Here is a 108,874-nt window from a genome sequence, read left to right as displayed (position 1 = left end):
TGCCAAGATCGCCGCACGACTTGAACGCGACCTCTTGAGGCTTCGGGAAAACAGCGAGATCGACGTCGCCCTGCCTCCCGACAGCGCCTTCCGGCCAGCCGCGGAAACCAGACAGGCGGGCTATCTCGCGCAACTCGACCGCGGCACCCTGCGCAAGCTCGCGACGCAGGGCGACATCGTCGTTAGGGTCGATCATATGCCCGGCGAATACCTTCTGAAGGAAACGCCGGTGATGAGCATCGCCGGCGATACGGACGCAGAGATATTCGGAGCGCTCGAAGACGTCGTGCGGCAGGAACCCGCGCGATCGGATGCCGAGGTTGTGAATTTCTCGCTCAACCTCATGGTCGAGATTGCGCTGCGCGCATTGTCGCCCGGGGTCAACGACACGTTCACGGCGCTGGCGGTCACCGACATGCTCTCCGGCGCGCTGTCGTCGATCACGCGGTCCGAGCCGCGGCCCGAGGTTCTTGTCGATGATAAGGGCGCGGCGCGGGTGATCCTGCCCGGTGCATCGATCCGCCAGCTTTTCGATCAGGCATTCGCCCCGCTTCGCCGTGCCGCATCCTCGAACATTCTCATGTCGCAGAGCCTCGCCCGGGCCTATCAGCGCCTCTATGAGACCGGCAACGAAGAGACCCGCGCTGTCATTGCCGAGCATGTCCGCGCGATGCGGATCGACCTTGAGCGTGCGAACCACGGCGACAGCGACATCATGTCGGTGACCGGTTTGATGCCGGGCCCGCTTTCCAAGGTTCCGGACAAGGCGCACGGAACCAGCTGAGACTTTCGGCGTTTCCATTGGCAAGCGCGCTTAATGCAACGTCAAAGGAGTCTCAAGCAATGAAGAACCTTCTCTATTCCACCGCTGTCCTGGCAGTCGCAGGCACCGCCGCCTTCGCTCAGGACGCCATGTTCCGCACCCAAGCCGACCCGATGGAGCTCCACGCTTCCGAACTGATCGGCCACCGTGTGCACGCCAGCGAAGCCGCCATCGAAGGCGAGGCCTACGAAGGTGTGCAGGAGGGCTGGGAAGATGTCGGCGAGGTCAATGACGTCATCCTGTCGCGTGACGGATCCGTTGAGGCCGTTCTGGTCGATATCGGCGGCTTCCTGGGCATCGGCGAACGCCAGGTCGCCCTCGATATGGGCGCGCTGCGTTTCGTCTCGGACGATTCGACGCCCGACGACGATGCGGACTACTTCCTCGTGATGAGCGCGTCGCGCGCCAATCTCGAAGAGGCGCCCGAGTACTCGTGGGATCACGCGGACGACAAGGCCGCTGATGCCGCAGACACTGCCGCAGAAACCACCGAGGAGATGGCGGAGACCGCCGATCCGACGGCGGAACCCGCAGAGCAGACGGCTGAGGCCGCCGACCCGGTGGTAGAGACCACGGGCGACGCTACCGATACGGCCATGCGCGATCCGATCGCGCGCGACGGCTTCGAAGCGGCGACCGAGGAAGATCTGACCGCCGAACGTTTGACGGGCGCCCCAGCCTATGACGCAAACGACGAGTGGATCGGGGAAATCTCCGAGCTCGTGCTGAGCGATGACGGCCAGGTAACGCACGGAATTATCGACGTCGGCGGTTTTCTTGGCATCGGCGAAAAGCCGGTAGAGCTGGAGATCGGCCAAATCGATATCCTTCGCGAATCCGACGGAGGCGACGTGCGTGTCTATGTCCCCATGACGCGCGAAGAACTGGAAGCGCTTCCGGACTACAACAACTGATCGCAGGGCATTCAACGCGCCTTCTAAGGCCCGACACCAAGCCCTTGGCAAACCAGCGCGGCCCGTCCCCCTGACGGGCCGCGCTCTTGTTCGGCGATGCCTTCATCCCCTCCTGCCACTTCGCACCTCCGGGCGCTGCCTGATCAGGGGGTCGGGCTGCGGGAGTAATCAAAGCCACACTCTACTTGCCCGCCCGACCACTAAAGCGCAGAGCCAATTTCGCAAGTGTCAGATACAGAAAACCCCCGGCACCTGCTCAATCAGGACTGCCGGGGGTTATTTGTGGTCCGACCCTGTCGCCGCGCTGACGTGGCGGAAGGATCCGGGGATCGGCTGGGCCGGTCAGACCGGCGGCTTGCCTCGAACTGCCCGCGCGACCATCGCCACGACGAACAGAACCAGGAAGACGAAGAAGAGAATTTTGGCGATTCCCGCCGATGCGCCGGCAATACCCCCGAATCCGAGGGCCGCCGCGATAAGCGCGATGACGAGAAAGGTGAGAGCCCATCCAAGCATGATATTGGTTCCTTTCCGTGGTTTCCTTGCATAGATGCCTCTAAACGCCAAACCTGCGACTTGGTTCCAAGCGTGCCCGTTGTCGGAGGTGCCTGTGCCGGCGTCACAGGCTCGCCATCGCGAGCGATTGCCCGGCCATATCCCATTACGTTTGCTCACTTTTGTCCCGTCCGGTTCGACCTTCACCTCGCCTCCGTCGCTGGCGCGGCCCACAATCGGTGCGGACGACTTCGTGCCGCAGGCAGCGTCGTGACGGAACCCGGGCCCGGCAAGACGCGTTGTTGGGAGTGGGCAGAAAAGGACGGGACTACTATGGAGATGAACATGTTTGAACTAAGCGGCCTCGGCGGGCTCATTCTTCTTGCCCTCGATGTCTGGGCGCTCGTCTCGATCTTCGGCTCTGCTGCGTCGACCGGGCGCAAGGTGCTTTGGGCTTTGCTCGTGATCATCCTGCCGCTCGTCGGCTTCCTGATCTGGCTCATCGCAGGGCCTCGGTCCTCGGCGCGCCGCGTCTGAGGGATGCCCGCGACACAGAAATTCGTCGCGGCGCTCAGCCGTGTCTGGAACGGAATGGATGAGTTGAACCTCGGCCTGATCGCCGCGGGTGTCGGCTTCTTCATCGTGCTCGGGATCTTCCCCGCGCTGGGCGCAGCCGTGCTGATCTGGAGTCTCGTGGCCGATCCCGCAGAGATCCGGGGTCTGCTCGAATCAAGTCGCTCACTCATGCCCGACCAAGTGTACGATATCTTCTACCAGCAGGTGACGGGTCTGATCGAGAGCGGCTCCGGTGCGACGCTCGGCTGGGCGACGCTCATCTCGATCGGTTTCGCGATGTGGTCAGCCATGTCAGGCGTCGCCTCGCTGGTACGCGGTATCAACGCCGCCTACGGCATCTCGCATCGGCCGGGCACCGTGCGCCGCATTCTTTCGGCCGCCGGGCTCACGCTCGCACTCTGCGGACCGGCGCTGCTGGCAGTCGTCGTAGTGCTGGTCGCGCCGGTCGTACTTTCGCTCATCAATCTCGGTCCGGTGACGGAGATCGCGCTTTTCATCCTGCGCTGGGCAATCGCCTTCGCGGTGATCACCTTCGCCTTCGGTCTTCTCTATCGCTACGCGCCGAACCGGCGCGGCAGCCGACCCGCCTGGATTACACCGGGCGCGGTAGGGGCAGGTTTCGTCTGGCTGATCGTGTCGGTTGGATTCTCGATCTATCTCGGAAATTTCGGAAATTACAATAAAGTATACGGCTCACTCGGTGCCGCGGTCGCGCTCTTCATGTGGTTTTACCTGTCGGCCTATGTCGTGCTGCTTGGCGGGGCCTTCAATGCAGAGCTCGAGCAGGCTGATTCGACGCGTGCGCAATTAGCCGAGTGATCTCCTGCGATAATCGGGGAACCCAGGCGATGCATGGGCGTTTGTTGGTCAGGACAAACGACTGTGCGAGCCCGGAATCCGCCGGACACTCACCGCGCTAAGGCACCGAACAACCGGCTCGATCGGCGCATTCCCCCGCGCCCGACGGGAGCCACCGGAGTGAACAGGAGATCACCATGACACGAGAAAACATCAAGAAGGCCGTGAGCGACGTCGCCGAAACGGCCAAGACGACTGGCGCGAAGGCCCTGAATACGGCGCGTAAGGAAGTTGAAGAGGCTGCGGGCCAAGCCGGATCTGCCCTCAAGGATGCGGCAGAGGCGCGTGCCGAAGCCGGCAAGGATGCCATTTCGGATCACGGTCACGCACTCGCGGATCGTTTGCGAGACCAAGCAGGCGACCCCGACCAGAGTTTCCGGGGTCGGCTCCTGACCGTAGTGGCCGACGGTGTGAGCGAGATTTCCGACGATCTGCGCGGCCGAAACCTCCAATCAATCCTTGAGCGGACCGAGCAATTTGCGCGCCAGCATCCCGGCGCGTTCGTCGCAGGCGCCGCATTGGCCGGCTTCTCGATCGCGCGCTTCGCGATGGCCAGCACGAGTGACCACTCGTCGGTCGCCCAGGCCGCCGATCTGCCTGAGACGGGGAACGCCACGGTACCGGTCGGTCGCAGTGAATACGCACCGGCACGGACGGTCGCCCCGACACCTCCGGCTGGACGCACGTCCTCCGCGCCCTCGAAGGAGCCACAATCGTGACCGGCAATCACGAATTCAGATCGACCGGCGCGCTTCTGGGCGATGTCGTACATCGCCTCACGCGGCTGGTTCGCGGCGAAATCGCTCTGGCCAAGGCCGAGATCGACGAAAAGCTGCGGACCGCGGGCATGGGTATCGTTCTCGTCGTCGCCGCCGCCGTGATCGCGCTGTCGGCGCTGAACGTCCTTTCGGGCGCTCTCGTCGCGGCGCTCGTCGAACAGGGCCTCACGCCGGGTTGGGCCGCGTTGGCCGTGGCGGCGCTGCTCGCGCTCATCGCACTGATCTTCGCGCTCAGAGGACTGAGCGCGTTGAAGCCTTCAAACCTTGTGCCGCGCCGGACGACCTCGAATGTCCGCCGCGACGCCGAAACACTCAAGGAGATTGTCGACAATGACACATCAGACTGACCCCCGCGCAATTGAATCCGAACTTGAACGCGACCGCGCCTCGCTGTCCTCGACACTGGGCGAGTTGCAGGACCGTGTGTCGATCGACAACCTCGCGAAAGAGGCGCTCGGCATGATCCGCAGCAATGCGGCCGCCTATACCCAGTCCGTCGACAGCGCCATCCGCGCAAACCCGCTGGCGCTGGCGCTAACGGGTGCCGGGATCGCCTGGCTCGTGTTTGGCGGCAAATCTCGCAAGGACGAAGCAGCCTATTCCTCCGGCAACGGGCAGGGCTTCGCCCGTCACGACGAGTTTACTACGCATACCAGGCCAGAGAGCTACCGGTCGCCAGCCGACACGAGTTGGTCCGACCGGATCGACCTTCTCAGGTCACGCGCATCGACGACGCTCCGTTCGATCGAGCGCGATGCCCGCAACCGCACCGATGACCTGCGCGACTACGCCTCCGAACGGGCGAAGGTCCTTGCCGACTTCACCTCTGACATGAAGCAGAGCCTCCTCGACGGCCTGGAAGGTCTGTCCGATGCGGCGCGTGAGCGGATCGTCAGTGCACGCGAGAACGCCTATGCCGCGAGGCTGCGCGTTCAGCGGTCGGCCCGTGAGGGCGGTCGAGAAGTGGGTCGGCTTATCGAAGAGCATCCGCTCGTCGCCGGCGTAGTCGCGCTCGCGCTCGGTGCGGCTTTCGCCGCCACCCTTCCGCGCACGCGGACCGAGGACAACGCCTTCGGCGAGGAGAGCGATCGGCTGATGGATGCGGCGAGCGACTTGGTGCGCCAGGAACGCGCGCGATTCGCCCGGGTCGCCGAGGGCGTCGCGGACGAACTGAAGTCATCGGTGCGCAATGCGGCGGATGCTGCCGCCGACCGGGTCGCCGACCTGGGCGAGGACGTCCGCGACCGGGCCGTTTCGGAAGCGAAGAAGTCCAGCGCGGGCTGATCGCAAGAGATCCCGGCGCTCGGGAGGTCCCCCTTCCCAAGACGCGGGGTGGATCGGCGGGGATAGTTGAAACATGCCCGCCGGTCCTGTTTCATCCGATGTCGCGACTCATCGGCGTTCGACTGCGAAGCAACACATGGAGGGCTAGGGAAGCGGACAATGACTGAAACGAATCCCAAGGTCGAGGCGTTCTTCGCAAATGCAAAGACATGGCGCGAGGAACTGCTGGCGCTGAGAGCGATCCTGCTGGATTGCCCGGTGTCAGAGGAATTCAAATGGCGCTCGCCGTGCTATACGTATGACGGCGGCAACGTCGCAACGCTCTGGGGAATGAAGGATCATTGCGTGCTGTCGTTCTTCAAGGGCGTTCTGCTAAAGGATCCCCATGGCATTCTCGTCGCGCCTGGCAAGAACTCGCGTTCCGTGCGGTTGGCAAGGTTAACTAGCGTGCCTGAAATCGCAGGTATGCAGGACATCCTGAAGGACTATATCCGCGAAGCCGTCGATGTGGAGAAAGCCGGCCTGAAAGTGGACTTCCCGAAAGACGATCTCGAGTATCCCGATGAACTGACACGAACGCTGCGTGAGAACCCGGAGTTCAGGTCTGCGTTCGAAGCGCTGACTCCGGGACGGCAAAGAGGCTACGTCCTTCACTTTGCTCGACCCAAGCAATCCGCCACGCGATCGTCGCGAATCGATAGATGCCTGCCGAGAATACTCGACGGCAAGGGAATGCACGACCGCTGACTGCGATGGGCAGCACCATGGTCGGCGCTCGAAGCGTCGCTGAGCCCGCCCCGAACGTCCCGGCATTTTCCAGGGTGCAGGCCGGGCAGCCGTCAGCGCGCAAATCAAGAACCCCGCCCCCTTCCTCGATACGAACGAAAGTCTTTTCGCGACATTCGGAGAAAAACGCCGCGCCGACCTTTCGGGCGGCGCGGCGACGCTTTCGTTCGAGGTTTTTCTCAGGCAGCGACGTCGAACCGGATCACCACATGATCGCCGAGATCCGGCTCGCGGTCCTCCGACAGATTCGCGCGCAGGACGTTGAACCCGAAGACGAGCGCACTGCCCGTGACGGTCCAAAGTGCCGCCTCATGCAGCGTCATCCGCAAGAGACAGACCTCGGGGTCGTCGATCCCCTTTGGAAACCAGGCCGAGGCGAGCGGCGACCAGATTTCGGTCAGCTTCTCGCGATCCTCGACCTGTTCCAAGAGACCGGAAAGGCAGGCGTAGAAGTCCTGATCCTTTCCGACGAAACAGAAATGCGCGCGCGCACCCTGCCCGACTGCGCGGACCAGGTCTGTCTCGATCCCAGTCAGGAACCACAACTCAGCCCTGTCGGGATCGGTGAAATGGGTCATCGGCTGCATGTGCTGCCCCGACCCTTCCACGCCGAGCATTCCCGCCCGGACCTCGCCGAGATGCGCGAAGAGTTTCGCGCGCGGATTCTCGTGCAGTTCCGAACGGTTGCCCATCGCTTGCCCTCAGACGCTCCGCATCCAGTCGTCGACCTCACGTTCGGCTTCGTCTTTGGCGCGGCCGTACTTTGTCTGAACGAGGCCCACGAGCTCTTCGCGGCGGCCTTCGGCCTGGTGCCACTCGTCATCCGTGATGTCGCCCCATTTGGCCTGGGCCTTGCCCTTGAGTTGCTTCCAGTTTCCTTTGATTTGATCCCAGTTCATTATGTCCTCCATGGGTTGAGTTGCTGGGGAAGGTTGCAGTACCCACTCAACGCCTACGCAGATTGATCTGTTCCGGGATCAAAGTGGCGCTCGGCGGAAAACCACACTTTCGGCGACGCGCGCAGTTTGCCCTTTCCGAATCTCTTCGGAACCACCCTTCGGAACCGCGGCACCATCGACCGCGTTTCGCTTATGGGCCAGTAGAGGAAGGGGGACATCGTGGACACAACCGCCCGGCTGGCGCAGCACGCCATGATCTTCGTGGGAACGGTTGCGCTGATCGCCGCGCTAAGCCTCGCGAGTGACATTCTTGCGCCGGTTGCATTGGCGCTCGTCGCGGGCGTCGTTCTATCGCCGCTGTCCGATTTCTGGGAGGAACGAGGCTTCGCACCGTTCTGGGGCGCGCTTTTGGGGCTCGTTCTCACGCTCGCCGTCGTGGCGAGCCTCATCCTGGTCTTCCATCCAATTGTCGCACGGCTCGTCGAACAGGCGCCGAAGGTCTGGTCGGACATGCGTGAAATCGTGACGGGCCTCCGTGGCCTGCTCAAGGGTCTAGCCGAAGTTTCGAACGAACTCGCGGGGTCAATCGCGCCCGAAGCGCGTGCCAACCCGGCAGTTGGGAGCGGTGAGGACGCGGTGCCGCTGCCATCGGTAACTGACGCCTTGCTTGCAGCACCGGCCGTCCTGGCGCAGGTCCTGGTTTTCATCGGAACGCTCTTTTTCTTCCTCCTGACGCGTGGCGAGATCTACGACTGGACGTCACTCCGGCTCTCTCCGCAGGGCGAACGGGCCGAGCTTGCGCACCGTCTGCGCAGAGCCGAGCGTAGCGTTTCGCGGTATTTCCTGACGATCACGCTCATCAATGCCGGTCTCGGGATCGTCACGGCGCTCGTATTGCGGCTCATCGGGCTCGAGGATGCGATGATGTGGGGGGCCGTCGCCTTCATGGTCAACTTCGTTCTTTACCTCGGACCAGCGGTCTTTGCCGTCGTGCTGATCTTCGTCGGCGTGGCAGAGTTCGACGGCATCCGCGCTATCGCTCCTGCGGCAGCGTTTCTGTTGCTGAACGCGACGGAAGGTCAGTTCGTCACACCGGCGCTTGTCGGTCGCAGGATGGCGATCAACCCGCTCCTCGTTTTCCTCTCGCTCGTCTCGGGTCTGTGGCTCTGGGGGCCGGTCGGCGGGATTGTGGCGATACCGCTCCTCCTTTGGGTATTGGTTCTGAACGATGCAATTGGCGCGCCCTTGGAACGACCCGTGGAAAGCGAAACCGCCTGAACCCGCGTCAGACCATTTCGTCCGGCAGGATGGGGACGTTCGCCGCGACTTTCTTCGTTGCCTCGAGATCGTGTGGCACGATGAACCCCCGGCGGCTTGTCGGCGGGGTCTCGGCATTGGCAAGCGCCATAGTCCGCCACGCGTCCACCGCTTGGGAAGGATCGAAAAACTCCGGTCCCGCATCGTCGGACAGCCAGTGCCGGAGCACCTTGCGGCGCAGCGCCTGCACGTCCCGCTTCGAGGTGATGAACAGTCCCGCCTCGGTATCCCAGCGCAGGCTGCGTCCGTTGAGGTTGGCCGATGACACGATCGCTGCCGAATCGTCGAATATCGACACCTTCGAATGGATGTAAATCAGTGGCGCGCCCTCCACATGGTCGCGCTCTGTTTCGTTGGGGCTCGGCCCATTCTTGGGCCGCGGCTGCGCCGCCGCGCCGATGAAAAGCCGCGCGCCGAAGCCCTTCGTGAGAATCCGCAACGCGCGGTACTGCAGGAACTCGCCAAACCGCGCATCGAGGCCGACGTGAGGCTTGAAGGCCACGTCCTCGGGCGCGCCCGGCAGGATCAGGATCATCCCCAAATCCGGCCTGCTCCTTCCGAGATCCGCGAGATACCGGGCGAGCTTGAGGTCTCTGAAGAACTGGGTCTCGACGAAGATCAGACGCTTTGCCCGCCGCGCGAGGTGTTCATGCGCCAGCGCAAGTTCCTGCACCAGCGGTTTCGGCCCGAACCGGAACGGGTTGTTCTGGCGAGGCTGCGACAGCGTCCTGAGCAGGCGCCGCGTGTTCGCCGGCTTGCGCTTTCCCGCTGTCGCGTCGAGAAACGTCTCAAGATGCTCCTGTGCCTCGCGCGCGGCGGGGCCGTCGACGAGAACCTGCACGTCGTGCCAGGTCTGTGCCGCGTCGCGGTCATGGCGCGGCGTGTCGTAGCGCCGCTCATCAAGGTCGAGCCCGCCGAGGTAAAGCCGCTTGCGGTCGAAAACCGCCACCTTCTGGTGATGCGTGGCCGGATAGAGAAGCGGAAAGGGGAAGACCTTTGGACGGTAGCGCCCGTTCGGGCGCTTGATCAGGCAAGCCGCCACGCCCGGCATCTCGCGGATCGCGGCCCGCCGCTCCTCGTCGCTTCGGCCGTTCAGCCATCGGGCCGTGCGCGCCTGCTTCGCGATTATCACCGGACAAAACAGGATCCGCAGCAAAAGCCCGGTCCGCGCCGGGTGCATCGCCGGGATCACCCTGAGTCGCGCGCCCGGCCCGCCCAGTTCCGCCGCTGCGATCAGCACGCGCACGCTTCGCCACGTGGCGCGGTGCAGCTCTGCGCGTGCGACCGGGTCGAAATCGGTGATCACGATCGTGATCGATACGCCGCGCCTCAGGGTCGCGATGATGAGGTCAAACCAGGTTCGCCCGATCGCGCGCGCTTCGGGCGAACGCAACCGGGTCATCGGATCGAAGATGCGGAAACTCGCCCAGATTTCGGAGGAGGCAGCTATGAATTCGCGTTCCAATGCCGGATACGCTTCTTCGGCTGTCAGCAGGGTGCGAAACGTCGACGGCACGGCTAGATTCTCTAATCTCTGAAGCATCATGAAGAGGTCGCGCGCTCCGATCGACCATTGCACCCCAACGTCGCTCGCGGCGGGCGGGTTCCGCCTAGACCGCTTGAGCCGGGGCGCTCCGCTCTTCTCCTTCGGTCAGCGGTCGCAGATCAAATCGTACACTCATCTCGTAGCAGCCGTCCTGACGCCGACGCTCCACCTGACCGCCAAGCTGCATGGCGAAGGCCGAAGCCAGTTGCGTTCCAAGCCCTTCGCGCGGGGTGTCGCCAGCAAACTGGACGATGCCTGTGTCGCTCGCGGAGTGGTCAGCTTCGACCGTATTCCGGACGGTCAATACAGCTGACGTTTCGCCCTTCTGCGCGAAGGTGACCCAAATTCGTGCGGGCGTACCGTCATGGCCGCTCGCGTATTTCATCGCGTTCGCCATCGCCTCGGCCACGAGCAGCGCGAGCGGGACCGCCTGGTCCGGCGTCAATTGGATGTCGGCGAAGTCGGTCTGAACCGAAAACCGCCGGTCAGGCCCGTCGCCCAGATTGGCGATCTGACGAACGATTGTCGACAGAAGCTCATCGGAGTGGACGTCCGACAGGCCGGCGGTCTGGTATAGCTCGCGGTGAATGGTCGCGAGGCTCATCACCCGGTCCTGCAGACTGCGCATGATTCGCTTGGCCTCGGGTGACTGCGTGCGGCGCATTTGCATGTTCATGATCGAAGCGATCAGTTGCAAGTTGTTCTTCACCCGGTGATGGACCTCGCGAAGAAGGACTTCCCGCTGGTGAACCATGTCTTCGAGCTCTGCCTCGTCATGCAGGATCGTGTCGGTCATCCGCTCGTAGGCATGGGCCATGTCCCGCAGTTCGAGCGGGGCCGCCCGCATCTCGATATCCCCAACGAGGCGATTGCCGCTCGCGAATGACTTCAGCGAGGCGCTGAGTTTGCGGATATGGCGAATCACGAGGCGCTCGGTGGCAAACAAGGCGACGATGACGCTGGCCAGCCACATGAGCACCGGGAACAGGACTGGGACGGCACCGAACTTGCCGGTAAGGACGCCGTCCGGCAATTGCGAACCGAGCGCATAGAGCTCATTGGACACAAGCGGCACGACGGAAAAGACCCGCGGCGTGTCAACTCCGGACATCCCTGTGAACGAAAACGCCTTGTCACCGGCAAGCGCCGCGAGCGCCCGATCCCTCGGCAGGGCCGGGGCCAGGTCGTCGAGCGGGCGCGATGCAGTCAAGACATTGCCCTCATGATCGAACGTTACCATCGACAACGGTCGGCGGTCGGAGGCGCCCGAATCCGCCGCGACGCGCAGACCGCTATGCTGCAGCGATACACTGAGAAGCCCACGGTACGTACCTGCCTCGTCAAAGACCGGGTGCGTGATGGCGAGGACCGAATCTCCGCTGACGAGACCGACAGGCTTCACGGCGAAGGAGGTCTTCGGCTCGCGCTCGCCCATTTGAAACAGCGGGTCTTCTGCGAAGTCGAGCGGTCGCCCCGCCGAATTGCATAGGCTGATCGCGCCGAGGGGAACGAACGCGATAAGGGAATACTGCGTCTCCTGGCGGTGCAGACCCTGGAGAAGCGCCGAACAGGATGCGGTGTTCTGCGCATTCGGCCAGATCGAATAGGCGAGTACGGTCGCTGCGCCGCGCGCCTCCTGGATAAGGCGCAACTCCCCGCTCGCTGCGCGCACTGTCTCGCCCATGACCGCAGCCTCGGCGCGCGCGCGGGTCTCTTGCACCACATCGAACGATTTGATGACCGAGATGATCGTCAGCGGCATCAAGACCGCAGCGAGCAGGAACGCTATCCGGAAACCAAGCCGCGCTGTCAGGCCGGGCCGGGCGCCGGATGCTGTCATACCGCCTTGACCTTCGTCGCGGTCAAGACCGATAGATGCGAACCCCGCGCGTCAGGTAACGGATCTTCGCCTGCCTCCAGCCCCAAAAGATCGCACAGCCGCGCCCGCGCCCGGTTGGCGCGGCTCTTGACCGTGCCGACCGCCACGCCTGTCATTGAGGCGACCTCCTCATACGAAAAGCCTGAAGCGCCGGCGAGGATCAGGACTTCGCGATGCTCGTCCGAAAGCTGACTGAACGCCGCGCGGAAATCGTTGAAGGCAAGCCGGCCGTCATGGGCCGGTTTCACCGCAAGTCGAGAGGCGTGGATCCCGTCTGGATCGGCCACCTCGCGCTTGCGCTTCCTGCGGTCGGAGAAAAACGTGTTTCGGAGGATCGTGAACAGCCAGGCACGCATGTTGGTGCCAGCCTGAAACTTTTCGATGTTGGTCCATGCTTTGACGATCGTGTCCTGGACAAGATCGTCAGCCGTGGCCACGTCGCCCGAAAGGCTGATTGCGAACGCGCGTAGCGCAGGCAAATGTTCAGGGAGAGCTTCCCGCGGGTCGGACGCGCTCATTTTTTCGCGTCTTTCTGACGAAGCTGCTCGATGAGCTCCTTGAACCGGTCAGGCAATTCTTCTTCGAGTGCTTCCTGGTAGACCCGCTTCAGGTTCTCGTCGATCTGTGCTTGCAACTTCGCCTTGTCGTCGCTTTGGTTCATATTCGGACACATGATTTGATAATTTTTTCGCTATCACACGGAACCTAACGCTTAACCGCGGCGTTGGTTCCAAGAAAGTTTCGACTAGGAGGAAAATAAATGCCGTCAAGCGACACGAAGGACTTCGCCACCTCCGTTGCGGCAAACGTGCCATTCCTGCGCCGTTACGCCCGCGCTTTGACCGGTAGTCAGGAAACCGGAGACCGTTACGCCGCCGCGACCCTGGAAGCGATCCTGCAGGACGACACAGCCCCCCCGGAGGACACTGACCACAAGATAAGACTCTTCCGCGCCTTTCACCTTGTCTGGTCCAGCGCCGGCGCGCCGGTCGGAGAGCCCGACAGCTCGCTTTCCGCGCGCGCGCAAGATCATATGGTGGACCTCACGCCCAACACGCGCGAAGCTCTTTTGCTCCACGCCATCGAGGCCTTCACCACCGACGAAGTCGCGCAGATCATGAGTGTGGCGCCCGACGAGGCGGTCGAACTGATTGCTATCGCCCGGCGCGAGATGGAGCGCTCGGTCGCCGGCAAGGTCATGATCATCGAGGACGAGGCGATCATAGCACTCGACATCTCGGGCATCGTGACCGAGATGGGCCACAGCGTGACCGGCATTGCGAGGACGCGGACCGAGGCGGTACGGCTTGCGGCGGAAAATCGGCCCGACCTCATCCTCGCCGACATCCAGCTTGCCGACAATTCCTCAGGCATCGACGCGGTGAACGACATCCTCGGGCAGTTCGAGGATCTGCCTGTCATCTTCATCACCGCTTTCCCCGAACGCCTGCTAACAGGGCAGCGACCGGAGCCCGCATTCCTGATCACCAAGCCGTTCTCGGAAGATCAGGTGCGCTCGGCGGTCAGTCAGGCAATGTTCTTCTCATCGACGGAAACGCTGGCCGCATGAGCTGACGCCGGCAGGCGGCCAGAGTCGCGCGTTTCGACCCTATTTCGTCGTGACGCGCAGACCGGCCAGCAATCAGGTCGGCAGTGACCGGGTCGTCCTGCTTCTCCGCCAATCCGAAGAGACCGTGCATCCGCTTGGCATTCTTCATTCCGGTTTCGACTTTCGCGGTCGCGGGGGCAACGTTCATCACTTCCGTCATGTCGTCTCCTGCATGTTGGCTCCTCGGCTCGGCGCAGGGCTGGAAATGGGCCGAGCCACGAATTCGGTCCGTTCCCCGCCAACTCGACGATGCGGATCGAGGTTCCTTAGTGCTCGAACGCCCATACCATCTTGCGAAGTACTGCCTGTGTCGTGAAGGGCCGAGTCAGAAGCGGCCAGCGCTGCGCTTCGCGGTCGTCGGCTTCCAACTCCGATTCGGCTTCGTTGCCCAGCAGGATCAGCTTGCCGCCGCGATCGCCGATAACGACGTCCATCCTGGATCGGCTGACGCAACCCGGGCCAGCCTCGAGAAATGCCAGTTTCAGTCGGCCACGGGTCTTTAGAGCCTCAATCGCATCAGTGCAATTCGAACGCGCGAGCACGAGGGCATTGCGGTCAAACTCCCTCACCGTGTCCACTAGGTCCTGAAGGACGACGCGGTCACGGACGACGATCAAGTAGATATGGTCCGCGGTCCGGCCGCTCGATTTTCCACGCATTATGGCCCCCGACAAAACGCCATCGTGGAACCAATCGAAAAACTGCGCATTAAACTACGACATACGAAGGGGAATTCCGCCGATGCCAAGCGTTTCCTGCAAGGATTGTCCGCTGCGCAAGTTGGACATTTTCACGCCATTCAGTTCGGACGAGGTAAAGTTCATGCAGGTGTTCAAGACCGGCGAATTGAAGGTCGATCCGGGCACGACTATCCTTATGGAGGGCTCGAACAGTCCGCAGCTCTACACGGTACTTAGCGGCTTGGGCACGCGCTACACCACGCTCGAAAACGGCCGGCGGCAGGTCATCAATTTCCTGTTTCCCGGCGATTTCACCGGGCTCCAGGCCGGCCTGATGGGCGAGATGAAACATTCGGTCGACGCAACCACAGAGATGACACTCTGCGTTTTCCGGCGCGAAGACCTTTGGACGCTTTATCGCCAATTCCCTGAACGCGCCTACGACCTGACATGGATTGCCGCAGTCGAGGAACATTTTCTCGGCGAAACCATCGCTTCTCTCGGACAGCGGGATGCGACGCAGCGCATCGCGTGGGCGTTCGTGCGTATTCGCGAACGGCTCGTCGCAGCGGGCCTGTCCAAGGGCAATGCCGTTCCATTGCCCTACCGCCAGCAGGACCTGGCCGACGCGCTGGGCCTGTCGCTCGTGCACACAAATAAGACGCTCAACTCCCTGCGATCGGCAGGACTCGCGACGTGGCGGGACGGCCAGCTGACCATCGACAATCTCGCATCTCTGGCCGAAATCGCGCTGATCGATCCCGAGCGCCCGCAGATTCGGCCGCTTATGTAGTGTGGGGAACTCCTGTCTACCGCCGCCATAGCCGGGCCGCGGTGGCGCCGCGTCGGCAATGAAACCTTGCTTCGCGCGATTTGCGGCGCGGCGGAACCTTCGAAATAGAGCCTTTTTCAGAGGGTTGATCTCGGCTAGGCGAACTGCTCCGCCTTGGTCTCCCCTTTGCCGCCGTTCGCTGCCGGAGGCGGGACCCCTCCGGCAGCGGGAGGCGTAATAGAGACTGCCCCCCGGGCCCCGCACCGATAACCAAAACACCGTGAACGGGGACACATCACGGCGGCGCGGGCCCGTTGAACAAACGCAGATGTCGGAACATGGTTCCCGAGCGATCATGCCGGTCTCCGGCCAATCCACCCGGCACGCCCCGAAGGGCGCGCTGGAACTCGGTCCATTTAGTTCACATCTTGACGGCGCCGATCACCACGCCCACCGAGATCAGAAGCGCGCCGGCCGCGACGTTCATGCGCCAAAGCGCGCGCGGCGATTTCAGAAGTCCCCGGGCCTGCCCGACCAGCGCGGCAACAAACAGATTGCCAGCCAGCGGCACCGTCATCGAAACTGCCGCGATGACCGCGATATCGGGCGCCGTTACGTGGCGCAGGTCGAAGAATCCCGGCAGGACTCCCATATAGAACAGGATCGCCTTGGGATTGCCGAGGATCGCGGCGACACCAGCAAGGAATCCCGCCCAGCGGCCGGGCCGCGTTAGCCGGCCGTCAGTCGAGATAGGTTGCCCCGCGTGGCGGATCAGAAGCCAGCCCATGATAATGAAGATCGCCGCGGCGACATAGCGCATCACTGTCATGAAGCTGCCCCACTGGTCCAATATCCAGGTCAGTCCGAAGATCGCAACCAGCGGCCAGAGCAGATCACCGAGCGTCACGCCGAACGCGAGCGGCCAGGCGCTCGCGAAGCCGCCGGTCAGCGCGCGCGCAGTGATTGCAACCCAGACCGGGCCGGGCGTCGCCCAGAGGATGCCGACCGCTCCGAAATATAGCAGGATCGAAGCCGCGCTAAGCGTCATGACGGCCTCACCATGCCGTCGATGGCTGCCCGATCTGGCGCGAACGCGGCGTGATTGCTGGCGAAACTCGGATTTATGGATAACTCTCTTTCGTTTGTTTTCAAATGGTTGGCAGACGCATCACGCCTGAAAAGCCCGTTCATTCCGCCTCCGGCAGGGTCAGGCTCCCATCTTCGGCTAGGGACCAGAAGGGGTTCATTGCCACTTCCCAGACGTGGCCATCAGGATCCGCGTAATAGCCGCTATACCCGCCCCAGAACGCCTTTTCCGGCTTCTTGAGCGGCGTCGCCCCGGCGTGCACAGCGGCCGCCCAAGCGGTATCGACCTCCGGCTCCGTCGTGAAATTCTGGGCAAGCGTCATCGCGCCGGTTCCCAGCTCTACTCCCGGCCGCCCCTGATCTTTGGCGAGCGCGCTCTTTCCGAATAGCCCCAGGACGGCGCCGTGTATCTGATAGAATACGACCTCCTCCAGCGCCAGACTGGGCTGCCAGCCGAGCGTCTCGTAGAAGGCCCGCGATCGGGACAGATCCGCAACGCCGAGGGTGATCAGGGTAACGCGTTGTGGCGTCATTACAGGTTCCTCTCCTCAACGACCGAAAGTCCGCCCGTCTCTCGCACCTCGAATGCCTGCGCCCGCTCTCCGAGCGTGTCGAAAAGCTCCGACCCCGTCCCGGTCAGAAACGCCTGCGCGCCGAGGCCGCAAATCTCGTCGAAGAGCGAGGCACGCCGGTTTGCGTCGAGATGGGCGGCCACCTCGTCCAGAAGCAGGATCGGGGGGGCACCGAAATCCTCGGCGAGAGCGCGGGCATTTGCAAGAACCAGCGAGATCAGGAGCGCCTTTTGTTCGCCCGTCGAGGCCTGCGCGGCCGGAATTCTCTTGGCCGTATAGCGCGCGCCCAGATCGGAACGATGCGGCCCGACGAGCGTCCTCCCCGCCGCCACGTCGCGCGACCGGCCCGAGGCGTACGCCTCGGCCAGCTCTTCCGGACCGGTTGGGAAATCCGCGCCCTCCGGGCCCAGGATGCTCAACTCGGCCGCCGGAAACGCCGTCTTTGCTGCCGCCTGCGCCGCGACCACGCGCTCTACTGCTGCTGCTCGGTTGGCTTGGATCGCGGCTCCGGCTCCTGCCATCTGCACCTCGAGCGCGCGATACCAGGTGGGATCGCGCACGTCATCCTTCAGAAGGCGGTTCCGCTCCCGCATCGCCTTTTCGTACGCCATCGCCGCCTCGGCGTGGCCCGGTTCGAACGACAGCGTCATCCGGTCGAGGAACCGCCGCCGTCCCTCCGCCCCCTCGATCCAGAGACGGTCCATCGCGGGAACCAGCCAGAGAATCCGCGCGACTCGGCCCAAAGCGGCCTGCGGGGCGGGCTTGCCGTCGATCGAGACGCTCCGGGACGAACCGGATTCGGCGAAGGTCTCGATCTCGTGACGCTGATGCAGGCTCAAGACCTCAGCGCTGACTTTCCAGCCAATCGCTTCCGGTTGCCGCGCGAGCTCATCTGTCGTGGCCCGCCGGATGCCACGCCCCGGCGACAGGAAGGACACCGCCTCCAGGATGTTCGTCTTGCCTGCTCCGTTCGGCCCGAAAATCGCGACCGGGAGCCCGTCGAAGGCCATCTCCGTATGCCGGTGCGACCGGAAATGCGAGATGAGAAGCGATGTGATGGCAAGCGCTGGCAAGCTCCGGGCCCTTCATCCTGCCATGAACATCCTCGCCGGAAAGCAAGCCCTTCGGCGAACTTGAAGCAGGATCAGACCCGCATCGGCATCACAACATAGACTGCCGACGTGTCGCTGCCTTCCCGCATCAGTGTCGGGTCGCCCGAGGAGTTGAACAGGAACACGGCATTCTCGCGGTCAACCTGGCTCGCGATTTCAAGCAGATACTTCGCGTTGAAGCCGATCTCGAGCTTCTCGTCACCGTAGGCCACTGCAAGTTCCTCTTCCGCCGCGCCGGCGTCGGGCGCGTTCACGGAAAGAACCAGGCGATCTTCGTCAAGCTGCAGCTTCACCGCGCGCGACCGTTCCGACGACACAGTCGAGACTCGGTCAACCGCCTTTGCGAATTCCGAAGCGTCGACTTCCAGTTTGCGCGTATTGCCTGCCGGAATGACCCGCGTGTAGTCGGGGAACGTGCCGTCGATAACTTTCGACGTCAGCGTGATCGCAGGTGTGGCGAACCGCACCTTTGTTTCGGAGACAGAGACCGCGACCTGGATCTCGTCGTCGTCGAGAAGCTTCCTGAGTTCGCCCACCGTCTTTCTCGGGACGATGACTCCGGGCATGTTCTCCGCCCCCTCGGGCAGCGGCGCGTCGATCCGGGCAAGCCTGTGGCCGTCAGTCGCGACGCAGCGCAGGGTCTGACCGTCATCTCCTTGTGCGACGTGCATGTAAACGCCATTCAGGTAATAGCGCGTCTCTTCGGTCGATATCGCGAACTTCGACTTGTCGAACAGGCGCCGCAGGACCGGTGCGGGCGCCGAGAAGTTCGTCGTGTATTCCGACGAGGCCATCACCGGGAAGTCCTCTTTCGGAAGCGTCGCGAGTGAGAACATCGACCGCCCGGCCTGCACCGTCAGCCGTCCGGCCGCGCCATCGTCGGTCAGCTGCACGAGCGCTCCGTCAGGCAGCTTGCGCACAATTTCATGTAGCATCACGGCGGAAACGGTCGTGGCGCCGGCGCGTTCGACCTGTGCCTGGGTCTTGTCCACCACCTCGATATCGAGGTCGGTGGCGCGGAAACTCACCGCGTCGCCTTCGGCTTCGATCAGCACATTGGCGAGGATCGGAATCGTGTTTCGACGCTCCACGACAGACTGGGCCTGGCCGACCGCCTTGAGCAGCGCGGCGCGCTCGATGCTGATTTTCATATCCGTCCCCTCAGGATGGCCGGGAGGGGAAAGTGCACGACTTTCCCCCAAGGCTCAAGAAATTTTCGGGACTGTCCGATGGATCGCACGAAGGGTCAAGACTGCCCGCGCCAGGTCATGCTTCGAGGAGCCGCTGAAGCATGTTCAGGTCGTCTGCGAGCTGGCTGTCGGTTGCCTTGAGCTCTTCGATCTTGCGCACGCCATGCATGATCGTGGTGTGATCCCGCCCGCCGAAGCGGCGGCCGATTTCGGGCAGCGACCGCGTTGTCAGCGACTTGGCCAGAAACATCGCGACCTGACGCGGCCGGGCGATCGTGCGCACCCGCTTGGGACCGATCATGTCGGCTAGGCGGATGTTGTAGTGCTCGGCGACCTTGCGCTGAATCTCCTCTATCGTGACCTTGCGGTCCGAGGCGCGGATGATGTCGGCGAGGCAATCCTGCACGAGATCGAGCGTGATTTCGCGACCCACGAGGCTCGCGAAGGCAAAGAGCCGGGTAAGCGCGCCTTCCAGAACGCGCACGTTCGTTGTGATCCGATGCGCGACGAATTCCATTACGCCCGGGGCCATCTTCAGGCCCGGATACTGGCTTCGGTACAGTTCGGCTTTTTGTTGCAGGATACCCAGGCGAAGTTCGTAGTCGGTCGGATGCAGGTCGACGACGAGGCCGCATTGAAGGCGGCTGCGGATCCGTTCCTCCAGATCCTTGATCTCGCCCGGCGCGCGGTCGGCCGAAATGACGATCTGCTTGTTCTGATCGACGAGCGCGTTGAACGTGTGGAAGAATTCCTCCTGCGTCGATTCCTTGCCGGCGATGAATTGCACATCGTCGACCATTAGGACGTCGACAGAGCGGAACATCTCCTTGAACCCCATGATCTCTTTTTCGCGAAGGGCCTGAACGAAGCGGTACATGAATTGTTCGGCCGACAGGTAAAGGACACGGAGCTCGGACTGGCGGGTCTGCAGTTCATGCGCGATCGCGTGCATGAGATGCGTCTTGCCGAGCCCGACTCCGCCATAGAGAAAGAGCGGATTGAACGTGACGGGGCCACCCTCGGCCACCCGGCGGGCCGCGGCATGGGCAAGCTCGTTCGGCTTGCCGACAACGAATGTATCGAAGGTGAAGCGCGCCTCGAGCGGCGCGGCGGTCAGGACGGAGTCGTCCGGGGCGCGCGGCGCACCGGTCTTGCTTTTCGAGCTTCGCTCGGTAACCGCAGCAGGCGACGTGGCGCTGCGCGACGGCACGTGAAATTCGACACGCGCCACGTTTTCACCTGCTTTTTCAAGATGTTGGCGGATTTGCTCCGCGAAGTTGCGCGACACCCAGTCACGCATGAACTTGGTCGGAACTTCGAATCGCGCGATGCCATTTTCGAAGGTATCGAGCTTCAGCGGCTCGATCCAATTGGTGAAATTGCTCTTTCCGACTGACTTAAGAAGTTCATTTCGTATCCGCCCCCAGGATTCTTCGGTCATGTCCTACTTGCCCACGTCTCGTTACACTGTCCCGCACCGCTACAGACCGCGCGGCCTATTGCATTCGTGGCGATCCCCGTGTCGGCATTCGCAGCCGCAGACAGCGATTTTACCCCCAGGTACATCACCCAAGGATGAACCGCTCCCTCGCGGAAGCGTGGGTTGATATCGGACATAAGCGGTCCCGGCTCGACCGCGCAAACGCTCGGCGGTTCGATCCGTTATCGAGCCGCCGGGCGAGTGTCGCCGACGCTCGAAATCCAATCGCGCGCAAGCAGCCGGCGCGCGACTTGGGTTCAAGTCAGGTGCAGCCCCTGACCAAACCCTTGGTTACCGCATGTCCCCCCAAGACGATGTGAATCGCATGGAGACGCTAGCAAGGCGGATCGCGTGGCCGCAACAGAACTTCGTGCTTGACTCAACCTTTGTCGGAGCGAATCCGACGGGCAGTGCAAATGGGGCACAGGATCGTGCTTGGCGGGAAAAAAGAAAAAGGCGCAACCAATAGCTGCGCCGCTTCACAATCCGAACAAAGCGTGGTCTCAGGCGGTGAGCGCCTTCACACGGGCCGACAGCCGCGACATCTTGCGGGCCAGCGTGTTCTTGTGAATGACGCCCTTGGTCACGCCACGGGCGAGTTCCGGCTGTGCAACTTTGAGCGCGGTCGCAGCCGCGCTCTGATTGCCCGAGGCGATCGCCTCTTCGACAATGCGCAGGAACGTCCGGATCCGCGAGCGGCGCGCCTTGTTCACATCCTGACGGCGCTGGTTCTGGCGCGCGCGCTTCTTGGACTGGGGCGTATTGGCCATGTGAGGTCTTCCGATTTCGGTTCGGGTGAATCTGAAGCCGCGCTTCTAGGACCGACTCGGATATAAGTCAACACTCCCGGCGGGCTTTTTCCGGCTACTTGTCGCGGAACTGCGGCTGGCGCTTTTCAAGGAAGGCATTCATACCTTCCTTCTGATCCTCGGTGGCGAAGAGCGCATGGAACAGGCGCCGCTCGAAGAGGAGACCTTCGCGCAGCGTCGTTTCGTAGCTGCGGTTCACCGCTTCCTTCACCGCCATGGTGGCGAGCGCCGATTTCTCGGCGATCTTGCGGGCGGCCGCCATCGCCTCGGGTACAAGCTTCGCGGCAGGCACGACGCGGCTAATGAGGCCCGAGCGCTCGGCCTCGGCGGCATCCATGAATCGGCCGGTCAGGTGCATGTCCATTGATTTCGATTTTCCGACGAGCCGGGTCAGCCGCTGCGTCCCGCCGATCCCGGCGACGACTCCGAGGTTGATTTCGGGCTGGCCAAACTTCGCGTTGTCGGCGGCAATGATAAAGTCGCACATCATAGCCAGTTCGCACCCGCCGCCGAGCGCATAGCCAGCCACGGCGGCAATGATCGGCTTCCGACAGCGCAGCATCGTCTCGGTGCCAGCACCAAAGAGGTCAGAGGTGAAGACCTCGACAAAGCTTTTCTCCGACATCTCTTTGATGTCGGCCCCCGCCGCGAATGCCTTGTCCGACCCGGTCAGGACGATGCAGCGCACCTTGTCGTTCGACTCTGCGCCTGCGAGAGCATCACCGAGTTCCTCCAGAAGCTTCGAGTTCAGCGCGTTCATCGCATCGGGCCGGTTCAGCCGGATGAGCGCCACGTCGTCTTCGATCTCGACGATCAGGGTCTCGTAAGCCATGGACGAACCTCTTTCGGTGGTGCGGGGAGGACTCCTAACAGCCCAATCGCCGGGATCAAGTCATCTTTGACAGCGCGGACAGAAGAATGTGGATCGGCCCGACTGCACGATCCGGGTGACAATGCCCCTGCAGCCTTCGGTCCGGCAGGGCGCGCCTTCGCGGTCATAGACGCGGAACGCGTGCTGAAAGTAACCGAGCTCGCCATCTGTCTGTCGATAGTCGCGCAAGCTCGATCCGCCCGCCTCGATCGCCTCTCTCAGGACGTCGCGAATGACCGGCACAAGGCCGGCGACGCGGTGTGCCGAGATTCGCCGCATCTGTCGCCGGGGATCGATTCCTGCCCGGTGGAGCGTTTCACAAACATAGATATTGCCCAGCCCCGCTACGACCCGTTGATCGAGCAGCGCCACTTTGGCCGGCACCGCACGTCCGCTCAAGCGGGCCACCAGATAGTCCTCATGAAATGCGTTGCCGAAAGGCTCTGGTCCGATGTTGGCGAGAAGCGGGTGGGTGTGGTCCGACCCCGTCGGAAGCAGGTCCATCATCCCGAAGCGGCGCGCGTCGTTGAAGGTGATCCGCGCGCCGCTGTCCATGTCGAACACGACGTGGTCGTGTTTCGCGGGCGCGGGATGCTCGTGATGGAACTCGCCGAGCATCGTCCCCGAGATCAGCAACCGTCCCGACATGCCGAGGTGAATGAGGAGCGTCTCGCCGGTCGAGATATCCACCAGCAGGTATTTCGACCGTCGCCGGAGGCCGGTGACGCGCGCGCCGGACAGCCGCTCTGCCATCCGCTCGGGTAAGGGAAATCTCAGATCCGGTCGGTTGACCGCCGCCCGAACGATGACGCGCCCGTTCATCACGGGCTCCAACCCGCGCCGCACGGTTTCAACTTCGGGGAGTTCTGGCATGCGCGCCCCTGCCGTCACGCCGCATTGTCTCTGCGGCCAAGGCTTCTATAAGAAGGACGAGTTCAACGGAACGGCAAGTGCTGATGAGTGAAACCGAAAGCCGGACCACCCATTTCGGGTTCAAGACCGTCGCCGAAGGTGACAAGGCCGGAATGGTCCACGGCGTCTTCACGCGCGTCGCCAACCGCTACGACGTGATGAATGACCTTATGTCGGTGGGCATCCATCGTCTATGGAAAGATGCAATGATGGACTGGCTCGCGCCGCGGCCCGGGTCGACGCTTCTGGACGTGGCGGGTGGCACGGGCGACATCGCGTTCCGCTATCTCAGGCGAGCAGCGGGGTCGACGGCCACCGTGCTCGACATGACCGAGTCGATGCTGATCGAGGGGCAGAAAAGGGCAGAGGCCGAGAATCTGGCTGACCGGCTGAACTGGGTTGTGGGCGACGCAATGACTCTGCCCATCGCAGACGCGTCTTTCGACACCTACACGATCAGCTTCGGCATCCGGAACGTGACATGCATCTCCGACGCGCTGAAGGAAGCCTACAGGGTTCTGAAGCCTGGCGGCCGGCTCATGGTGCTGGAGTTCAGCCAACTGCCTAATGCGGCGATGCAGTGGGCCTATGACCGCTATTCCTTCAACGTGATCCCAGTCATGGGCCAGATCGTCGCGAACGACCGCGAGAGCTACCAGTACCTCGTCGAGTCGATCCGCAAGTTCCCCGATCAGGAAAGCTTCGCGAGCATGATCCGCCAGGCCGGGTTTGAACAGGTGAAATACCGCAACCTCACCATGGGCGTCGCCGCGCTCCATTCTGGCTGGAAGATCTGAACTTGCGCGGACCGCACAATATCTGGCGGCTGATCCGCACGGGCGCGACCTTCGAACGCACGGGTGCCATGAAGCTCGCGCTCGAGGCGATGGAGGCACCGGCCGCGCTCAGACTGGCCGCCCGAATCGTGGGCTGGCCATTCAAGTGGCTGGGCTATCGCGGCGATCCGAACCTGCCTCCGGTGACAAGGGCTCTGACGGCCCTGGGGCCAGCCTACATTAAATTCGGCCAAGTCCTCTCGACGCGGCCCGATGTAGTGGGAGAAGAACTCTCCGAACAGCTTCGCGTGCTTCAGGACAAGCTGCCGCCCTTCCCGACACCGGTCGCCAAGACCACCTTCGCGGCGGAGCTGGGCCAAAGCGTTGAGAGCCTGTTTTCGGAGTTTTCTGATTCCGTTGCGGCTGCGTCGATCGCCCAGGTCCATCGCGCGCGGCTCACGGCCACGGGAGAGGAGGTGGCGGTCAAGATTCTGCGCCCCGGGATTGAGCGTGCTTTTCGCCGTGACATCGACGCCTTTCATTTCGCCGCCGGTCTGATCGAGTTCCTATCACCCGCCTCGCGCCGGCTTCGCCCCTCTGACGTGGTGAGCCATTTTGAAAGCGTCGTAATGGGCGAGCTGGACCTCAGGCTCGAAAGCTCGGCGGCGTCCGAATTCGCGGCCAACACCGAGAAGGACGCGGGCTTTCAGGTTCCCGAGCCCGTCTGGCACCTCTCGTCGCGCCGGGTCATGACGCTCGGCTGGGCCGAGGGCATACCGCTTGGCGATGTTGCCGCGATTCGAGCGGCGGGGCACGATTGCGTGGCGATTTCCGAGAGAGTGCTGCAGCTCTTCCTCAGCCATGCGCTTCGCGACGGTTATTTTCATGCCGACATGCATCAGGGCAACATGAAGGTCGCAGAGAATGGCGACATCATCGCCTACGATTTCGGCATCATGGGCGCGATCGACGAGTATACCCGCCGCGTCTACGCCGAGATCCTGATCGGCTTCATCCGCCGCGACTACCGGCGCGTCGCCGAGGTCCATTTCGAAGCCGGATACGTGCCGCGCGACCGTGATATCGGTGAGTTTTCCCGCGCCCTGCGCGCCGTGGGTGAGCCGATTTTCGGCATGGATGCGAACCAGATTTCGATGGCCAGGCTCCTTGCCTATCTCTTCGAAGTAACCGAGCGGTTCGGAATGGAGACCCGCACCGAGCTGATCCTGTTGCAGCGCACCATGGTTGTCGTGGAAGGCGTGGCACGCTCCCTGAACGCCAATATCAACATGTGGCAAGTGGCCCGGCCCATTGTCGAACGTTACATCAAAGAAAACGTCGGGCCGCCGGCCCTGTTCCGCGATCTCGCGCGCACCGCGCGGGTTCTCGGCAGATTCGGCCCGCGCTTGCCACAAATTGCTGAGGCGATGCTTGTGCGTCAGTCCGAGGCGCCCGAACCAGCGCGGCGTCGTTCGCGACGCGGGACGCTGGCGCTCGTTGTTCTCGGCGCCGCTATCGGCGGGGGGGCCGTCGCCGCGATCACACTGATTTGACGATGCCCGTCATGGCGCAGTCGCGCCGCGCAGAGACCTGACATCCGACGGCAGGACTTCGGCCCCGCCCTCGAGCACGAGGACCGCACCCTCCGTGCCATTCCGCACCTCGGCGATGCGCGCGACGCTTTCGACCGGCGAGGCGCCGACGAGTTCGCCGGCCACATAGCTTTCTAGCCGGAACGAATACGCGCCCGCTGGCAAGGGGGCTCCGGTTGCATCTGTGCCCGCCCAGGCGAGCGGCTCAGTCGAAACCGGGGCGGGCGATCGCATCACCTCTTGCCCTGCTGCGTCCACAACCACCAGAATCGCCTGATCGGCGCCAGACTGCGGATCAGGATAGAGTGTCAGTGGCGCGCCATCGAACATCACAGGGGCCGCGACGCGCGCCTCCATGCCGACCCAGGATGCCATCTCGGCTAGGCTCGAGATGCCCATATGAGCGGACAGCGTTTCGAGAAGCTTATTGGTTTTCACCTGTTGCTCGACGCCTGAAAAGGTCGCGAGCTGCGCGGCGTAGTCGGTGCTGTCGATCGGATTCAGCGGGTCCTGGTTCTGCATCTGCGTCGTCAACATCACGAGGAAGGTCTGAAAATCGCTGTTGATAAGCGTGCCTTCCGAATCGGACCGGCGGGTCGCGGCTGAGGCGCCTGGTGCGGTAGTTGCGGTCACGGCATCCATCTCGATTCCTTTCACATTCTCAGATCGAGGCCGCCATCGCGGCCGAGGGTCGGGGCCGACAGCTCGGTCCGAGGTTGAGTCATTGCGGGTGAATCAGTGTCATCTTGACCAAGTCGCTGGTGAGCCAAGTCACCCGTCTCTGCGCGCTCGCGCTCATCGCCTTGCTGGCCGAAACTGAACGCCAGATCCTCATAGCCAAGCTCTCGAAAGTCTTCGGCGAGCGTGTCGATATGGCGGCGCAACAGCTCCAGCGTCTCGGGCCGCTCGGCCTGCACGAGCATCGTCAACGCGCCGTCGTGCGTCGTGAATGAGAGGCGCACCCGTCCGAGTTCCTCGGGCGAGAGCGTCACCTCGATTGGCCGGTCGGTTGCCCGGGCCGCCGCTTCGGCGAGACGCCGCGTCGTGTCGTGCGGCAATAGCATCTGCACCACCGCCGAGGCGCCGCGGTCGCTACTGCGAACGCCCACTGGACCGTCCGATCCGGGCAACATGGACAGATCGTCGTGGCCGCCGTCGTCATCAGGCAACTGGGCGAGCGACTCGATGGCGACGACGGTTGCGGCCGGTCCGCGTTTGATATCCGCCGCTTCATCTGCGTTTGTGATCCGCGTTATGCTGACGGCTTCCTGGTGCGTGGCGGCCCTAACTTCGGCCCTTCCCGGTTCGGACGAGGGCGGCGCGATGGAAAGGTGGTGGAGCGGCATTGCCTCGCCCGTCCGTGCGCCGGACGAAACCAACGGTGCCGGCAGAGCTGTGTCTGCCCGGAGGACCGCTGATCGCGGATCTGAGGGACTTGCAGCCTGCCGCCCGGCTTCGCCTGATTCCACGGCGACACGGATCCGGTAGTCCGCGCCGGAAAGCATCGGTGCTGCGGGCGACGTCGCAATCGTGGGCAGGCGCTTGACTGGCAAGGGCGAAGTGCCCGATGCTGAAGGCATGGCGTTGCCGCTGTGATCCGGGCCGATCTTCATGCCAGCGTCAGGTGACGCTGCCTTGTTGCCGAATGGCTCGGCTGCGGCCGGCATATCAATTGGCGATGCCTCGAGGTGTGGTCTTCCAACGGAACCCGGTGGACCTGGCACAGCGCGCGCAAGTTCAAACCCGATGCTGAATTCGTGTGGAGAGTTCTCGACCGACGCAAGAGTCAATCCAGCGAGCCCCGGAGAGGCACCGTAGGTCAGATTGAACGTCGGCGCAGTCGAGTCAGCGCCTCGGGCAACCGGCGTGGAGCCGAGCCGCGCTTCGCGGGCCCAGAACGTCTCGACCCGCTGCACGCCGACGATGGACGCCATCAGCGGCGGCACGGCAGCCGCCGCGGCGAATTCAGGGGCGCGAACGGCTTCTTCCTGCTGCGCCGCTGCCGGCTCAGTCAGGATTTGCTGTTGCTCCGTATCATTCGGAGTGTTGAGGTGGCGCGTGTCGGAAGGCCTATCGGTCCGGCGTATTCCCGAGCCCGGCGCGGCGCGGAGGGTGTCATCGCTTTCTGGCACTGTAGCCGCCGTCCGGGTCCCAGCCGAGATTCCCACGACCGCTTCGATCACTGGCGCGAGAGGCGACGCATCCGCTGACAAAGCTGCACCCGCGAAGGGACGCAACTCCGCCTCGGGGTCGTGCGCGATCAGTAACACATCGCCTGCCGGCGCTTCGTTCCCTGCGGCAAGCACTGCGTCCGGTTGCGCCGTCGCTTCGCCAACCAGCTTGCCGAGAATCTCCAAAAATTCCGAGGGAGCGCCGCCTCCGCAGTCGACCAAAACTGAGGCACCCGTCTGCGGAGCCGGAGACGACCCTGCAACGTGAAGAATCGGATTAGGTCCCATGAGTTCACGACTTCTGCCTGTGTCGGGGAGGACCATGGCAGCATAAGGTTACCGCTTTTTTACCCGCGTCGACCCATAGTGGCGAAAGAGCTTCGACGTAAGGAACACCCGCGATGGCCGAAATCTCCGCAATTCCCTCCATGATCAAGGGTCCCGACACAGCTGAGATCCGAAATCAAGCGATGCGCGAGGCGGCCGAGGCGCTGGAAGCTCAGTTTCTGGCGGAGATGCTGAAGTCCGCCGGTCTGGGAGAAGCACGCGAAAGCTTCGGCGGCGGGATCGGAGAGGAGCAGTTTGCTTCTTTCCTGCGGCAGGAGCAGGCGCGGGAAATGGTGGGTGCAGGGGGGATCGGCCTGGCGGAGAGCATCTTCAACGCCATGAAGAGGCTGGACGGCCATGACGGCTGAAACGGTGGTCTTGTCCGCGATCGAGGTCCTTTTGGCGGAGGAGCGTCTAGCGGTCCGTCTCGGTGACCTGGGGACGCTTGACGCGCTCGCGGCACGCAAGGCCGACATTCTCGAAAGGCTCGCCGCCGAAGCATCTGCTGCGCCGCATGAAACCTTAGCACGCGTGAAAGAGCTTGCTGCGGCCAATCAGACGCTCCTTTCGGCGGCGCTTGACGGCCTGCGTTCGGCGCGCGCTCGGTTAACCGCGATCCGTGACGCGAGCTCGCGGTTCGACACTTACGACAGGGCCGGACGTGCGCATAGCGTCTCCCTCGCGCAAGGCACGGTCGAGCGGCGTGCCTGACCGACTCGCGCCGAAGGACTTTACATAAAAACGTTTGTATCCAGCGGCTTGCCTTAGCGATCTCTTAGAGAATGGCGACCAATCTCGGCTCTGCATCCCCGAGCGGATGGCGCGGCCGGGCGCAAGCCCGACGCATCGGTCAGAACGCCACCGACGCCGCAATGAGCGGCTTATGAAACCCGGCGCAAAGCGTCGAAACTGTGAAGGACGAATAGATGTCGAGCATTCTGACGAACACCAGCGCGATGGTGGCGCTGCAAACGCTCAAGGGCGTCAACTCCGATCTGATGAAAACCCAGAACGAAATCTCGACGGGCAAGTCCGTGGCCTCGGCCAAGGACAACGCGTCGGTCTGGGCGGTCTCAAAGGTGATGGAGGCGGATGTGAAGGGCTTCAAGGGGATATCCGACAGCCTTGGCCTTGGTGAATCCACGGTCGCTGTCGCACGGCAGGCCACCGAAACGGTCACGGACCTTCTGACGGAAATCAAGGGCAAAGTCGTCGCGGCGCAGGAGCAGAACGTGGATCGCGGCAAGATCCAGGCCGATATCGACGCGCTCGCGGATCAGATCAAGTCCGTGGTCAATGCGGCGCAATTCAACGGGCTGAACCTGCTCAAGGGCACCGAGGACATGAATATCTTGTCCTCGCTTGACCGGGCGGGCGATGGGTCGGTGACGGCCGCAAGCATCTCCGTCGCTCGGCAGGATCTGACGACCGGCGCCGGGGTGTTCGGCACCGGCACGTCGCTCAACGCAAATGCCACGCCGAGTGCTGCGGCGGTGGCTTCGGCCGGCAACTCGCAAAATGTGACGATCGCCAGCGATACGGACATGAGTGACAACGCGATAGACATTACTATTGCGGGGACGACGCTCAGCTTTGCTGCGGGCGATCTTTCGGGCGACCAGGATGCAGCCGCGGCCACCATATCTTCGGCGATCAATGCGCTCGGGCTCACGGGGATCACCGCGGCCGTCAACGGAACCAACGCCAACCAGATTGACATCATCTCGACGCGCGCATTCGAAGACGTGTCACTTACGACAACCGGCGCGACGGCTAGCGCGGCGACGATCGGCGAGCGGGCCGAGAACATCGCGCTGTCGACATCCGCGGCGGTCAATGACGGCGACGGCTACAGAGTGACGATCGGGTCGTCCTCCTACAGCTACGTCGCCGGCAAGGGCGAGACGATGGAGGACGTCGCGAAGGGCCTCAAGACTGCGATCGACTCGGCCGGCGCTACCGGTATTTCGACTGCGGTCACGCAAGATGCGACGACTGGCCAATGGTCGCTCAAGGTCGACAATGACGGCAGCGGTTCCGCGAGCCTTGCGTTCGCAGCCGTGGGCAATGCCGGCGGCACGGCATCGGGCGGGCTATTCGGTCTCGACGCGATCGACGTGACGACAAATGCAGGGGCGGATGCCGCTCTCGCCAATGTCGAGACGATGATCAACAACTCGATCGACGCCGCTGCCGCCTTCGGCTCGGTCCAGGGCCGGATCGAGATCCAGTCCGAGTTCATCGGTAAGTTGACCGACGCGCTCAAGACCGGGATTGGCACGCTGGTGGACGCCGATATGGAAGAGGCATCGGCGCGGCTCCAAGCGCTACAGGTGCAGCAGCAGCTCGGCATACAGTCGCTCTCGATCGCCAACCAGGCACCACAGAACATCCTGGCGCTGTTCCGCTAGCAACCGGGCCGGGGCGCTCGAACGGCGCCCCGCTTACCCGCGGGTAGTCCGCGATCTGACGACAACCGTCATCGGAAGGTACTCAAGTGAACGCATACAAAATGGCTCTGTCGGCCTATGCTGGCGCCGCCATTCCCACACGCACTGGACGCGGCACCGAATACGAACTCTTCGCACGCGTCACGCATCGGTTGAAGGCCGCGGCGCACGGTGACGGGGACTTCAATGCCCTTGTCCGTGCGGTGCACGACAACCGCAGCCTCTGGACGGCGCTTGCCGCTGACGTCGCGATCGAGACCAATGAACTGCCAAGTGAGCTCCGCGCGCAAATATTCTATCTGTCGGAATTCACCTCGGCGCACTCGCGGCGCGTTCTCGCCGGAGAGGCGGGCGTGGACGTTCTGGTCGACATCAATACCGCCGTCATGCGCGGACTCAGAAGCGAAGGAGATGCGCCTTGAGCGGTCTGGTTCTGAAGCTCGCTCCGCGCGAGCGAGTGTTGATCAACGGCGCGGTCATAGAGAACGGTGACCGTCGGTCGCGGCTCGCAATAATGACACCCAACGCCAACATTCTTAGGCTCAGGGACGCGATCCACCCCGAAGAGGTGAACACTCCGGTGCGCCGCGTCTGCTACATTGCGCAGCTCGTCCTGTCGGGCGACGTCACGCCCATGGATGCCCGTCACCAGATAATGCGGGGCATCGAGCAGTTGAGCCAAGCGCTGACCGACCACGACAGCCGCACACACCTGTCGCTCGCGACTTCGGCGGTGGTTGAGGGCCAGTTCTATCAGGCACTGAAGGCGCTGAGGGCGCTTCTGCCGCGCGAGTCACGTCTGCTGGACACCGCGCGGAGATGAGCTTCGCGCCGGTCGTGCCGTTCAATGGCTACACGGGCTGGGCGTTCCTTGCCCGGACCCGGGCCGCCCAGGAGGCGGCATTCGCCGGCAGCGCGGAAATGAATCGGGACGAAAGCTATTTTCGCGAACGCATCGGCTCGGTTGAGACAGCGGAGGAACTCGTCGCCGACCGCCGGTTGTTGTCGGTCGCACTGGGCGCGTTCGGGCTTTCCGGAGACATCGGCAACAAGTATTTCATTCGAAAGGTATTCGAAGACGGAACCCTCAGACCCGACGCTCTGGCCAACAAGCTTGCCGACAAGCGCTATCTCGAGCTTTCCCGTGCGTTCGGGTTCGGTGACTACGCGGTGCCGCGCACCCAGTTGTCGGATTTCGCAGATCGGATTCTGGCGGAATACAAGACGAACCGCTTCGAAGAGGCAGTAGGCGCGCAGAGCAACGAGCTTCGGCTTGCGCTGACAGCCGAGCGTGAGCTTGCAGAACTCGCGATGCGCGATCTATCTGGCGATGCGAAGTGGCTCACGGCACTGGGATCGGCTCCGCTGCGGGAGGTTCTTCAGACCGCGTTCGGCCTGCCCGACTCGTTCGCGCAGATCGATCTCGACAGGCAGGTAGCTGTATTGAAGGGCCGCGCGGACCGGTATCTCGGCGGCGGCGATCTCGCGCAGTTTCAGGACCCTGGAAAGGTCGAGGATCTGGTGCGTCTTTACCTTCTGCGGTCACAGATTCAGGGCTTCGGTGCAGGCTATTCGCCGCAATCAGTTGCACTGTCGGTGCTGAAATCTGCGCATCATACCGGCGGCCTGTTGTCTCGTCTCGTCTGAGCCAAGATCCCGGGCGATTGATGGGCCCGCCAAACAAGTTATTTGGTTTGATGCATGGACAATGCCAGTGCACGCAAGTTTGACGCCGAGAAGGTGTGGCCCGACTGGCTCGGGCGCGTTCGGACGCAATCGACCCAGGCACGGGTCGGTAAAGGCAGCGGGGGCCTCGCGTCGCGCATCCAAGCCGGGTCTGAGCGCGTTGTGGTCCCCATGCTTTGATCCAGGTATCTCCCCCTCTCTCGGACACCCCTCCGATTCCGGTCGACACGCGGAACCGGTCCGAGCCGAGGTGTTGCCAGCCGGAAGCGACGGCCGGAGTTTCCATTGCGCAGAGTCGAGTAGCGGTTCTCAATAACCTCATGCAGAAACTTGCTTCGGCAGGTGCCCGGCTCAACGCTGGAACTGGTGGTGCAAGGCGAAGGAGCGTTGAACGAGGCTGGCCTCGCTAAGCCCCGGCGCTCTCGAGGATCTGCTTCAATCTGGAAAAGCTGGCACCGATGCCGCCGGCCGGCGACTCCTCGGCCAAATAGGCGTCAAGTGTCGGCCAAACCCGGATCGCGGCGTCGATGGTCGCGTCCGAACCGGGTACGTAGAGACCCGCCTGGATCATCGTCTCTGCCCTGTCATAGGCTCCGAGGAGGTATCTGGCGCGTGCGATGAGCGCATTCTCTTCCGTCGTGGCGGCTTGGGGAAGCGCGCGCGAGACTGAACGCAACAGGTTGATTGCCGGATACCGGCCGCGCTCCGCAATTTCGCGCTCCATCACAACGTGGCCGTCGAGCACCCCGCGTATTATGTCGGAAACCGGTTCGTCCATGTCGGAGCCAGCCACCAATACTGTGAACACTGCCGTTATGTCGCCCGCACCATCTGCGCCCGGGCCCGCACGTTCGGCAAGCGACGTAATGAGATGCGACGTAGTGGGCGGAAAGCCGCGAAGCGACGGCGGCTCGCCCGCCGCCAGCGCGACCTCGCGGTGGGCTTCGGCAAAGCGCGTGACCGAATCTGCCAGCAGCAGAACCTGAAGACCCTGGTCGCGGAAATGTTCGGCCACCGTCATTGCGGTCCATGCGGCGCGGCGGCGCACGAGCGGAGACTGGTCCGACGTCGCGGCGACAACTACACTCCGCGACATGCCGTCCTCGCCGAGGACGCTCTCGACGAACTCACGCAATTCGCGCCCGCGTTCGCCAATAAGCGCGATGACGGTTACATCTGCCTCGACCCCGCGCGCGAGCCTGGCGAGAACTGAGGACTTGCCGACACCCGATCCTGCAAAGATCCCGATGCGCTGGCCGCGGACGAGTGGAAGGAATGTGTCAAACACGGCGACGCCAGTTTCAAGCCGCCCGCCGAGCCTTCTGCGTGCCGCAGGCGCCGGGGGATCCGCGCGAAAGGCCCGCTCGTTGCGGCCCCGAAGCAGGGGCCGCCCGTCCATGGGCTGACCGAAGGCATCCAAAATGCGTCCGATCCAGCTGTCGTCGGGCGCAATGCGACCGGCACCGAGCAGCTCGACCTCGTCGCCAAGGCGGATGCCGTCGACGGGCCCGTCCGTGAGCACGGTCGCGCAAGTTGCGTCGAGGGCCACGACCTCACCACCGAGATGCGTGCCGCCGTCAAGCCGCACGCGGTCGCCGAGCCGCCAGCGGTCGCCTGTCCCTGTCACGCGCAGCAGGCCTCGCCCGACCTCGTGGACCCGTCCGACCTGGGTTAGTGCGCCGCAGACACCGATCTCTGATCGCAGCATCTCCAGACCAAGGGCAGCCATTCTGATCTCCTTTTGTTCTACCTTACACTTTCTAAAGGAATCGGGGTTAAGGCTTGATTGAAAGCTCGGAGGAGAAGCCCCGATGTTCGAGAAACCCCAGGTTCTGGCGATCGCCTCGTCGCTCGCGACCCATGCAGCAACGCGGCAGGCGGTGGTCGCGCAGAACGTCGCTAACGCCGACACGCCTGGATACCAGGCGCGTGAGGTTGCCGATTTTTCTGAAACCTACCGCGCGAACCAAGGCGACGGCCTGCGCCAAACCCGCGCGGGACATATCGGCGCGGCCGAGGCGGGGCCGCAACTAGCGGTTGCCGCGCCCTCCCGGCAAGCGCTCTCTCCCAATGGCAATGGCGTGTCGCTGGAGGCCGAGATGGTGAAAGCTGCTGATATCCGGCGCGAGCACGACCTGGCGCTCGCGATCTACGGCAAGTCTCTTGCAATACTGCGGGCAAGCCTCGGGCGCGGATAGAGGAGGTGAGTGAGTGAGCAATTTCACCCATAGTCTCGGCATCGCCGCAAGCGGGATGGAGGCGCAGGCCATGCGGCTCCGCCACGTCTCGGAGAATATCGCCAACGCCGATACCCCCGGCTACCACCGCAAGATCACAAGCTTCAAATCTGTCGTCGAGCGGGGAGAGACAACGGGCGAGGTGAGACTAGGCGATGTGAAGCTCGATCCACGCGAACTTGCGCGGATTCTCGATCCCGGTCATCCGATGGCCGACGAAAACGGCTACTACGACGGCTCCAATGTCGATCTTGTGGTTGAAATCGCTGACGCGCGCGAAGCGCAGCGCAGCTACGAGGCGAACCTCAGGATGTTCGACCAGGCGCGGCAAATGTCGCAGAGCCTGCTCGATCTTCTGCGCCGATAGGAACTGAGGAGGTCCAGAATGGACGTGAGAACCTCTTTTGCCGCGCAAGGCTATACGCAGGCCCGGCCGGCCACCCAACCGTCGCCGAACGCAGCAGGGTCGGCCGGTGCCGCGCAGGGTTTTGCGGCGCTCGCCGAAAATTTTGCCGAAACGCTCAGGGCCGGCGAGGAAACCGCCAAGGCGGCAATGATGGGCGGTGCGGATCCGCATGCGCTCGTCGAAGCACTCGCGGCGAGCGAGCTCGCTGTCGAGACGGCTGTGACCCTCCGCAACAAGGTCGTGGAGGCCTATCAAGAAATCCTCAGGATGCCGGTCTGAGGATGACAGAGGCGATCTTCTTCGACACGCTCCGGCAGGCCCTTTGGGTCGCGGTCGCGATCTCGGCGCCGCTGCTTTTTGTTGCCCTCGTCGTGGGTGTCGTCATCGGGCTCTTCCAGGCGCTGACCTCTGTGCAGGAGATGACACTGACATTCGTACCCAAGGTTGGCGCGATGATCGGCGTCTTCTGGGTTTCCATGACATTCATGTCGGGCATGCTCGTGTCGTTCTTCACCGACAGCATCGTTCCATTGATCGCGGGGTATTGAGTGATGGATAACGCAGTCTACACGACGCTCAACCGCCAGTCCGGCCTTCAGGCCGAGATGCGCGCAGTCGCCAACAACATCGCCAACGTTTCGACCACCGGGTTTCGCAAGGAGGGCGTCATCTTCGCCGAGCATGTGGCAGAGCTTGAGGGTGAGGAACCGTCGCTGTCGATGGGCACGGCCGAGGGCCGCGTGGTGAACCTTGCGCAAGGTGTGCTTGTCCAGACCGGCGGCGCGTTTGACCTTGCGATCGAGGGCGAGGGGTTCTTCCAGATCGAGACGCGTGAGGGTCCGCACCTGACGCGCGCCGGAGCCTTCACGCCGTCACTAGAAGGCGAGCTTGTCACGGCGGAAGGGCATCGGTTGCTCGATCTCGGCGGTGCACCTGTATTCGTGCCGACGGATGCCGGGCCCGTGGCGATCGCGAGCGACGGTACCGTATCCGCAGGGGGCAACCCGATCGCGCAGATCGGTCTCTTCGTGCCGAGCGATCCTGCGGATCTCATCCACAAGGGCGGAACGCGGTTCGCCGCGGAAGGCGGCATCGAACCTTTCGAGGGGGGCACGATATTCCAGGGGTTCCTAGAGAATTCCAACGTCAATGCCGTCACCGAAATTGCACGCATGATCGAAGTGCAGCGCGCCTACGAAATGGGTCAGGGGTTTCTCGATGCCGAAGATCAACGCATCCGCTCCGTCATCCAGGCGCTTGGCCGCACTTAAGGAGACCGATTCATGAGAGCCCTCCAGATCGCAGCAACAGGGATGAGCGCCCAGCAAATGCGGGTCGACGTGATCTCGAACAACCTCGCAAACATGTCCACGACGGGTTACAACGCCCGTCGAGCGGAATTTGCCGACCTGCATTATCAGCAATTGACCCGTCCCGGTACGATCAACGCCAGTGACGGGACGATCGTGCCAACCGGCGTTCAGGTGGGGCTTGGCGTCCGCCCGGTCGCAGTGACGGTGAATGTCGCGCAGGGGTCGCTATCGGCCACGGGTGGCGATCTCGACGTCGCAATCGAAGGGCTCGGCTTCATTGAGGCTACGCTGCCGTCAGGCCTTTCGGCCTATACGCGCGACGGCGCACTGAAGCGGACGGGCGACGGATTGATCGTCACATCGGACGGCTACGAGGTGGCCCCCGGCATTACGATCCCCTCGGACGCGCGATCGCTTTCGATCAACGCGTCGGGCGAGATCTACGCCTATTTCAGCGATCGGGTGCAACCGGAACTGCTTGGTCAGATTACGCTTGCGGGCTTCACCAACGAGAAAGGGCTCGAAGCGATCGGTTCGAACCTGTTCCTCGAGACCGCGGCTTCCGGACCGGCGATCTTGGCGGTTCCGGGCGAAAACGGGCTCGGAACGTTGCGACAGGGCTTCCTCGAGGACAGCTCTGTCGACGCGGTGCGCGAAATCACCGACCTGATCGAGGCGCAGCGCGGCTACGAACTTAACGCCAAAGTCATCACCGCCGCCGATCAGATGCTCGGCGCGACCACGCAGGTGCGCTGATGCGCGCTCTCGTCTCAATCCTTGTGGGGACGCTCGCCATGCCCGCATTTGGCGAGACGCTCGTCGCGGCGCGCACTCTGCGTGCGCAGACGGTTCTGGCACCCGACGACTTCGTGGTGTCCCAAACTAGCGTGCCTGGAACGGCCTCGGACGCGACTACCGTGATCGGGCAAGAGACGCGGGTCGCCATCTATCAGGGCCGTCCGATTCGACTCGCTGACATTGGTCCGCCAGCACTTGTCGACCGCAACCAGATCGTGGTTCTGAGCTACGTTTCGGGCACATTGTCGATCCGGGCCGAGGGCCGGGTGCTCGACCGCGGCGGAGTCGGCGACACGGTTCGCGTGATGAACGTCGCGTCGCGCACAACTATCACCGGTGTTGTCGCCGCCGATGGCTCGGTACGCGCGCAACGACATGAATGAAGGAAAGGACGCTCGGATGAAGCTCGGTCATGGACTGATCGCCGCATTGGCGCTTGCGGGATGCCAGCGGCTTGAGAACGTTGGCAAAGCGCCGGACTTCACGCCTGTGGAGACGGGAGGCGAGTATTTCGCGATGGCGTCGCCGGGATTACCTGCGACCGCGGCGGCGTCACAGGCAACGGACGGCGCCTCGCTGTGGTCGGGTGCGCGCGGCTCGCTGCTCGGCGATCGCCGCGCCGGCCATCGCGGCGATATCCTGACGGTCGTCATCGAGATCGACGACAAAGCGGAGATTTCGAATTCGAGCGGTCGCTCGCGGGCGGGCTCCGACAGCATGGGCATTCCCGACCTCTTCGGGATACCGCAGCGCCTGGATCGGAATTTTCCCGAGGGGGCGAGCATGGCCAATGCCGTGAGCACCGCGTCGTCATCGAGCTACCAGGGCGACGGATCGGTCGCCCGCAAGGAAAAACTGACCCTCCGGGTTGCGGCGACCGTTGTAGAAAGCCTACCGAACGGTGTGCTGCGCATCCAGGGGTCGCAAGAGGTGCGCGTGAATTTCGAAGTGCGCGAGCTGATCGTCCAGGGCTTCGTGCGGCCCGAAGACATTTCGCGTCAGAACGAGATCACCTACGACAAGATTGCGGGCGCGCGAATTTCCTACGGCGGTCGCGGTCAGATCACAGATGTGCAGCAGCCGCGCTACGGCCAGCAGGTCGCCGATATCGTTCTGCCGTTCTGAGGTCTCGACATGCGTAAGGTCCTGCCCCTGCTCCTCGCACTCTTCGGGCTCGCTGCGGGTGGCGGCGCGGGATACATCGTGCGCCCGCCGGCAGAGGAAACGGTTAATATCAACCCGTGCGGCGAGGAGGAGATGGCGCGTAGTTCCGCAGGCGGTCATTCCGACCTTGACGACGGCGCGGCCGATACATCGGCCTACGAGTACGTGAAGCTCAACAATCAGTTTGTGGTGCCGGTGGTGGAACAGGGCGACGTCGCAGCGCTCGTTATCCTGTCGATGAGTCTGGAAGTGGCGGCGGGCCACTCCGAAGACGTCTATGCGGTCGAGCCGAAGCTTCGTGACGCATTCCTTAGAGTTTTGTTCGACCACGCCAATACAGGCGGATTCGAGGGTGCCTTCACACAATCGAGCAAGATGGATGTCTTGCGCTCGAGCCTTCTCGAAACTGCGCGCCGCACGCTTGGTTCGTCAATTAACAGCGTCCTTATCGAGAACATCGTCCGGCAGGACGGCTGACTGTCGCCCCCTGCCTGGTTGTCATGTGCCCGAATTTGGGCGAATCGCGTGCACAACGACTGCCGCTCAATTAGCGCTCTCCGCCTCGGTCCCTAATCGCCCGGACCCGGTACGCCTTGTTTTGAGCCAGGTCATCAAGGCGCGCGAGCGCCGAGCTGCGGCCGAACGCAGCCCGTGCCCTGTCGCGCTGCGCTTGCCACTCGGCCTCGGCCTCCCGCGCTTCGTGTTCGAGGAGGGTTCGGCGCTGCCCCGCAAGTCGCCCGAATCTTGCGAAGGCGGAAAGGGCGCCCGCATCGGCGGTCTGCATCACGATACTGAGCGCGTCGGACACGGCGACATCGAGCGCGGCTTGGCGCGCCTCGATGGCCGAGCGACGCGCAGCAATCCCGGCCAGCGCCATCAACTCGGCGTCCTTCTTAGCCTCGAAGATCCGGATGAGCGTCTCTATACTTCGCCGGTCCATCATCCGCCCCGGCGCTCGCGCGCGCGCCGGCGCATGCGCTCGGCGAACCGGATCGCCGCCGCGACGTGCGCGTAGTGATCGGGCAGAACTTCTTGTCCGATTTCGACGCTTGCGTGAAGCGCGCGCGCGGTTGGTGGATCGGACCGAATCGGTATTCCGGCGGCGGCTGCGGCCTCCCTGATCCGGGCAGCGACGGCATCGACGCCCTTGGCGACGCAAACAGGCGCCCGCCCGCTTCTCCGGTCCCATCTGAGGGCCACAGCGTAGTGCATCGGGTTCACGATGATGACATCCGCCTTCGGCACGTCGGAGATCATACGGTTCATCGCGACCTCCTCGGCCCGGCGACGACGTTGTCCGCGCATGTGAGGATCGCCCTCAGTCTGCTTGAGCTCGTCCATCAGTTCCTGTCGCGACATTCGATTTCGCCTCAGGTGTTCATGGCGCTGCCACAGATAATCGAGGACACCGAGCGCTCCGCTGACAAGCAGGATAAGGAACAGGAATTCGATGATGAGGCGCCCGAGCTCTGACGCCGCGAGCGCAGGATCGAGCCCTTGGCTCATCAGGGCGCGCGGGAGTCGAATCGCGAGAAAGAGCCCCAAAAGCAGGGACACGAGAAGCAGTTTCGCCGCGCTTTTAAGAAACTCGAAAAGCCCGCTGCGCCCGAATTTCTGCCGAGCATTGGACAGCGGGTCGATGCGCGACCATTTGGGTACAACCTTCTCCGGCGCCAAGACCCATGCGTGCTGCGCGAACAGCACCGCGACGACCGCCGCGAACGGTGCGAGAAGGAATGGCAGCATCGGAAGCAGCGCCGCCCCGATCGCGCTGCCCGACACCGCGGCGCCGCCATCGAGCATAAGCGTCGAGAGCGTCTCCGCCCGCCCGAGCATCGCCGCTCCTCGCTGGCCGAACGCGACGATGCTGTCGAATCCCGTTACGACCGCCGCGAGCAGGAGTGCGCCGTAGCTGGCCGCCACTGCAAGCTCGGCCGACTTGACGACCTCACCGCGCGTCCGGGCGTCGTCGAGCTTCTTCTGTGTCGGTTCATGTTCCTTTTCTGCGGCATCGTCCGTCTCGCTCATCGCGCCGCTCCGAACGGGTCGGCCAAGAGGGCGGAGAAGCTGCCCGCCCATATTGCGAGCCCGAGCGGGGCGGCGAGGGCGAGCAACAGGAGTGCACCCGCTGTAATCGCTGGGGCGCCCACGAAAGCAACCATAAGCTGCGGCATTGCCCGGTTAATCGCGCCTAGAGCGATATTGTAGATGAGCGAGACGATGACGAAGGGGGCCGCGAGGCTGAAGGCGAGTGCGAATGCCTGCGCGACATGAGCTACGCCCCAGCCACGGATCGCCTCCGCGCCTGGAAGGGATCCGGCCGGCAGCGCGTCGTAGGACAGGATCAACGCCTGGGCGAGCTTCACATGCAGGCCGGCCATCATCGCCAACGCAAGGCCAGCCACCACAAAGAGATGCGAAATCGTCGGCATGGGTTCGCCGCCAGCGCCAAAAAGCTGCGAAAGCGATGTTGACTGAGCGGCAATTGTTCCTGCGATTTCAAGGGCAAGGACCACCAGGCGAAGAACGAGACCGATTGCGAGCCCCGCCAGGCTCTCGGTTATGAGCCAGACAGGCAATCCCGCCAGGTCAATGGAGATGTCGAAGTCGTGCGCCACAGCCGGTGCGACCACGGCGGTGAACGCGAGTGCTATTGCCAGTTTGACACGGACGGGAACCGAGTGCTCGCCGAAGCCAGGCAGAACGGCCATGGCGGCGCCGATCCGGAGAAACACGACGAACCCTGTGAGCGCGCTCTGCGACGCCGCGTCTATAAGAAACCGCACGATCTCCGTCATGCGGGAATCAGCCCGACGATCGAGGGCTTGGCATCGTAGCCGATCTCTTCGAAAGACAGAACGGGCGCGGAGATTCCCTTCGCGCTAAGGACGGTCTTAAGGAATCGGCGTCGCCGGGCCGAGGTGACAACAGCCGGAAACACGCCCTGTTCGCCGGTCTTCGCGATCCGGTCGGCGACGTTGCCCGCCAATCGATTGAACGCCTCGGGTGGCAGGGCGACATCGGTCTGTCCGCGCTCCCCCTCGATTTGATGAGCCGCGAAGGCATCTTCCCAATCCGGCGCGAGCTGCAGGAGCGGCACTGTGCCGTCCTCGCGCCGAAGCTCGGCCACCAGCTGGAAGCCTAGCCGACGCCGAACATGTTCGCAGATTGCCTCCGGATTGCCGGCATTGCGCGCCTCGGCTATCGCTTCGAGAATGAGCGCCAGATTGCGGATCGACACGCGCTCTTCCAAAAGAAGCCGAAGCACAGAGAGGAGGAGGTCGATCGGCACTTTGTCCGGGATAAGTTCGTCGAGGAGCTTGCGGTTGGCCTCGGCGCGCCCCGGATCGGAGAGGTTGACGCATTCGTCGAGCAGCCGCCGCACCGACCTGAGCGAGAGGAGCCGCGAAAAGTTGCGCTTTATTACTTCGAGAAGATGCGTGGCCAGGACCTCGGTCGGTCCGACAACGGTGGTGCCCGCGAGGGCGGCGTCCTCCTGCCGCGCGACCGGTATCCAGCGCGCCGGCGCACCGTAGACCGGTTCGCGCACGTCGCGGCCGGGCGGGACACCGAGATCGCCACCCGAAAGCAGGGCAAGCACATGATCGGGCTTGAGCAGGTCGCGCGCCTGCTCGACGCCCTGTATCCGGATCCGGTAGCAGCCGGATTCGAGAAGCGCGTCGTCGGTAAGCCGGATCTCCGGAAGGATTAGACCGTAAGCCGAGGCGACGTGGTTACGCATGTTGACGATCCGCGCATCGAGACCCGTTGAAGGGTCCAAGACCATGCCGACGAGATCGGGCGCGAACTCCACATGAATGTCGTCGAGGTCGAGCACGTCACCCATGGATTTTCGTCTCGGTGCGTCTGTTTTTGGGGATTTGGTACGGGCCGCTTCCGCGGCCTGCCGGATGGACAGCCTGCGGACATACTCCGCGGCGGTGCCGAGGACAGCGGCGCCGGCAAGGAACGGAACGAATGGCAGGCCAGGGACGAGCGCGAATAGCGCCATGAGAAACGCGACTGTAGCGAGGGCGGGAGGATATCGTCCGAGCTGCCGGAAGAGTTCGAAATCCGCGGTCCCCTTCGCCCCGCCCCGCGACAGGAGCAGCGCGGAGGCAACCGAAATGATCACCGCCGGAATCTGGCTTACGAGTCCGTCGCCGACGGTGAGGATCGCATAGGTCTCGACCGCGCGACCGATTGGCATGCCGTGGACCACAACTCCGATGATCAGCCCCATGACGAGGTTGAGAAGCGTGATCAGGAGGCCCGCCACTGCGTCGCCCTTGACGAATTTCGACGCGCCGTCGAGCGAGCCGAAGAACGTTGTCTCGGCCTGTTCGCGTTCGCGCCGTGCTTTGGCTTCGGCGTGGTCGATGGCGCCCGCGTTCATGTCGCTGTCGATGGCAAGCTGCTTGCCCGGCATGCCGTCGAGCGCGAAGCGCGCGCCGACCTCGGCCATGCGGCCCGCGCCTTTTGTGATAACGATGAAATTGACGATCAGCAGCACGCCGAACACCACGAGGCCTATCAGGACCGAGCCCGACATGATGAACATAGCGAAGCCCTCGATGACATCGCCGGCCGCACTGGTCCCGGTATGACCCTGTCCGATGATAAGCTTCGTCGACGAGACGTTGAGCGATAGTCTGAGCATCAGAGAGGCGAGAAGCACGGTCGGGAAGGCGGAGAAGTCGAGCGGCCGCTCGATGAAGAGCGTGACGGTGAAGATTAGGATGGCGAGCGCGAAGGACGCCGCGAGCCCGATGTCGAGGATCCAGGCCGGCATCGGCAGGATCATCATCACGATGATCGCCATGAGCGCGAGCGCGAGAAGCACTGTCGGGCGGAAGATCGTCGCCGGCGTCAGCTGTGGCATCAATTGACCTCGGTCGGTGCCGCTCGGGGGCCGAACAGGCTCGCGCCGCCGCCGGGGCCCAGCGGCACGAGCGAACCCAGCGCCCCGTTTCCGCCGGCCTGAAGCAGGGGGTAGGTGTTGACGCGTGCTTCGGCGACGACGGCGGGGCCGGCGGTGTCTGGCCCGTCGCCGTTTGCGACGCGGACAATATCGGGAATCTCGGGGATGGTGTCGCCGTCCTGACTGAGAAGCGTTGTACGGAAGCGCTCGAAGCGCGCCTGATAGCGCGTCGCGAACTTCGGGGTGCGGGAGTGGTAGGCTCCGGCCGCCCGCCCCCAGTCACCCTGCTCGGCGTGGAGCGACTTCAGGAACTTGGCAGCGTAAAGCGCGTTCGCGAGCGGATCGAACATTTCGTCGATCGACCGGAACGCCGTGCCGTGCCATTTGTAGTTGATCTGGAAGCAGCCGATGTCGAAGCTGCGGGCGCCGCGCTTGTATTCCTTGTAGACATAGGCGCGGGCTTCGTCCTCGGTTTCGAACCAGAACCCCTTGCCTTCCATGTTTACGGTCCAGGGCCAGGGACGGACGGCGCCGCCGTGCTTGCGACCCGTCTCCGTCAGTGAGATGGCCTTAAGCACTGAAATCGGCACGCCGGAGCGCCGCGCCGCCTCTGCCGCGACTTGGTCGCAGAAATTCGCAGGGTCGCTTGAAGCGAGGGCGGGGGTGCCGAGGCACGAGCCCGCTATGATCCACACCAAGGCGCGACTGAGCAACGAAACCGGCGAACCGACCGGCCTGGAGACTGCTCCTCCGGACATTCTGGCCCCTTTCAAGCAATTCTTGCTTCATAGGGGACGCTAGAGCCGAGGCGTTGAGATTCGGTAACCGGCGCCAGGTGTCAGTCTCCGGCAGGCTCGGTCACCTTCAGAAGTGCTTCGAGTTTCGAACGCATGTTCCGGCTGTCGGCGATGAGCGACTGGCCTGCCGCAAGCGGTCCCGGCGGCGCTTCCGGTTCTCCCGACGAGGAGGGAACGAGGTCGAAGGCCGCGATCGCTTCCCGCATGACTTCGGGCGCGTGAGCCGAGGCGCGCTTCCAGTCGCCGCCCCGCCAAGCGGCGCGTCCCGCCGCCTGCTGATCGCCGATCGCGGCCAAGGCGGACGCTGCCGACCGGTGATCGCCCGCCAAGGCCAGCGCTCTCGCGCGGATGGATGCCACGTCCTCGCCTTGGAGACCATCGAGCCTGTCGATCGCCTCAGCGGGGTCGAACCCGGCGATTGCGGCACGGGCAAGGATGCGTCGTCCGCGTTCCGAAAGCGCCGCCTCTCCCTTCAGGAGCGCGCTGGCCTCGCGCCCGAACCCCGCCTCGGCCAGGCGCTCCGCCAGTTCACTTCTGAGGGTTGTGTCGGGTGCTGCGCGATCCAAGAGGTCGCGGTTCGCGAAATAGAGGCGTAGGAAGTCTGCCTCATCTTCGGATTCGCCGAGGGCTACGAAGAGCTGTGCCGTCGTTTCCGTCTGGCGCTCCGAACTCTCTGACTCTGTCCAACGCCGGAGATCGGCCAAGGCACGATCCAATTCGCCCGATGCTCCACGCGCGAGTATCTGGAGCTGACTGAGGGCCGGCCCGTCCGCGCCATCCTGCCGTTCGAAGGCGAGCGCTTCGGCGCTCTCAATCAGATCGTCCGGCACCGACGCACCGCGCTCGAGCCGAGAGCGGATCGTCAGGATCAGCGCGTCGACCGCCATCGGATCGTTGCTGCGCGCCAGCGCGTCGAGCCGCGCTTCGGCACTTTCCGCGTCGCCGCTGGAATAGTCGATCCCAGCCTCGATCATGCCAACCGCGGTGCCGACATCTCCGGCGGCCCGCGCGATCGCATCGCGAACAGATCGTGCGGCCGTGCCGCGGCCAGTGTCGAGAAGCCGTCGGGACAGCCCCGGTCCGAGCTGGCGGCGGAGATGGATCGGCAAAGCCGAGAAGCTGCGCAGAAGAGCAGATTCGTTGACTTCGGCGGCTGCCGGAAGCACAGGCCAGGCGAGAACCGCCCAAAGCGCCGCCGCCGTGTCGCATCCTGTCATGACGAACAGATCGGAGCTCGGGTCGAGCGCCCTGTCGTCAAGGATCGCGCTCATCGCTGCGATCGGCGCGAGATGGTTTGCGGTGGAGTCGAATGCGCTTATGACCGCGCGTGCTTCTGCACCAAAGCCCAGGAACAGATAAAGCCTAGCCAGGTCCAGTACAGCGTCCAAATCCGCGCGATCGAACTCACCGACAAGTGGCTGACGCCGCTCCGCGATCTGTACGGCGGCTGGCCGCGCGTCTCCCCACCCCGAAATGTCGAAGTCTTCATCGGGTCGGCAGTGCCCACCTTCCGCGGTCATGGGCGTCCGCGTCATCGCCGAGAGCATGTCGCGGTCGATGCTGGTTTCGGCGCGGATCGCGGGATGGACAGGCTTCGCCGGTTCGCCAGCGGGCAACCCCACGTCAACCGCGGCTGACGGGTCGCGCGGCAATCGGTCGCGCTCGAGCTCGACTTCGAGCAGACCTTGTGACGCGGCTCGGCTAAGCTGGCGCAAAAGCTCGGATTGCGCTTGGGTGACGCTCGGGTCGGGCAGGCGTGGCAGGAGCAGGGACCGATCCTCCTCCGCAGACATGTGCCGATTGCCGCCGGCGCCGAATGCGTTCTCGACAGGGCCCATCGCCGTAGCATTGGGTGCTGCGGCTGCAAACTTCGCATCTCCGTCTTCGCGCCGCGATGAATGGGGCTCCGCTGCTTTCCAGACGGATGCGAGTTGCCCCTGATCCCGTTCCGGCACAACGATCGGAAGCTTCAGCCTCTCGTCGAATACCGCCCCTGCGAGCGGGAGCGCGGGCCGGAAAGAAGGCGTGAGCGCGCGGGCGGTTTCGGCTGAGCTGCGTCCGGGTGCAGATCTCCTCACCGCTCGCTCGAAGGGTGAGTCGGAGGTTGCCTCTCCGTCTGCCACGTCGATGACCAGGGCGCCGCGTTCAGTGAGAAACGCGCGGGCATGGCAGGCGCAGCCGAGACGGAGCGCGAGGCCGCCGTCGCCGATCGCGCTCAGATCCGCAATCCGGTCACGCGGGATCATGTGGAATACGCGCTCCGTGTCGAAGACTATGTCGGGCCCGTCAAGGCGAAGCTCATAGCCCTCCTCGGTTCGGCCAAGCCGCCACTCCGTTGGCTTCGTCAGATCGAGCACGATGCGGCTGAACCCGGCGTGCTCGCCCGACCGGATTCGCACCGTCTCCCCAAGAGCCGGGCGGCTATACAGCATGAGATCCAACGCAGCGATCAGTGCCACGGCCGGGACAAGTTGGCGCATCATGCGGCGTCCGACTTCACGGCCTTGAGGGCTTCTTCGAGCGCCGAGTAGCTCGGACGGATATGTTGGGGTGTATTCTGCCGACCGACCTCGATACAGATGTTTGCCGGGTGATTGTGCAGATTTGCGACCAGCACTTCACGGATCAGCTTGTGGAAATGACTGTCCTCTTCGATCACCGCTTTCAGCTTCGCCGCGAATGGCCCGACCAGCCCGTAAGCGAGAAAAACGCCGAGGAACGTTCCCACCAAAGCGCCACCGATCATCTTGCCGAGAATTTCGGGCGGCTGGTCAATAGATCCCATGGTCTTGATGACGCCGAGTACGGCGGCGACGATGCCGAGCGCGGGCAGACCATCCGCGATAGATTGGAGCGCGTGCGTCGGATGGAGCGCGTGATGCAGATTGGCCTCGAGTTGTTTTTCCAGCACTTCTTCGACCTGATGCGGATCGTCATAGTTCATCGACGCCGAGCGCATCGTGTCGCAGATCAAATCGACGGCGGAACGGTCGTGCTGAATTTTCGGGTATTTGCCGAAAATCGATGACGATTCGGGATTCTCGACATGCTCCTCGACCGCAACCGGGTTTTGTTTTGCCAAACGAATCAGTTCGAACAACAGACACAGGAGATCACGGTAGTCGTCAGGCTTCCAATGGGCGCCCTTGAAGACCTTTTTCACGTCCTTGAGCGTGTGTTTGATCGACGCGCCGTCATTGGCAAGGATGAACGCCCCCGTCGCCGCACCGCCGATCATGATCATCTCGAAGGGCAGAGACTTCAGGATGATGCCCATCTTGCCTCCGGCCAGAATGTAGCCGCCGAAGACCATGATGAAGATGATCGCGATGCCGACAATTCCGACCATGGGTACCACCTTTCCGGACGCGTCCGGGGGCCACCTGCCAACCCCCTCCAGAACCTTTCAGAGCGCCATTAACATTCCGTCTCCGCCTTACTCACGTGGGGCGCTTGCGTTTCGTCCCGCCAACAAGACAGAGATCGTATAGGCTGTCTTCGGTTCGAGCCCGGCCAGCACCTGAGCCGCCGGTTCGGGCCGCATCCGTGCCAGGAATCCGGCGGCGAACTCGGGATCCATTTCGCCGAAGAGCGCCGCGGCCTCCTTGGGCTTCATCTTCTCGTAGACCGCGACCAGCCGGGCCACGTCGTCGTCGGCGGCTGCCTCCGCAAGGGTCAGTGTTTGGGCGAGTTGTTCCTCTGCCGCCACGAGCGCCGCGATGTGTTCGTCAACCTCGGCTTTCGCAAGTGTCAGCGCCTGAGCGCGGTCGGCGATCAGCGCCTCACGGTTCTCAAGTCGCGCCTCTCGCTCCTTGAGGTCCGCGAGCATCGCAAGCGCTCCGCCGTCGGGCTGGCACGTCTCTGGCGTCACGGGTTCGGTCTGCTCGGGCGCGACGCTGAGAGCGAACGCATCGCCCGCGCCCGTGCCAACCCGCAAGAGCCCCGAAGTGCCGAGGAAAGTTGCAATTAAGAACAGGGCGCCGCGCCCGGCGCGCGACTGCCTGCGGGCAGGCGGGCGGGCTTTCCTGGTGTTCATTCCGCGGCCTCCAAATGATCGCCCTGGCGACCACGTCGACGTTGGACGCGGAATTTGCGCGAGGGACCGTCGGCTGTTTCAGGCAGGTCGTGGAGCGTCGCGAGCATGAGCTCAAGCTGGGCGGCGGCGGCCTCCGCGCGCTGAGTCATTTCCCTGAGCGAGTTCGCCGACTCGCCTGCCGCACCGCGCGCTGTATCGAGTGCGCGGGTCATGTCGTCGACCTGCGCCGAGAGAACCGCGATCGCCCCGCCCATACCGCCTTCAAGCTGGTTGAAGGACTTCAGCCTGCGCGATAGGACCAGGCAGTAGAAACCGGCGCCAATGGCTCCCGCCCCGAGCAGCATGTCGGCTATAAGATCCATGCGGGCCCCCTAGTTGATGACGAATTCGGTCACGAGAAGGTCGCGCACCCGGCCCTCGCCCGCGACCATCTGCACGCGGCGAAGCATCTGAGCCCTCAGCCGGACAAGTGCTGTCGGGTCTTCGAGCTCGCCGACCTCGACGGCGCGTAGATATCCGTTCAGCACGTCGAGCACGCGCGGCAGAATCAGAAGCAGATCGGATTCATGGGTCTTGGCGACTTCGAGTTGTGCGGTGAAATGCAAGTACCGGCCGGCAGGTTCCTTGCCCAGCGAGACCACAATTGGCGCGATCGGAACGAAGGCGATCTCCGGCAACGGATCGACTTGCATCTCCTCCTCGGCTGACATGTTGTCGGATGGACCCAGTATCATGCCCGAATAGACGGCGAAGAACCCTCCGCCGCCGAGCGCGAGCATGAGCATGAGCCCGATGACCAGAGGCAGCTTCGATTTCTTCTTCGGGGCGTCTTCTTCAGGGACTTCGGATTCGGACATGACGGTTTCCGGTTACGAATGCCCCTTCGGTATAGGCCCATGGAAACTAACCGATTGTTAATCGCGATCGGCGAAGCATCGGAGGGACGACGGGCAGAAGCCCAGAAACGGAGAGAGCCATGCAGCAGCTGATAGCGGTCTGGCAGAACCTCGAGCCGCGCCGCCGGATCGTCGTGGTGCTTGCGACGCTCGCAATGTTCGGTGCCGTGCTCGCGCTTGCCAATCTGGCCGCAAGGCCTTCGATGGCGCTGCTCTACGCCGGGCTGGACGGCAATCGCGCCGGCGAAGTGCTGATCGCGCTCGATCAGCGCGCTGTCACTTACGAAGTGCGCGGAACCGCGATCTACGTGGAATCGGCACGACGCGACGAACTGCGCATGACGCTCGCGGCCGAAGGGCTGCCCGCGAATAGCAGTGCAGGCTACGAATTGCTCGATTCGCTTACAGGCTTCGGCACGACTTCGCAGATGTTCGACGCTGCCTATCTGCGCGCGAAAGAGGGCGAGATCGCGCGTACCATCGCAACGCTTCCGGCGATTCGTTCGGCGCGTGTGCATATCGCTGACACCAAGGCGCAAGGCCTTCGGGCACAAATGCCGCCGTCAGCTTCCGTAACGGTCACAACGACGGCGGGCGGGCTCTCGCCCACCCAGGCGAAGGCGCTGAAGTTCCTCGTTTCGTCGGCCATCACAGGGCTTGCGCCAGATGACGTCTCGGTTATCGACGGCGATGGCGGCCTCGTGACAGTCGGGGATGAGGGCACCGGGCGGGCCGCCGAGGATCGGGCCGAAGCGTTGCGGCGCAATGTCGAGCGGCTGCTTGAGGCGCGCGTCGGATATGGCAATGCAATCGTCGAGGTCTCCGTCGAGACGGAAACGGAGCGCGAAGCTATCACAGAACGCAGATTCGACCCCGAGGGCCGGGTCGCGATCTCGACGGACACAGAAGAGCGGACGACATCGTCAAACGATTCGGGCTCGAGCGGCGTGACGGTCGCCTCGAACTTGCCGACCGGCGACGCTCAGGCCAGTGACAGCTCGTCGCAAAGCCAGAACAGTGAAACACGCGAGCGCACGAACTTCGAGGTTTCCGAGACTACACGTGAGGTCCTACGCAGCCCGGGTGCCGTCAGACGGCTCACCGTCGCTGTTCTCGTCGATGGCGTCGCCCGCGTCGACGAGTCTGGGCAGAGCGTGATCGAACCGCGACCCGAGGAGGAAATTGCCGCGCTGCGCGATCTCGTCGCGGCCGCAGTGGGATTCGATGCCGGGCGCGGGGATGTCATAACGATCAAATCAATGAACTTCGAACCGTTGGCGGCGCCCATCGAGCCGGCGGGTGGTTCACTCCTCGCGGGCGTCACGCTGGACATAATGAGCATGATTCAGCTTGGAATCCTCGCCCTCGTCAGCCTTGCACTGGGGCTTTTCGTGGTCCGGCCGATTCTGACATCGCGGAACTTCCGCGCCGCCGAACTCGCGCCGCCGGTAGCTGAGCGTTCGGCCCGGTCCGAAGTGTTGACCGGCGAGATCGACGATGGCGACGAGCCGCCCCGTGATCTTGCGGTTGTCACCGAACGCGGACCCCACGCCGCCAAGGGGGCTCTGCGCGAGGCCGACCCGGTTGCCCGGCTTCGCCAGATGATCGCCGAGCGCGAGGAGGAGACCGTCGAGATTCTGCGTGGCTGGATGGAAGACCCGGAAGAGGAGAAGGCTTGATGCCGCGCCGGGTCCAGCTCGAAGTCTTCGAGCTCACCGACCTGACGGACGAGCGGGTGGAGCTTGGCCAGGCGGAACTCGAGGAATGCAGGCTCGCGGCCTACGAGCAAGGATACACGGCTGGTTGGGACGATGCGGTGGCCGCCCAGGATCAGGAGGTCGCGAAGCTCCGCGCCGATCTTGGCCGTAACCTGCAGGACCTGTCTTTCACATATCACGAGGCCCACAGCCACGTACTCCGAACACTCGAGCCGCTCTTGAAGGACATGGTGAGCAAAGTTCTTCCGGCGATCGCGCACGAATCCCTCGCGCCCGTGGTCCTCGAACACTTGCGACCGATGGCGAAGGACCTTGCGGGGCGACCAGTTGCGCTTGTCGCGAATCCGGCCAACCGCGAGTTGCTTGAACGAACGGTGATCGCAGACGCCAAGTTTCCGGTCGCCTTTCGCGAGGAGCCGTCGCTCGGTGACGGGCAGGTCTACCTGCGGCTAGGTGACGAGGAATCACGTATCGACCTCGATGGCGTGATCAAGGCCATTGCAGACGCGGTCTCGGGATTCTTCCAGATCGAGAAACAAGAGGAAAGACGTCATGGATGATGCCGCCAAGTCGACCCTCGGCGAGGGTAGTCCGTTTTCGCAGGTCCCGATCGAGATCACGATCTCGGTCGGTCGAGCAAGGCCGCTTGTCCGGGAACTCCTGCGGCTGAAGCGAGACGCGGTCCTTCCACTCGATCGAAAGGCCGACGATCCCGTGGAGCTCTATGTCGGCGACCGGCTGATTGCTCGGGGCGAGCTGACCGAGCTCGACGGCGAAGGCGCGGGCCAGCTCGCAGTGCGTCTCACAGAGGTCGCCGATCTGACGAACGGACTATAGCAGATGCGAGCTACGCTCCTCGCGCTGATGCTGTCCCTCCTGCCGGTGGCCGGCTTTGCCCAGGATTTCGCGTTCGACCTTGGCGGCGAAACCCTGACAGGCCAGTCGCTTCTCCTGATCGCGCTCGTCACAGTGCTGAGCCTCGCGCCTGGCCTTGCCGTCATGGTGACCTGCTTTCCGTTCATCGTCACGGTATTGTCGATTCTGCGCCAGGCGATCGGGCTTCAGCAATCGCCGCCCAACATGCTGATCGTCTCTCTCGCGCTGTTCCTGACCTGGTTCATAATGGAGCCGGTCTTCTCCGAGGCCTGGATTGCGGGCGCCCGGCCACTGATGAACGGTACGATCGACCTACCTTCGGCGTTCGAGCGCGGGGTCGCTCCGTTCCGCGCGTTTATGGCCGCACGGATCGATGCCGACACCTTCCTGTCTTTTGCCGGGCTGAGGCCCGAGACGTCCAGTCTCACCGATGCGGGATCCGCACCGCTTTCTCTGCTTGTCCCCTCCTTCATGCTCTCCGAGGTCGCACGCGCGTTCGAGATCGGTTTTCTGATCTATCTGCCGTTCCTGGTCATCGATCTGGTGGTCTCGGCGGTCCTCATGTCGATGGGGATGATGATGGTGCCTCCCGCAGTCGTCGCGCTGCCCTTCAAGCTTGCATTCTTCGTCGTCGCGGATGGCTGGGCGCTGATCTCCGGTGCGCTCGTGCGCAGCTATTTCTGATGGGGCTCGCCGCGGCAGCGCGACCGGCCCGATTCGCTGACGACAACGTGCACTGATCTCTGGGGATTTGGCGCTCCCACGCCGAACAGCGCATCGAGTCTAAATGGCGTGAAATCGACTAAGCCATCCTGCTGAAATGGTCGGCCACCATCAACTGGTTTCAAGGGGTTCCGGGAAGGCCCGCGCGCCGCATGCAACAGGCCCGCGACATCCTTCCGAAACACAGCCCGGAAAGACGAAATGATGGCGTCGAGGCCTCGCGCGTCACTGCACGAGAAATTCCGCGTGCAGGGCTCCGGCGGCGTTGATGCTCTTCAGGATATCGATCATGTCACGCGGGCTTACGCCGAGAGCATTCAACCCCGCGACCACATCAGATAGCGACGACGCCTCGCCGATCTCGGCCATGCCAATACCGGGCTCCTCATCGATCGCCGCGGCCGAACGCGGCACGACCACCGTCTCTCCCTGTGCGAACGGATTGGGCTGCACCACGACCGGGCTTTCTTCGATTCGAAGCGTCAAGTTGCCCTGGCTGACCGCGACCCGACTGATGCGCACATCCGCCCCCATGACGATCGTGCCCGAACGCTGATCGACCACGACGCGCGCGCGACGCTCGGGCTCAACGAGCAGGTTCTCCACCCGCCCGAGAACATGAGCGGGTGACCCCATGCCCGTCGCCCTGATATCGAGCGCGACGGTGCCCGCATCTGTCATCCGCGCGACGCGCCGACCGAACTCGTCGTTGATGACGCTTTCAATGCGCGCCGCCGTCGTGAAATCAGGGCCCCTGAGCGCAAGTCGAACCGCGTCGAGCCCGCCGAAATCGAATGCGATTTCGCGTTCCACCCTGGCGCCCGCTGGGATCGATCCTGCCGTCGGCACGCCTTGCACCACGCTCGCGCCCTGACCCTCAGCCGAAGCGCCGCCGGCGATTATCGTGCCTTGGGCGACCGCATAGATCTCACCGTCTGCGGCATTGAGAGGGGTCATGACGAGCGTGCCGCCCAAGAGGCTCTTCGCATCTCCGATTGCCGACACCGTCACGTCGATCTGGCTGCCTGCGCGCGCGAACGGCGGCAGCGTTGCGGTCACGAACACCGCCGCCACGTTCTTGGGTCGGAAGCTTTCCCCAGTGACGTTGACACCCAGCCTTTCAAGGATGTTCGACATGATTTCTTCGGTAAACGGCGCATTGCGGATCCCGTCGCCGGTACCATTCAAGCCGACGACCAGCCCGTAGCCAACGAGGTCGTTTCCGCGCACCCCATCGAACTCGACCAGATCCTTGATTCGGATCGGAGCCGCCGCGGCTGCGCCGGTGAACATCAAGAGGAGAAGTGCCGAGAAGAGCTTCATCGAAGGACATCCGCTAGTGAGAGGCGCGAGAGACGCGCGGTGAGAGTGTAGAGCGTCTCCAACTGGCCCTGGATGGCCTCCAGCGCGCTGGCTGTCTCGTAGGGGTCGGCGGCGGTGATGGCGTTGCGAGCGATCGTGAGCGCTGAGATTTCGGCCGCGTTCCGCGCCTGGGCGTCGGCGATGTGACCCTCCACCGATCCGATCCGCGCCCGCAGCGCCGCGAGGTCGGAGTTCGCGGCGATGAGGGTTTCGCCCGAGCGCCGCACGAGAGTTGCCCGCTCGGCAGTGTGGCCCGACAGAACTCCTTCGGCGAGAAGCGCCCCGAGCGCGAAGCCTTCGAGCAGATCGCGCAAAGCCGGATCGGCGGCTGTCACATCCAATCGCGCCTCGCTGCCCGGTGCGGTGCGGAAGGGGGCAAGCCCTTGCCCCGAACCACCGTAGATCACGTCAAGAAACCCGCCGGCCCCCGACGGCGCGTCGAACCAGCTGGCGACCGCAGCCTCCACGCCCGAAGCGGTTGTCTGACCGGATGCGGCTACTATCAGGGCATCGAGAATATCCTGCGCGCCGGCTAGCGGCTTCGCGTCGGTTGCTGCGCCCGAGAGCAGATATCGATCGGCAACCTGCGTATTGAGAGCCGAGACAACCGAGTGAAGCTTCTGGCGTGCGTCGCCGGCGCTCGTGTCCACATGCGTCTTGCCTCCGTTCGTGCCGGCCACGAGAAGCGCCGGCGCGAGGTCCGTCGTCATAGTTTCAACGTTCTCGAGTGCTCTTTGCAGCGACTCGGCGAACAGCGCCGCCTCGCTTCCGGCCACCTCGAATGCTGCAAGAGTCTCGAGGCTGCGCTCTATTCCGGCAAGAACCTTGAAATCGCCCGAGAGTGCTTCGGCAAGGTCGGTTTTGCGCCCGCTTGTCAGTTCTTCGCTCAACCGGACGAGATGCTTCTGCAGCTCCACGTTGTGGCGCCGCATCTGGTAGGACTGGGCCATGTCGCCGATGGAAATGTAGTTCATCGTTCAAAGCCCGATCAATTGCTGGATGAGGTCGTCGATCGCCTGGATCACGCGCGCGTTGGCGGAATAGGCTTGCTCGACGAGAAGAAGCGCCTGCATCTCGGCGTCGGTGTCGACACCGTCGCCGAGATGCAGCTCGGTCAGAGCGCCCTGCCGCGCCACGCTGAAGCTCTGCCGCGACTCGGCCTGCTGCCGTGCGCTTGCGACGCCGGACAGGACGTCCGCCGCAAGTCCGGACGCAGAGCGCCCGGCGCCGATGAACGCGCCCGAGGACGGAACGCGGGAAGCGGAGAGCGCGTGGCTCAGAGCGGTCAGAAGGGCCGCGTCGCCGACATCGCCCGGGCCGGCCGCCCCGAGTCCCGCGCGCAGGCGCCAGAGCGCACCGCCTTGGGCGGGGTCGGTCAGCGCGTTGAGCCGCATGCGGCCGGCCAGGCCGACCTCCAACGTCGGATCGAGCGCCGCGCCCGCATCGGTGAAGAGGCCCGGCTGCCCGGGCGCCAGGGACGCGTCCACGGACGGCGACTCGAACCGTTCGATCAGGTCACGCGTGAGCGCGTCGAGCTGGCTCTGCACCGACGGCGCGAGTTCGTCGCGGACCGCGAGCGCCGCACCGAGCGTTCCGCCGCCTAACACGCCGCCATCCGTCGAAGGCACCGGCATTCCGTTGATCGTCAGGCCCGATAGAGCGCCAGAGGCTAGCGTCATGTCGGCGGTCACGACACCGACGGGCGAGAATCCGATCTTCGCCGGATTGCCTTCGAGCAGAATGGCGCCGCCGGTCGTGAAGAGCGCAATCTGGTCATGGTCGCGCGCAACCTCGCGCACAGGCACGATCCCGGCAACCCGGTCGATCAGCCTCTGCCGTTCGTCCATGAGCGCGGTCGCGTCACGCCCCGAGCTGCGCTGCGCCAGGATCTCGGTGTTCAACCGGTCGATCTGCTCAAGCGTCAGATTGAGTGTTTCGACTTGGTTCGCGATGGAGTCGTCGGCATCCATGCGCGCCTGCTGAACCGCATCGGTCAGCGTGTTCAGATGGCCGGCGAGGCCACGGGCCGCATCGACGACCTCCTGCAGGCGCGCCTGGGAGTCCGGACGGCTCGCGGCCTGGATCAGCGTTGCTTCCAGCGATGCGATCCGGTCGGCGAGCGATCCGGCGTCGCCGGGTGCGCCGATCAGGCCCTCGATGCGCGACAGGAAATCGGTCCGCAGCGCCGCGTTGACCGCGTCTGCGTCCGCGAGGCGGCGATCTGCGAGCAAAACTCTGTCGACAACACGCGTGACCCCGTCGATCCGGACTCCCGCACCATTTCCGCCGAGCGACTGCGCCGAGAGGAGCAATTCGCGCCGCGCATAGCCCTCGGTCAGCGCGTTGGACACATTCGAGGACACGACCTCTGCCCTGCGCGAGACGGCTGTCAGGCCAGACAAGGCGTTGGCGAGCGATGTGGACAGGCTCATGGTCTAGCCTCCGGACAGGCGCCACCCGTCCCGGTCAACGCTTGATATTGGTGGTTTCCTGCAGCATCTCGTCGACCGTCTGGATCACCTTGGCGTTCGACGAGTAAGCGCGCTGCGTCTGGATCAGCGCCGTCAGTTCGGCCGCGACGTCCGTGGCCGAGCCCTCGCGCGCATAGCCTACGACCGAGCCTGTCGGACCGTCACCGGCATCCCAGAGGAAGAACGATCCGGAATCGGGCGAGACCTGGAATGTCTGGTTGTTGAGCGCGATGAGCCCGTTCGGGTTCGGAACGTCAACTACGGGGATCTGGTAGATGCGGCGCGTGAAACCGGTGTCGTAGGTCGCCGTGACGAAGCCGTTGTCGTCAACCTCCACCGTCGTGAGATTCCCGACCGGTGATCCGTCCTTCGTGATCGACGTGGGCGCGAAGCTGTCGGAGAGCTGCGTGAGCCCGTTCGGATCGCCGAGCTTTCCGATCGTCATCGTGATTGGACCGCCGGCCACGCTCAGCGCAAGCGAGCCCGTGGCGGGATCGTAGGCGCCACCCGACACGGTTGTGACAGAGGCAAGCGTGCCGCCATTCGCCCGCGTGTCGTCGAAGACCAAGGAGTACTCGCCGATCAGCGCGCCGCTCTGCGAGGAATCGCGAATCTCCATCGTCCATGTGTTCGAACTTCCCGAAGCTGGAACTGTTGGAGAGAACGTTATGTCGAGCGTGTCGGAGGTTCCGAGATTCCCAAAATACTCGACCGACAGAGGCAGTGCGTTCCCTGCGGCCCCCGCCTCGGTCGCGGTCGCGGGTAGGTTCACGCCGAGGTTCATCGTTGTGGTCGGATCGCCCGCCGTCTGGTTGGCATTGATGACGACCGGCTGAAGCCCCGCAATAGTGTCGCGCGGCAGGACAGGGATAGTTCCGTCTGCATTGGCAGGCCAGCCAAGAAGCACGAGGCCGGATTCCGTCCGCAGAACGCCGTCCGCGTCCGGGCGGAATGCGCCTGTCGTCGTCATCATCAAAGGCTGCGCGCCGCCGGAGAACGAACTCAGAGAGACCGAAGAGGTCACCGGCAGCATGCCGCGTCCCGAGACCGCGAGGTCGAGCGCGTTCGACGTGGCGACAAGTGCGCCATGTTCATCAATCAACCGCGTCGTCGCGGCGCGCACGCCGCCGGCCGAGTAGGTGCCAGCGCCGCGCGCCTGATTAATGACGAAGTTCTCGAAATCCGTTGACGCGCGCTTGTAGCCGTAGGTACCGGAATTCGCGATGTTGTCGGAAATGGTCGCCAGACGGGTGGCGTTGGCGCTGAGGCCAGCCACGCCGGCGTTCAGCGAGGAGGAGATGGACATGTGTGCCGCCTTTCTGCTGCTCGTCCGTCGATCTCACCGACCATGCCGCGCGGAGGCTTAACATCGCCCTAACGATTCAAATGGTCGCTATTTCACATGTCAGAGCGCAGCAAGATTACCTCTAGCCGGTTGTTGCGCGGTGCCATGGGGTTGCGCAGCGCCGGCCGCCGGTCGGCGAATCCGGTCACGCGTTGAACCCGCTCTGCGGTGAGACCGCTGTTCTCGAGGAGGATGCGTGTCCGCATGGCCCGCGCGGAAGAAAGGTCCCATGAGGGGTTTTCGCGCAATACCTCGGGCAGCGCTCGGATATGGCCGTTGACCGCCACGCCATTCTCGACGAGCGCGAAGACGCGCGCAAGCATCCCGGCCATCTCGATCAGGATCGGTTCCGCTTCGTCCGTGTAATGGCGAAACAGCGGCTCGTCATCGAGGTCGAAAATCTCGACGATCAGCCCCTCGTCGGTGACGCGCGTGACGATGTGGCGCGCAGCGGCTTCGCTGACCATGCTTTCACCGCCGATTCCCATCAATGTTTCCTCGATGCGGCGAAGCTCTTGGGTCTCGGCCGAAGCGTCGGCAGAGGTGTCGGCGGCGTCGGTGCCAGTCTGGCCCATTGCCTGACGTTCTTCCGTGGGCCTGAGGCTCGATGCACCAGTGCCGTTCTGGGCGATCTGATCCTCGGAAAACACGCTTTCGCCTCCGAAAGATCCGTCGCCGCCGCCGGATACACGGCTGAGCGGAATCGTCGGGCTGAAATAGTCCGCGATTCCCTTCCGTTGTTTCTCCGTCGTCGCGTTCAAAAGCCACATCAGCATGAAGAAGGCCATCATGGCGGTCACGAAATCGGCATAGGCGACCTTCCAGGCGCCGCCGTGATGCCCGTCGCCACCGACGACCTTCTTGCGCTTGATGATGACTGGCGCGGCGTTTGACTGCCCGCTCATCCCACCAACCTTTTCTTCACCCAACCCCACTGGTAGCAGCGGCGGCTTAACGCAGTGCTAATCTCCTACCGGCTCGACTGCGCGCGGTCGAAGGTTCGGGCGCGTGTCGGGCCGCCAGCTCCAGCGACTGCTGACATCGAACGCGAAATCTTAGCCGAACGATCCCGCCGCGCTGTCCGGGTGCAGGAACTCCATCCGCTCGCCCATTATCGCCGTATTCCTTACGGATCAGGCCGATCATGCCCGGCGACTCACCCGCAGGCGAGGATCACATCCGTTTTCCATTCGCGGCACTTCCGCGCAAGCTCGTCAGGGAACGCCTTGTCAGTGACGACCCGGCCGATATCGAAGAGCGACGCGATGCGCACCGGCGCGCGACGGTCGAGCTTCGAGGCGTCGGCGACGAGGCACGAGGCGCGGGCCTGCCTTAGGATCGCGCGACTGACCCGCACTTCCTGCGGGTCGAAATCCAGAAGGTCGCCCTCTTGGTCCAGTGCCGAGGTGCCGATGATCGCGTGGTCCACCTTGAAATGGGTGATCGCTTCGGTCGTCAGGTCACCCACGAGACCGCCGTCTGACCGCCGGAGTACCCCGCCCGCGACGATCACGTCGCAGCTTTCGCTGGCGGCGAGAATGTTTGCGACGTTCAAGTTGTTCGTGACGACCGTCAGGTTGCGATGCCCCAGGAGCGCACGCGCCACCGCTTCGGTCGTCGTCCCGATATTGAGAAAGAGGGAGGAATTCTCTGGGATCGTCGCCGCGCAGGCCCGAGCGATCGCGGCCTTCGCGTCGGCGTTCATAAGTCGCCGCTCTTCATACGCGATATTGACGACACCAGCCCTGAGTACCGCGCCGCCGTGGACACGGTCGAGCTTGCCTCTTTCTGCGAGCTCACCCAGATCGCGCCGAATAGTCTGAAGCGTCACGCCGAAGCGCTGGGCAAGGTCCTCGACCCCCACGCGCCCCTCGGCTCGCGCAATGTCGAGAATTTCGCTCTGGCGGAAACTGAGCGCCATCCCGTCCTCCTGCATGGGTTACAAGGCGTGCGCACCCGTCGGGGTTATCGCACCAAAGCGAACATTTGCGAATTAAAACTTTGACAAAACGCGCAGCGAGGCGCGATAACCGGCGCATTCCAGCCAGAGGCGCCCATGGTTTCCGAGCCGATTCCCGAACCCGCCTACGATGTGTTCGTCATAGGCGGCGGCATCAACGGAGTGGGCATTGCGCGGGACGCAGCCGGTCGCGGGCTAAGCGTCGCATTGGCGGAGATGGGCGATCTCGCGCAGGCCACATCTTCTGCCTCGACAAAACTGTTTCACGGCGGCCTGAGGTATCTGGAGTATTTTGAAATCGGGCTGGTCCGGAAGGCGCTGGTCGAGCGCGAGGTTCTGTTGCGCGCGATGCCGCACATCAGTTGGCCGATGCGCTTTGTTCTTCCCTGGCACCCGGACATGCGGTTCGAAGGCACGACGCCCACCTCGCGGCTTCTGTCCGTCGTCATGCCGTGGTTACGCGGGCGCCGGCCGGCCTGGCTTATCCGGTTTGGTCTGTTCCTCTACGATCATCTCGGCGGGCGGCGGATTCTGCCGGGCACACGCACGCTGGACCTAGGCCGGGATAAGGCGGGTGAGCCGTTGATGTCCAAGTTCCAGCGCGCTTGGGAATACTCCGACTGCTGGGTTCAGGATGCTCGCCTCGTCGTTCTGAACGCACGCGACGCCGAGGCGCGGGGCGCGAAAATCATGACCCGTGCCAAGGTCACCGAGGCCCGGCGCGACGGCGATGCATGGGAAGTGACCGTCGCGCTGAACGGCCGGGAGAAACGCTTTCGCGCTCGCATGCTCGTCAATGCCGGCGGCCCGTGGGTCGAGAGCGTCATCCGCGACGTCGCGCATCTTGAGCCACGCGCCCATATCCGGCTCGTCCGCGGTTCGCACATCGTGACGCGCCGCCTCTTTGACCACGACCGGGCCTACTTCTTTCAGGGAACCGACGGCCGCATCATCTTCGCCATTCCCTACGAGGAGGACTTCACGCTGATCGGCACCACCGACCGGGACCACGAGGGCGACCCGTCCGAAGCTTCCTGCACCGATGCCGAGCGCGATTATCTCTGCGCCTTCGCATCGCAATACTTCGAACGGCCGGTAACTCCCGAAGACGTGGTCTGGAGCTATTCCGGCGTGCGGCCTCTCTACGACGACGGCGCGAGCTCGGCCACCGCGGCGACGCGCGACTACGTCCTGACGCTTAATTCGGAGGGCGCACCGCTCCTCAACGTCTTTGGCGGCAAGATCACGACTTACCGCAAGCTCGCCGAAGCGGCGTTGGCGAAGATCGCGCCTCACTTAGGCGTAACCAAGGGCAACTGGACAGCGGGCGTGCCGCTTCCGGGCGGCGACTTCCCGGTCGACGGAGTGGATGCGCTGGCCGAGGTGCTCGCCGCGCGCTGCCCGTTCCTTGCGCCGAAAACGGTCCGTCGGCTGATCCGCACCTATGGTACCGAAGCGGAAGCTGTATTGGGTCTCGTCGAGTCTAAAGCCGATCTCGGCCGAGACTTTGGCGCGGGCTTGACGGAACGCGAGGTCCGCTGGCTGATGGCCAAGGAATATGCCCGGACCGCCGAGGATGTGCTCTGGCGCCGCACCAAGCTCGGACTTCGGATGAGCGCCGATGAGATTGCCGCGCTCGACGGCTGGATGGCGGAAAGGGGGACGACATGACGTATATCCTTGCGATTGATCAGGGAACGACATCGAGCCGGGCGATCGTTTTCGACGCCGCAATGAAAGTGAAAGCCGTCGCGCAGGAGGAGTTTCCTCAGTACTTTCCTGCGTCCGGCTGGGTGGAACACGACCCTTCCGACATCTGGTCCTCGGTCGCCGCGACCACCCGGGCTGCGATCGAGAAGGCGCGCGTCGGCGTCAATGACATCGCCGCCATCGGAATCACCAACCAGCGCGAGACGACGCTCGTCTGGGATCGCAAGAGCGGCGAACCGATTCACAACGCCATCGTCTGGCAGGACCGCCGAACCTCAGAGACATGCCAGCAGCTCAAGGCCGCAGGCCATGAGCCGATGGTTACCGAACGCACGGGCCTTCTGCTCGACCCCTACTTTTCAGGCACGAAGCTCGCTTGGATTCTCGACAACGTCGATGGCGCGAGAGCGAAGGCAGCGGCGGGCGACCTGCTCTTCGGTACCGTCGATTGCTTTCTCATCTGGAAGCTGACGGGTGGCAAGGTCCACGCGTCCGATGCCACCAACGCGGCTCGCACGCTGCTTTACAATATTCGGGAGGGGCGCTGGGACGACGACATCTGTAAGCTCCTGAGCATTCCCCGATCGATGCTGCCCGAAGTGCGCGACTGCACAGCCGCCTTCGGCCACAGCCGCGCCGATCTCTTCGGGCGGGAGATCCCGATCTATGGCGTGGCGGGCGACCAGCAGGCCGCGACGATCGGTCAGGCCTGTTTTCGGCCGGGCATGATGAAGTCGACCTACGGCACCGGTTGCTTCGCGCTCCTCAACACCGGCGAAACGCCGGTCGCGTCGAAGAACCGGCTGCTGACGACCATCGCCTATCAGTTCGACGGAAAGCCGACCTACGCGCTCGAAGGGTCGATCTTTGTCGCGGGCGCCGTTGTCCAGTGGCTGCGCGACGGGTTGAAGATCATCGGCAATGCCGGCGAAACCCAGGCCCTCGCCGAGAGGGCCGATCCGGCGCAGGAGGTCGTGCTGGTTCCCGCCTTCGTCGGGCTCGGCGCGCCCTACTGGAACGCGGATTGCCGCGGCGCGGTCTACGGGCTGACCCGCAACTCCGGCTCCGCCGAGTTCGTCAGGGCTGCGCTTGAAAGCGTCGGGTACCAGACGCGCGACCTGCTGGAAGCGATGCGGGCTGACTGGGGCGGTGCGGCCAAAGGTGTCCTGCGCGTGGATGGCGGAATGACAGCGTCTGACTGGACGATGCAGTTTCTCTCCGACATCATTGGCGCGCCGGTCGATCGGCCCGAAGTCCTGGAAACGACCGCCCTCGGCGCGGCCTGGCTCGCCGGATCGCGCGCAGGCGTCTATCCGGACGCTGATGGATTCGCGAAGGCATGGGCGCTCGACAAACGGTTTGAGCCGGGGATGGAAGAGACGGAGCGGACGGCGAAATACGCCCGCTGGCAACGCGCCGTCAACGCGACTCTGCGGGTATGATATCACCGTTCGCGATTGCTCAGCCGAAGCGCATCCGGTTCGGTCGAGGTGAGTCTAATGCGGCGGTGCCGGAAGTCGCGGCGATGGGCACACGCGTGTTCCTCGTCCACGGCCGCGATCCGTCACGTGCCGATTGGCTGCGTCTGGCATTGAAACAGGCTGGTCTAGCAGTGACTTGCAACGCCTGTCCCGGCGAGCCGACCCTCCCGATGCTCGAGACCGCCGTTGCTGCGGCCAAGGGGTCCGACCTCGTCGTCGCGCTGGGCGGCGGCGCGGCGATTGATCTGGGCAAGGCGGTGGCGGCTCTCGTGCCCGCGCCGAGTGACGCGAGGGATCACCTCGAAGTGGTGGGACGAGGCCGCCCGCTCGCGGCCGAACCCTTGCCGTTCGTCGCCATTCCGACCACGGCCGGGACCGGCGCCGAAGTCACGAAGAACGCCGTGTTCGGCGTGCCGGAACATCGCCGCAAGGTCTCACTCCGCGATGACCGGATGATCGCCGATCTCGCTGTTGTCGATCCCGCCCTGACGGATGACTGTCCGGGCCTGGTGACGCTCGGATCCGGTCTCGACGCGATAACCCAAGTGATCGAGCCTTTTCTCTGCACGCGGGCGAACGCCTACACGGACGCGCTCTGCCGTGCGGCAATCCCCACCGGACTTGGGGCGCTACGCCGGTTAATGAGTGACGAAGACCCTGGGGACCGGGACGCGATGGCGTGGGTCAGTCTGTCGGGCGGGCTCGCGCTCGCCAATTCCGGGCTCGGCGCGGTGCACGGTCTCGCCGGCGTCATCGGTGGCACGACGGGCGCCCCGCATGGGGCGATCTGCGGCGCGCTCCTGCCGCATGTCTTGCGGGCCAACGCCGCTGCGATATTGCCGGGCACATCTCAGGCGGAGCGCTTCGACGATGTATTCCGCTGGATTGGCGAGGTCTTCGGTGAAGCGGACGGGGTCGGCGCGCTCGAGGCTTGGATGCACGAGGCCGGCCTGCCTCGTCTGTCGGCACAAGGACTCGACCGCGCCGACTATGCAGTCATGGCGGACGCCGCGCGCGCCTCATCCTCCATGTCGGGCAATCCGGCACCCTTGGACACCAACGACCTAAGCGCCATTCTCCGCGCTGCAGGCTGAAGGCTCTCCACTATTGTTCACGGGCGCGCTGCGGATTACATCGGTCCCCATGAAACGCTTTATCCCCTTTCTCAAATCGCCGCCTCGGGTCGCGGTGATCCGCCTTCAAGGCGTCATCTCCGCCGGCGGGCGTATGGGGGCGGGGCTGAACGACGCCACGCTCGCGCCTATGATCGAAAAGGCGTTCCGGCGCGGGAAACCTGCTGCCGTCGCCCTCGCGATCAATTCGCCCGGCGGTTCGCCTGTACAGTCGGCGCTCATCGCCGCCCGCATCCGCAGGCTTGCGGCGGAGAAAAAGATCACCGTTCATGCCTTCGTCGAGGATGTGGCGGCCTCGGGCGGCTACTGGCTGGCTACGGCCGGTGACGACATCTGGGTCGACGACAGTTCCGTCGTCGGGTCCATCGGCGTCATTTCGGCAAGCTTCGGATTTCCCGACCTTCTCGCCCGTCACGGGATCGAGCGGCGTGTGCATACCGCCGGAAAATCGAAGAGTTTCCTCGACCCTTTCCGCCCTGAAAAGCCCGAGGATGTTGCGCGCCTCAGGACGATCATCGAGCCCATACACGACGCCTTCAAGGCGCAGGTGTCCGAACGGCGTACCGGAAAGCTGCCTGCCGACCGGGATCTTTTCACTGGAGATGTTTGGGTCGGGAAAGCCGCTGTCGACGAGGGGCTGGCCGATGGCGTCGGACATCTCGTCCCGAAGCTGAAATCGCTCTATGGCGACAAGGTCAAGCTCGTGCCTTACGGCGTGAAGCGTTCCTTGTTCCAGCGGCTGAGTGGCCGGCTGCTCGGCGACGCGATCGACCTGATCGAAGAGCGGGCGATCTGGGCGCGCTACGGACTTTGACATGATCATCAAGATCGTCACGTTCTTTCTGATTGGCATCGCGATCCTCGCGCTGTTCGGACGGTTGCGGCTGCCGTGGCAAGGACCCAGGAAACTGCGAGCGGCACGCTGTCCGAACTGCGGCCGTCCGCAGATCGGGCAAAGACCGTGCGATTGCGGTGGCAAGGCGTGACGGGCAGGGCGCTCGTCACCGGCGGGGCGCGGCGGCTCGGGCGTGCCATGGTGCTTTACCTTGCTGGCCGCGGCTTCGACGTTGCCATCCATTTTGCCAGTTCCGAGCGGGACGCCAAGACCGCTACCGAAGAGGCGCGGGCCTTGGGCGCTCGCGCCGAGACGATCCAGGCCGATCTGCTCGTCGAAGCGGAGACTCGGGAACTCGTCGCGCACGCGGCCGAGGCGCTGGGCGGACCGCTGTCGGTCTTGGTCAACAACGCGTCCATCTTCGAGTACGACAACATACGTAGTGGTACGCGCGAAAGCTGGGACCGGCACATCGAATCCAATCTGCGCGCGCCCGTCGCGCTGACTCAGGACTTCGCCGCGCAGGCGCCTCAGGCGGCGGAGAACGGGGGGGAGCTGTTGTCGCGCGCGCTGGTCGTCAACATGCTCGATCAGAGGGTCATGAAACTCACGCCCGAATTCATGTCCTACACGATTGCGAAGATGGGGCTTTGGGCGTTTACCCAGACTGCCGCGCGCGCACTTGCCCCCAACGTGCGAGTGAACGCGATTGGTCCCGGTTCGACGCTTCAAGGATTAGGACAGACCGAGGAACAGTTCAGGGCGCAGCGCGCCGGCTCGATCCTCAAACGCGGAGCGAACCCCGAGGATATCTGCGCGGCGCTTGGCTACCTTGTCGACGCGCCGGCCGTGACAGGGCAACTCATCTGTGTCGATGGGGGGCAACATCTCGGCTGGACATCGCCGGATATTTTGGGTGTGGACTAGCGGTTTCTGGCTGTCCGGAACCTCTTCTGGGCTTGACTTGTCCACTTGTAAACGCCGGATGACAAACAGGTAACGATTCTTTCAATGCTTTCAGGGATTTGCGCAGATCACGAAAAATACCGTTCATTTTCAATGCCTTGAAGGAGCGCACAAAAAATAGGCAAAGTGACGAAGCCTGCCGAAAACAACAGAAAATTACCGGTGCCCAATTCTTTTCGACAAAGTTATCCACATTTTCCGTGGAAAGGTTTTCTCTTGATTTTGGGCAGTTAAGATTGCAGCCCGAACCGAGAATCGGTGGCCGGAATCGCAGGTTGAAGCGCTATGGTTGAATTGACGTCGGGGAAGGCCGCCGGTCACACTCTGATCCAGTCGTATCTCAGAACACTGACCGGTCAACCGGGGGTCTACCGCATGCTCGATGCGGAGGGCCGTGTGCTCTATGTCGGCAAGGCGCGGAACCTCAAGGCACGGGTGTCGAACTATGCCCGGCCCGCTGGCCATTCACTCAGGATCCAGCGGATGATCCACGCGACCCATTCGATGATGTTCCTGACGACGCGGACAGAGACTGAGGCTCTGCTTTTGGAGCAAAATCTGATCAAGCAGCTCAAGCCCTACTTCAACGTGCTGTTGCGCGACGACAAGTCTTTCCCGAACATCCTAGTGTCGAGAGAGCACGAATTCCCGCAGATCAAGAAGCATCGCGGCGCGAAGAAGGAAAAGGGGAACTACTACGGCCCGTTCGCGAGTGCGGGGGCAGTGAACCGGACTTTGAATCAGTTGCAGAAGGTGTTTCTTCTCCGAAACTGCTCGGACGCGATGTTCCAAAGCCGTACGCGGCCCTGCCTACTCTATCAGATCAAGCGGTGCTCGGCGCCATGTGTAGGCCATGTGACCAAGGAGGAATACGGCACGCTCGTCGCTGACGCCGAGCGCTTCCTGCAGGGGCGCACGACCCAGGTGCAGGCGAAGCTAGCCGAAGACATGGCGGTGGCTTCGGAGGCTTTAGAGTACGAGCGAGCAGCAGCGCTTCGCGACCGGATCAAGGCGCTGACGCAGGTGCAGTCGGCTCAGGGAATCAACCCGCGTGGCGTGGCTGAGGCGGATGTGGTCGCGCTTCATGCGGAGGGCGGTCAAGCCTGCGTGCAGGTCTTCTTCATCCGCGCAAACCAGAGCTGGGGCAACCGCGACTTCTACCCCAAGACCGGGGCGGGGGCGGAGGAGGCCGAAGTACTTGAAGCCTTCCTCGGCCAATTCTACGCAGGCAAGGAGCCGCCTAAACTAATCCTCTTGTCGCATCCAATCGAGGACGCTGATCTGATGACGGAGCTGCTGTCGGACCGCGCCGGTCGGAAAGTTGAGATTGCGGTGCCTCAGCGGGGGGAAAAGTTGGAACTCGTCGAGAATGCGGCGCGGAATGCCCGAGAAAGCCTCGCCCGGCGCATGAGCGAAAGCGCGGCGCAGTCGAAGCTCTTGGAGGGGCTGGCGGAGGCGTTCGACCTGGACGCAGCGCCGCGACGGATCGAAGTCTATGACAACTCACATATCCAAGGCGCACATGCGGTAGGCGGGATGATCGTCGCGGGACCGGAAGGTTTCGAAAAGGGCCAGTACCGCAAGTTCAACATCAAAGGGACGGATCTGACCCCGGGCGACGATTTCGCAATGATGAAGGAAGTGTTGTCTCGCCGCTTCCGGAGACTTCTGAAGGAAGACCCGGACCGCGAGAGCCAGGCGTGGCCGGATCTCATCTTGATCGACGGCGGAGCTGGGCAGGTCTCGGCGGTCGCCGAGATCATGGAGGACCTGGCGGTCGAAGATGTGCCGATGATCGGGGTCGCAAAGGGACTCGACCGCGATGCGGGAAAAGAGGAGTTCCACCGCCCCGGCAAGCCGCCCTTCGCGCTGCCGCACAATTCACCGGTGCTCTACTTCATTCAGCGGCTTCGCGACGAGGCGCATCGCTGGGCCATTGGCGCACATCGGGCCAAGCGGGCCAAGTCTGTGGGCGCGACGCCCCTTGACGAAATCCCGGGCGTGGGCGCAGCGCGCAAGCGGGCGCTACTGACACATTTCGGCTCGGCCAAGGCGGTTAGCCGCGCGGGGCTTGAAGACCTGAAGGCTGTGGACGGGATCTCCGCCGCGATGGCGCAGACCGTCTACGATTTCTTCCACGCCGAGGGGTAGCCACGCAGCCCGCATCTACTCGTCACAGGAAACGGCTTCCAAAGCGGCCCTGAGCGCATCGCCTTCCGCTTGTGACATGTAGCGACTCCAGCCGAGGCGGTAGACCATTCCGTCGTCGGCACCGTTGATGTACTCGGCTGCAACGCTGCCATCGGCGTTCAGCACAATAATGCGCCCGAAATTCTCCTCTTCGACCAGAATACGGCCATCCGGCATCTGGTCGGCCAACCCCTCGTGCACCGTGCGAATCTCGGCCGCCGCGAAAGCCTCGGGCTGGTACGCTTCGACCGCGTTGGACCCCAGGTCCACATGCAGCACGCGGTTGAAACGGCCTTCCGGTACCGGCATCAGCTTGGGGTTCATCGCGTTGTCGAAGATCACGACCTGTCCATCGCCGACAATATCGATATCGTGCTGAAAGACCCAAGGCCCTGTTTTAAGCCACAAGATCTTGCCGGTCGACGGCCGGAACAAGAATACGGCTGAGCGGTGCCGGATGCTGACAAGAAGGTCGCCGCGCCGCCATGCCGTGCCCTCTGTCATCACGGGCTGAATGTCATTCATATGGATGGGGTCGCTGTCCTTTTCGCCCCCCATTCCAGACAACAGCCACTCATAGCCGTTCTCCAGAAGCAGCCGCGACACAGAGTACTCTTCCTTGATTTCGCCTTGCGGCGTCAACCGAACGATCGAATCGTCGGTCAAGTCTCCACCGCTCCACGGCACGCTTGCAGGAATCTTGATGGCCGGAATCCAGATGTCGCCCTCCGGGCCAAATTCGGAAGAATGGTGAAATATCCGCGGATTGCCCCAGATACGCTCTCCGCAGGCGCTTACCCTGACCGCAGGTGAGCTGTGGTCCTTGATTAGCAGATCGCCGTTGGGAAAGGGCAAAGGATGGATGGCACGGAACCGGTCGGTAGTGATCTTCGATCCAGCGCCGTAGCCGGGGCCGGGCGTCAATCCCTCGAACAGCGTCCCGGCATCTAGCGCCCAGGTGAATTCGGTCGAGAAGTCGGAAAGGTCGACAAGCTCCACGCTGTGCCCGCGCCGATCGCCGTCGTAGCGCGATAGAAGAAGGTAGCCCGGCAGCGGTTGCGCGCCGTTCTGCCAGCCGCGCAGTCCCGCAAAGCGACTCTCGCCTTCGCGGGCGCGCATCGGGTCTGTGCGGCTCCATTGTCGCACCGTGGATGGGATGCTCGCGACCGCAAAGGCCGCTTCGCCGACAATGCCGAACCTGTCGTGACCCAACGCGCGATTCCGGACGATGATCCCGAAGACGACTGCGCCAATGAGCGTGAAGATAAGGATGACACCGACGACCCACAACTCGACTTTGCGGAAGAGAAATCGTTCCATTAACCCCCCATCGACACCCAGGCTTAGTAAGCCGTCTCCGAGCTGAGATGCGGCACAGCTGACAGCGTGACTATTGCCGATTTGGCGGCGAAGGCCAATTGCCTGACGCACCGGCCGGCGATGCTCGGCGATCTGCTGGACGCTGCAATCCCCCTTTCATCCCCCGGGCCCCGACGATACGGTTCCGCCATGAACTGGACGATCCCGAACGTTCTGACAATGCTTCGCCTTCTTGCCGCGCCGGGCGTGGCAGTGATGTTCCTGTATTTTCACCGCCCGTGGGCCGACTGGTTCGCGCTCGCGCTTTTCGTCGGCGCGGCGGTGACGGACTATTTCGACGGCTATCTTGCGCGGCTCTGGAAGCAGGAATCGAAGTTTGGCGCCATGCTCGACCCGATCGCCGACAAGGCGATGGTGGTTATCGCGATCATGGTGATCACCGGGTATTCCGGGATGAATCCCTGGCTGATCCTGCCCGCCGCAGTGATCCTCTTCCGCGAGGTCTTCGTCTCTGGGCTCAGGGAATATCTCGGTTCAACCGCGGGACTTCTGACGGTCACGAAGCTCGCCAAATGGAAGACGACCGCGCAGATGATCGCAATTGCTGTGCTGTTCCTCGGCACCGGGCTTGAGCATCTCGAAGGAATCGCGCGACGCGGGATGACGCCCGAGGAATATGCGGAAATGGTGACGGCCGGGCTGGCCGATCCGATCCGGTCCTGCGGCGTCAGGGGCTGTTCGTCCTATGCCACGATGGTCGGGCTCGGCTTGATCTGGGTGGCGGCGGCACTCACATTCATTACCGGATGGGACTACTTCCGGAAGGCGCTGCCCTTTCTGAAAGACGACGCATGATCGACGTCCTCTACTTCGCGTGGGTCCGCGAGCGCATCGGCCAGCCTCGAGAGCGGGTGGAGACACAGGCGACGACGGTTGCCGAACTCGTCGAGGAGCTTCGCGCCCGAGAAGAGCGCTACGCGCTTGCCTTCTCGGACATTTCTGCGCTCAGGGTCGCGCTCGATCAGGAGCTTTCGGACTTCTCCGCGCCGCTCGACGGGGTTCGCGAGGTCGCGTTCTTTCCTCCCATGACCGGGGGCTAAGAATGCGAATCCATGTTCAAAGGGAGCCCTTCGACTACGGCGCGGAATGCGCAAATTTCGGCCAGGGTGGGCGCGACGTCGGCGCGGTCGTGACCTTTCTCGGCGTGGTCCGCGACGACAGCGGTAAGCTGGCTGCGATGGAAATAGAGTACTACCCCGGCATGACCGAAAGGGCGATCGCGGCGATCGCCGACGAAGCGCGGACACGCTGGGGCCTTGCCGATCTTCTGATCATCCACCGCCACGGCCTGCTCGCGCCCGGCGAAGCGATCATGATGGTCGCCACAGCCGCTCGGCATCGGGCGGCTGCGTTCGACGCGGCCGAATTCCTGATGGACTATCTCAAGTCCCGGGCGCCATTCTGGAAGAAAGAGATCGGTCCGGACGGGGCGAAGTGGGTCGCCGCAAAAGACGCCGACGAAGACGCGCTGGGGCGTTGGTAAGCTGCTCTAGTCCGATCCACCCCTCTGTTCAACGCAGTACCCAGAGATTGGGTTTCGGCTTGTCGTTCTCATACATGCGGAGTTTCTTCGAGCTCACGCGCTCGAACTGCCAGCACGCGCTGCCGCTGCCCCAGTCCTCACACCACCGCCCGTCCTTCACAAACCACTTCGACTTGCCCTTCTGACCGCCAAAGTCGACGTTGATGGCGCCGCATTCCTTGCCACCCTTGTAGGCGCTGTAGGCTTGCGCCCGGCGCGTGCCATCATTGCTGGTCCCGTCGATGATGGAGCCGGGGATCGTTGCCAGAAGTTCATCCTCGGACATGAACTGCTGCGCGGCAACCGGCGCAGCGAGAAAAAGGGCCGCGATCGAAAGTGCGGCGGCAGAACCGAGGTTTTCGACAAGACGGCAAATCGAGAGACCAGGATCGTTCCACTCCCTCTAGTTTCGATCCGCGCGCCGGTGGCGCGCAGCGCGCCCAGCGGACGCCACCTCAATATACATAGAATCGGTGGACTCAAGAAAGACCACTCAGCGCTGGCTCATCCGCTCGATATAAGCCCTGAGCTCTTCGGCCTCGTGCCGGGCCTCGCGCAGTCCGTCCATTGCAGCGCGCTGTTCCGCCTGGGACTGGTTGAGCTGGTTCGCCAGCTCCGCCTCTCGGGTCTCCATGTAGCGGATCGCCTCGTCGCGCGTCTCCTCGGCCTCGTGCAGGTCGCGCGCCATCTTTTCCAGCTCGCCCATGTCGGCCTGGGTTACGCGGCTCAGCCGGTTCAGGATCCAGCATGCGAACCAACCCAGCCCGAAGGCGATGAAGAGAATGATCGCGGTGGCAAAGACAAGCTCGGTTCTGTTCATGGCCCTGCTTTCGCCTCCTGCGCGCCGTCGGTCAAGCCCGCGTTTCAGGTGGCGCGGCTGCCCGGTCTCAGTCCGTCGCTTCGGGTCGTTTCCTCGGACGGATCGTATCACCGTCTGGTGTCTGGACCTCGACGACGATCGCGGGGCCACCTTCAGACGTGACTTCGCCCTGGTCTTCACCTTCGCCCGCAACTTCGCTTGAGGCAGGGCGCAGAAGCCGGAACTCGATCCGCCTGTTCGCCTCGCGGCCTTCGTCGGTTCCATTGTCGGCGATTGGGACGGTTTCGCCGTAGCCAACCGCCGTAAGATTTCCGGTCAACACCCGGCGTGACATCAGCGCGCCGATCACAGCCTCGGCCCGTTCTTGGCTAAGCGAAAGGTTCATCTCCTCCCGCCCCTGGCTGTCGGTATGACCGGCGATTTCCATTGGAAAGTCCGCGCAGTCCCTCATCCGATCGGCGATCTTGTCGAGCGTGTCCTTGGCATCTATTGCGATCTGGGCCGAGCCGGGTTCGAAGTTGATCTTTGCGAAGGCGAGGATCTGGTTGAGCTCGGTTTCGCATTCCTCGTCGGTGGGTAGCCCGAGAAGCGGGTCGAGTTTTTCGTCGTAGCGGATGTTGAGATCGAATTGTTGGGCATCACCGAGCTTGTCCGACAGGATGCGCGCTACGGCGTCGCTTGCGGTGGTCGAACCAGTCACCCCGGTGATCCGGATCAGGGCGGGACGCACGATAACCGACCCGTACGAAAGCTCCCCCATCGCCTCAAGCGCCGCGAGGACACGCACCGGCCAACCCGGCGGCACCTCGGGATCGAGCCGCATTGCCGCGTAAACTTTCGCGCCGCCAAATCGGGCGCGCGCGAAACTTTCGACCGCCTCGCGCGACAACTCGCCACCTAGGCGGCCGCGCAGATCGAGCCGCCCGTCCTCGCTGAGCGTCGCCGAAAATTCCTTGATGCCGGTATCGGCCGAGGGCGCTTCGGGTTCGGGGGTTAGCACCGCATGCAGCGAAAAGACCTCGGGCAGATTGGATTCAAGCTCGCCTACCACGCGATCGAACGCCTCCTGGCTGACCGTGTCCGCCGCGATCAGCGAGATGTCTGCATCCGAGTAGGTGATCGATCCGGCCCCGAGATCCTTCAGTGCGGCAATCCCCATCGTCACCGCTTCGGCCCAGTCCGGCGTCGGCACCCCGAGACCGATCGTGCAGGCGGACTTTCCGCTGGCCCCGGCTGCGACGGCCGCCGCGATGATCCGGTCGCGGGCGCGTTCGCTGTCGGCAGAGCAAGCGTCGAACCGTGTGCTCTGCTGGTCGATGATGAAGCGCAGCGTGAAGGGCGTGATCACCGGGCGCGGCGCCGATATGTCGAGCACCAGCCGAAGCCCGCGCGGGGCTTTGCGGCTGAGTTCCGATTCGATCCGCGCCTTCTCGGCCGCGCTGTCGCTGATGGCGGTAACCGAAATGCGCGTGGCGCTGATCGAGACCTTGGACCGCGGCAGCACCGCGAGCGCCTCGATGCCAAACTCGACCGCTTCCTTCCAACCGTCGGGAACCGGATGGGACGCCGCTTCAAGCATGTCGGTCACGCTGCCCGTGCCGGCGACGTTGGTCAACTGGGCGACGATCTGGGCGCGGTCGGCCGCTTCCGGCACGAGCCCGATGAGAGAAATGCCATCCGCGTTGCGCAAGATCTCGATCACGAAATCGGGCGCAGCGATCGCGGCGGCGTCGGTGACATCCATCGCGTCTATCAGCCGGTCGGGATCGACGACCGCGCCCGCAGTCGAAAGTGCACGAAAACGCGCCGTTTCGGTCGGCGCCGTGCCGGACAGCATCACCTGCAGGCCGTCGGTCGACACTTCAGCCCAACCATGACCCGCTCCGGAAAGCGCCTCGATCACGCCGGCGGCCGAGCGGCGCTCCACCACCTCTGCCGCCCAGGCAGCCGTCAAGATACTGAGCCCGGCGGCGAGCGCGAAGATCAGCGGTGCGACCAGGCGGGGCGGCAGCGTGCGAAGTGGGTTCAAACGCATGGGATAACAGGGAATCGCCGTAACAAGTTTACGGGCCTTCCATAAGGGCCGCTCGAGTTCGGATCAATCACAGCACCGCTGCCGCGGCAAGAAACAGCGCAGCGATAAGGCCGGTATCCCGATTGCTGCGGAATATGCGAAGGCAGCCCGACGGGTCGTCGATGTCGAGCTTCCGCATCTGCCAGAGGAGGTGCCAACCCATCGCCCATGGCGCCGCGAGCGCAAGTGCCAGCTTGGCCGGACCGCTTGCGGGCAGGAGAGCCACAAGAATCGCGACCGTCATCAACGTCACCGCCAGAATGAGGAACAGGCCAAGCCACTTGCCGGTCGCCGCGCCGAAAAGGCGCGCGGTGGATTTCACGCCGATCAGCACGTCGTCCTCTTTGTCCTGATGTGCATAGATCGTGTCGTAAAAGAGCGTCCAGGTAATCCCGGAGGCGTAGAGCAAGATCGCCGGCCACTCGATTCGACCGGCATGGGCGGAATAGGCGAGGATTGCCCCCCAGTTGAAGGCGAGACCCAGGAAGAGCTGCGGCCACCAGGTGAAACGCTTCGCATAGGGGTAGATCGCGACGAGGCCGAGCGAGGACAACCCGACGAGAACCGTAAGCCAGTTGTAGGAGACGAGTACCAACCCCGCGAGGCCCATCTGAACAAACATCCAGACGACCGCCTGTTTCACCGACACCTGGCCCGACGGGATTGGCCGCGATCGCGTGCGCGCCACGGCCGCGTCGAAGTCGCGGTCGGTGATGTCGTTCCAAGTGCAGCCCGCCCCGCGCATCAGCCATGCACCGATCGCGCAACCAAGGATAATCCAAAGATCCCAAAGCCGCCAATGATCGCGCGCCGCAGACAGCGCGACGCCCCACCAGCACGGCAGCAGCAGAAGCCACGTCCCGATCGGCCGGTCCGCACGCGATAGCCGCAGATAGGGCCGCACCGGCTCTGGTGCCCAGCGGTCGACCCAGTTGCCGCTCACAGCGTCGGCAACCTGCCCGTCGGGCTCTGGCGTTTCTTCGGGCGCGCTCATAATGTCCGGCTCATGTCCAAGGCGAAGATCAGGCTCTGTGTAGACCAGCAGTTCGGGCAGGGGCAATCGGTTCGGTTGAGCGAGGCGCAAGCGCATTACCTGTTCGGTGTGATGCGAGCACGCGTTGGGTCGCGGGTGCTGCTATTCAACGGGCGTGACGGCGAGTGGTCGGCCGAGATCGCGGAGGCCGGGAAGCGCAAGGGGGCGCTGACCTGTCTTGAGCAAACGCGTCCGCAGTCTCAACCCCCTGACCTCTGGTTGATCTTCGCACCCGTCAAGAAGGCGAGGACCGATATCATCGTGGAGAAGGCGGTCGAACTCGGGGTTGCCCGGCTCCTGCCGGTCACAACCGAGTTCACGAATTCCGAACGCCTGCGTCGCGACAGGGCCGAGGTCCATGCACGTGAAGCGGCTGAGCAATGCGGCGCGGTCCACGTACCGACAGTGGAGAATGTCGTGCCGCTGACGCGGCTGCTTTCGAAGTGGGACCCGGTGCGCCGGATCCTGTGGGCTGATGAAGAACTGGCAGGCGAGGGGAAACCGCCCGCCGAGCTTCTTGCCGGGCGACCCAAGGGGCCATGGGCGATCCTGATCGGACCGGAGGGCGGTTTCTCGGAGGGCGAGCGGGCCCGGCTCCGCGCCTTGCCGTGGATCCAGCCGATGGCGCTCGGCCCACGGACCCTGCGCGCCGAGACAGCGGCGATCGCGGCGATCTCGCTTTGGCAGGCGCATCTCGGCGACTGGGCGGCGCCATGATCCGCCCAGAAGTCCTGGCCTTTCTTCGCCGCTGGCGAGAAGCGCTTTCGGCCGCTGCAGCGTTCACGTTCGGACTTTGGCTCGCTTCGCTCGGGGGCTGGCTTTTGGTGCCCTTCGGTGTGGTCTTGGCGGCGCTTTCTCTCGGCTGGACAGTGATCGCGCTGCGCCGCCTCAGGTTCTTACGAGGGGTCGCGGCGCCGGGCGTCGTCGAAGTTGATGAAGGTCAGGTCGGTTACTACGGGCCGAGCTTTGGGGGCTTCGTAGCGCTTGCGGATCTTGCCGAACTGCGGCTGACGGAGCGGCACGGGAGCCGGCAGTGGCGTCTCAAGACCCGGAACGGGGAAGTGCTTCTGGTGCCTGTCGACGCCGCCGGCGCCGAGAAACTCTACGACGCATTCGCGGCATTGCCTGGCATCGACATGGCCGCTCTCGCCGCCGCGCTCGACAATTGCGTCGGCACTCTGCCACTCTGGCGACGGCACGATCAATCACTCGCAATAGAGTAGCCGATCACGAATTGTCATCGTCGCGCACATCCAATACGCGCCCGCCGGGGTTGACTTGGCCGCGCTCGCGTTTCAGGTCTATTCGTCCCATTCAGGCGGAAGATCGAGGCGCCAATGTCCATTCCTCAATCCGGCGGCGGCCCGATCGAGCGGTTCGAACAACTCGCTGAGTACCTGGAGGCCGGCTGCAAATCCGTGGCCGACTGGCGGATCGGGACCGAGCACGAGAAGTTCGGCTTCTGCAAGGACACGCTCAAGCCGCTGCCCTACGACGGTCCGCGCTCGATCCGCGCAATGCTGGAAGGGCTTCGTGACCGCTATGGCTGGCAGGCGATCGAGGAGCAGGACAACATCATCGGTCTTGTGAAGGACGGAGCAAATGTGAGCCTCGAGCCGGGCGGCCAACTGGAACTTTCCGGTGCGCCGCTGGAGACGATCCACCAGACCTGCGACGAGGTGAACGAGCATCTGCGCGAAGTGCAGAGCGTCGCCGACGATATCGGCGCCCGCTTTATCGGCCTTGGCGCTGCCCCGATCTGGACGCATGAGGACATGCCGATGATGCCCAAGGGGCGCTACCGGCTGATGACCGATTACATGGGTCGTGTCGGCACGCACGGCACGCAGATGATGTACCGGACCTGCACGGTGCAAGTGAACCTCGACTTCTCGTCGGAAGCCGACATGGTGAAGAAGATGCGCGTGGCCCTGGCGCTGCAGCCAGTCGCGACAGCGCTCTTCGCCAATTCGCCGTTCTTCGAGGGGAAGCCGAACGGCCACAAGTCCTGGCGAAGCCGAATCTGGCGGAACCTCGACGACGCCCGGACAGGAATGCTGCCGTTCATGTTCGAGGACGGCGCCGGTTTCCAGCGCTACGTCGACTATGCGCTCGATGTGCCGATGTACTTTGTCTATCGCGACGGCAAGTATGTCGACGCCCTGGGCCAGTCGTTCCGCGATTTCCTGAAGGGGGAGCTTCCCGCGCTGCCGGGCGAAAAGCCGACGCTGAGCGACTGGGCGGATCACCTTACGACCATCTTCCCGGAGGCACGCCTGAAGAAGTTCATCGAGATGCGCGGGGCAGATGGCGGGCCCTGGCGCCGGCTCTGCGCATTGCCTGCGCTCTGGGTCGGCCTGCTCTACGACATGTCGGCTCTCGACGCAGCTTGGGACATCGCGAAGGGCTGGGATGCGGAAACGCGGTCCGCCCTTCGGGTCGCGGCATCGGTCGACGGGCTGCAAGCCGAGGCGCACGGAGTGAAGATGCGCGATGTTGCGCGCAATGTGCTCGCTGTAGCAGAAGCGGGGCTAAAGGCGCGCGCAAAACCCGGCGCGGACGGCATGATCCCGGACGAGACGCATTTCCTCAACGCGCTTCAGGAAAGCGTGGAAAGCGGGAATGTGCCCGCCGACGAACTTCTGGAGAAGTACCGCGGCGAATGGAACGGCGATTTGACCCGGATCTACGCCGAATACAGCTACTGACGCGGCACGCGAGGCATCGACGACTTTCCGTAGCCCTCTTCAAGCGGATCGTCCCCGTAGCCGTTCTGTCCCTTGTCGCCTTCGGTGGCGAACCACCAGATCAGCAGGATCCAGCCGATGATCGGGATCAGCCAGATCAGAAGCCACCAGCCTGACCGGCCCGTGTCGTGCAGTCGCCGGGCGCCGACCGCGAGCGAAGGCAGCAGCACCCCGAGAGAGTAGAGCGACGACAGCGGCTGCGGTCCGGCCATCATGCCGTGGCCGAAGCCAAAGAACACGCCGTCGATCACGTTCAGAACAGCGTTAACGATCAAGTTGAAAAGCGCGAACCACCAGAACTCTGCCCGTCTGGCGCGCCCGGTGAAGGTCGCGTATTTCTGAAAGCAGGTGCGGACGGCGGTCTTGATGTCCATGAACGCCTCTCATTTTCGTTCCGGTCCGAGATTCTCGCGCGGGCGGGCGTTTGTAAAGATCTCAAACCTCGATGGGCTTCACGCCAATCACGAAGGCGCGCACCTTCGCCTCCAACATCTCACAGGGCCTTAGCTGGTCGCCGCGCGCGAGACGGTAGTGATTGAGGCTAACATAATCCCTACCGCCAAGTTCGCGTGCCACCAGCTTCACGCTGCGATCTTCGGCAAGAACGGCTTTCTCAATCCTGTAGCGCCGCCCCTCGAAGATGCCCTCGCTGTAGCTTTCGGGGATCGCGTCAAGCGCGGCGCGGAAGAGGTCGGTCACTTCTTCCCGCCGATCCTCGGTTCGGTTCCCGCCTTGAGGCGTTCGATGTTCGGCAGATGCCGGACGTAGACGAGCGTGGCGAGCGCCACGATCAGAATCACCATCTCCCGGTGTCCTAGCACGCCGGCCCAGACTGCGGCCAAGGCCGCCATGACGAGCGCCGAGAGAGAAGAGATACGCGAAATCAGCGCTGTCAGAAGCCAGGTCGCGCAGGCCGCGATGCCCACAGGCCAGGCGAGCGCAATGAGCGTGCCGAGGAAGGTCGCGACGCCCTTGCCGCCCTTGAACTTCAGCCAGATCGGATAGAGATGGCCGAGAAATGCACCCAAGGCAGCGATCTGAGCCGTATCCTCTCCGATCGTTCCGCGCGCCAGAAGAACCGCAACGGCGCCCTTGCCGCCGTCAAGCACGAGTGTCGCGAACGCAGCAGGCTTGTTGCCCGTTCGCAGCACGTTGGTGGCTCCGATATTGCCCGACCCGATGCGGCGGAGATCGCCAAGGCCCATGAAACGGGTCACGATCACTCCGAACGGAATCGAACCCAGCAGGTAGCTCAGCACTGCGGTCAGCAGAAGAAGCCCGGCGCCGCTTGTGAAGTCTGGCATGTCAGCCCTCGCCACCGAAGACGCGCACACCGCCGACCCAGGTGCCAAGCACCTTGCCCTCCATTCGGTGCCCGTCGAAAGGAGTGTTCTTCGATTTGGAGCGCAACTTGAACCTATCCAGTACGAAGGGCGCATCGGGATCGAAGAGAACCAGATCGGCTGGCGTGCCTTCGGCCAATCGCCCGTGCGGGAGACCAAGGCGCTTTGCCGGATTCAGCGCCATTGCGCGGAACAGCTGTGGCAAGGTCAGTTGACCCGCGTGAAATAGCCGCATAGCGGCGGGCAGGAAGGTCTCCAGCGCCACCGCCCCACTCGCAGCTTCCTCATAGGGCAGCCGCTTGGATTCCTCATCCTGCGGCGTGTGCATCGAGGAGATGATGTCGATCAGGCCTGAGGCCACGGCTTCAACAACCGCGAGCCGGTCATCTTCCGGCCTGAGCGGCGGCTTTACCTTGAAGAAAGTGCGGTAGTCGCCGACGTCGAATTCGTTGAGTGTCAGATGATGGATCGACGTCCCTGCCGTCACGTCGAAACCGTTTGCCTTGGCGCGTTCGAGGGGCGGCAGCGCGCGAGCGGTGGTGATCTGGTCGAAGTGGTACTTCGCCCCGGTCATCTCGACCATACCCATGTCGCGGTCGAAGCCGATGCGCTCGGCCATGGGCGAAACGCCGGGCAGGCCCCGGAGCGAAGCGAACTTGCCGGAGGTCGTGGCTGCGCCGTTCGACAGGATCGGTTCCTGCGGATGACCCATGACCAGCGCACCGAGCGATTTCGCATAGATCAGCGCGCGGCTCAGCACCTTGGTGTCCGCCACCACGCTGTCGCAGTCAGTGAATGCGATGGCACCCGCGTCAAGGAGGAACCCGATCTCCGTCATCTCCCGCCCCTCGCGGCCCTTGGTCAGCGCCGCCATGTGACGGATGCGGACCGGAGAGGCCTCGGCCGCGCGGCGGGTGACGAATTCAAGCGTCTCGGGCGTGTCGATTGCTGGATGCGTGTCGGGCCGGGCGATGATCGTGGTGACGCCTCCCGCGGCGGCGGCGAGGCTGGCGGAGCGGAAGCTCTCCTTGTGCCGCTCGCCCGGCTCGCCGACCTTAACGCCCAGATCGACGATGCCGGGGGCAAGACACTTGCCGCCGCAGTCGATGACCGTCGTGCCTTTTGGCGGGTTCACATCGCCGACCGCAGCAATGGCATCGTTCTCGACGAGGAGACTGCCGATGGTTTCGGTCAGAGCCTCTGGGTCGATGAGAAGGGCATTTGTGAGGAGAAATGTCATGCGGTTCCGTTCTGGATCTTTCGCATCAGCTCGTAAACCTGCTTCGCGTCCGCGATGTAATCGAAGCCGATCCGGATCCGCTCACGGCTGTCCTCGTATTCGTGCAGTTCGTCTGCGAACAGAACGCTAGCAGGGGCCTCGCCGCGCAGCTCTAAGTCTGTTGCGCCGGTGATCATGTGCGACGTCACGCTGCGCGCGCCCAACTTTGTCATTGCGATAAGGGCGCGGCGGTTGGTCAGCGCATATCGGGTCCTCCGGCGGTCAATTGCGTCTGCGAGGTAAACGCCCGCCACCATGTATAGACCGCCCAGAAAGAAAACTGATGCCAGCGTCCAATGGACGACCGACAGCAAGTCGAACCCCAAAGCTCGGCCGCGAATAAGTTCGAAGAGGCCAACGCCGAGAAATACGAGCCCGAAAGCCGATACCACCCAGTATTGCGGCAAGAAGCGGATCGATGCATTCGGCCGCCCGTGCCAAAGGAGGCGCTCGCCATCGGCAAGGTCCGCGTCCCAACCGGCTGGTTCGCTTGTTTCGCTCACACCATTACACCCGCTGCCTGCCGCCCGCGCTCGGCCCGGAGGTTCCGTGCAAGAAGATCCATGCAGGCCATGCGCACGGCCACGCCCATCTCGACCTGGTCCTGAATGACCGAGCGGTTGATGTCGTCCGCGATCTCCCCGTCGATCTCGACGCCCCGGTTCATTGGCCCGGGATGCATGACGATGGCGTCCGCCTTCGCTGCCGCCAGTTTCTCGGCGTCGAGCCCGTAACGGTGATAATACTCCCGCTCGGAGGGGATGAACCCACCGTCCATGCGCTCCTTCTGGAGGCGAAGCATCATAACCACGTCGGCGCCCTCGAGCCCCGCCTTCATGTCTTCATGGACCTCGCAACCCAACTCGGAAACGCCGGAGGGCATCAGCGTCGGCGGACCGACCAGACGGATGCGATTTTCCATCTTGCCGAGCAGAATCAGGTTCGAGCGGGCAACGCGGCTATGGGCGATGTCGCCGCAAATCGCGACTGTAAGGCGCTGGATGCGGCCCTTCGCCCTGCGGATCGTCAGTGCGTCGAGCAGCGCCTGGGTTGGATGTTCATGCCGCCCATCGCCTGCGTTCAATACCGAGCATTTGACCTTTTGCGCCAGAAGATCGACTGCGCCTGAGGCCGGGTGGCGCACGACCAAGAGATCGGGTTGCATCGCGTTTAGAGTGAGCGCCGTGTCGATCAGCGTCTCGCCCTTCTTCACCGACGAATGCTGAACGCCCATGTTCATCACGTCCGCCCCGAGTCTTTTGCCGGCCAGTTCGAACGACGCCTGGGTGCGGGTCGACGGCTCGAAAAACATGTTGATCTGGGTCATCCCCTGCAGCGCGTCGGCATGCTTGATTGTGCGCTGGTTCAGTTCGACATACTTTTCGGCCAAATCGAGAACTGCGCGAATCTCCTCCGGGGCCAGATGTTCAATCCCGAGAAGGTGACGTGCGCGGAATGTCATGAAGGTCTCCGGTCCCCGTTTCGCCCGCTTATGGCAAATGGACGCGGGCCGGGCAACGCCGAATGCGGGCGCTTGCCGAGACCTAGACTGGGGCATAGGTTGTCGCTCATGACACTGGCCCTTGCCGATCTGGATTACCACACTGCCAAGGCGTTGATTGAGTGGCAGATGGAACTTGGCGCGGACGAACCTGTGGGTGATACGCCCGTCAACCGATACGAGGCTGCGACGGAAACATCGAAGCCTGCGGACAAACCCGCCGAAGCGACACCTAGCGCCGCGAAGGTCGAGGAGGCGGATCCGGTGACGGTCGCGAAGGCCGAGGCAGCACGGGCGACGAGCCTCGAGTCGCTCGCCGAGATCCAGTCTTCGTTCGACCTTTGCGATCTCAAAAAGGGCGCGCGGAACTTTGTCTTCGCTGATGGCAATCCCGAGGCGCGCGTGATGATCATTGGCGAGGCGCCAGGGCGTGACGAGGACATCGAAGGCCGCCCGTTCGTCGGTCGCGCAGGCCAGCTTCTCGACCGCATGTTTTCCGCGATCGGACTCGCGCGGTCCGCCCACCACCCGGAAGAAGCGCTCTACATTACCAACGTGTTGCCCTGGCGGCCGCCGCAGAACCGCGATCCCGACCCGCAGGAGATCGCGATGATGCTCCCCTTCGTGAAGCGGCATGTGGAATTCGTAGATCCCGATCTCATCGTTCTCATGGGCAACACCTCCTGCGCGGCGGCCCTGGGACGGCGGGGAATTCTCAAGCTGCGCGGCAATTGGACGGAGGCCTATGGCAAGCCGGCGATGCCGATGACCCATCCGGCCTATCTGCTCAGGAACACCGCCGCGAAGCGCGAGGCCTGGGCCGACCTGCTGGAGATCCGAGCGAGATTGAACGAGCTGAAATGAGCCGCATCGACGAAAGCAAAACCTTTATCCCGGTCCGCATCGCGGTTCTCACCGTTTCGGACACGCGGAGTCTGGCCGAGGACAAGTCGGGCGATACTCTTGCCGCGCGCGTGACTGGTGCTGGGCACATCCTGGCGGATCGGAAGATCGTGCCGGACGAACGCGCCGCCATCGTCGACCAGCTTCGCACCTGGGTCGCGGACGCGGCAGTCGACGTGATCCTGACGACCGGTGGCACCGGGCTGACGGGGCGCGACGTCACGGTCGAGGCCCATCGCGAGGTCTACGAAAAGGAAATCGAGGCCTTCGGAACCGTCTTCACCATCGTCTCGATGCAGAAGATCGGAACCAGCGCGGTGCAGTCTCGCGCTTGTGGCGGAGTCGCGGCCGGGACCTACCTCTTTGCGCTGCCCGGAAGCCCCGGCGCCTGCAAGGATGCCTGGGACGAGATTCTGAAGTGGCAGTTCGATTTTCGCCACCGCCCCTGCAATTTTGTCGAGATCATGCCCCGGCTCGACGAGAATCTGCGACGGAAGTAGTGGTGCCGCACGTTTAGGCAACGCGCTTGGACAATTTTAACCAACGGTTTAGAGTCGATGCTCGGGGGCGCAACGATCGATCGCAAATGGGATTTCTGACTCGAAGTCTCTTGGGTCTGTTTCTGCTGGCCGCCACCCTGGCGCTGCTGGCCGTAGGGGGCGTGACACTTCGGAACGCGATCGAGGCCGCAAATGAAGGCCCGGACTGGTCGCGCGATCCGAGCGAGCGCATCTTTTCCGCCCGTGTCCTGCGCCTTGAGCCGGCGCGGATCGCACCCGTGATGATCGCCTATGGCGAGGTGCGCAGCCGTCGCGAACTGGAACTCAGGGCTGCGGCCAGCGGCCGGATCGTCGGGCTTGCAGACGATTTTCAGGACGGTGCGGCCGTCGAGGCGGGTCAACTTCTCGTGAAAATCGACCCGGCCGACGCCCAATCCGCGCTCGACCTGGCCCGCAATGGCATGCGCGAGGCCGAGGCCGAAGAGCGCGAGGCGATCCGCGCGCTGTCGCTGGCGCGCGACGATTTGGCGGCCGCCGAAGATCAGGCGGTACTCAGAGATCGCGCGCTTCAGCGCCAGCGCGATATCGCCGACCGCGGACTTGGAACTGCGGCTGATCTGGAGACGGCCGAGCTTGCCATGTCAAACGCCGTTCAGGGTGTTCTTGCCCGCCGTAAAGCGCTTGCCGACGCCGAGGCGCGCGCCGACCGGGCGGTGACCGCGCTCGAGCGGCAGCGGCTCGCGCTGGCCGAAGCGGAACGCGGCTTGACCGATACCGAGCTGCGCGCCGGGTTTTCCGGTGTGCTGTCAGGCGTGGCCGCCGTGGCGGGCGGCCTGGTTTCGACCAATGAAAAACTTGGTGAACTCATTGACCCCGACGCGCTTGAGGTGTCGTTTCGCGTCTCCACCACGCAGTACGCGCGCCTGATCGACCGAGACGGGCGTCTCAATGCCCTGCCGCTCGTCGCGACGCTGGACGTACTCGGCGCAACGCTTGAGGCGGAAGGGCGTCTTGCGCGAGTCAGCGCGGCAGTCGGCGAAGGCACGAGCGGCAGGCTCATCTTCGCCAGGCTCGAAAACGCGCCGGGGTTCCGTCCCGGCGATTTCGTCACCGTTCGCATCGCCGAGCCGGCGCTGGATGACGTCGCGGTCGTGCCGGGGCGCGCGATCGGTTCGGACGGCACCGTTCTTGTGCTTGATGCCGAAGACCGACTTGAGACCCATCCGGTTGATCTTTTGCGCCGACAGGGCGACGACGCAATCATCCGCGTGGGTGCGCTTGCGGGGCGCGAAATCGTGGCGGAACGCACGACCCTCCTTGGCGCCGGCATCCTCGTCCGACCGTTGAGCGATGCCGGCGCGAGCGAAGCGAACGACCGCAGTGCCGAAAACGTGCCGCTTGTCGACTTGACGCCCGAGCGCCGCGCGGCGCTGATCGCCTTTGTCGAGAACGCTTCCGACATGGCTGAGGCCGCAAAGGCGCGTGTCTTGGCGCGCCTGCGCGAAGATAGGGTTCCAGCTGAGATCGTGGCTCGCATCGAAGCGCGGATGGGGGGCTGACGATGTCAGCGCCACGCGAGCGTTTTGGCGCAGTGGGCGGAATGCTCTCGTACTTCACTCATCACGCCACGGCCGCCAATCTGGTGCTCGTGGTCCTCCTCATGGCGGGCCTCGCGGCGCTGCCCCGTATGCGGGCGCAATACTTTCCCGACGTCGTCCGACCCGAAATCTCGGTGGCCGTCCAGTGGGACGGTGCGGGTGCGGAAGACATCGACCGCGGTATCATCGAGCTGATCGAGCCCGGCTTGATTTCGGTGGAAGGCGTCGAGGAAATCCATTCCACGGCGCGGGATGGCCTCGCCTCTTTCTCCCTCGATTTCGAGCCCGACTGGGACATGTCGCGCGCGGTCGATGAAGTGGAGGCCGCCGTGGCGGCCGTCACAAACCTGCCCGAGGATGCCGAACAGCCTACTGTCCGCCGTGCGGCCTGGCGCGATCGCGTCACCGACATCGTCATCACCGGACCGATCGAGCGCGCCCAACTCACCGTGCTGTCCGACGAAATGCTCGCGAGGCTCTACCGTGTGGGCGTGACCCGCGCCTCGATCCAAAGCGCCGGCAGCTCCGAGATTTCTGTCGAGATTCCGATGATCGAACTGATGCGGCACGACCTGACGCTGTCAGACATTGCGGCACGGATCGGGGCCGAGGCGCAGGCCGATCCCGCGGGCGAGGTCGGCGATGGCTCGGCTCGCCTGCGCACCGGAAGCGACAAGCGGTCACCCGAGTCGCTGGCCGGCATCGCGCTTCGTTCCGATGCCGATGGCGGCACCCTGACACTGGGCGAAGTGGCGCGGATAACCCGGGTGGGCGCCGAGGCGCGGCGCGCCAACTTCGTCGGTGACGACCCTGCGATGGTGGTGCGCGTCGAACGCTCTGCCGACGGCGACGCCATCGCGATCCAGCGGCTGGTCGAGCAGGTGGTGGACGAAATGCGCCCGACCCTACCGGCAGGGGTCACGATCGATCTTATCCGGGTGCGGTCAAGTGACATCATTGCTCGGCTCAACATCCTTCTCGACAATGGCGTGACCGGCCTGATCCTCGTCGTTACGCTGCTCTTCCTGTTCCTCAATGCACGGACCGCTTTCTGGGTGGCCGCCGGCATTCCCGTCGCGATGCTCACGGCAATTGCGCTGATGCACGCCTTCGGGCTCACGCTCAACATGATCTCGATCTTCGCGCTCATCCTGACGCTCGGGATCGTGGTCGACGACGCGATCGTGATCGGCGAGCACACCGATTTCAGGGTTCGAAGGCTTGGCGAGGCGCCGTTCACCGCGGCCGAGACAGCGGTGCGGCGCATGGCGGCGCCGGTCTTTTCTTCAACCATCACGACGGTGATCGCTTTCCTTGGACTCACTGCCGTGAGTGGTCGGTTCGGAGACCTGATCCAGCACATCCCCATCACCGTTAGCCTCGTTCTGCTCGCCTCGCTGATGGAGGTGTTCATCATCCTGCCCAATCACATGGCCCACGCGCTCTCAAAGGCGGGGCGTGGTCATTGGTATGATGCGCCGAGCCGGTTCATGAACCGCGGACTCGCCTGGGTGCGCGAGCGCCTGTTCCGGCCGCTGACGCGACTTGTTATCACAGCGCGCTACCCTGTGCTCGCTGCGGCCTTCGCGCTTCTGGCTTTCGAGGCAGGTCAGTTCATCCGGGGCGACGTGCCATGGAGGTTCTTCAACGCGCCAGAACGCGGCACCATCAACGGCAACTTTGCCATGCTCGCCGGAGCGGACCGGGACGACTCGGCGAAGATGCTTCAGGACGTGCAGCGGGCGGTTCGCAACGTTGCCGCGAAATACGAGGCCGAACATGGCGGGCCAGCTCTCTCCTATGTCATCGGAGAGATTGGCGGCAACGGTTGGCCACCGCTTGCCAGCGCCGCGAACAAGGATGCGGACCTCTTGGGCTCTGTCTCGATCGAGCTGACCGACCCCGATCTCAGGGTCTGGACGGCCACCCAGTTCATCGCCGATCTGCAGGAGGCAGTGCCTGCGAACCCGTTCCTCGAGGAATTGTCGTTCCGTAGTTGGCGTCACGGACCTGGCGCAGAGTCGCTCGAGGTGCAGCTTACTGGCGCGAATACGGCCACGCTCAAAGCCGCCGCCGAAGCGGTCAAGCTTGCGCTAGCTCCCTTCCCCGAGGTTTCAGGCCTTGAGGATAGCCTGCCTTACGACAAGGACGAGTTGATCGTGGAACTGACGCCGCAGGGCCGTGCGCTGGGCTTCACGGTCGAAGGGCTGAGCCGCGATCTTCGTAACCGGCTTAGCGGGATCGAGGCGGCGAGCTTTGCCGACGGCACTCGAACGATGAAGGTGCAGGTCGGTCTTCCGGAGGAGGAGCTGACATCGGATTTCCTCGATCGCACTCAACTGATGACCGCATCCGGCGACTACGTCCCCCTGTCCGACATCGTTTCAGTCACAACAAGGACCGGATTCTCGACGATCCGGCGCGAGAACGGGCAGCGTGTTGTGTCGGTAACAGGTGAGTTGGCCGAGGACGACCCCGAGCGCGCCACAGAGATCATGCGAGCGCTCGACACCGAGATCCTGCCACGAATTGCCCAGGATTTCGGCATCGCCTATGAGCTTGCCGGCCTTAGCGAACAGGAGGATCAATTCCTGAGCGATGCGCTCATCGGGCTACTGGCCGCGCTCGCCGGCATCTATGCAGTCCTGGCCTGGATATTCTCAAGCTGGACCCGACCGATCGTCGTGATGGCGGTGATCCCTCTCGGCCTGATTGGCGCGATCCACGGGCACGCGGCGTGGGATTTGCCGATGTCGATGTTCTCGGTCGTTGGGCTGATAGGCATGTCGGGCATTATCATCAATGACGCGATCGTGCTTATCACGACGGTGGACGAATACGCGCGCTCGCGCGCCTTCGTGCCCGCCATCGTCGATGCGGTTGCAGATCGTTTGCGCCCGGTCATGCTGACCACGGCCACGACCGTCCTAGGCCTAACGCCGCTGATCTACGAGACGTCGCGCCAGGCGCAATTCCTGAAACCCACGGTCATCACTTTGTGCTATGGGCTAGGTTTCGGCATGGTTCTCGTCCTGATCGCGGTTCCCGCGGTCCTCGTCGTCCAGAAGGACGTGCAGCGACTTGTCGGGGCATTGCGCCGCGCAGCGCGGTCAGGCTCGCCGCTTCGGCCGCTGGTCGCGATTGCTGCGGCGCTCGTGACAGCTGCCGGCGCCTTCATCCTCGGTCCAGCGCTGATGGCGGGCAATGGCGTCTCCGGGGCACTGGGCCAGTTTCTTGGCGCTGCGGCGGTTCTGATCATCCTGGCTTGGCTTGTTGGCCTTTGGCGGCTCAAACGCGCGAATGGCGCTGTCCGGGCCTAACCTTCACAGCCCTGATGCTCAACGACCCGGCCGGTTCCGCCAAACACGGTTATGCGGACCGACGACCGGTCGAGCGCGAAGGGCTGCGCATTCGGCGGCACGAGATCGGCGACCGCGCTAAGCTCGTCTCCGTCGCGGTGCGTGTCCGCGCTCGAAATCCAAACGTTCCGGTCGGCAAGCTCGATCACCGCAAATTCCTCTGGCCCGATCGGCGGCATCGTCAGCCCGGCCGTAAGGCGCAGGCCGTCGCCGATTGGTTCTGCCGCGCAACGCACGGACGTGATGCCCGCCTCGTCGGACCTTTCTGGCTGTAGCGCCAAGGCAGCGCGGATCATTGGATCGATCGTCGCGTTGCGATCGGGCTCGGTCGCGACATCGACGCTGACTGGTACGCAGATCTCCTCGCAGACGCCCAGGTCGATCTGGGCCTCGAGGTGAATTGGCGCATCTGGGTCGGCGGGGCGCACTTCGATCGGCAGCACGAGTTCGTCACTATAGCCAATCGTACGCATCCCATTGAGCTCGAACACCTCCGGAATCGGCCAGTGGTACGCAACCCCCCCGACATTGTCCGAGCCGCCCCAGTCGAAATTCGGCGGAAAACCCGCTTCGCCGGGTGCGCGCCAGTAGGTTTTCCAGCCAGGTGCGAGACGCAGATGAAGCGCCGTCATCTGGCTGCCCGACTCTGTCCGCCAGCCGCCGCGCAGCTCGGCTTCGATCATATTGGCGGGCATGTCCTGCGCTGCCGCGGCGGCGACTGCCGCAAGGTTGAACCCCAAGGCAAGCGACGCGAGGAGAGGCGGATTCTTTATCATGCGTGTCAAACTAAGCGCGATCCTGCCGAAGAAAAGCCACAACCGCGCGCATCACGAAGAGTTTTATTCGGCGCCTCCCTTGTTTCCTTGCCCGTCTGGCGCGATCTTTAAGAAGGAGGGCCGGCATGAACTTAAGCGGCAAGCTTTTGATAGCGATGCCCGGTATGGGCGATCCGCGTTTCGAGCACAGCGTCGTCTTCCTTTGCGCGCATTCCGATGATGGGGCGATGGGGCTGATCGTGAACAAGCCGGCGCGTGATCTTTCCTTCGATGATCTCCAGGAACAGCTCGGTATCGCCCGGAGCGACAAGGGACGGCCGATTCGGGTCCATTTTGGCGGCCCGGTCGAGCATTCGCGCGGCTTCGTCCTCCATTCCACCGATTACGGCGGCGAGGGAACGACCCTGAAGGTCGACGACAACTTCGGCATGACCGCGACTCTCGATATCCTCGAGGCGATCGCGCAGGGGCGTGGCCCGGAATCGTCGCTTCTCGCGCTCGGCTACGCGGGTTGGGGGCCTGGCCAGCTTGAAAGCGAGATCCTGCGGAACGGGTGGCTGACCTGCGACGCCAAACCCGATCTGGTGTTCTCTGAAAGCAACGACACGAAATGGGAGCGCGCGCTGAAGACGCTCGGCGTCGATCCCGTGACCTTATCCGCAAAGGCCGGACGAGCCTGAGCAACTCGTCCGTAGGTCATACTGGCCGCAGCGACCTCAGCTTCAGTTCCGATCCGAGGACCGTGGCGCAGCCGCGCGGCGCAGACGGTCATTGATGGCCCGGCCAAGTCCGGATTCCGGAATGGGCGACACGGCGATCCGTCCTTCGGCGCGCCTGTCAGCCTCGCGCAGATAGTGAAATAGGTTTGCCGCCGCTTCGACGAGATCGCCGGTCTCGGAGAGATTCAGGTCGGCCGCCGCCGCACCCGCGCCGAAGCCGAGCCAGAACTCATCCGGCTCCGGTGCTTGCGCCCTCAGCCTGAGCGTGGCGTCGGGCGCGTAGTGGGAGGCAAGCTGGCCGGGCGCGACCGGCCGTGCCGCGTTAGACACGACCTCGAGCTTGTGGCCGAGGCATTCTTCGAGCACTTCGGCCGGAATGCCACCGGGGCGCAGAAGCCGGGCCGCTCCGTCCGTCAACCCGAGGATCGTCGATTCCACGCCGACTTCGCACGGTCCGGCATCGACGACAGCCGCGATGCGACCGGATAATCCGGCCAGCACATGCTCGGCCCGCGTCGGGCTCACCCGGCCGGACGGATTTGCCGAGGGCGCGGCGACCGGGCCGCCGAAGGCGCGCAGCAGATCACGCGCCAAAGGATGAGCGGGCAGACGAAGGGCCACAGACGGCAGGTCGGCGGTGACGAGCGGCGAGAGCGCCGAAGCCGTGCGTAGCGGCAGAACCAGTGTCAGCGGTCCCGGCCAGAAGGCCGAGGCGACACGCTCCGCCAGCGGGTCAAGAACCGCGATCTGCAGCGCGTCCTCCATATCGGCGACATGTACGATAAGCGGATTGAAGCGTGGCCGGTCCTTGGCCTCGAATATCCCCGCGACCGCATGATCGGTGCGCGCGTCAGCGCCGAGGCCGTAAACCGTTTCGGTCGGGAACGCGACCAGCCCGCCCGCCCGCAGCAGGGTAACCGCGCGCGAAATACCTTCGGGCGTAGGGGCGAGGGTTTCGGTCATATCGTTGCGTTTCCGTGACGCAGCGTTCGGGTTGAAGGGCTCTGACCTTGCGGCGATCATGTTCTTAGCAAAATGCACATACGCGCCCCGGGCCCACTTGCCAAGGTGCGGTTCACGGAGACCGAGATGCCATTTCGCGCGCCCTTATCCGATATCCGCTTCATACTCGGCAAGGTCGTTCCGCTCGCCCCGGTCGCCGAAACAGAGCTATTCGCCGAGGCAACCGCTGATCTGGCCGAGGCCGTGCTCGGCGAGGCTGCGAAGCTTTGCGACGAAGTGCTTGCGCCAGTGAACCGGGCCGGGGATATGACCTCGGCGCGGCTGGAGAACGGCGTCGTTCGCACTTCCCCCGGCTTCGCCGAAGCCTATCGCGCGATTGCCGAAGGCGGTTGGGTCGCGGTATCGGCGCCGGTCGCGTCCGGCGGCATGGGGCTGCCGCAGGCGCTGAACATGGCGATCCACGACATGATGTCGGGCGCGTGTCTTTCGCTGCAGCTCAACCCACTTCTGACACAGGGGCAGATCGAAGCGCTTGATCACCACGCGAGCGACGACATCAAGGCACTCTACCTCCCCAAGCTGATTTCCGGCGACTGGTCGGGCACAATGAACCTGACCGAGCCACAGGCGGGCAGCGACGTCGGTGCGCTGCGCACAAAGGCCGAACCGAATGGCGACGGTACGTACACGATCACGGGCCAGAAGATCTTCATCAGTTGGGGCGACAGCGATATCACTAAAAACGTTTGCCATCTGGTTCTGGCGCGGTTGCCGGGAGCGGTTGAGGGAACGAAGGGGATAAGCCTCTTTCTCGTGCCAAAGCTCCTTCCTGACGATGACGGCCAGCCGGGTGCGCGGAACGGCGTGAGGGTCGTCAGTCTCGAGCATAAGCTGGGCCTGCATGGCTCACCGACCTGCGTCATGGAATACGACGGCGCGACGGGCTGGCTTATCGGCGAGGAGAACAGGGGTATGGCGGCGATGTTCACCATGATGAACAACGCCCGGCTCGGCGTGGCCATGCAGGGGATCGGCGTGGCCGAAGCCGCCTGCCAGATGGCCGTCGAATTCGCGCAGGACCGGCGGCAGATGGGCGTCATCGCCGATCATCCCGACGTGCGGCGCATGTTGGCCACGATGCGCGCCGAGGTTTTCGCCGCGCGCTCCATCGCGCTAGCCTGTGCGGTGGCGGGCGATATGGCCACTGCAACCGGCGATCGGGACTGGGCGGCGCGCGCGGCGTTCCTCACGCCCATCGCGAAGTCCTACGGCACCCAGACCGGAATGGACGTCAGCGAAATGGCGATGCAAGTCCATGGCGGCATGGGATACATCGAGGAGACAGGTGTCGCCCAGTTCTACCGTGACGTTCGCGTGACGGCAATTTACGAGGGTACCAACGGAATTCAGGCCATGGACCTCGTAGGTCGCAAGCTATCCGACGACGGCGAAGCTGCCTACCGGCTGCTGGAGGAGATCGAGACCGGCGCGGAAGTGGCACGCGTGACGTTGCCTGATCTCGCCGAGGACGTCTGGGCTGCAGCGGAAACGCTGCGAGAGTCGACAGAGTGGATGGTGACGCAGGAAATGCCGGATCGGTGCGCGGGGGCCGCGCCTTATCTGTCCGCCTTCGCTCTCGTGCTCGGGGCGCACTACCACCTGCGCGCTGCGCTGGCCGAAGGCGGCACGGGCGCGCGCGCAAATCTCGCGCGGTTCCATATCCGGCGGCTCTTGCCGCAATACACCGCCCATCTCACGGCGGCGCGCGATGGGGCCAACGGCGTCATGGCACTGTCTCCAGAGGCGCTTGCGTCGTGATGGACGCGGCTCCTGGTGATGCGGCAATCCGCTTCCCATTCGGGCCCCCACCTGCGCCGGGCGAGGCGTACCAGATTGCCGAAGGCGTCTTGTGGCTTCGGCTGCCTCTGCCAATGGCGCTCGATCATGTTAATGTCTACGCCTTCGACGAAGGTGACAGCTGGACACTCGTCGATACCGGTCTGAACGCACGGCGCACTCGCGCGGTGCTCGAGGCGGGGCTTGCCGGCCCCCTGGCCGGAAAGCCGGTCTCGCGGGTCGTGGTGACGCACTACCATCCCGATCACGTTGGTCTTGCCGGCTGGTTCCAGGACCGCGGCGCTGAACTTGTGACGACCCGGACGAGTTGGCTCTTCGCCCGCATGCTCACCCTCGACGAACAAGAGCGGCCGCTGCCCGAGACGCTCGCCTTCTGGCGCGCGGCGGGGATGGAGCCGTCGCTTTTCATCCGCCGGGCGGAGGAGCGGCCATTCAACTTTGCTGATGCGGTCGCTCCGCTGCCGCTGGGCTACACGCGGATCCGCGACGGCCAGAGCCTCCACATGGGCGGGCGGCACTGGATTGTGAGGACCGGGGATGGGCACGCGCCGGAACACGCCACCTTGTGGGAGAAGGGCGGTCGCCTGGTCGTTGGTGGCGACCAGTTTCTGCCCGGAATTTCGGCCAATCTGGGGGTCTATGCGACTGAGCCGATGGCCGATCCGGTGTCGGACTGGCTGGAAAGCTGCGCGCGCTTCCGCCCCTATGCGCACGACGATCACCTCGTCCTGCCGGGCCACAAGCTGCCCTACACGGGTCTGCCGCTGCGGCTGTCGCAGATGGAAGAAAACCACATCAGCGCGCTCGCGCGGCTCGAGGCGCACCTCGCGAACGCGCCGCAAACGGCGGCCGAGTGCTTTCCGCCGCTCTTCAAGCGTGCGATCGGCGAGGGTGAATACGGTCTTGCCTTGGTTGAAGCCGTCGCACATCTGAACCATCTTCTCCTGAAGGATCGCGTGACGCGCGAGCGACGAGAGGATGGAGCGTGGCTGTGGCGGACAAAGAACTAACGGATCAGATTCAGACCTCGGCCGAGGCAATGGAGGCAACTGTGCTGCCCTGCGCGCGCGTAGTGCATACGAGCAAAGACGCACCACGCACAGCCGAAATGGAGCCGCTGCCGGAATGCGTCGCCGCGCAGCCCATCGCAGCCAAGAGCCCCGCGCAGTGGGCCTATGAGCGGCTCATTCTCTACATCAAGAACTTCGAAGGCCAGCTCGACAACGAACATGAGGTGGCAATGGGCTTCACCGCTGGCGGCGCAGGTGTCCTGAAGATTGAGGGGATCGGCTATTTCGACCCCGACATCGTGACCTTCTACGGCCAGGACGACGGTGGCGCGCGCACGCAGCTGATCCAGCATGTCAGTCAGCTGAGCGTCATGCTGCGCGCAATGCCCAAGGCTCCCGAAGAGGAAGAGCCGCGCCGTATCGGGTTCCGACTTGCTGCGGATCTGGAGAAGAAGTAACGGTCCCGCGAGAGAGGCCTTCATGGGTCGTGACACTTCAGGCTGAATCGGCTATGCGAAGCGAAACGCCAATCCGGGAGCAATGAGATGGCCGAACACGAGCACGGCACAATGGACACCAAAGATCATGAAAAGACCTTCGAAGGCTTCATCCGCATGGTGACGTGGGGCGCAGTCATTTCGATCGCCGTGCTGATCTTTCTCGCTCTCGCCAACGCCTGACTCCGCAGAATCGGAATAGCGCCATGAAAAGGCTTGGTCTGAGCCTCGTCGTGACACTCACGCTCGCAGGCTGCGGGGCAGAACGTGTCTGGGCGCCCGACGAAGCCGTCGCGCGCGCCCGCTATGTCAGCGGTGAGTCGCCGTCGATCACTCTCTACACGGTCGAACGCAGGGACAACGGAACGGGCGAGCACTCGGGTCTGATGATCGACGGCAGCCAGCGCGTTATGTTCGACCCGGCGGGCACCTGGCACCATCCATGGGTGCCAGAGCGCAATGATCTGCACTACGGCATCACCGAGCAGATGCGGAAGTTTTACATCGACTACCACGCGCGCGAGACCTACGACGTCATCGAGTACAAGATTCCGGTCAGCCCCGAGGTGGCAGAGCTAGCAATCCGGCGGGCAGAGTCTTACGGCGCAGTCAACAAGGCGTTCTGCGGCGTGTCGGTGAGCCATGTGCTCAAGGATCTGCCGGGCTTCGAAGATGTGCCGCGCACATTCTTTCCGAACCGCATCACGAAGGCGATCGCGGACAAGCCCGGCGTGACGAGGCGCGTTCACCAGGACGGTGACCCCGACAATAACCACGGGGTGCTGCTCGTTCAGAAGGACGCCGTCATCGCCCCACCGAACGTCAAATAGCGCTCAGTCGAAAATCCCAGTTACCCGTCCGAGCAGCATGAAGGCGCGGGCGGTGCGGGTTTCGGTCAATTCGACGATCTCGGCGTCCGTGGCGTTCTTCTCGAACTCAGAAAACGTTTTGTCGAACTGACGCAAGAAGTGGTGCGCGGTGTCGCGGAAGATCGTGTCCTGGCGCATCCGGGCCGCCGTCAGGGCCAGGCTCGACCGGTCGCGGACGCCGCCAAGCGCGCCGAATTGGCGGCCACGTTCGCCTTGCGCAAAGCGACGCCACAGCTCGGGCCGCGCGCGGTCGGGGCGCAGGTCGTCCATGTAGATGCCGTCTTGGCTCAGAAGCGTTAGCGCATCCTGGGCAGCACGTATCAACTTGGCGAGCGCCCGGTCATTGAGCGCGCGCCGCAGCGCCCGGAAGCCTTCTGTGTCATTGGCGTTGTCTGGAAAGTTGAGTGCCCGAATGAAATCCGCGATCGAAACCGGCTGAGCCAGCGCCTCTGCGGGCGTTCCGAGGGCGAGCGCGGGCTGCTCCTCCTCTGGGTCGGCCGGTTTAGGCGCGGCGAGTGCGGCTTTTCGGTCGGCCGAGGGCTGAACGTGCCCGGTATCGCGGCTCGTCGTAAAGGTGACGATCGCATTTTCGGTCTGTCGTGCCGAGGCGGCGATTTCGTCCAGGCGCTTTTCGACCGTGATCTTGTTCAGTCCGGCCTGGGCCTGACTGACGTAGGCGTAGCGCATCGCGTCGATGGCCGATTGCAGGCGCTCGGTCTCTGACCTCACCGCCCGCGCGGTGCGCAGCGTGAGCGCAGCGATCCAAATGAGCGCGATTGGCAGGAAGATCGCTACGAGAACGAGAACCGAACTCAGCGCGCCGCCCGAGCCCTCTCCGTCGCCGGAAAAAAGAAAGAATCCGCCGATGAGCGCAAGCCACAAGACGCTCGCGACTCCCGCGACGACGTCCGCCGGCGCGATGGCGGGCTCTGGCGCGGGGCGCGTGTACATGCCGAATTCGGCGCGTGTTTCGCTGACGGGTGCGGCCTCGGGTTGATCTGGCATCTTTCGGCCCTCCGCGCCGGCGTCAGACGTAGCGAATGCTCAGCACTTCATAGCTCTTCTCGCCGCCCGGCGTGCGGACCTCGACGCTGTCGCCCTCGTCCTTGCCGATCAGCGCGCGCGCAAGGGGCGACTTGATGTTCAGGAGGCCGCGCTCAATGTCGGCCTCGGCCTCGCCTACGATCTGGTAAGTCCGTTCTTCGTCCGTATCCTCATCGACAAGCGTTACGGTCGCGCCAAACTTGATCGCGCCAGACAGCTTCGTCGCGTCGATCACGTCGGCGCGCGAAATCATCGCCTCGATTTCCTTGATTCGGCCCTCGATAAAGCTCTGCCTCTCGCGTGCGGCGTGGTATTCGGCGTTTTCCGACAGGTCACCGTGTTCGCGCGCTTCGGCAATAGCCCTGATCACGGCGGGGCGTTCGACCGATTTCAGGGTCTTGAGCTCATTGTCGAGCGCGGCATGGCCCGCGCGCGTCATCGGTATTTTATCCATTTTCGCCCGTCGATTAACTGTGGCCCAAAAAATGCCCGGATTGTGCGCGACACAAGGCTGTAAACCCGGGAAGCGCCCGCAAAGTCAAGGGGCGCGAACGGCTTACGTGTGCTGGCAGCGGAAAAACGCGATGCGGAAAACGAGGCGGTGATTTGAAGATCTTTTTTCGGGTCGTCGTTCTGTATCTGGTGGTGACCGTCATCGTTATGGTCATGACCCGCCCGGTGACGTCCGAGCTGCTTTTCGAGGCAATTGCCGCGACGATCACGTTCTTCACGCTCTTCTCGCGCGCATCAATGTGGTTGCTGCCTTTGTTCGCCGGCGTGGTTGTAATGGTCGGCTGGCGGCGGTTTCTGGCCGGCGCGCACCTGATCGGCTACGCGGTATTCGGCTCAGTTCTGCTTCAGGTCGCGTTCTCTTTCCTGAAATGCACAATCCCTCTCATCGTGCCCTTCTACGCTGACCCACCTCTGGCCGATTTCGACAAGTGGTTGCACGGGGGCGTTGACCCCTGGATATATGTGCACGACTGGGCGAAGGCACTGCCCATCCATGAACTTCTGCCAGCCTACCTCGTGGTTTGGGCCGTGCCGGCGATCGCGATGGCGCTGATTATCACGGTGTCGGATCGCGATGCGGAACGCACGGCGCGCTTCATAGTGCTCTATGTCACCTGCTGGTTCGTGCTTGGCAATGTGCTCGCGGTGGCCGGCTCTTCGGTCGGCCCGGTCTTCTATGATGCGCTGCTTGGCGGTGACCGTTTCGCAGCGCTTCACACCGCGCTCGAAGAAAGCGGCGTGAAAGATACGCGCATCGGTCTGGTGCAGCACTATCTCTGGGCTGGCTATGCCGAACAGGGGATCGCGTTCGGTTCGGGGATCTCCGCCTTTCCGAGTGTCCATGTCGGCATCGCGACAATAACCGCACTCTATCTTGCCGAACGGAACCGCTGGCTGGCCATCCCGGGCTTTGCGTTCCTCGCCATCATTCTCCTGCTGTCGGTCTATACCGGCTATCACTACGCGGTGGACGGTTACTTCTCGATACTATTCATCTTCGGGCTTTGGGCCGTGCTGCGCCGCATGCGCCTGACCGAAGCGTCAATACCGTTCTTTGGGCTGCTCGCGAAACGCGACGGGCCCGCGCAGCGGACGGCTTAGTTTCATATATCTGCACTTTTGGTGTGCCCGACCGCTACGGGCACCGCTCATCTCTGGCACCGGCACGCCCGTGTCGCGAGATGCGCTGGGTCATTGTTGCGTCCGGTCGTCCAGTAAGCTAACGATCCTGCGCGTTGCAGCGGAGTGCCCGCGACGCGCGGCGAAAGGGAGAGATCATGGCCGAGATCGAACGGGAATCGATGGAATATGACGTTGTGATCGTCGGTGCCGGGCCCGCGGGTCTCTCGGCCGCGATCCGGCTTAAGCAGCTCGACGCCGACCTGAACGTGGTCGTACTCGAGAAGGGCTCCGAAGTCGGTGCGCATATCCTGTCGGGTGCGGTTCTCGACCCCTGCGGTTTGGATGCGCTCATTCCCGACTGGAAGGAAAAGGGCGCCCCGATCTCGGTCGAGGTCAGCCGAGACAACTTCTATGTCCTGGGCGAGGCTGGCAAGGTCCGCATTCCGAACTGGCCGATGCCGCCGCTCATGTCGAACCACGGCAAGTACATCGTCTCGATGGGCAACGTCTGCCGCTGGATGGCCGAACAGGCCGAGGCACTGGGCGTCGAGGTTTTTCCCGGTATGGCCTGTTCGCAACTGGTCTACGGCGAAAGCGGAGAGGTGACGGGCGTCGTCGCTGGCGAGATGGGACTTTCGTCGGACGGCACGCCGGGACCGAACTACGAACCCGGCATGGAACTGCACGGCAAGTACGTGCTCCTCGGCGAGGGCGTGCGTGGATCGCTCTCCAAGGAAGTCATGGCCCGATACGACCTTTCCAATGGCCATTGCCCGCAGAAATTCGGCCTCGGAATGAAGGAGATCTGGGAGATCGACCCCGCCAAGCACAAGGAGGGTACGGTCACCCACACGATGGGATGGCCACTTGGCAAGAACGCTGGCGGCGGGTCGTTCATCTATCACCTCGACAACAACCAGGTCTATGTCGGATTCGTCGTTCACCTGAACTACCAGAACCCGCATCTCTATCCATACATGGAGTTCCAGCGTTTCAAGCATCACCCGATGGTCGCGGAGCTTCTGAAGGGCGGCAAGCGCGTCGCCTACGGCGCCCGCGCGATCAGCGAGGGTGGCTGGCAGTCGATCCCCAAAGTCGTCGCGCCGGGTGTCGCGCTTCTGGGCTGCTCGGCGGGTCTCGTGAACGTGCCGCGCATCAAGGGAAACCACAATGCGATGCTCTCGGGCAAGGCGGCGGCCGAGGCGGCCTACGAGGCGATCAAGGCTGGCCGGTCCGGCGACGAGTTGTCGGCCTATGAGACCGAACTGCGCGACGGCCCCGTCGGCAAGGACCTCAATCAAGTCCGCAATGTAAAGCCGATGTGGTCACGCTGGGGGATGATTCCTTCGCTGGTCCTCGGCGGCTTCGACATGTGGACGAACAATCTATTCGGCCTCTCGCTCTTCGGGACGCTGAAGCATGGTAAGTCCGACGCAGCGGCGACCGGAGAGGCGTCGAAATTCCCGAAGATCGACTACCCGAAGCCCGATGGCGTGCTGTCCTTCGACCGGCTTACGAATGTGTCCTTTTCGTTCACCAACCACGAGGAAAGTCAGCCGGCGCATCTCAAGCTCAAGGATCCATCGATTCCGATTTCGGTCAACCTGCCGAAATATGCCGAGCCTGCGCAGCGCTATTGCCCCGCCGGGGTCTACGAAGTGATCGAGGCGGACGACGGACCGCGGTTCCAGATCAACTTCCAGAACTGCGTCCACTGCAAGACCTGCGACGTCAAGGACCCGAGCCAGAATATCAACTGGACAACGCCGCAGGGCGGCGATGGGCCGAACTATCCGAACATGTGATGGAGGGCGGCCGCGCTGATGTTGCAGCCTTCGCCGAGAGCTTTCTCGGCCAACCGCTTGATGATAGGACAGAGGCCGACCTGTTCGGCGCGACCGGCTGTGACGGCGACGACGCTTTTGATTTCATCGAAGCGTTTGCCGAGCGTTTCGGCGTCGATCTTGAGGGCTATCGCTGGGATTTTCATCACGCGGACGAAGGCGCGCTTCTCAATCCCGGCTGGCCGTTCCGGGCACCACATCAGAAGGTCACGCGGATTCCGATCACGCTCGACCTGCTGAGGCAATCGGTATGCGAGGGGATCTGGCCACTCGTCTATCCGCCCATCGATCCCGTTTCCAGCCGTCCGGATGTTTGGAACGGTTTGATCGCGCTCATAGTTCTCGCTCTTGTTGGAATTGCGACGGCCGGGCTGGTTCAATTGATCATGTGACCTCTCCGGCAGAAACGGGCCTGCGGCGGGCCGGACGGCAGGACGCCGCATTGCCTTGCGCGCGCACCCGGACTAGGCTCTGCGCGAATTTCGACGGAAGGAGTCCCGCGTGACAATGCTGCGACCGCTGTCCCTCGCCCTTGCGCTGTGCGCCGGCTTGGTGCCGAGCGCGCCTGCCGTGGCGCTCGACGGAATCGCCGGACCCTATCTGGCGGGACGCCAGGCAAGCCGGTTTTCAGACTATGGCGCGGCATCGGATTATTTCCGCCGCGCCCTGATCTCGGACCCCGCCAATTCCGGTCTCCTGGAAAATGCTCTCGTCGCCGAGATTGGCCGCGGTGCCATCGACATGGCGCTGCCATTGGCCGGGCGGCTCGAGCAGTCGGGAGTAAAAAGCCAGATCGCCGATCTGGTCGTGCTCGCCGATCTCGCGCGCACGGGCGACTACGAAACCGGGCTCGTCGCGCTCGACGAGGGGCGCACCGCCGGTGCGCTCGTCGACGGGCTCTATCGTGCATGGTCTCTCGCCGGTCTAGGCCGCATGTCCGATGCCACGACGGCTTTCGACGAGGTTGCGGACGCAGCTGGAACACGTTCCTTCGGGCTTTATCACAAGGCGCTGGCGCTTGCGTCGGTGGGTGACTTCGAGGGTGCCGATCGGATCTTTTCTGGCGAGGAAGGCGGGCCGCTCCGCGCCACGCGGCGGGGCGTGGTCGCGCACGTGCAGATTCTCAGCCAGCTCGAACGGAACGACGCGGCGATCGAGTTGATCGAGAAAACCTTCGGCGAGACAGGCGATCCTGCATTCCTGGCCCTCAAGCAGGAACTCGAAGCCGGCGCGATACTCGGTTTCAGTGCGGTCAACGGCCCGATTGAAGGGATCGGTGAAGTTTTCTTCACAGTCGCCTCGGCTTTGAATGGCGAGACGTCAGACATCAACACCCTCGCCTATGCGCGGATGGCTGAATATCTTGCGCCCGGGCAGGCGGAGACGCTTCTGCTCTGCGCCGCGATCCTTGAATCGCAGGGCCAATTCGACCTGGCGACCAAGACCTTCAACCGCATCCCACGCGAGGACCCCGCCTTCGTAACGGCAGAGCTCGGCCGCGCGGATGCGCTGCTTTCCGACGGCCGTGTCGATGCGGCAATCGAGGCGCTGAGGCAACTGGCTAGGGATAACTCCGGCCGTGCCGACATCTGGTCGGCGCTTGGGGATACCTACCGTCGGAACGAGCGCTACAGCGAGGCGGCAGAGGCCTATGATCGCGCAATTTCGACCTTTTCCACCGAAGATCCGGGGCAGTGGGTGGTCTACTACACACGCGGTATCGCAAACGAGCGCATCAAGAACTGGGGCCAGGCGGAATCCGACTTCCGCAAGGCGTTGGAACTGCGCCCGGATCATCCTGCGGTGTTGAACTATCTTGGCTATTCCTATCTGGAGATGAACACCAATCTCGACGAGGCGCTCGAGATGATCGAACGCGCCGTCGCGGAGCGTCCCGATGACGGCGCGATCGTCGACAGCTTCGGCTGGGCGCTCTACCGACTGGGCCGCTACGACGAAGCTGTGGTGCAGATGGAGCAGGCGGTTGAGTTGATGCCGGAAGACGCCGTCGTCAACGATCATCTCGGCGATGTCTACTGGGCCGTCGACCGCAAGCGAGAGGCGGAGTTCCAGTGGAAGCGCGCGCTGTCCTTCGAACCGGACACCGAGGAGGAAGCGAAGCGCATCCGCCGCAAGCTCGAGATCGGCCTCGACGCGGTGCTGAAAGAGGAGGGCGCTGAGCCCTTGGCCGTCACCAAGAATGAAAATTGAGGAATTCGCGCCGGCGAAGGTCAATCTGACACTGCATGTGACCGGCAGGCGTGCCGACGGCTACCATCTTCTCGACAGCCTCGTGGTATTCGCAGGCGTCGGCGATCGGGTCACAGTCGAGGCGTCCGACGCGCTCTCCCTGACGCTCGCCGGCCCCGAAGCGGCCGGCCTCGTGGCCGATCGCGACAATCTCGTCCTGAAGGCAGCGCGTTTCTTCGACCCAGGATTTCGGGCGCGGATTACGCTGTGGAAGGCGCTGCCGGTGGCGTCGGGGATCGGCGGCGGTTCGGCCGATGCCGCCGCAACGCTCCGGGCGCTTTCTAGACTGACTGGAAGGCCGCTCCCAGCGCCTGGTGAGGCGGCCACATTGGGTGCGGACGTCCCTGCCTGCCTCCGTGGGCGGGCTCTCAGGCTGCGCGGAATCGGCGAATTACTTGAAGTTGTACCTCGGATTCCGCCTTTCGAAATCTTGCTCGTCAATCCGCGCGTCACCGTTCCGACGCCATCCGTGTTTGCCTCGCTGACGGAGCGGTGGAACCCAGCGATGAACGACGATTTGCCCGACTGGCCGGATGTGACGGCTTTCTGCGCCTGGCTCCGGCGGCACCGAAACGACCTGTCCGAGCCGGCCCGACGCGTCGCACCCGTGATCGACGACGTTCTGGCGCTGGTCCGTGAGACCGGTTGCCTGCACGCGGGCATGTCGGGCTCTGGCGCGACATGCTTCGGGCTCTACCCGGCGGATGGCTCTACGGCTGCGGCGGCAGAGGCGTTTGTGCGGTTGCGGCGCCCTGACTGGTGGAGTGCCAGCGGCGCGGTTAGCTGACGCGCGAGACGACGTAATCTGCGAGGTCGGACAACATGTCGCGCAAGTCGTGCGCCGGTAGCGACGTCAGAGAGGCGCGCGCCTTCGCAGCCCATTCAAGCGCCTCTGCGCGGGTCGCCTCCATAGCGTCGTGGCGGGCCATGATCGCCATTGCACGGTCAAGATCTCCGTCGTGCTGCTCGCCCTTTTCGATCACCCGGTGCCAGAACGCATGTTCTTTCTCGTCGGCCTCAGCGACCGCCTTGATGACCGGCAGCGTCAGTTTCCGTTCCCTGAAATCGTCGCCGACATTCTTGCCGATTTCCAGCGTCGATCCGCCATAGTCCAAAAGGTCGTCCGCGATCTGGAAGGCGATTCCCAACGCGTCGCCATAGACGTGCAGAGCCTGTACCTGGTCTTCAGGCGCGCCTGCGATGACACCGCCAACTTCGGTTGCGGCGGCGAAGAGAGCCGCCGTCTTGCCGCGAACGACCTTGAGATAGACCGCTTCATCGGTCCGCAGGTCCTGCGCCGCGGAAAGCTGCAGGACTTCACCCTCGGCAATGGTCGCGGAAGCGTTGGCGAGGATGTCGAGCACCCTCAGCGATCCCGTTTCCACCATGAGCTGGAAGGACCGCGAAAAGAGGTAGTCACCGACCAGAACCGAGGATTTGTTGTCCCACAGGAGGTTCGCCGTCGGCCGCCCGCGCCGTTGCGCGCTTTCGTCCACAACGTCGTCGTGCAGCAGCGTCGCGGTGTGGATGAACTCCACCGTCGCCGCGAGCCGGATGTGATGGTCGCCCTCGTAGCCGCAGAGCCGCGCAGTGGCGAGCGTGAGCATAGGTCTCAGCCGCTTGCCGCCGGCTTCCACCAGATGCGCAGTCACCTCGGGGATGCGCGGCGCGTGCTCCGACGCCATCCGCGTCTTGATAAGCGCGTTCACGCGCTCCATATCCGCCGTCAGGACGGCGCTTAGCCGGTCGTGCGGTTTCTGCGTGGCGGCGTCATCGAGGCTCATGTGGGTCCCGTGCTCACTCGACAAGGGCGGCGCCTTGTCATTAAGTCTTGGAATATGAAAGAGCTTCTCAGCACCACAGACCCGACGAAACTCGCCTTTGCGACAGCTCTTCTTGACGGGGAGGGTATAGCGGCCTTTCAGATGGACGTCCACATGAGCGTGCTGGAGGGCTCCCTAGGCATATTGCCGCGCAGGCTGATGGTCAGGGACGCCGATCACTTCCGCGCCCGGGCGATCCTGAAGGACAACGGCTTCGAGATTTGAAATGTTCGCCCCAGCCAATCTGAGCGACGACGGCTTTCTTGGCGGCCGGCTCAGAATCGCCCAGCCACGCCACGGCTACCGCGCCGCAGCCGATCCGGTTCTGTTGGCCGCCGCCGTGCCCGCCCGGCGGGGCGAGACGGTTCTGGAACTCGGTTGCGGTGCCGGCGTGGCGAGCCTTTGCCTGGGCGCGCGCGTCGACGGGCTGGGCCTGACAGGGCTTGAACTTCAGCCGGACTACGCCGCGCTCGCACGGTCGAACGCGATTGCGAATGAAATTGCATTCGACGTGGTCGAAGGTGATCTGGGCAGAATGCCAGCTGTTCTGCGAGGCCGGAGTTTCGACCATGTCATCGCCAACCCGCCCTATTTCCCGCGCGGCGGCGGGACCGCGGCGGATGATCGCGGGCGCGAACTCGCGCTTCGCGAGGAAACGCCTCTCTCCGTCTGGCTCGCGGCAGGGGTAAGGCGTCTGCGGCCGGGCGGCCGCCTAACCTTGATTCAGGCGGCAGAGCGTCTGCCGGATCTCCTCGCCGGGCTCGGCCCGCCAATGGGCAGTGCGGTCCTTCTTCCCATCGCACCGCGCATCGGACGCGATGCAGGCCGCGTCATCCTCCAGGCAACAAAGGGGGGACGGGCCGCTTTTCGGCTGGCCACCCCGCTCGTGCTGCATGAGGGCGCGCGGCATCTGACCGATGGCGACGATTACACGGCGCAGATCCGCGCGGTTCTGCGCGACGCGGCTGCGCTGGAATTCTAGGCTAGCTCTGTGCCCGACTTCCGCATGCCGGGAGACTGGCCCGCGGCAATGACGGTTCTGCGTGACACGACTCGATGAATGTGATGGGATCGTGACAGGTTTCACGGGAGAGGAGACACCGATGTCGCTGGGTTCGCACCTGCAGGAACTTCAAAGAAAACACCAACATCTTTCCGAGGCAGTGGAAGAGGCGCAACGCCACCCGGGCTACGATGACCTCGCCATCGCCGAGATGAAAAAGCAGAAGCTGCGAATCAAGGAAGAGATCCACCGCCTTAGCCAGAACTGAGACGCATCTGGATCCAGTGGCCGCGCGTCGTCGCGGAGATTCGCGTGTGTTCTGCTGAGACGGGGCGCACCGATATGAGGACTTGTCTTGCGACTAGTCGCAAGCGACAAGGCCGGCCAATCTGTGGGCCGGCCTTGTCGATTCAGCTTGACCGGTTTGCTCAGACGAAGAACTGGCCACCGTTAGCGGAGATCGTCGAGCCGGTGATGAAGCCCGCGTCGTCAGAGGCGAGGAACACTACGCAGCGCGCGATCTCATCGGGTTCGCCGAGGCGGCCTACCGGGATCTGCGGGATGATTCGTTCGTTCAGCACCTTTTCGTCGATGGCGCGAACCATTTCCGTCCCGATATAGCCGGGGCAGATGGCATTGACGGTGATCCCCGCGCGTGCGCCTTCCTGCGCGAGCGCCTTGGTGATGCCAAGGTCGCCGGCTTTGGCGGCGGAGTAGTTCGACTGGCCGGCCTGACCTTTTTGGCCGTTGATGGATGAGATGTTGATGACGCGGCCGAACTTGCGGTCGCGCATGCCCGACCAGATCGGATGAGTCATGTTGAAGACACCGGAGAGGTTGGTGTCGATGACCTCTTTCCACTGCTGCGGCGTCATCTTGTGGAACATCGCGTCGCGGGTGATGCCGGCGTTGTTCACGAGCACTTCGACGGGGCCAAGATCGGCTTCCACCTTCTTGATTCCCTCGGCGCAGGCGTCGTAGTCGGCGACTGACCACTTGTAGGTCGGAATCCCGGTTTCCTTGGTAAAGGCCGCCGCCGCCTCGTCATTGCCGGCAAAGTTCGCCGCAACCTTGTAGCCGGCGTCCTTCAGCGCGACGGAGATCGCAGCGCCGATGCCGCGAGACCCGCCAGTGACCAGTGCAACCTTCGACATGATTCCTCCTTCCGATTATAGCCTTGTTGAAATCCTGTTACCGAAGCGAATTCGCGGGCGCAACATTATTGCGCCCGCGAATTCGCATTTGCAGAAAATCGGGCGTCAGGCGCGTTCGAGACACATGGCCACGCCCATCCCGCCGCCGATGCAGAGCGTGGCGAGACCCTTCTTCGCGCCTGAGCGCTGCATTTCGAACAGAAGCGTGTTGAGGATGCGCGCGCCCGAGGCGCCGATCGGGTGACCAATGGCGATCGCGCCGCCGTTGACGTTTACCTTGGCCGGGTCCCAGCCCATGTCCTTGTTGACCGCGCAGGCCTGGGCAGCGAAGGCCTCGTTCGCCTCGATCAGGTCGAGATCAGCGACTTTCCAGCCGGCCTTCTCCAGCGCCTTGCGGCTTGCATGGATGGGGCCTACCCCCATGATCGCGGGGTCGAGCCCCGCTGTGGCGTACGACGCGATGCGAGCAAGCGGCTTTAGCCCGCGCTTCTCGGCCTCTTCCGTCGACATCAGCAGCACAGCCGCCGCGCCGTCGTTAAGTCCCGACGCGTTGCCAGCAGTGACCGAACCGTCCTTAGAGAAAGCGGGGCGCAGCTTCGTCATCGCGTCGAGCGTCGCGCCGTGGCGGATGTATTCGTCCTGGTCGACCACGGTATCGCCCTTGCGGGACTTGACGGTGAAGGGGACGATCTCGTCCTTGAACTTATTCGCCTTCTGCGCGGCCTCGGCTTTGTTCTGGCTCGCCACGGCGAACTCGTCCTGCTGCTCGCGGCTGATCTGCCACTTTTCGGCGACGTTCTCGGCTGTGGTGCCCATGTGATAGCCGTTGAAGGCGTCCCAGAGTCCGTCCTTGATCATCGAATCGATGAATTTCATGTCGCCCATCTTCTGTCCGGAGCGCAAATGTGCGACGTGCGGCGACAGCGACATGCTCTCTTGGCCGCCGGCGCAGATGATCGACGCATCGCCAAGTTGGATGTGCTGGGCGCCGAGCGCGACCGAACGCAGACCCGAACCGCAGACCTGATTGATCGACCAGGCCGCGCTTTCTTTCGGCAGCCCGGCATTGATGTGCGCCTGGCGCGCGGGGTTCTGACCCTGTCCTGCCGTCAGCACCTGGCCGAGAATCGTCTCCGAGACGTCCGCCTTGTCAATTCCAGCGCGCTCGATCACCGCGTCCAGGACGGCGGCGCCCAGATCGTGGGCCGGAGTGTTGGCGAAAGAACCGTTGAAGCTGCCGACGGCGGTGCGGGCGGCAGAGACGATAACGACGTTGGTCATGGCAAGGGCCCCTTTTAGATGCGCGACATCCACGCGCGGAGACCCAATCCGGGGCGCCCCTCGCGCCGCTATGCAGCATGACGTACGGGACAGTGGCCGAAAGCGCAACAGGCAGTTTGGCTTGGCGAGCGCGGAACTCCGCCGCCATCAGACGGTTGTCCAGCGCGTCAGGCGCGCTTTCGCGCCTGCGGCATCTTCCAGGGTGGTGTTACGGTCGGTGCGCCGAAATAGTAGCCCTGCATGCCGTCCATCCCGTTTTCGATGAGCCATTCTGCATCATCCGCGGTCTCGACCGATTCCGCCACCGCGAACATGTCGAACTGCCGCGCGATCGACATCAGCGCCAGTGTCAGACACTGATCGTCAGGACTATTGGCGACGCCCCGAATGAGCTGACCGTCGATCTTGATAATGTCAAAATAGAACTCCCTTAGATAGCGAAACGAGGTATAGCCCGACCCGAAATCGTCGAGCGCGAACGCGATGCCCTCGGACTGAAGTTCGGACATGAAGACCGAGACAATGTCCGGCATCAGCATCGCCGAGCTTTCGGTGATCTCAAGGATGAGCCGCTCGGCGAGCGTCGCGTCGCCCTTCAAGCCTCGCCGAAGAGTTTTCATCCAGCGCGGATAGGCGATGGAGCGTGCCGACATGTTGATCGCCAGCCTGAGGCCGGGGTCCTGCCTGAGCGATTGCAGGCCCATGTCGAGCGCGAGGCAGTCGACGATCCGCCCGAGCTCCTGCGTTTCGATCGCATCGATGAACTCGCGCGCCGGAATGATGCGGCCACTCTCGTCGAGAAGCCGGATCAAGCCTTCGTAGAAGGCCGGACAGTCGAGACTGGCTGACTGGAAGATGGGTTGGAACGCGAGGAGCACATCGCGCTTTTCGACCGCGCGCCGCACCATCGACATAGTCTCCCGATCGCGCTCGGCCACGGCAGAGGAAAGGGGGCTGTCCTGAGAGGCTTCGCGGGGGAACTGACAGAACTTGCCGCGTTGCTGCATCATGAAACTCCTCGCCGTGCGACCTCAGATTGGGCAGAAGTGCATAAGAAGTGGTAAATCCGGCAGCCCTTTCTTGGGCTATCGGGCAAGAAATGGAGGCCAGAATGAGTGAACGCTGTGATTGGTGTGGAGACGATCCGATCTATGTCGCCTATCACGACGAGGAATGGGGCGTGCCGGAACACGATCCCCGGGCGCTGTGGGAAAAGCTGATCCTAGACGGATTTCAGGCCGGGTTGAGCTGGATCACCATCCTGAGAAAGCGCGAAAACTTCCGCATCGCCTTCCAGGGCTTTCAACCGGAAATCGTGGCAAAGTGGGGTGAAGGCGATGTTGTACGTCTGCTCTCCGATACCGGCATCGTGCGGTCCCGCGCGAAGATCGAAGCGACAATCGGCAATGCGCGAGCCTATCTTGCTATCGAAGAGTCGGAGGGCTTCGCCCGGTACCTGTGGAGCTATGTCGACGGGTGCCCGCTCCAGAACCGGTTCACGTCGATGTCCGACGTACCAGCCTCGACGCCGCTGTCCGAGCAGATCTCAAAGGACCTGAAGAAGGCAGGCTTCCGCTTTTGCGGGCCGACGATCACCTACGCCTTCATGCAGGCAGTGGGCATGGTGAACGACCACCTCGTTACCTGCCCTGCGCATGACCGCGTGGCGAAGCTCGGCAGATCGCCTTAATCTCACCCGCCCGACAGGAGTGCTGCAACGATTGCCCGTGCGCTTTCGCCGTTCCACTCCGCATCGCCGGACAGGCGGGCGATCTCGCGCCCGTCGCGGTCTAGGACTACGGTCACGGGCAGACCGAACACGCCCATTCCGCGCGAAAGCTCCTGCTTTGGATCCAGTAGAATCGGCAGTCCCTGCACACCGACCTCGCTAAAAAGCCGCCTGATTGCGGGGACAGGATTGCGACCCGTGGCGATCGTCAGCACCGCGAACGTGTCTCCGCCGAAGTCGCGGTTCAGCGCGTCGAGCGCAGGTAGCTCCTTGCGGCAGGGCGCACACCAGGTCGCCCAGAAGTTCACAAGCAGGTACTTGCCCTGCCAGTCCGAAAGGCGGTGCTCGGTACCCGCCTCGTCCAGGAAGATGGTGTCCGGGACGGGCGCCGGTTCCGCAGCAAAGACGAGCTTCTTCATCGACCCCTCGCGCAGGGCTTCGAGCTCGACCGTGCCCGCCAAGGCGGCATTTGCGCCGAATGCGAGGGCCGTGTAGAGGACGGCGGAAAGAAACATGCGCATGTGAGCCTCCGGGGGCAGAATATGACCGACAAGACCCAGAACGCGATGTGGGGCGGGCGCTTCGCCGCCGGGCCGGATGCGATCATGGAGGCGATCAATGCCTCGATCGGTTTCGACAGGCGGCTCTTCGCCCAGGACATCGAAGGGTCCCGCGCCCATGCGGCGATGCTCGCCGCGACGGGCATCATAAGCGATAAAGATGCCGAGGCGATCCGGGAAGGCCTTCTCACGGTCTTGTCAGAGATCGAGAC

Annotated in this window: 121 protein-coding genes (2 of these 121 running past the window's edge); 66 read left to right on the top strand and 55 right to left on the bottom strand. The window is 63.6% G+C overall.

Features of this window, described 5'->3' with window-relative positions:
• Together DEA8626_RS12580 and DEA8626_RS12575 are read left to right on the top strand one after the other, a co-directional pair.
• Positions 1-784, top strand: partial view of a DUF2254 domain-containing protein gene (locus tag DEA8626_RS12580; protein WP_181366441.1) — the 3' portion only. The gene continues 470 nt to the left of window position 1, outside the view; only the last 784 of its 1,254 coding nucleotides appear in the window; the start codon falls outside the window, past its left edge; the stop codon is at positions 782-784.
• Positions 785-843: 59 nt separating this feature from the next.
• Complete coding sequence (locus DEA8626_RS12575) at positions 844-1,737, top strand: PRC-barrel domain-containing protein (protein WP_108853590.1); 894 nt, start codon at positions 844-846, stop codon at positions 1,735-1,737.
• 342 nt (positions 1,738-2,079) lie between these two features.
• Here the strand turns inward: DEA8626_RS12575 and DEA8626_RS12570 are convergent, their stop codons facing one another.
• The gene (locus DEA8626_RS12570) at positions 2,080-2,253 is read right to left on the bottom strand and encodes a DUF1328 domain-containing protein (protein WP_108853589.1); all 174 of its coding nucleotides are present in this window, start codon (positions 2,251-2,253) and stop codon (positions 2,080-2,082) included.
• 312 nt (positions 2,254-2,565) lie between these two features.
• On the opposite strand from DEA8626_RS12570, the gene DEA8626_RS12565 reads away from it, so the two are divergent.
• The 6 genes from DEA8626_RS12565 (at position 2,566) to DEA8626_RS12540 (ending at position 6,476) form a co-directional block, all read left to right on the top strand.
• Entirely contained in the window at positions 2,566-2,769 is a 204-nt protein-coding gene (locus tag DEA8626_RS12565) for a PLD nuclease N-terminal domain-containing protein (RefSeq protein ID WP_108853588.1), read from the top strand.
• Positions 2,770-2,772: 3 nt separating this feature from the next.
• Entirely contained in the window at positions 2,773-3,627 is an 855-nt protein-coding gene (locus DEA8626_RS12560; protein ID WP_108853587.1) for a YihY/virulence factor BrkB family protein, read from the top strand.
• A gap of 176 nt (positions 3,628-3,803) precedes the next feature.
• Complete coding sequence (locus tag DEA8626_RS12555; RefSeq protein WP_108853586.1) at positions 3,804-4,385, top strand: hypothetical protein; 582 nt, start codon at positions 3,804-3,806, stop codon at positions 4,383-4,385.
• Positions 4,382-4,792 (top strand): phage holin family protein, encoded by a 411-nt coding sequence (locus DEA8626_RS12550; protein ID WP_108853585.1) that lies wholly within the window; start codon positions 4,382-4,384, stop codon positions 4,790-4,792. Before DEA8626_RS12555 ends, DEA8626_RS12550 begins: the two co-directional genes overlap by 4 nt.
• Positions 4,776-5,729, top strand: a complete 954-nt coding sequence (locus DEA8626_RS12545) for a DUF3618 domain-containing protein (RefSeq protein WP_181366440.1) — start codon at positions 4,776-4,778, stop codon at positions 5,727-5,729. The genes DEA8626_RS12550 and DEA8626_RS12545 overlap by 17 nt, the downstream gene beginning before the upstream one ends.
• 159 nt (positions 5,730-5,888) lie before the next feature.
• The gene (locus tag DEA8626_RS12540; protein WP_108853583.1) at positions 5,889-6,476 is read left to right on the top strand and encodes a YdeI/OmpD-associated family protein; all 588 of its coding nucleotides are present in this window, start codon (positions 5,889-5,891) and stop codon (positions 6,474-6,476) included.
• A 218-nt stretch (positions 6,477-6,694) separates the two neighbouring features.
• Here the strand turns inward: DEA8626_RS12540 and DEA8626_RS12535 are convergent, their stop codons facing one another.
• Positions 6,695-7,207 carry a pyridoxamine 5'-phosphate oxidase family protein gene (locus tag DEA8626_RS12535; protein ID WP_108853582.1) on the bottom strand — a complete coding sequence of 171 codons (513 nt, stop codon included), beginning with the start codon at positions 7,205-7,207 and terminating at the stop codon, positions 6,695-6,697.
• 9 nt (positions 7,208-7,216) lie between these two features.
• The gene (locus tag DEA8626_RS12530) at positions 7,217-7,414 is read right to left on the bottom strand and encodes a CsbD family protein (RefSeq protein WP_108853581.1); all 198 of its coding nucleotides are present in this window, start codon (positions 7,412-7,414) and stop codon (positions 7,217-7,219) included.
• Positions 7,415-7,633: 219 nt separating this feature from the next.
• Between DEA8626_RS12530 and DEA8626_RS12525 the strand changes: the two genes are divergently transcribed.
• Complete coding sequence (locus DEA8626_RS12525; protein WP_108853580.1) at positions 7,634-8,692, top strand: AI-2E family transporter; 1,059 nt, start codon at positions 7,634-7,636, stop codon at positions 8,690-8,692.
• 7 nt (positions 8,693-8,699) lie between these two features.
• Here DEA8626_RS12525 and DEA8626_RS12520 read toward each other — a convergent pair whose 3' ends face one another.
• The 4 genes from DEA8626_RS12520 to DEA8626_RS12505 all read right to left on the bottom strand — a co-directional run bounded on the left by DEA8626_RS12520 (position 8,700) and on the right by DEA8626_RS12505 (position 12,817).
• Positions 8,700-10,247 carry a phospholipase D family protein gene (locus DEA8626_RS12520; RefSeq protein WP_245890855.1) on the bottom strand — a complete coding sequence of 516 codons (1,548 nt, stop codon included), beginning with the start codon at positions 10,245-10,247 and terminating at the stop codon, positions 8,700-8,702.
• 94 nt (positions 10,248-10,341) lie between these two features.
• Positions 10,342-12,117, bottom strand: coding sequence for a sensor histidine kinase (locus tag DEA8626_RS12515; protein WP_108853579.1), 1,776 nt, complete (start codon positions 12,115-12,117; stop codon positions 10,342-10,344).
• Positions 12,114-12,674, bottom strand: a complete 561-nt coding sequence (locus DEA8626_RS12510; RefSeq protein ID WP_108853578.1) for an RNA polymerase sigma factor — start codon at positions 12,672-12,674, stop codon at positions 12,114-12,116. Before DEA8626_RS12510 ends, DEA8626_RS12515 begins: the two co-directional genes overlap by 4 nt.
• A complete protein-coding gene (locus DEA8626_RS12505) occupies positions 12,671-12,817 on the bottom strand; it encodes a NepR family anti-sigma factor (RefSeq protein WP_108853577.1) in 147 nt (48 codons plus the stop codon). Before DEA8626_RS12505 ends, DEA8626_RS12510 begins: the two co-directional genes overlap by 4 nt.
• 99 nt (positions 12,818-12,916) lie before the next feature.
• Between DEA8626_RS12505 and DEA8626_RS12500 the strand changes: the two genes are divergently transcribed.
• Positions 12,917-13,726 (top strand): response regulator, encoded by an 810-nt coding sequence (locus tag DEA8626_RS12500; RefSeq protein WP_108853576.1) that lies wholly within the window; start codon positions 12,917-12,919, stop codon positions 13,724-13,726.
• A 305-nt stretch (positions 13,727-14,031) separates the two neighbouring features.
• Here DEA8626_RS12500 and DEA8626_RS12495 read toward each other — a convergent pair whose 3' ends face one another.
• Positions 14,032-14,424: a hypothetical protein gene (locus DEA8626_RS12495; protein ID WP_108853575.1), complete on the bottom strand. Its 393-nt coding sequence runs from the start codon at positions 14,422-14,424 to the stop codon at positions 14,032-14,034.
• An 82-nt stretch (positions 14,425-14,506) separates the two neighbouring features.
• On the opposite strand from DEA8626_RS12495, the gene DEA8626_RS12490 reads away from it, so the two are divergent.
• The gene (locus DEA8626_RS12490) at positions 14,507-15,238 is read left to right on the top strand and encodes a Crp/Fnr family transcriptional regulator (protein ID WP_108853574.1); all 732 of its coding nucleotides are present in this window, start codon (positions 14,507-14,509) and stop codon (positions 15,236-15,238) included.
• A gap of 400 nt (positions 15,239-15,638) precedes the next feature.
• On the opposite strand, the gene DEA8626_RS12485 is transcribed toward DEA8626_RS12490, so the two are convergent.
• The 8 genes from DEA8626_RS12485 to mutM form a co-directional block, all read right to left on the bottom strand.
• Entirely contained in the window at positions 15,639-16,265 is a 627-nt protein-coding gene (locus tag DEA8626_RS12485) for a LysE family translocator (protein ID WP_108853573.1), read from the bottom strand.
• 139 nt (positions 16,266-16,404) lie between these two features.
• Positions 16,405-16,836, bottom strand: coding sequence for a VOC family protein (locus DEA8626_RS12480; RefSeq protein ID WP_108853572.1), 432 nt, complete (start codon positions 16,834-16,836; stop codon positions 16,405-16,407).
• Positions 16,836-17,948 carry a DNA replication/repair protein RecF gene (recF, locus tag DEA8626_RS12475; protein ID WP_108853571.1) on the bottom strand — a complete coding sequence of 371 codons (1,113 nt, stop codon included), beginning with the start codon at positions 17,946-17,948 and terminating at the stop codon, positions 16,836-16,838. Before recF ends, DEA8626_RS12480 begins: the two co-directional genes overlap by 1 nt.
• 71 nt (positions 17,949-18,019) lie before the next feature.
• Positions 18,020-19,138 carry a DNA polymerase III subunit beta gene (gene dnaN, locus DEA8626_RS12470; RefSeq protein WP_108853570.1) on the bottom strand — a complete coding sequence of 373 codons (1,119 nt, stop codon included), beginning with the start codon at positions 19,136-19,138 and terminating at the stop codon, positions 18,020-18,022.
• A 115-nt stretch (positions 19,139-19,253) separates the two neighbouring features.
• Complete coding sequence (dnaA, locus tag DEA8626_RS12465; protein ID WP_108853569.1) at positions 19,254-20,618, bottom strand: chromosomal replication initiator protein DnaA; 1,365 nt, start codon at positions 20,616-20,618, stop codon at positions 19,254-19,256.
• Between the two features lie 542 nt (positions 20,619-21,160).
• On the bottom strand, positions 21,161-21,427 hold the full coding sequence (rpsT, locus tag DEA8626_RS12460) for a 30S ribosomal protein S20 (protein ID WP_108853568.1): 267 nt from the start codon (positions 21,425-21,427) through the stop codon (positions 21,161-21,163).
• Between the two features lie 94 nt (positions 21,428-21,521).
• Positions 21,522-22,298 (bottom strand): enoyl-CoA hydratase, encoded by a 777-nt coding sequence (locus tag DEA8626_RS12455; protein WP_108853567.1) that lies wholly within the window; start codon positions 22,296-22,298, stop codon positions 21,522-21,524.
• Positions 22,299-22,358: 60 nt separating this feature from the next.
• Positions 22,359-23,210 (bottom strand): bifunctional DNA-formamidopyrimidine glycosylase/DNA-(apurinic or apyrimidinic site) lyase, encoded by an 852-nt coding sequence (gene mutM / locus DEA8626_RS12450; RefSeq protein ID WP_108853566.1) that lies wholly within the window; start codon positions 23,208-23,210, stop codon positions 22,359-22,361.
• 83 nt (positions 23,211-23,293) lie between these two features.
• Between mutM and ubiE the strand changes: the two genes are divergently transcribed.
• Together ubiE and ubiB are read left to right on the top strand one after the other, a co-directional pair.
• Positions 23,294-24,046 (top strand): bifunctional demethylmenaquinone methyltransferase/2-methoxy-6-polyprenyl-1,4-benzoquinol methylase UbiE, encoded by a 753-nt coding sequence (ubiE, locus tag DEA8626_RS12445; RefSeq protein ID WP_108853565.1) that lies wholly within the window; start codon positions 23,294-23,296, stop codon positions 24,044-24,046.
• Between the two features lie 2 nt (positions 24,047-24,048).
• Positions 24,049-25,578, top strand: coding sequence for a 2-polyprenylphenol 6-hydroxylase (gene ubiB, locus DEA8626_RS12440; protein WP_108853564.1), 1,530 nt, complete (start codon positions 24,049-24,051; stop codon positions 25,576-25,578).
• A gap of 9 nt (positions 25,579-25,587) precedes the next feature.
• Here the strand turns inward: ubiB and DEA8626_RS12435 are convergent, their stop codons facing one another.
• A complete protein-coding gene (locus DEA8626_RS12435) occupies positions 25,588-26,259 on the bottom strand; it encodes a flagellar hook capping FlgD N-terminal domain-containing protein (protein WP_108853563.1) in 672 nt (223 codons plus the stop codon).
• A gap of 11 nt (positions 26,260-26,270) precedes the next feature.
• Positions 26,271-27,887, bottom strand: a complete 1,617-nt coding sequence (fliK, locus tag DEA8626_RS12430) for a flagellar hook-length control protein FliK (protein WP_181366439.1) — start codon at positions 27,885-27,887, stop codon at positions 26,271-26,273.
• Positions 27,888-28,189: 302 nt separating this feature from the next.
• Between fliK and DEA8626_RS12425 the strand changes: the two genes are divergently transcribed.
• The 6 genes from DEA8626_RS12425 (at position 28,190) to DEA8626_RS12400 (ending at position 32,212) form a co-directional block, all read left to right on the top strand.
• Positions 28,190-28,483 carry a rod-binding protein gene (locus DEA8626_RS12425; protein WP_108853561.1) on the top strand — a complete coding sequence of 98 codons (294 nt, stop codon included), beginning with the start codon at positions 28,190-28,192 and terminating at the stop codon, positions 28,481-28,483.
• A complete protein-coding gene (locus DEA8626_RS12420) occupies positions 28,473-28,826 on the top strand; it encodes a hypothetical protein (RefSeq protein ID WP_108853560.1) in 354 nt (117 codons plus the stop codon). Before DEA8626_RS12425 ends, DEA8626_RS12420 begins: the two co-directional genes overlap by 11 nt.
• A 215-nt stretch (positions 28,827-29,041) precedes the next feature.
• A complete protein-coding gene (locus DEA8626_RS21600) occupies positions 29,042-30,526 on the top strand; it encodes a flagellin N-terminal helical domain-containing protein (protein WP_108853559.1) in 1,485 nt (494 codons plus the stop codon).
• A gap of 86 nt (positions 30,527-30,612) precedes the next feature.
• Positions 30,613-30,987 carry a flagellar biosynthesis regulator FlaF gene (gene flaF / locus DEA8626_RS12410; protein WP_108853558.1) on the top strand — a complete coding sequence of 125 codons (375 nt, stop codon included), beginning with the start codon at positions 30,613-30,615 and terminating at the stop codon, positions 30,985-30,987.
• Positions 30,984-31,388, top strand: a complete 405-nt coding sequence (gene flbT / locus DEA8626_RS12405) for a flagellar biosynthesis repressor FlbT (RefSeq protein WP_108853557.1) — start codon at positions 30,984-30,986, stop codon at positions 31,386-31,388. The genes flaF and flbT overlap by 4 nt, the downstream gene beginning before the upstream one ends.
• Positions 31,385-32,212 (top strand): DUF1217 domain-containing protein, encoded by an 828-nt coding sequence (locus tag DEA8626_RS12400; protein WP_108853556.1) that lies wholly within the window; start codon positions 31,385-31,387, stop codon positions 32,210-32,212. The genes flbT and DEA8626_RS12400 overlap by 4 nt, the downstream gene beginning before the upstream one ends.
• A 445-nt stretch (positions 32,213-32,657) precedes the next feature.
• Here the strand turns inward: DEA8626_RS12400 and DEA8626_RS12395 are convergent, their stop codons facing one another.
• Complete coding sequence (locus tag DEA8626_RS12395; RefSeq protein ID WP_108853555.1) at positions 32,658-33,980, bottom strand: FliI/YscN family ATPase; 1,323 nt, start codon at positions 33,978-33,980, stop codon at positions 32,658-32,660.
• Between the two features lie 82 nt (positions 33,981-34,062).
• Here DEA8626_RS12395 and DEA8626_RS12390 point away from each other — a divergent pair, with 82 nt between their 5' ends.
• Genes DEA8626_RS12390 through DEA8626_RS12350 form a run of 9 tightly spaced genes read left to right on the top strand, consistent with a single transcriptional unit; the run spans position 34,063 to position 38,646 of the window.
• Positions 34,063-34,449, top strand: coding sequence for a FlgB family protein (locus tag DEA8626_RS12390; protein WP_108853554.1), 387 nt, complete (start codon positions 34,063-34,065; stop codon positions 34,447-34,449).
• Between the two features lie 13 nt (positions 34,450-34,462).
• Positions 34,463-34,855: a flagellar basal body rod protein FlgC gene (gene flgC, locus DEA8626_RS12385; protein ID WP_108853553.1), complete on the top strand. Its 393-nt coding sequence runs from the start codon at positions 34,463-34,465 to the stop codon at positions 34,853-34,855.
• Between the two features lie 18 nt (positions 34,856-34,873).
• Positions 34,874-35,173 carry a flagellar hook-basal body complex protein FliE gene (gene fliE / locus DEA8626_RS12380; protein ID WP_108853552.1) on the top strand — a complete coding sequence of 100 codons (300 nt, stop codon included), beginning with the start codon at positions 34,874-34,876 and terminating at the stop codon, positions 35,171-35,173.
• 2 nt (positions 35,174-35,175) lie between these two features.
• Positions 35,176-35,442: a flagellar biosynthetic protein FliQ gene (locus DEA8626_RS12375; protein ID WP_108853551.1), complete on the top strand. Its 267-nt coding sequence runs from the start codon at positions 35,176-35,178 to the stop codon at positions 35,440-35,442.
• Positions 35,443-35,445: 3 nt separating this feature from the next.
• Positions 35,446-36,165: a flagellar hook-basal body complex protein gene (locus DEA8626_RS12370; RefSeq protein ID WP_108853550.1), complete on the top strand. Its 720-nt coding sequence runs from the start codon at positions 35,446-35,448 to the stop codon at positions 36,163-36,165.
• A 12-nt stretch (positions 36,166-36,177) separates the two neighbouring features.
• Positions 36,178-36,963, top strand: a complete 786-nt coding sequence (gene flgG, locus DEA8626_RS12365) for a flagellar basal-body rod protein FlgG (protein WP_108853549.1) — start codon at positions 36,178-36,180, stop codon at positions 36,961-36,963.
• Entirely contained in the window at positions 36,963-37,388 is a 426-nt protein-coding gene (gene flgA, locus DEA8626_RS12360; RefSeq protein ID WP_108853548.1) for a flagellar basal body P-ring formation chaperone FlgA, read from the top strand. The genes flgG and flgA overlap by 1 nt, the downstream gene beginning before the upstream one ends.
• Positions 37,389-37,404: 16 nt before the next feature.
• Positions 37,405-38,130, top strand: coding sequence for a flagellar basal body L-ring protein FlgH (flgH, locus tag DEA8626_RS12355; protein WP_108853547.1), 726 nt, complete (start codon positions 37,405-37,407; stop codon positions 38,128-38,130).
• Positions 38,131-38,139: 9 nt separating this feature from the next.
• A complete protein-coding gene (locus DEA8626_RS12350; protein WP_108853546.1) occupies positions 38,140-38,646 on the top strand; it encodes a flagellar basal body-associated FliL family protein in 507 nt (168 codons plus the stop codon).
• Positions 38,647-38,716: 70 nt separating this feature from the next.
• Here the strand turns inward: DEA8626_RS12350 and DEA8626_RS12345 are convergent, their stop codons facing one another.
• The 10 genes from DEA8626_RS12345 to DEA8626_RS12300 all read right to left on the bottom strand — a co-directional run bounded on the left by DEA8626_RS12345 (position 38,717) and on the right by DEA8626_RS12300 (position 48,780).
• Complete coding sequence (locus DEA8626_RS12345; protein ID WP_146188868.1) at positions 38,717-39,109, bottom strand: hypothetical protein; 393 nt, start codon at positions 39,107-39,109, stop codon at positions 38,717-38,719.
• Positions 39,109-40,197, bottom strand: coding sequence for an EscU/YscU/HrcU family type III secretion system export apparatus switch protein (locus tag DEA8626_RS12340; RefSeq protein WP_108853544.1), 1,089 nt, complete (start codon positions 40,195-40,197; stop codon positions 39,109-39,111). Before DEA8626_RS12340 ends, DEA8626_RS12345 begins: the two co-directional genes overlap by 1 nt.
• Positions 40,194-40,967 (bottom strand): flagellar biosynthetic protein FliR, encoded by a 774-nt coding sequence (locus tag DEA8626_RS12335; protein WP_108853543.1) that lies wholly within the window; start codon positions 40,965-40,967, stop codon positions 40,194-40,196. The genes DEA8626_RS12340 and DEA8626_RS12335 overlap by 4 nt, the downstream gene beginning before the upstream one ends.
• Positions 40,964-43,051 carry a flagellar biosynthesis protein FlhA gene (gene flhA / locus DEA8626_RS12330; RefSeq protein ID WP_108853542.1) on the bottom strand — a complete coding sequence of 696 codons (2,088 nt, stop codon included), beginning with the start codon at positions 43,049-43,051 and terminating at the stop codon, positions 40,964-40,966. Before flhA ends, DEA8626_RS12335 begins: the two co-directional genes overlap by 4 nt.
• Positions 43,051-43,680, bottom strand: a complete 630-nt coding sequence (locus DEA8626_RS12325; RefSeq protein ID WP_245890854.1) for a transglycosylase SLT domain-containing protein — start codon at positions 43,678-43,680, stop codon at positions 43,051-43,053. Before DEA8626_RS12325 ends, flhA begins: the two co-directional genes overlap by 1 nt.
• 248 nt (positions 43,681-43,928) lie before the next feature.
• Entirely contained in the window at positions 43,929-46,370 is a 2,442-nt protein-coding gene (locus DEA8626_RS12320; RefSeq protein WP_108853540.1) for a YbbN family protein, read from the bottom strand.
• Positions 46,367-47,236: a flagellar motor stator protein MotA gene (motA, locus tag DEA8626_RS12315; protein ID WP_108853539.1), complete on the bottom strand. Its 870-nt coding sequence runs from the start codon at positions 47,234-47,236 to the stop codon at positions 46,367-46,369. Before motA ends, DEA8626_RS12320 begins: the two co-directional genes overlap by 4 nt.
• An 87-nt stretch (positions 47,237-47,323) precedes the next feature.
• Positions 47,324-47,923, bottom strand: coding sequence for a MotE family protein (locus DEA8626_RS12310; protein ID WP_108853538.1), 600 nt, complete (start codon positions 47,921-47,923; stop codon positions 47,324-47,326).
• Entirely contained in the window at positions 47,920-48,285 is a 366-nt protein-coding gene (locus DEA8626_RS12305; protein ID WP_108853537.1) for a DUF6468 domain-containing protein, read from the bottom strand. Before DEA8626_RS12305 ends, DEA8626_RS12310 begins: the two co-directional genes overlap by 4 nt.
• Positions 48,286-48,294: 9 nt before the next feature.
• The gene (locus DEA8626_RS12300; RefSeq protein ID WP_108853536.1) at positions 48,295-48,780 is read right to left on the bottom strand and encodes a flagellar basal body-associated FliL family protein; all 486 of its coding nucleotides are present in this window, start codon (positions 48,778-48,780) and stop codon (positions 48,295-48,297) included.
• Positions 48,781-48,899: 119 nt separating this feature from the next.
• Between DEA8626_RS12300 and fliF the strand changes: the two genes are divergently transcribed.
• The 4 genes from fliF to fliP are packed head-to-tail and all read left to right on the top strand — an operon-like array spanning position 48,900 to position 52,097.
• A complete protein-coding gene (gene fliF, locus DEA8626_RS12295; protein ID WP_108853535.1) occupies positions 48,900-50,498 on the top strand; it encodes a flagellar basal-body MS-ring/collar protein FliF in 1,599 nt (532 codons plus the stop codon).
• Positions 50,498-51,097 carry a FliH/SctL family protein gene (locus tag DEA8626_RS12290; protein ID WP_108853534.1) on the top strand — a complete coding sequence of 200 codons (600 nt, stop codon included), beginning with the start codon at positions 50,498-50,500 and terminating at the stop codon, positions 51,095-51,097. Before fliF ends, DEA8626_RS12290 begins: the two co-directional genes overlap by 1 nt.
• On the top strand, positions 51,090-51,374 hold the full coding sequence (locus tag DEA8626_RS12285; protein WP_108853533.1) for a FliM/FliN family flagellar motor switch protein: 285 nt from the start codon (positions 51,090-51,092) through the stop codon (positions 51,372-51,374). Before DEA8626_RS12290 ends, DEA8626_RS12285 begins: the two co-directional genes overlap by 8 nt.
• A 3-nt stretch (positions 51,375-51,377) precedes the next feature.
• Positions 51,378-52,097 carry a flagellar type III secretion system pore protein FliP gene (gene fliP, locus DEA8626_RS12280; protein WP_108853532.1) on the top strand — a complete coding sequence of 240 codons (720 nt, stop codon included), beginning with the start codon at positions 51,378-51,380 and terminating at the stop codon, positions 52,095-52,097.
• 264 nt (positions 52,098-52,361) lie between these two features.
• Here the strand turns inward: fliP and DEA8626_RS12275 are convergent, their stop codons facing one another.
• The 6 genes from DEA8626_RS12275 to DEA8626_RS12250 all read right to left on the bottom strand — a co-directional run bounded on the left by DEA8626_RS12275 (position 52,362) and on the right by DEA8626_RS12250 (position 59,235).
• Positions 52,362-53,459, bottom strand: coding sequence for a flagellar basal body P-ring protein FlgI (locus DEA8626_RS12275; protein WP_108853531.1), 1,098 nt, complete (start codon positions 53,457-53,459; stop codon positions 52,362-52,364).
• The gene (locus tag DEA8626_RS12270; protein ID WP_108853530.1) at positions 53,456-54,472 is read right to left on the bottom strand and encodes a flagellin; all 1,017 of its coding nucleotides are present in this window, start codon (positions 54,470-54,472) and stop codon (positions 53,456-53,458) included. The genes DEA8626_RS12275 and DEA8626_RS12270 overlap by 4 nt, the downstream gene beginning before the upstream one ends.
• Before the next feature lie 3 nt (positions 54,473-54,475).
• The gene (gene flgK, locus DEA8626_RS12265; protein WP_108853529.1) at positions 54,476-55,930 is read right to left on the bottom strand and encodes a flagellar hook-associated protein FlgK; all 1,455 of its coding nucleotides are present in this window, start codon (positions 55,928-55,930) and stop codon (positions 54,476-54,478) included.
• Positions 55,931-55,964: 34 nt separating this feature from the next.
• Positions 55,965-57,275 carry a flagellar hook protein FlgE gene (locus tag DEA8626_RS12260; protein WP_108853528.1) on the bottom strand — a complete coding sequence of 437 codons (1,311 nt, stop codon included), beginning with the start codon at positions 57,273-57,275 and terminating at the stop codon, positions 55,965-55,967.
• 92 nt (positions 57,276-57,367) lie between these two features.
• Positions 57,368-58,219 carry a flagellar motor protein MotB gene (locus DEA8626_RS12255; RefSeq protein ID WP_108853527.1) on the bottom strand — a complete coding sequence of 284 codons (852 nt, stop codon included), beginning with the start codon at positions 58,217-58,219 and terminating at the stop codon, positions 57,368-57,370.
• A gap of 251 nt (positions 58,220-58,470) precedes the next feature.
• Positions 58,471-59,235 carry a DeoR/GlpR family DNA-binding transcription regulator gene (locus tag DEA8626_RS12250; protein ID WP_108853526.1) on the bottom strand — a complete coding sequence of 255 codons (765 nt, stop codon included), beginning with the start codon at positions 59,233-59,235 and terminating at the stop codon, positions 58,471-58,473.
• Positions 59,236-59,370: 135 nt separating this feature from the next.
• On the opposite strand from DEA8626_RS12250, the gene glpD reads away from it, so the two are divergent.
• The 7 genes from glpD to uvrC all read left to right on the top strand — a co-directional run bounded on the left by glpD (position 59,371) and on the right by uvrC (position 67,550).
• The gene (gene glpD, locus DEA8626_RS12245) at positions 59,371-60,945 is read left to right on the top strand and encodes a glycerol-3-phosphate dehydrogenase (RefSeq protein WP_108853525.1); all 1,575 of its coding nucleotides are present in this window, start codon (positions 59,371-59,373) and stop codon (positions 60,943-60,945) included.
• Complete coding sequence (gene glpK / locus DEA8626_RS12240) at positions 60,942-62,426, top strand: glycerol kinase GlpK (protein ID WP_108853524.1); 1,485 nt, start codon at positions 60,942-60,944, stop codon at positions 62,424-62,426. Before glpD ends, glpK begins: the two co-directional genes overlap by 4 nt.
• Positions 62,426-63,559: an iron-containing alcohol dehydrogenase gene (locus DEA8626_RS12235; RefSeq protein WP_108854042.1), complete on the top strand. Its 1,134-nt coding sequence runs from the start codon at positions 62,426-62,428 to the stop codon at positions 63,557-63,559. Before glpK ends, DEA8626_RS12235 begins: the two co-directional genes overlap by 1 nt.
• 49 nt (positions 63,560-63,608) lie before the next feature.
• Positions 63,609-64,412, top strand: coding sequence for a S49 family peptidase (locus DEA8626_RS12230; protein WP_108854041.1), 804 nt, complete (start codon positions 63,609-63,611; stop codon positions 64,410-64,412).
• A gap of 1 nt (position 64,413) precedes the next feature.
• Entirely contained in the window at positions 64,414-64,584 is a 171-nt protein-coding gene (locus tag DEA8626_RS21075; RefSeq protein ID WP_181366437.1) for a hypothetical protein, read from the top strand.
• The gene (locus tag DEA8626_RS12225) at positions 64,581-65,360 is read left to right on the top strand and encodes an SDR family oxidoreductase (RefSeq protein ID WP_108853523.1); all 780 of its coding nucleotides are present in this window, start codon (positions 64,581-64,583) and stop codon (positions 65,358-65,360) included. The genes DEA8626_RS21075 and DEA8626_RS12225 overlap by 4 nt, the downstream gene beginning before the upstream one ends.
• Positions 65,361-65,684: 324 nt before the next feature.
• Complete coding sequence (gene uvrC / locus DEA8626_RS12220) at positions 65,685-67,550, top strand: excinuclease ABC subunit UvrC (RefSeq protein ID WP_108853522.1); 1,866 nt, start codon at positions 65,685-65,687, stop codon at positions 67,548-67,550.
• A gap of 15 nt (positions 67,551-67,565) precedes the next feature.
• Here uvrC and DEA8626_RS12215 read toward each other — a convergent pair whose 3' ends face one another.
• Positions 67,566-68,588: an arylsulfotransferase family protein gene (locus tag DEA8626_RS12215; protein WP_181366436.1), complete on the bottom strand. Its 1,023-nt coding sequence runs from the start codon at positions 68,586-68,588 to the stop codon at positions 67,566-67,568.
• A 57-nt stretch (positions 68,589-68,645) separates the two neighbouring features.
• Between DEA8626_RS12215 and DEA8626_RS21070 the strand changes: the two genes are divergently transcribed.
• The 4 genes from DEA8626_RS21070 to DEA8626_RS12200 all read left to right on the top strand — a co-directional run bounded on the left by DEA8626_RS21070 (position 68,646) and on the right by DEA8626_RS12200 (position 70,452).
• Positions 68,646-68,912, top strand: coding sequence for a hypothetical protein (locus DEA8626_RS21070; protein WP_181366435.1), 267 nt, complete (start codon positions 68,646-68,648; stop codon positions 68,910-68,912).
• 186 nt (positions 68,913-69,098) lie between these two features.
• The gene (gene pgsA, locus DEA8626_RS12210; protein ID WP_108853520.1) at positions 69,099-69,764 is read left to right on the top strand and encodes a CDP-diacylglycerol--glycerol-3-phosphate 3-phosphatidyltransferase; all 666 of its coding nucleotides are present in this window, start codon (positions 69,099-69,101) and stop codon (positions 69,762-69,764) included.
• Positions 69,761-70,009, top strand: a complete 249-nt coding sequence (moaD, locus tag DEA8626_RS12205) for a molybdopterin converting factor subunit 1 (protein WP_108853519.1) — start codon at positions 69,761-69,763, stop codon at positions 70,007-70,009. Before pgsA ends, moaD begins: the two co-directional genes overlap by 4 nt.
• Positions 70,010-70,011: 2 nt before the next feature.
• Positions 70,012-70,452 (top strand): molybdenum cofactor biosynthesis protein MoaE, encoded by a 441-nt coding sequence (locus DEA8626_RS12200; protein ID WP_108853518.1) that lies wholly within the window; start codon positions 70,012-70,014, stop codon positions 70,450-70,452.
• Between the two features lie 28 nt (positions 70,453-70,480).
• On the opposite strand, the gene DEA8626_RS12195 is transcribed toward DEA8626_RS12200, so the two are convergent.
• The 4 genes from DEA8626_RS12195 to ubiA form a co-directional block, all read right to left on the bottom strand.
• Complete coding sequence (locus tag DEA8626_RS12195; protein ID WP_108853517.1) at positions 70,481-70,777, bottom strand: hypothetical protein; 297 nt, start codon at positions 70,775-70,777, stop codon at positions 70,481-70,483.
• A gap of 207 nt (positions 70,778-70,984) precedes the next feature.
• The gene (locus DEA8626_RS12190) at positions 70,985-71,311 is read right to left on the bottom strand and encodes a hypothetical protein (protein WP_108853516.1); all 327 of its coding nucleotides are present in this window, start codon (positions 71,309-71,311) and stop codon (positions 70,985-70,987) included.
• Between the two features lie 67 nt (positions 71,312-71,378).
• Positions 71,379-73,346: an OmpA family protein gene (locus tag DEA8626_RS12185; protein WP_108853515.1), complete on the bottom strand. Its 1,968-nt coding sequence runs from the start codon at positions 73,344-73,346 to the stop codon at positions 71,379-71,381.
• 67 nt (positions 73,347-73,413) lie between these two features.
• Entirely contained in the window at positions 73,414-74,379 is a 966-nt protein-coding gene (gene ubiA / locus DEA8626_RS12180; protein ID WP_108853514.1) for a 4-hydroxybenzoate octaprenyltransferase, read from the bottom strand.
• Positions 74,380-74,391: 12 nt separating this feature from the next.
• Between ubiA and DEA8626_RS12175 the strand changes: the two genes are divergently transcribed.
• The 3 genes from DEA8626_RS12175 to DEA8626_RS12165 all read left to right on the top strand — a co-directional run bounded on the left by DEA8626_RS12175 (position 74,392) and on the right by DEA8626_RS12165 (position 77,126).
• Positions 74,392-75,135, top strand: a complete 744-nt coding sequence (locus DEA8626_RS12175; protein WP_108853513.1) for a 16S rRNA (uracil(1498)-N(3))-methyltransferase — start codon at positions 74,392-74,394, stop codon at positions 75,133-75,135.
• Positions 75,132-75,641, top strand: coding sequence for a hypothetical protein (locus tag DEA8626_RS12170; RefSeq protein ID WP_108853512.1), 510 nt, complete (start codon positions 75,132-75,134; stop codon positions 75,639-75,641). Before DEA8626_RS12175 ends, DEA8626_RS12170 begins: the two co-directional genes overlap by 4 nt.
• Positions 75,642-75,755: 114 nt before the next feature.
• A complete protein-coding gene (locus tag DEA8626_RS12165; protein WP_108853511.1) occupies positions 75,756-77,126 on the top strand; it encodes a glutamate--cysteine ligase in 1,371 nt (456 codons plus the stop codon).
• On the opposite strand, the gene DEA8626_RS12160 is transcribed toward DEA8626_RS12165, so the two are convergent.
• The 6 genes from DEA8626_RS12160 to DEA8626_RS12135 form a co-directional block, all read right to left on the bottom strand.
• Positions 77,120-77,539 carry a DUF805 domain-containing protein gene (locus tag DEA8626_RS12160; protein WP_108853510.1) on the bottom strand — a complete coding sequence of 140 codons (420 nt, stop codon included), beginning with the start codon at positions 77,537-77,539 and terminating at the stop codon, positions 77,120-77,122. The genes DEA8626_RS12165 and DEA8626_RS12160 overlap by 7 nt on opposite strands.
• Before the next feature lie 61 nt (positions 77,540-77,600).
• Positions 77,601-77,864 (bottom strand): hypothetical protein, encoded by a 264-nt coding sequence (locus DEA8626_RS12155; protein WP_108853509.1) that lies wholly within the window; start codon positions 77,862-77,864, stop codon positions 77,601-77,603.
• Entirely contained in the window at positions 77,861-78,469 is a 609-nt protein-coding gene (gene plsY, locus DEA8626_RS12150) for a glycerol-3-phosphate 1-O-acyltransferase PlsY (RefSeq protein ID WP_108853508.1), read from the bottom strand. Before plsY ends, DEA8626_RS12155 begins: the two co-directional genes overlap by 4 nt.
• Before the next feature lies 1 nt (position 78,470).
• On the bottom strand, positions 78,471-79,748 hold the full coding sequence (gene pyrC, locus DEA8626_RS12145) for a dihydroorotase (RefSeq protein WP_108853507.1): 1,278 nt from the start codon (positions 79,746-79,748) through the stop codon (positions 78,471-78,473).
• A complete protein-coding gene (locus DEA8626_RS12140; RefSeq protein ID WP_108853506.1) occupies positions 79,745-80,290 on the bottom strand; it encodes a hypothetical protein in 546 nt (181 codons plus the stop codon). The genes pyrC and DEA8626_RS12140 overlap by 4 nt, the downstream gene beginning before the upstream one ends.
• On the bottom strand, positions 80,287-81,249 hold the full coding sequence (locus DEA8626_RS12135) for an aspartate carbamoyltransferase catalytic subunit (protein ID WP_108853505.1): 963 nt from the start codon (positions 81,247-81,249) through the stop codon (positions 80,287-80,289). Before DEA8626_RS12135 ends, DEA8626_RS12140 begins: the two co-directional genes overlap by 4 nt.
• 108 nt (positions 81,250-81,357) lie before the next feature.
• Between DEA8626_RS12135 and DEA8626_RS12130 the strand changes: the two genes are divergently transcribed.
• The 4 genes from DEA8626_RS12130 to DEA8626_RS12115 all read left to right on the top strand — a co-directional run bounded on the left by DEA8626_RS12130 (position 81,358) and on the right by DEA8626_RS12115 (position 87,609).
• Positions 81,358-82,152, top strand: a complete 795-nt coding sequence (locus DEA8626_RS12130) for a uracil-DNA glycosylase (protein WP_108853504.1) — start codon at positions 81,358-81,360, stop codon at positions 82,150-82,152.
• The gene (moaB, locus tag DEA8626_RS12125; protein ID WP_108853503.1) at positions 82,149-82,691 is read left to right on the top strand and encodes a molybdenum cofactor biosynthesis protein B; all 543 of its coding nucleotides are present in this window, start codon (positions 82,149-82,151) and stop codon (positions 82,689-82,691) included. The genes DEA8626_RS12130 and moaB overlap by 4 nt, the downstream gene beginning before the upstream one ends.
• Positions 82,692-82,777: 86 nt before the next feature.
• Positions 82,778-84,250: an efflux RND transporter periplasmic adaptor subunit gene (locus DEA8626_RS12120; protein ID WP_108853502.1), complete on the top strand. Its 1,473-nt coding sequence runs from the start codon at positions 82,778-82,780 to the stop codon at positions 84,248-84,250.
• 2 nt (positions 84,251-84,252) lie between these two features.
• A complete protein-coding gene (locus DEA8626_RS12115) occupies positions 84,253-87,609 on the top strand; it encodes an efflux RND transporter permease subunit (RefSeq protein WP_108853501.1) in 3,357 nt (1,118 codons plus the stop codon).
• Here DEA8626_RS12115 and DEA8626_RS12110 read toward each other — a convergent pair.
• A complete protein-coding gene (locus DEA8626_RS12110) occupies positions 87,606-88,424 on the bottom strand; it encodes a protein-disulfide reductase DsbD domain-containing protein (RefSeq protein ID WP_108854040.1) in 819 nt (272 codons plus the stop codon). The genes DEA8626_RS12115 and DEA8626_RS12110 overlap by 4 nt on opposite strands.
• A 125-nt stretch (positions 88,425-88,549) precedes the next feature.
• On the opposite strand from DEA8626_RS12110, the gene DEA8626_RS12105 reads away from it, so the two are divergent.
• The gene (locus tag DEA8626_RS12105) at positions 88,550-89,104 is read left to right on the top strand and encodes a YqgE/AlgH family protein (protein WP_108853500.1); all 555 of its coding nucleotides are present in this window, start codon (positions 88,550-88,552) and stop codon (positions 89,102-89,104) included.
• Positions 89,105-89,146: 42 nt separating this feature from the next.
• Here the strand turns inward: DEA8626_RS12105 and DEA8626_RS12100 are convergent, their stop codons facing one another.
• Complete coding sequence (locus DEA8626_RS12100; RefSeq protein WP_108853499.1) at positions 89,147-90,106, bottom strand: L-threonylcarbamoyladenylate synthase; 960 nt, start codon at positions 90,104-90,106, stop codon at positions 89,147-89,149.
• A gap of 126 nt (positions 90,107-90,232) precedes the next feature.
• On the opposite strand from DEA8626_RS12100, the gene DEA8626_RS12095 reads away from it, so the two are divergent.
• The 5 genes from DEA8626_RS12095 (at position 90,233) to DEA8626_RS12075 (ending at position 94,300) form a co-directional block, all read left to right on the top strand.
• Positions 90,233-91,924 carry an acyl-CoA dehydrogenase family protein gene (locus DEA8626_RS12095; RefSeq protein ID WP_108854039.1) on the top strand — a complete coding sequence of 564 codons (1,692 nt, stop codon included), beginning with the start codon at positions 90,233-90,235 and terminating at the stop codon, positions 91,922-91,924.
• Complete coding sequence (locus DEA8626_RS12090; protein WP_108853498.1) at positions 91,924-92,973, top strand: MBL fold metallo-hydrolase; 1,050 nt, start codon at positions 91,924-91,926, stop codon at positions 92,971-92,973. Before DEA8626_RS12095 ends, DEA8626_RS12090 begins: the two co-directional genes overlap by 1 nt.
• 29 nt (positions 92,974-93,002) lie before the next feature.
• Positions 93,003-93,431, top strand: coding sequence for a DUF6173 family protein (locus tag DEA8626_RS12085; RefSeq protein ID WP_108854038.1), 429 nt, complete (start codon positions 93,003-93,005; stop codon positions 93,429-93,431).
• A gap of 87 nt (positions 93,432-93,518) precedes the next feature.
• Complete coding sequence (locus DEA8626_RS12080; RefSeq protein ID WP_108853497.1) at positions 93,519-93,653, top strand: aa3-type cytochrome c oxidase subunit IV; 135 nt, start codon at positions 93,519-93,521, stop codon at positions 93,651-93,653.
• 23 nt (positions 93,654-93,676) lie between these two features.
• On the top strand, positions 93,677-94,300 hold the full coding sequence (locus DEA8626_RS12075; protein ID WP_108853496.1) for a hypothetical protein: 624 nt from the start codon (positions 93,677-93,679) through the stop codon (positions 94,298-94,300).
• 3 nt (positions 94,301-94,303) lie between these two features.
• Here the strand turns inward: DEA8626_RS12075 and DEA8626_RS12070 are convergent, their stop codons facing one another.
• The gene (locus DEA8626_RS12070; RefSeq protein WP_108853495.1) at positions 94,304-95,344 is read right to left on the bottom strand and encodes a hypothetical protein; all 1,041 of its coding nucleotides are present in this window, start codon (positions 95,342-95,344) and stop codon (positions 94,304-94,306) included.
• Between the two features lie 22 nt (positions 95,345-95,366).
• Positions 95,367-95,837, bottom strand: a complete 471-nt coding sequence (gene greA / locus DEA8626_RS12065; RefSeq protein ID WP_108853494.1) for a transcription elongation factor GreA — start codon at positions 95,835-95,837, stop codon at positions 95,367-95,369.
• A 152-nt stretch (positions 95,838-95,989) separates the two neighbouring features.
• On the opposite strand from greA, the gene DEA8626_RS12060 reads away from it, so the two are divergent.
• The 5 genes from DEA8626_RS12060 to DEA8626_RS12040 all read left to right on the top strand — a co-directional run bounded on the left by DEA8626_RS12060 (position 95,990) and on the right by DEA8626_RS12040 (position 101,899).
• Complete coding sequence (locus DEA8626_RS12060; protein WP_108853493.1) at positions 95,990-96,997, top strand: phosphatase PAP2 family protein; 1,008 nt, start codon at positions 95,990-95,992, stop codon at positions 96,995-96,997.
• A 176-nt stretch (positions 96,998-97,173) separates the two neighbouring features.
• Positions 97,174-98,823 (top strand): electron transfer flavoprotein-ubiquinone oxidoreductase, encoded by a 1,650-nt coding sequence (locus DEA8626_RS12055; RefSeq protein ID WP_108853492.1) that lies wholly within the window; start codon positions 97,174-97,176, stop codon positions 98,821-98,823.
• A complete protein-coding gene (locus DEA8626_RS12050) occupies positions 98,823-99,254 on the top strand; it encodes a DUF1493 family protein (protein WP_108853491.1) in 432 nt (143 codons plus the stop codon). The genes DEA8626_RS12055 and DEA8626_RS12050 overlap by 1 nt, the downstream gene beginning before the upstream one ends.
• A 115-nt stretch (positions 99,255-99,369) precedes the next feature.
• Positions 99,370-101,073 (top strand): tetratricopeptide repeat protein, encoded by a 1,704-nt coding sequence (locus tag DEA8626_RS12045; protein WP_108853490.1) that lies wholly within the window; start codon positions 99,370-99,372, stop codon positions 101,071-101,073.
• Entirely contained in the window at positions 101,063-101,899 is an 837-nt protein-coding gene (locus tag DEA8626_RS12040; RefSeq protein ID WP_108853489.1) for a 4-(cytidine 5'-diphospho)-2-C-methyl-D-erythritol kinase, read from the top strand. Before DEA8626_RS12045 ends, DEA8626_RS12040 begins: the two co-directional genes overlap by 11 nt.
• Here the strand turns inward: DEA8626_RS12040 and DEA8626_RS12035 are convergent.
• Entirely contained in the window at positions 101,892-102,896 is a 1,005-nt protein-coding gene (locus DEA8626_RS12035; protein WP_108853488.1) for a polyprenyl synthetase family protein, read from the bottom strand. The genes DEA8626_RS12040 and DEA8626_RS12035 overlap by 8 nt on opposite strands.
• A gap of 54 nt (positions 102,897-102,950) precedes the next feature.
• Between DEA8626_RS12035 and DEA8626_RS12030 the strand changes: the two genes are divergently transcribed.
• The 3 genes from DEA8626_RS12030 (at position 102,951) to DEA8626_RS12020 (ending at position 104,206) form a co-directional block, all read left to right on the top strand.
• Positions 102,951-103,160: a putative signal transducing protein gene (locus tag DEA8626_RS12030; RefSeq protein WP_108853487.1), complete on the top strand. Its 210-nt coding sequence runs from the start codon at positions 102,951-102,953 to the stop codon at positions 103,158-103,160.
• Position 103,161: 1 nt separating this feature from the next.
• Positions 103,162-103,917, top strand: coding sequence for a tRNA1(Val) (adenine(37)-N6)-methyltransferase (locus tag DEA8626_RS12025; protein ID WP_108853486.1), 756 nt, complete (start codon positions 103,162-103,164; stop codon positions 103,915-103,917).
• Between the two features lie 121 nt (positions 103,918-104,038).
• Positions 104,039-104,206, top strand: coding sequence for a YdcH family protein (locus tag DEA8626_RS12020; RefSeq protein WP_108853485.1), 168 nt, complete (start codon positions 104,039-104,041; stop codon positions 104,204-104,206).
• Positions 104,207-104,366: 160 nt separating this feature from the next.
• On the opposite strand, the gene DEA8626_RS12015 is transcribed toward DEA8626_RS12020, so the two are convergent.
• The 3 genes from DEA8626_RS12015 to DEA8626_RS12005 form a co-directional block, all read right to left on the bottom strand.
• Entirely contained in the window at positions 104,367-105,092 is a 726-nt protein-coding gene (locus DEA8626_RS12015) for a beta-ketoacyl-ACP reductase (protein ID WP_108853484.1), read from the bottom strand.
• Positions 105,093-105,197: 105 nt separating this feature from the next.
• Positions 105,198-106,373, bottom strand: coding sequence for an acetyl-CoA C-acetyltransferase (locus tag DEA8626_RS12010; protein WP_108853483.1), 1,176 nt, complete (start codon positions 106,371-106,373; stop codon positions 105,198-105,200).
• Positions 106,374-106,540: 167 nt separating this feature from the next.
• Entirely contained in the window at positions 106,541-107,380 is an 840-nt protein-coding gene (locus tag DEA8626_RS12005) for an EAL domain-containing protein (RefSeq protein ID WP_108854037.1), read from the bottom strand.
• 104 nt (positions 107,381-107,484) lie between these two features.
• On the opposite strand from DEA8626_RS12005, the gene DEA8626_RS12000 reads away from it, so the two are divergent.
• Entirely contained in the window at positions 107,485-108,063 is a 579-nt protein-coding gene (locus DEA8626_RS12000) for a DNA-3-methyladenine glycosylase I (RefSeq protein ID WP_108853482.1), read from the top strand.
• Positions 108,064-108,065: 2 nt separating this feature from the next.
• Here DEA8626_RS12000 and DEA8626_RS11995 read toward each other — a convergent pair whose 3' ends face one another.
• The gene (locus DEA8626_RS11995) at positions 108,066-108,623 is read right to left on the bottom strand and encodes a TlpA family protein disulfide reductase (RefSeq protein WP_108853481.1); all 558 of its coding nucleotides are present in this window, start codon (positions 108,621-108,623) and stop codon (positions 108,066-108,068) included.
• Positions 108,624-108,644: 21 nt separating this feature from the next.
• On the opposite strand from DEA8626_RS11995, the gene argH reads away from it, so the two are divergent.
• Positions 108,645-108,874, top strand: partial view of an argininosuccinate lyase gene (gene argH, locus DEA8626_RS11990; RefSeq protein ID WP_108853480.1) — the 5' portion only. Its footprint extends 1,162 nt past the window's final position; the window shows 230 of its 1,392 coding nt (coding positions 1-230); it begins with the start codon at positions 108,645-108,647; its stop codon lies beyond the right edge, outside the window.

The organism is Defluviimonas aquaemixtae, assembly GCF_900302475.1.
Classification (GTDB): Bacteria; Pseudomonadota; Alphaproteobacteria; order Rhodobacterales; family Rhodobacteraceae; genus Albidovulum; species Albidovulum aquaemixtae.
This window is presented reverse-complemented; position numbering and strand designations above follow the sequence as displayed.

Bases quoted from the DNA above. Each gene is read 5' to 3' on its own strand.
- DEA8626_RS12100 (WP_108853499.1), bottom strand. From the start codon at position 90,106: ATGACCGAAACCCTCGCCCCTACGCCCGAAGGTATTTCGCGCGCGGTT.
- DEA8626_RS12055 (WP_108853492.1), top strand. From the start codon at position 97,174: ATGGCCGAGATCGAACGGGAATCGATGGAATATGACGTTGTGATCGTC.
- DEA8626_RS12395 (WP_108853555.1), bottom strand. From the start codon at position 33,980: ATGGCTGCCCTTGGTCTGGAGATGCTGCGATCAGAGATCGGTGTCTGC.
- DEA8626_RS12250 (WP_108853526.1), bottom strand. From the start codon at position 59,235: ATGGCGCTCAGTTTCCGCCAGAGCGAAATTCTCGACATTGCGCGAGCC.
- DEA8626_RS12040 (WP_108853489.1), top strand. From the start codon at position 101,063: ATGAAAATTGAGGAATTCGCGCCGGCGAAGGTCAATCTGACACTGCAT.
- flgA (WP_108853548.1), top strand. From the start codon at position 36,963: ATGCGCGCTCTCGTCTCAATCCTTGTGGGGACGCTCGCCATGCCCGCA.
- DEA8626_RS12195 (WP_108853517.1), bottom strand. From the start codon at position 70,777: ATGTCCGAGGATGAACTTCTGGCAACGATCCCCGGCTCCATCATCGAC.
- DEA8626_RS12175 (WP_108853513.1), top strand. From the start codon at position 74,392: ATGTCCAAGGCGAAGATCAGGCTCTGTGTAGACCAGCAGTTCGGGCAG.
- DEA8626_RS12110 (WP_108854040.1), bottom strand. From the start codon at position 88,424: ATGATAAAGAATCCGCCTCTCCTCGCGTCGCTTGCCTTGGGGTTCAAC.
- DEA8626_RS12020 (WP_108853485.1), top strand. From the start codon at position 104,039: ATGTCGCTGGGTTCGCACCTGCAGGAACTTCAAAGAAAACACCAACAT.
- plsY (WP_108853508.1), bottom strand. From the start codon at position 78,469: ATGCCAGACTTCACAAGCGGCGCCGGGCTTCTTCTGCTGACCGCAGTG.
- ubiA (WP_108853514.1), bottom strand. From the start codon at position 74,379: ATGAGCGCGCCCGAAGAAACGCCAGAGCCCGACGGGCAGGTTGCCGAC.
- DEA8626_RS12345 (WP_146188868.1), bottom strand. From the start codon at position 39,109: ATGGACCGGCGAAGTATAGAGACGCTCATCCGGATCTTCGAGGCTAAG.
- DEA8626_RS12090 (WP_108853498.1), top strand. From the start codon at position 91,924: ATGGACGCGGCTCCTGGTGATGCGGCAATCCGCTTCCCATTCGGGCCC.
- DEA8626_RS12275 (WP_108853531.1), bottom strand. From the start codon at position 53,459: ATGAAGCTCTTCTCGGCACTTCTCCTCTTGATGTTCACCGGCGCAGCC.
- glpD (WP_108853525.1), top strand. From the start codon at position 59,371: ATGGTTTCCGAGCCGATTCCCGAACCCGCCTACGATGTGTTCGTCATA.
- DEA8626_RS12350 (WP_108853546.1), top strand. From the start codon at position 38,140: ATGCGTAAGGTCCTGCCCCTGCTCCTCGCACTCTTCGGGCTCGCTGCG.
- DEA8626_RS12030 (WP_108853487.1), top strand. From the start codon at position 102,951: ATGAAAGAGCTTCTCAGCACCACAGACCCGACGAAACTCGCCTTTGCG.
- fliE (WP_108853552.1), top strand. From the start codon at position 34,874: ATGGACGTGAGAACCTCTTTTGCCGCGCAAGGCTATACGCAGGCCCGG.
- DEA8626_RS12045 (WP_108853490.1), top strand. From the start codon at position 99,370: ATGCTGCGACCGCTGTCCCTCGCCCTTGCGCTGTGCGCCGGCTTGGTG.
- DEA8626_RS12320 (WP_108853540.1), bottom strand. From the start codon at position 46,370: ATGATGCGCCAACTTGTCCCGGCCGTGGCACTGATCGCTGCGTTGGAT.
- DEA8626_RS12400 (WP_108853556.1), top strand. From the start codon at position 31,385: ATGAGCTTCGCGCCGGTCGTGCCGTTCAATGGCTACACGGGCTGGGCG.
- DEA8626_RS12555 (WP_108853586.1), top strand. From the start codon at position 3,804: ATGACACGAGAAAACATCAAGAAGGCCGTGAGCGACGTCGCCGAAACG.
- pgsA (WP_108853520.1), top strand. From the start codon at position 69,099: ATGAACTGGACGATCCCGAACGTTCTGACAATGCTTCGCCTTCTTGCC.
- DEA8626_RS12390 (WP_108853554.1), top strand. From the start codon at position 34,063: ATGTTCGAGAAACCCCAGGTTCTGGCGATCGCCTCGTCGCTCGCGACC.
- DEA8626_RS12130 (WP_108853504.1), top strand. From the start codon at position 81,358: ATGACACTGGCCCTTGCCGATCTGGATTACCACACTGCCAAGGCGTTG.
- DEA8626_RS12035 (WP_108853488.1), bottom strand. From the start codon at position 102,896: ATGAGCCTCGATGACGCCGCCACGCAGAAACCGCACGACCGGCTAAGC.
- moaB (WP_108853503.1), top strand. From the start codon at position 82,149: ATGAGCCGCATCGACGAAAGCAAAACCTTTATCCCGGTCCGCATCGCG.
- DEA8626_RS12485 (WP_108853573.1), bottom strand. From the start codon at position 16,265: ATGACGCTTAGCGCGGCTTCGATCCTGCTATATTTCGGAGCGGTCGGC.
- DEA8626_RS12120 (WP_108853502.1), top strand. From the start codon at position 82,778: ATGGGATTTCTGACTCGAAGTCTCTTGGGTCTGTTTCTGCTGGCCGCC.
- DEA8626_RS12575 (WP_108853590.1), top strand. From the start codon at position 844: ATGAAGAACCTTCTCTATTCCACCGCTGTCCTGGCAGTCGCAGGCACC.
- DEA8626_RS12305 (WP_108853537.1), bottom strand. From the start codon at position 48,285: ATGGATCTTATAGCCGACATGCTGCTCGGGGCGGGAGCCATTGGCGCC.
- DEA8626_RS12115 (WP_108853501.1), top strand. From the start codon at position 84,253: ATGTCAGCGCCACGCGAGCGTTTTGGCGCAGTGGGCGGAATGCTCTCG.
- flgH (WP_108853547.1), top strand. From the start codon at position 37,405: ATGAAGCTCGGTCATGGACTGATCGCCGCATTGGCGCTTGCGGGATGC.
- DEA8626_RS12085 (WP_108854038.1), top strand. From the start codon at position 93,003: ATGGAGGCAACTGTGCTGCCCTGCGCGCGCGTAGTGCATACGAGCAAA.
- DEA8626_RS12050 (WP_108853491.1), top strand. From the start codon at position 98,823: ATGGAGGGCGGCCGCGCTGATGTTGCAGCCTTCGCCGAGAGCTTTCTC.
- glpK (WP_108853524.1), top strand. From the start codon at position 60,942: ATGACGTATATCCTTGCGATTGATCAGGGAACGACATCGAGCCGGGCG.
- DEA8626_RS12230 (WP_108854041.1), top strand. From the start codon at position 63,609: ATGAAACGCTTTATCCCCTTTCTCAAATCGCCGCCTCGGGTCGCGGTG.
- DEA8626_RS12300 (WP_108853536.1), bottom strand. From the start codon at position 48,780: ATGTCCGAATCCGAAGTCCCTGAAGAAGACGCCCCGAAGAAGAAATCG.
- DEA8626_RS12340 (WP_108853544.1), bottom strand. From the start codon at position 40,197: ATGAGCGAGACGGACGATGCCGCAGAAAAGGAACATGAACCGACACAG.
- DEA8626_RS12080 (WP_108853497.1), top strand. From the start codon at position 93,519: ATGGCCGAACACGAGCACGGCACAATGGACACCAAAGATCATGAAAAG.
- DEA8626_RS21600 (WP_108853559.1), top strand. From the start codon at position 29,042: ATGTCGAGCATTCTGACGAACACCAGCGCGATGGTGGCGCTGCAAACG.
- DEA8626_RS12270 (WP_108853530.1), bottom strand. From the start codon at position 54,472: ATGAACTACATTTCCATCGGCGACATGGCCCAGTCCTACCAGATGCGG.
- DEA8626_RS12505 (WP_108853577.1), bottom strand. From the start codon at position 12,817: ATGAACCAAAGCGACGACAAGGCGAAGTTGCAAGCACAGATCGACGAG.
- pyrC (WP_108853507.1), bottom strand. From the start codon at position 79,748: ATGACATTTCTCCTCACAAATGCCCTTCTCATCGACCCAGAGGCTCTG.
- DEA8626_RS12420 (WP_108853560.1), top strand. From the start codon at position 28,473: ATGACGGCTGAAACGGTGGTCTTGTCCGCGATCGAGGTCCTTTTGGCG.
- DEA8626_RS12335 (WP_108853543.1), bottom strand. From the start codon at position 40,967: ATGACGGAGATCGTGCGGTTTCTTATAGACGCGGCGTCGCAGAGCGCG.
- DEA8626_RS12005 (WP_108854037.1), bottom strand. From the start codon at position 107,380: ATGCAGCAACGCGGCAAGTTCTGTCAGTTCCCCCGCGAAGCCTCTCAG.
- dnaA (WP_108853569.1), bottom strand. From the start codon at position 20,618: ATGACCGAAGAATCCTGGGGGCGGATACGAAATGAACTTCTTAAGTCA.
- DEA8626_RS12370 (WP_108853550.1), top strand. From the start codon at position 35,446: ATGGATAACGCAGTCTACACGACGCTCAACCGCCAGTCCGGCCTTCAG.
- DEA8626_RS12025 (WP_108853486.1), top strand. From the start codon at position 103,162: ATGTTCGCCCCAGCCAATCTGAGCGACGACGGCTTTCTTGGCGGCCGG.
- rpsT (WP_108853568.1), bottom strand. From the start codon at position 21,427: ATGGCCAATACGCCCCAGTCCAAGAAGCGCGCGCGCCAGAACCAGCGC.
- DEA8626_RS12015 (WP_108853484.1), bottom strand. From the start codon at position 105,092: ATGTCGAAGGTTGCACTGGTCACTGGCGGGTCTCGCGGCATCGGCGCT.
- DEA8626_RS12105 (WP_108853500.1), top strand. From the start codon at position 88,550: ATGAACTTAAGCGGCAAGCTTTTGATAGCGATGCCCGGTATGGGCGAT.
- DEA8626_RS12070 (WP_108853495.1), bottom strand. From the start codon at position 95,344: ATGCCAGATCAACCCGAGGCCGCACCCGTCAGCGAAACACGCGCCGAA.
- DEA8626_RS21075 (WP_181366437.1), top strand. From the start codon at position 64,414: ATGATCATCAAGATCGTCACGTTCTTTCTGATTGGCATCGCGATCCTC.
- DEA8626_RS12560 (WP_108853587.1), top strand. From the start codon at position 2,773: ATGCCCGCGACACAGAAATTCGTCGCGGCGCTCAGCCGTGTCTGGAAC.
- ubiE (WP_108853565.1), top strand. From the start codon at position 23,294: ATGAGTGAAACCGAAAGCCGGACCACCCATTTCGGGTTCAAGACCGTC.
- DEA8626_RS12375 (WP_108853551.1), top strand. From the start codon at position 35,176: ATGACAGAGGCGATCTTCTTCGACACGCTCCGGCAGGCCCTTTGGGTC.
- flgG (WP_108853549.1), top strand. From the start codon at position 36,178: ATGAGAGCCCTCCAGATCGCAGCAACAGGGATGAGCGCCCAGCAAATG.
- fliP (WP_108853532.1), top strand. From the start codon at position 51,378: ATGCGAGCTACGCTCCTCGCGCTGATGCTGTCCCTCCTGCCGGTGGCC.
- DEA8626_RS12565 (WP_108853588.1), top strand. From the start codon at position 2,566: ATGGAGATGAACATGTTTGAACTAAGCGGCCTCGGCGGGCTCATTCTT.
- DEA8626_RS12510 (WP_108853578.1), bottom strand. From the start codon at position 12,674: ATGAGCGCGTCCGACCCGCGGGAAGCTCTCCCTGAACATTTGCCTGCG.
- DEA8626_RS12010 (WP_108853483.1), bottom strand. From the start codon at position 106,373: ATGACCAACGTCGTTATCGTCTCTGCCGCCCGCACCGCCGTCGGCAGC.
- DEA8626_RS12425 (WP_108853561.1), top strand. From the start codon at position 28,190: ATGGCCGAAATCTCCGCAATTCCCTCCATGATCAAGGGTCCCGACACA.
- DEA8626_RS12165 (WP_108853511.1), top strand. From the start codon at position 75,756: ATGTCCATTCCTCAATCCGGCGGCGGCCCGATCGAGCGGTTCGAACAA.
- DEA8626_RS12480 (WP_108853572.1), bottom strand. From the start codon at position 16,836: ATGACGCCACAACGCGTTACCCTGATCACCCTCGGCGTTGCGGATCTG.
- DEA8626_RS12495 (WP_108853575.1), bottom strand. From the start codon at position 14,424: ATGCGTGGAAAATCGAGCGGCCGGACCGCGGACCATATCTACTTGATC.
- DEA8626_RS12310 (WP_108853538.1), bottom strand. From the start codon at position 47,923: ATGAACACCAGGAAAGCCCGCCCGCCTGCCCGCAGGCAGTCGCGCGCC.
- DEA8626_RS12435 (WP_108853563.1), bottom strand. From the start codon at position 26,259: ATGGATGCCGTGACCGCAACTACCGCACCAGGCGCCTCAGCCGCGACC.
- DEA8626_RS12075 (WP_108853496.1), top strand. From the start codon at position 93,677: ATGAAAAGGCTTGGTCTGAGCCTCGTCGTGACACTCACGCTCGCAGGC.
- DEA8626_RS12260 (WP_108853528.1), bottom strand. From the start codon at position 57,275: ATGTCCATCTCCTCCTCGCTGAACGCCGGCGTGGCTGGCCTCAGCGCC.
- mutM (WP_108853566.1), bottom strand. From the start codon at position 23,210: ATGCCAGAACTCCCCGAAGTTGAAACCGTGCGGCGCGGGTTGGAGCCC.
- flhA (WP_108853542.1), bottom strand. From the start codon at position 43,051: ATGCCACAGCTGACGCCGGCGACGATCTTCCGCCCGACAGTGCTTCTC.
- DEA8626_RS12185 (WP_108853515.1), bottom strand. From the start codon at position 73,346: ATGCGTTTGAACCCACTTCGCACGCTGCCGCCCCGCCTGGTCGCACCG.
- motA (WP_108853539.1), bottom strand. From the start codon at position 47,236: ATGGTCGGAATTGTCGGCATCGCGATCATCTTCATCATGGTCTTCGGC.
- DEA8626_RS12160 (WP_108853510.1), bottom strand. From the start codon at position 77,539: ATGGACATCAAGACCGCCGTCCGCACCTGCTTTCAGAAATACGCGACC.
- DEA8626_RS12170 (WP_108853512.1), top strand. From the start codon at position 75,132: ATGATCCGCCCAGAAGTCCTGGCCTTTCTTCGCCGCTGGCGAGAAGCG.
- DEA8626_RS12530 (WP_108853581.1), bottom strand. From the start codon at position 7,414: ATGAACTGGGATCAAATCAAAGGAAACTGGAAGCAACTCAAGGGCAAG.
- DEA8626_RS12490 (WP_108853574.1), top strand. From the start codon at position 14,507: ATGCCAAGCGTTTCCTGCAAGGATTGTCCGCTGCGCAAGTTGGACATT.
- DEA8626_RS12095 (WP_108854039.1), top strand. From the start codon at position 90,233: ATGCCATTTCGCGCGCCCTTATCCGATATCCGCTTCATACTCGGCAAG.
- greA (WP_108853494.1), bottom strand. From the start codon at position 95,837: ATGGATAAAATACCGATGACGCGCGCGGGCCATGCCGCGCTCGACAAT.
- DEA8626_RS12290 (WP_108853534.1), top strand. From the start codon at position 50,498: ATGCCGCGCCGGGTCCAGCTCGAAGTCTTCGAGCTCACCGACCTGACG.
- DEA8626_RS12540 (WP_108853583.1), top strand. From the start codon at position 5,889: ATGACTGAAACGAATCCCAAGGTCGAGGCGTTCTTCGCAAATGCAAAG.
- DEA8626_RS12455 (WP_108853567.1), bottom strand. From the start codon at position 22,298: ATGGCTTACGAGACCCTGATCGTCGAGATCGAAGACGACGTGGCGCTC.
- DEA8626_RS12545 (WP_181366440.1), top strand. From the start codon at position 4,776: ATGACACATCAGACTGACCCCCGCGCAATTGAATCCGAACTTGAACGC.
- DEA8626_RS11995 (WP_108853481.1), bottom strand. From the start codon at position 108,623: ATGCGCATGTTTCTTTCCGCCGTCCTCTACACGGCCCTCGCATTCGGC.
- DEA8626_RS12500 (WP_108853576.1), top strand. From the start codon at position 12,917: ATGCCGTCAAGCGACACGAAGGACTTCGCCACCTCCGTTGCGGCAAAC.
- DEA8626_RS12200 (WP_108853518.1), top strand. From the start codon at position 70,012: ATGCGAATCCATGTTCAAAGGGAGCCCTTCGACTACGGCGCGGAATGC.
- flgK (WP_108853529.1), bottom strand. From the start codon at position 55,930: ATGAGCCTGTCCACATCGCTCGCCAACGCCTTGTCTGGCCTGACAGCC.
- moaD (WP_108853519.1), top strand. From the start codon at position 69,761: ATGATCGACGTCCTCTACTTCGCGTGGGTCCGCGAGCGCATCGGCCAG.
- DEA8626_RS12135 (WP_108853505.1), bottom strand. From the start codon at position 81,249: ATGACATTCCGCGCACGTCACCTTCTCGGGATTGAACATCTGGCCCCG.
- DEA8626_RS12255 (WP_108853527.1), bottom strand. From the start codon at position 58,219: ATGAGCGGGCAGTCAAACGCCGCGCCAGTCATCATCAAGCGCAAGAAG.
- DEA8626_RS12000 (WP_108853482.1), top strand. From the start codon at position 107,485: ATGAGTGAACGCTGTGATTGGTGTGGAGACGATCCGATCTATGTCGCC.
- DEA8626_RS12515 (WP_108853579.1), bottom strand. From the start codon at position 12,117: ATGACAGCATCCGGCGCCCGGCCCGGCCTGACAGCGCGGCTTGGTTTC.
- uvrC (WP_108853522.1), top strand. From the start codon at position 65,685: ATGGTTGAATTGACGTCGGGGAAGGCCGCCGGTCACACTCTGATCCAG.
- dnaN (WP_108853570.1), bottom strand. From the start codon at position 19,138: ATGAAAATCAGCATCGAGCGCGCCGCGCTGCTCAAGGCGGTCGGCCAG.
- DEA8626_RS12190 (WP_108853516.1), bottom strand. From the start codon at position 71,311: ATGAACAGAACCGAGCTTGTCTTTGCCACCGCGATCATTCTCTTCATC.
- DEA8626_RS12570 (WP_108853589.1), bottom strand. From the start codon at position 2,253: ATGCTTGGATGGGCTCTCACCTTTCTCGTCATCGCGCTTATCGCGGCG.
- fliF (WP_108853535.1), top strand. From the start codon at position 48,900: ATGCAGCAGCTGATAGCGGTCTGGCAGAACCTCGAGCCGCGCCGCCGG.
- DEA8626_RS12535 (WP_108853582.1), bottom strand. From the start codon at position 7,207: ATGGGCAACCGTTCGGAACTGCACGAGAATCCGCGCGCGAAACTCTTC.
- DEA8626_RS12285 (WP_108853533.1), top strand. From the start codon at position 51,090: ATGGATGATGCCGCCAAGTCGACCCTCGGCGAGGGTAGTCCGTTTTCG.